Genomic DNA, 115,343 nt, shown 5'->3' on the forward strand with positions numbered 1-115,343 from the left:
CCGCTGTGGAAAACCGGCCCGCCTACGCCAGCTCTGGGGGGCGCTTCGGCGGGCCGGTTCCCCACAGCTCCTACACCACGTTCAGGGACGTGACCTGGGAAAGCGCACGATCTCGATTTCGGTCTCCCCGCGTTCCGCCGCCGTGCGCACGGCGCGGGTGAAGCGCTCCTTGGCGTCGGGGCGGATGTGCTGGTGCATGAAGGCGTCGTGGATCGCGGTCTGCTCCTCCTGCCTTTTCTTCTCAAGCTCTTGCGCCTCCTTCCGCCGCGCCATCTCCTGCGCTTCGGTGATCGCGTGGAGATCCTTGGGCGTGATGAGGGCGCCGCCAAGCGGGGAGGTCTGAGGGGTGGACGGATCGTCTGCGGGCATGTCGCATGTCTCCCGGTAAAGGCCGTCGGCCTTGTCGGTTCGGAGTGCGGTTCGTTCAGGGACGTCCCGGACGCCGCACCGCGGCCCGCAAGATCCCGGCGGGACGCGCGTCATGCAGGGTGGCACGCGGACCGGCGCCCCGTCCATCACCGGCACACCCACCACCCGCGCACGGCAAAGCCGCCGCCGGGCTCGGCGGCGGCTGAAGCGCCTGGGAATGATGAAACGGAGTCTTGGTGCAGGAGCCGGGCGGCGGACTGCCGTTATCCGAAAATCGCCAGCCCGATCACCGTCGCGGCGAAGGCGCCCACGGCCGAAGCGAGGGCGGCGATGATGGTGGGGGCGTGCGACTTGGCCGACTTGACCTTCAGCGCGTCGTCGAAGCCGCGCAGCGTCGTGTCCATGCGGACGAGGAAGACCTCCAGCCCGGCCACCCGCTCCTGCAGGCTGTGCAGCGCGTCCGACAGGGCAGCCTGCTGCGCCGCGGTGGCTCCGGCTCCGGCCTGGCCGGCGGCGATGCGCTCCTGCGTCTCGCGCAGCAGCCGGGCGATGCCCTGCTGGCCGGCGGCGATCTGCTGGTGGTCGCGGCGGGCGGCGTCCAGCCCGGCGCCGATGCGCACCAGATGCGGGGCGAGCGTGCGCTCCAGCAGCTTTTCCTCGGCGCTCGGCTGGGCGAAGGTGGCGATCGTGCCGGTGCTGGGCGCAGCGGCCACGGCGACGACGCGCGTTGGGTCGAGCCCGGCCGGAATCTCAAGATCGGCTTCGAAGGCGTGATGCCCGTCGCCGAAGTTGCCGCCCACCAGATCCTCGCGCGGGCGGTCGGCCAGCGCGCGCCCCAGGACGATGCTGCGGCCGTCCGGCATCTCGGCGCGGAACTCCACCGTCAGGCGGTCGGCGGGGTAGGAGCGGTCCCAGGCCCAGCCGTAGATCCGTCCGGCCTGGACGGCGTCCACCCGGCCTTCGATGACGGACGCCGCAGGTTCCGCCGCGACGGGGGTGGAGGACAGGGTATCGGGCGTGGCGACGTCGGGCATGGCGGGCACTCGCGGAATGGTTGAATTCCCTCTCCCCTCTGGGGAGAGGGTTAGGGTGAGGGGGGTGCGCCTGTGCCGGACGTGCCGCCAAGCACAACCCCCTCACCGGCCCTCCGGGCCACCCTCTCCCCAGAGGGGAGAGGGTTATGAAAGTGCTTTTCTGGAAGAGCGGCAACCGCCGTCAGGCCGCCTTGCGCTGCGGGGTCTTGCGCGCGGTCGGGCTGGGCATGCGGTGCGGGATGTAGTTCTCGTCCAGGAACTCCCGCATGTCGCGGTAGCGCTGGTAGAAGGTGCGGTTGAACTTCTCGAACAGGCTCTGGTCCCAGTATTCCTCCAGGACGAAGGGCTTGTCGGAGTAGACGTCGTAGCAGGGAATCGCGAAGGTCTCGGCGAACTCCGCCGTGCGGCTGTCGTAGCTGAAGTAGACCGACGGCGTGCCGTTCGACAGCGCCATCAGGTTGCCGTGCAGGCGGTAGCCCAGCACGAGGTCCTTCGAGCGCACGATGCTCTCATAGTCGGCGACGACGTCCGAGTACCACAGGCGCGAGCGGTACAGCTCGTCCAGTTCCTCGTCGAAGTACCAGTTCTTCAGCCAGTTGTTGTTGTGCAGTTCGTCCCAGGCCTCGGCCTTCTGCTCGTCGGTGCCCCAGAGCAGCTTCTTCTCCTCGACCTCGCCCTGCATCATCAGGACGGTGTCGAAGCGGCGGCTCATGTCCTTGACGAAGTCGCGGTGGCGGGTGAGGTAGGTCTTCACGTCCGGCGAATAGTGGCTGGACACCTCGCGGCGCATCGTGATGCCGACGTTGCGCACGCTGTCCAGCGACGGCAGGTCGATGCGCAGCTCCGGATCGCGGTTGCGGAAGGCGGTCGGGCAGCCGACGATGCGCACGTTCTTGATGCCGAGGTCCCACAGCACTTCGGCGGTGTAGGTGCCGCGCACGCCCAGCGTCGTCGACTTGTCGGCGAACATCTGCCAGATGCGCTTGCTCTCGTCCGACAGCGTCAGCTTGCCGGTGGCCGGGGCCTGGGCGCCGACGCCGAAGGCGATGACCGGGATGCGCAGCTTGGACAGCACCTGTTCGGTGCCCTCCGGCCAGGTCATGTGGTCGTGGATGTAGTTCGACCCGCGCAGGAAGACGTAATCGTATTCGGCATTGGCCCGGTCCACCACCTCCTGCTTGAACTCGCGGATCTCCACGACGTCGAGACGGTCGAAGGTCAGCAGCTTCAGCGAGGAATCGTAGACGAAGGCGTCGCCGATGTTGTGGTAATGATTGATGCTACGCTGAATGTTCTGGTAGCTGTACCACCGCACGCAGTCATGGTCGTAGACTTCGCCGGAGGGAATCATGACTAGGATGTTAGCCAATTCAATTCTCCTGGGGTCGGGGTGGTGGAGGGTTGCGAGGTTCGGGCTTTGTCTTGATGAATTTTAGCCGCTTTGGGACGGCTCAACCCGGATCATTATTCGGACCAGATCGCGATCCCTGGTCGGCTTGCAGTTCTTCTGGGCAAGCCGGGTCAGGTAGAGCCAGGCGTTTCCATCCGTGTCCTCGAAATTCCGGCTTCTGGCGTCCGGATCGAGAATGGCCGGGTAGTAGAAGGTCTCGTCCACGGCACAATTCTTGTCGGTGAGCAGCGGTGCCGCCCAGGCGAGACGCGGGGCGGACCAGCCGATCAGGTCGGCGGAGGTCGACACCCACACGCCGGACACCGGCTCCGCCCCTTTGCGCTCCGCGCGCCGTCCCGCCATCACCGCGACGTAGAGGCCGCTCGGCGTGTGGCGGACGAGGCTGGTGACGGTGAAGGGCAGGCGGTCGGGCGGCAGCGGCGCGCAGACCGACGCCTCGGGGTCGGCCTCACCCTGGGTGTAGGGGTCGCGGAAGCGGACGGTGAAGTCCCGCCCGTCCCACGCCCGCCACGACGCCGGATCCGCGAGGTCGCGGGTGCGCATCAGGCAGACGCCGCGCTTCTGCGCGCCGATGCCCTCGGCAAAGGCCATGGCGTAGTACCAGCCGTCGCGCTCGACAATGTTGCTCGGCGCGAACAGCCCGGCGCGCTTCCCCAGATCGCCGCGGAAGCGGTAGGGCACCCCGGCGACGTAGCGCGCCGGTCCGAAGCTCTGCCCGCCGTCGTGCGAGACGGTGAGGGTCAGCGCGTTCCACCAGCAGGCCATGTAGTCGCCGGTCGGGCAGAGGTCGCGGCGCTTGTGGCCGTGATACTCGTTGTGGACCAGCCCGTAGACGGTCGTGCCGTCCAGCGTGTAGGGCGAGGTCAGCCAGCCCATGTCGTCGAACCGCGCCGGGTCGTCGCGCTTGGCCGACTGGAAGACGACGCGACAGCCGTGGTGCAACTCGTTCAGCGACGGGCCGCTGAGGATGCGGGCGCGGGTGTGCGCGGCGAGCAGCCGGAGGCTGCCGTCCGCCGTCTTCCAGGCGCGCGCCGGGGCGTCCGGCACGTCCCAGTCCTCGCAGGCCTGGGTGCGGTGGTCGTAGACGGTCTCAAGCGCGGCGTCCGTGGGGACACTGACGCGGAGGTCGGCGGCGGTGGCGGGGGTTGAGAGGAGGAGGGTGCAGGCGATCAGGGCCATGGTGCATTGCCCCCTCCCTAACCCTCCCCCGCCTTTGGCGGTGGAGGGAACTGCCGCCGCTCTGCTCCCGCCCCCTCTCCCGCGCAGCGGGGGAGGGTTGGGGAGGGGGCCACGGTTGTCCTGCACGAACATCCCCATCACGGCTTCTGCGCCACCGCCCGCTCGGGCATCGACACGGCACCGCCGCCCGCGTTCGCGATCAGCGCGTCGAACACGTCGGCGTGGCGGCGGGCGCTTTCCGCGCGGTCGATGGGGCGGCGGATGCGCATGCGCAGGCGGTCCCACAGCTCCGGCGTGGTCAGAGCCTCGGTCAGACGGTCCACCAGATCCTCGACGCTGGCGTTGCGGAAATGCAGGCCGTCCACGCCGTGGGTGACCTTCTCGCCCATGCCGCCGATGTTGCTGGAGATAATCGGGCGGCCGTGCAGGAAGGCTTCCTGGATCACCACCGGCGAGTTCTCCCACCAGATGGACGGCATCACCACCCAGTCCACGTCCTTCATCAGGCCGGGCAGTTCGGCGGAGCGGTAGCTGCCGTAGAAGCGCACGCGGTCGCCGGCGCGCTCCACCGCCTCGTTGAATTTCTTCTGGTAGGCCTCGGGCTGGCGCTCCAGGTTGCCGCCGAAGATCATCAGCGCGCCGTCCTCGCCCCAGGCCTTCTCGGAGACCCGGCCGATCGCCTCGACCAGCACATGGGCGCCCTTGAACTCGGTGAGCTGGCCGAAGAAGGCGAAGCGGTTGCGCTTGCCGCCGCGGGCCAGCGGGCGGGGCGGGGCGATGCCCTCGACGGTCAGGCCGTTCTCGATCATGCGGAACTTCTCGCGGGGCAGGCCCCAGTCGACGTAGCGGTCGATCAGGAAGTTCGACGGGCTGACGTAGAAGTCCGCCTGCTCCAGGAAGGTCTTCAGGAACAGCTCACGCTTGAAGAACTGCGCCTCGCCGATGTGCGGGAAGCAGCCGGCGCAGTCGGCCGGGCTGGCGCGGTAGCACAGCGTGTTGCGGCTGGTCTTCACCATCTGGCCGTGGTGGTGGCAGATGGACAGATACTCGTGGAAGGTCACCACGATCGGCACGCGGGGCAGGGCCTGCCGGATCGCCTGGATCGTCTCGATGCCCAGACCCAGGAAATGGTGGAAGTTCACCACGTCCGGCTGGAGGTCACGGACGTAGCGGACGAAGTCCTTCTCCAGCCCCGGCAGGTTGCGGTTCGACAGCCGGAAATGGTCGTAGTCGTTGGCGTAGTAGAGGACCTCCCGCTCCTTCTGGCGCAGCGCCATCAGGGCGGAGCTGCCGTGCGGCGTGACCGGCGGGGAGGTGCGGGCCAGGTAATGGCTCTCCCAGCCCGGCAGGTCGTGCAGCCCCTGGTGCAGGTTGTAGGAGGCGACCTCCGCGCCGCCCAGCGAGAAGGCGGGATGGCCGTGGCTGATGATCAGGACGCGCTTGTTGCTCATGGTCGGGCCGATCTCGAATAGGGCTGGGTTCAGGCGGCGGCGCGGGCGGACCAGATGTCCTCGAAGCTCCAGCGGTCCACCATGGCGCCGGCGCGGCGCCAGCGGTCGGCGTGCGCGTCGCGCGGCTGCTCGTCCAGCGCCACCAGGGTGACGCGGGGCAGCCAGACGCAGGCCCCGCCCAACGCGCGCAGGCGCAGGCAGAGGTCCAGCCCCTTGTGGTCGGCCCCCATGTAGGAGCCCATCGTCGCCAGCGCCCGGACCAGCGCGTCCTTGGGCAGCAGCGCGCATTCCGGGGCGGCGGCGTCCACCGCCGCGGCGTCCTGCTCCTTCAGCCAGTCGCGCGGGTAGCCGGCGAAGCGGCGCTCGAAGGTCTTGGCTCCGTCCGAATCCTCCACCGCCATGATGCCGGCGAAGCGGATCGAATGGTCCTCGTAGAGCAGCGTCGGGCTGACCATCACCGGCCCGCCGGACTTGCGCGATACCCGTTCCAGCGCCGACAGCCAGCCCTTCTCGGTCGGCAGCACGGAGGGGGAGAGCGTCAGCACCCGCTCGCCGCGGGCGTGGGGCAGGGCGGCGGCCATCGCCTCGAAGGCGTCGGTGGCGTCGGGCGCGGCGACGAAGGTGACGGCCATGCGGTAGAAGGCGGCGGCCTGACGGACCGCCCCGCCCAGCCGCTCGTGCGTGCCGGCGGCGGCGACCACCAGCAGTTCGGTCTCGGCGAAGTCCGGGTCGATGGCGAGACGGGCGATGTTGAGGTCCACGTCCTCGCGACCGTCGGTCACCGGCAGGATCACCGAGACGCGCGGCGCCTTCACCGGATGGCCCATCGGGTGAACGCCGGTCGACGGCAATGCACCGGAGCGGGCGCGGGCGGTGCGCAGCATCGGGCCGACATGGCGGGCGATCAGCGTGTCGATGGACGGGCTGTCCAGGTTGACCAGCGACAGCATGCGGCGCAGCGCCTCCGGGGCCGGCGGCAGGCAGCTCAGCGGCAGGAAGGCGAAGCGGTCGTCGGCCAGCTCCAGCTCCAGATGGAACTCGGCGCCCGGGGGCAGGCCCGACGGCTCGGCGGCGAAGGCGGTGAAGCCATGCTGGTCCTGGCCGGGGATCATGCGCCCGGCGAACAGACCGTCATGCTGGAAGGCTTCCGTCACGTCGCGGCGGGCCAGACGCGACCAGCCCTCGTCGAGCCGGACGGCGACGCCCGGCCCCTTCAGCGTGACGGCGCGGACCTGCCGCGTCGGGTCGAGCAGCCAGCCGGCGACGAACAGCCCGGCCCCCGGCACGCGCAGCGCCATGTCCAGCCCGGTCCGCACCGGGATGTCGAGGCGTGACACCGTTTCCGCACCGTCGTAGCGCGACGCGGCGATGCGCGTCATCCGCTGGCGCGTCTCGGCGTCCCGGATGTTGCCCAGCATGTCGCGCACATGGGCGGAGGCCACGCCATCGGGCAGGATGGTGCGGTGCTCGAAGATCTCCAGATGGCGCCAGCCCTCGGCGGCGCGGTAGTGGATGCGGCGGATGGCGGTGGGAAGCGGGGTCTGGTCGGTCAGCACCGCCATCACGCCCGACGCCTCCGGCGGCAGGTCGGGGCGGGCGAAGGCTCCGGCGGTGGCGCGGTAGGCGGCGGTCTCCTCCGCCTCGATCAGGATCTTCTGGGCGCCGTTGCGGAAGCTGCGCGCCCAGCCCTGGAGCATCAGGCTGCCGTCGCGGAAGCGACCGAACACCTCGGCGAAGCCGTCCGGCTGCGACACCTCCTGGGCGAGGCCCGAGAGCAGGCGGCCGATGCGGTCGGACTCGCCCTCCGACGAGGCGGCGAGCTGGATCGCGAAATCCAGCGCCACGGCCAGCGCGCCGGGCTGGAAGCCCTTCAGCGCCGAGACGAGGTGCGACGGGTTGGTGCGGACGTTGGACAGGCGCGGCAGGACGAGGCGTTCCCCCGTCTCGTCCGCCAACTCGACGCGCGACGGGCGCATCTGCGCCAACCCCGGCACGCGGATGCCGCCGAGGAACCAGCGCTCGCCCTCCGCATCGGCCCAGGAGCGTCCGGCGTAGCGGCCCTCCACCGACCCGTCGAGATGCACGGCGCCCTGCGCGGGCAGCGCCCGGTCGATGGCGCCGAACAGGACGAGCGTGTCGTCGTCAAGAAGAATGGCCGCCGTGATGTCGGCCTTGGTGATCGGTTCCTTCATCCCGCGATGCTCCCCGCAATCGAGCCCTGCCCATGTGTTTGCCCATGCGATCCCCCCGGACCATTCATTATGTCGTCATAGAGAATGACGTGTTTTTCGGCGGACTCTTCGGTCGTCGGGACCGCCGGCATGTTGGAGACGAGCCGGTCCCAAAGCCCCGGCTCGGTCATCGCGCGCGTCATCACGCGCGCCAGATCCGCGGCGTCCCCCGCCCGGAAATGCAGCCCGTCCACCCCATCGGTCACCGATTCCGCCATGCCGCCGATGCCGCTGCAGATGACCGGACGGCGGTGCTGGAAGGCTTCGCGGATGACCAGCGGGGCGTTCTCCCACCAGATCGACGGCATCACCACCCAATCGGCGGCGGCCATCAGCTCGGGCATCTCCTCGCGCCGGTAGGGACCGTGGCGGACGGCGGTGCCGCGGGCGCCCTTGAAGCCCTGCTCGACCTTGTCCTTGAAGGCATCGGTCTGGAAGGGCGCGCCGCCATGGACGGCCAGCGTCAGGTCCTGCCCCTGCTTCTCCAGCCGGGCGGCGGCGTCCAGCGCGACGGTGATCCCCTTGAAGGGATTCAGGTTGCCGAAATAGGCGAAGGCGTTGCGCGGCGCGCCCGCGGGCAGCGGCCGGTGCGGCGCCGGACGGACCGCCGGGCGCCCGTTCTCCATGACGGAAATGCTGTCCGGGTCGATGCCCCAGGCGATGTAGCGGTCGCGCAGGAAGGCGCTGGGTGCCAGGAAATGATCGACCAGCCCGAACATCGCCTTGATGTGCTTGTCGCGCAGCACGAACTGGTCGGCCGGCCGGTCGGGGAAGCAGCGGTGGCAGGCGTCGGGCGAGGCCATGCGGCAAAGGGCATGGCCGTTCGTCGTCACCATCTGCCCGTCGTTGGCGCAGATCGGGTAGTAGTCGTGCAGCGTGTAGACGATGCGCGCCCGCGGGCAGACGCGGCGGATCAGGAACAGCATCTCCACACCCAGCAGCAAGGTGTGGTGGATGTGCACGATGTCCGGCTGGAAGGCGCGCAGCAGGTTCGACAGGTCGGGCACGATGCCGTGCAGGTCGATCTGGCTCTGGAAGAAGTGATCGAAATGCCCGGCCCACAGCACCACCTCGTCGGCGCTGCGACCCAGCGTCTGGAGGTTGGTTCCGGGCTTGCGGTCGCGGTGGACGCCGTTGGTGCAGGCGAGGAACAGGGCCTCCGCCCCCTTGGCCTTCAGGCTGCCGAACAGCTCGTGCGCGAAGATCTCCGTGCCGCCGGGGTGCAGGCTGGGGTGGTTGTGGGCGACGACGAGGACGCGGGGCAGGCTCATCGCGCGCCCTCCTTTTCCAGAACCAGGAGATCCTGGAAGTTCTCGGCGTTGCGCTGCCCGCTCCAATGGCCGCGCAGAACCGGGCGCGCCGGGCGCAGCCCCTGTTCCGCGAAGGTGCCGAGCAGGAAGGATTCGCCGTAGGCGACGGCGGCGTTCGGGTTGGCCTCGTCGGCGATGAACTCCGGCCCGGCCGCCTCGAGGAAGGCCGGGCGGGCGGTCTTCTTCGCGATGCCGTCCCGCGCGCGGGCGTCCACCAGGAACAGGCTGAGGAAGCAGCGCCCGCCCGGCTTCAGCACGCGGGCGATCTCCGCCGCGTAGCGCACCGTCTCCGCCGTCCGCAGATGGGTGATGACCGAGGTCAGGATCACGAAGTCGTGGCCGCCGTCGGGGAAGGGGAGGCGGGTCTGCGCCGCGTCCTCCGCCCCGCCGGGGTTGTACAGCGCGTTCGCCACGTCGAGCGTCCGGAAGCGGAACTCCGGATAGGCCGGGGTGATCGTCTCCGCGCACCAGCGGATGCCGTCCTCGACGATGTCCACGCCGTCGTAGCTGGAGTCGAGATACTGGGTCAGCGGCACGGCCATGCGCCCGATGCCGCAGCCGATCTCCAGCACGCGGTGCTTCGGCTTCAGCCCGCCGACGCGCACGAAGTGGCGCAGGAACTCCGCCCCGATGGCCCGGAAATCGCCGTCGCCGATGAACACGCGGTCCGGCGGCGGCACGGGCAGGAAGCGGTTGCGGGCGATCTGCGCGCACAGCCACTCCAGCCGCGGGTCGGTGTTGCGGCGCAGGACGGCGAGGCGGCGCCCGGTGAGGATCTCGTTCATCAGGTCAGCTCCGGTTCCGGTTGGCGCGCCCGAACAGGCGGGATTTGCCCGGAACGGCAACGGGAAGGGCGGTGTCCGTTGGGACGCCCGCCGACAGGGGGCGCATCAGGCTGTCCTCCAGCGCGGGCGGCGGCGCGTTCCAGTCGCGGGCGGCCAGCTCCTCCATCATCGCGGCCCAGCGGCGGGCGTGGAGCCAGCCGTTGTATTCGGAGGCGACGCCGCGGGTGTAGCCCTGGTGCCGGCTGATCGAGCGGCGCTCCAGATGGTACAGCTCGACCGAGGGGACGTAGCGGATGTCCAGCCCGGCCTTGCGGATGCGCAGACAGAGGTCGGAGTCCTCGTAGTCGCCGATGACGTAGTCCTCGCAGAAGCCGCCCACCGCGTCGAAGGTCTCGCGGGTCATCATCAGGCAGGCGCCGGTCACGCCGGGCACGCTGCGCTCCCGCCGGGCGGGCAGGAAGTCGCGCGGCAGCCCCTTGAAAAAGTGATGGTTGTACCAGCGCCCACGGACGTCGCGGTCGAAGTACAGCCCGGCGTGCTGCAGGCTGTCGTCGTCGAACAGCAGTTTCGGCCCGACCGCCCCGGTGCCCGGCGTGCGCTCCAGCGCGCCGAGCAGGACGGGCAGCCAGCCGGGCTGGTCAGGGATCACGTCGGAATTCAGGAACAGCAGCGTCCGCCCGCTGGAGGCCGCGACACCCGTGTTGTTGGCCGCCGAGTAGCCGTGGTTGGCCGGCTGCACCAGCACCCGCATCGGCAGGCCGTAGAGCGCGTGGAAGCCGTGCAGCATGTGCACCAGCTCGTCGCGCTGCTCCGGGCTGTCGAGCACGAAAATCAGCTCCGCCCCGGCCATGCCGGGATCGGTGGCGAAGCTGGAGAGCTGGAAGCGCAGGAACTCCAGCGCCTTGTAGAGCGGGATGATGACCGAGACGGCGGGCGTTTCCGGGCCACGCCCGAAGCTGACGATCTCCGGCTCCCCGCGGCTCGCCATATGGGCGGCGTGGAGCGGCGCGACGGCCGGGGCGATCACAGTTTCCAGAACCAGCGGCGTCGCGTGCTGCGGCGGCAGGCTGCCCAGAACCGCGGCGCGGGCGTCGGCGGGCGACAGCGGGCGCAGCGGCGGCACCAGCCGAATCGACCCGCCGGAGCCGAGGCGAAGCTCCGCATGGACCTGAAGCGCCGCGGCGGGCTCGGGCGCGCCGGGCAGGTAGGCGACGAAGCCGCTGCGGTCGGTGGACGGCGCGGTGCCGAACAGCTTCGCCACATCCTCGCGCGGGAAACGGTGCTCCAGAACCTCCAGCCGGCGCTCGCCGCCGAAGGGCGTGTGCACGGTGAGGCCGCCCGACAGGCCGTGCGGGTCGTGCACCCAGCCGGCCAGGAACAACCCGCCGTCACCGGTCGGCACGGCGAGGTCGAGGGCGGCGCCGATGGAGCGCTTGGCATCGGCGACCTGCCGCTTGGGCATCGGGGCGAGCACCTGAAGCTCGCGCACCGCCGCCGCCGCCGTGGCGTCCGACCGCCCGCGTTGGGCGAGCGCGTTCAGGATGTACTGGCGCAGTTCCAGCGGCGTGTCGCGGCGCGTGGACAGCCGCTCGGTCAGGCTCGGCAAGTTGGGCGCCACGGCCGAGAAGGCGCGGCAGGCCAGCCCGTTGCGGCCCAGCACCACCAGCAGGTTGCCCGGCGCGCACAGCGCCTTGTCGACCAGCAGCGACATGGCCGCGCGACCCCGCCGATCCAGGGCGGAGCCGACGCAGACGTCGAAGGGGGAGGGGCCGACGGCGCCCGCCGTGATGATGACCGCCCCCGTCACCTCGCCGAAGCCCGACGACAGCGAGCCGCCGCAGAGCAGAAGCTCGTCGGTCGCCAGGGCGCGGGCGACCAGGGGGGAGGGGGTGGGCGACAGCTCCAGCACCATGCGGCGGCAGACCGCGGCGAAGCCGGCGTCGCTGCGCAGCGCCGGGGTGGAGCGCGCGAAATCAAAAAGAAAGCGGACCACGCGCAGCCGCGACGGCGCGTCGAGGCTGCCGAGCAGGAAGGCGGGGTCGGGGTCGGGAACCTGCGGTTCGGCCAGGACCTCCGCGACGACGCGGCTCTGGGCCACGAAACGGACGGGCGCACCGGAGGTCCGGGGCGCCCGCAGGATCGACAGCACCCGCTGCCCACCCCAGCTCGTCCGCACGGACAAGGTGGTGTAGGGCGGCCGGACCTCCTCGCCGTCGAGGGTGGGAACGACGCGGCCGGAAGGCTCCGGTCCGTCGCTCTCCCACGAGGCGAGCACGAAGTCGTCGCCGAGCGCATGGAGCTGGGCGGACGCGATGGAGGCGGAGGCCGGCAGGACGGCGAGCACGGTCATGCGTTCCTTAGCCGGACCCATCGGCGGCGTGAATGCAGCACGCCGCCGGTCCGGTTCCTGGGTGGATTACGTCTTTAGTGAATGACGAAGAAGTCGTTCGGGTTGTTGTGAACTTCGTCGGCCGAAACGCCCTTCAGCATGATGCTGTCGCCGTTGCCGAGATCGATGACGGCGTTGCCGCCCATGTCGGTGACGCGGGCCGCCAGATCGGAGGCGTCGTTGATCTCCAGGCCGTTGATGTTGCGCTCGATCTGGAGGATGTCCTCGCCGGCGCGGAAGTCGAGAACGACGTCCTGGCCGCCGCCGCCCGAGAAGACGAAGATGTCGTTCCCGGCGCCGCCGACGAGGATGTCGTTGCCCGCACCGCCTTCCAGGATGTCGTTGCCCGCACCGCCATCCAGGTAGTCGTCGCCCTCGCCACCCTTGAGGATGTCGTCGCCGGTGCCGCCCATCAGGATGTCGTTGCCCGCACCGCCATCCAGGTAGTCGTTGTGGCCGCCGCCCATCAGGACGTCGTCGCCGTTGCCGCCGCGCAGAATGTCGGCGCCGTCGCCGCCGCTCAGGACATCGTCGCCGTTGCCGCCGTCGAGGATGTCGTTGCCGCGGCCGCCGATCAGCACGTCGTCGCCGTTGCCGCCGGACAGGTAATCGTCGCCGTCCCCGCCATCCAGCGTGTCGTTGCCGTTGCCGCCGTCCAGGACGTCGGCCCCGCTGCCGCCGCTCAGCAGATCGTCGCCGTTGCCGCCGAACAGGGCGTCGCGGCCGTCGCCGCCCAGGATGGTGTCGTGGCCGTTGCCACCCATCAGGATGTCATCGCCCTTACCGCCGTCGATGAAGTCGTTGCCGTTGGTGCCGGTGATGACGTCGTCATAGTTGCCGCCAGGAAGGGTGGCCATGAATCATACTCCTTAACGATGGGATTCGGTGGGGTGGGGGATTTCCTACCCCGAAATGGCGAGGTACCACTAAGCCTTTACCCAAATACCGTTCGGCATGGCTGTGACAAACATAAGGTCAAACCCAGGCAAATCTTGAGTTCATAGAGTCAAAACACAATAATCATCAACGTTCATTACGTCATTGCTGTCACCTTGGCTTCAAAGCCCTTCGAAAATCTAAACATCTAATTTTGGACGTGGCGCTTGATGAGGGTTTTTAGGACCCCAATTCAAGGCGACGACTCATGGTTAATGGAAGATTTTGAATTGTTCGTCCATAATACTTTCAAAGTTGCCGGGAAGAGGTTTTGTCGAATTTCGACGAAATGCCGTGAAATGACCCGCAAGTCCTATGCGTTTGGCTTAGGATTATGCCGTTGATCATTGCCCAATGGTGGCGCTGCCCGATGCTGCGGCGCATTCAAAACCACGACCTTTTTAAAAATTCGCGGGCGAAGGGGGAGGATTTTAAAAGCCGGAATTTGAAAGCGGCGGCTGCGCCGCGTGGCCCGGTTGCGGCGACGGGCGTCCGGAAAACACGCCTGGGGCCCGCCCGGCCGGGCGCTCCGACGGGTCCGGAGCGCTCCGGCGGTCCGCCGCGGTCGGGCCGAAGGCTGCCGGATGGCCGTCACCGATGCCCTTGGGAGGGGCCAAAATTTTTGTCTTGCGTTGCTGTCCGGCGTCCGGGCCGGTTCAGACTTTGCCTGTTTCCGCGGCGTCCAGGGCGACCCGCGCCAACTGCATCAGCTTGTCGTCGACCGCCGCCCGGTCATAGCCGGGGCTGTCGGCCAGCGAATCGCGCAGGCGCATGGCGATGAACTCGCCGGTGTGGTGCTTGTCGTAGAGATGGACGTCGCCGATGGCGTCGGCGACGCGCTTCAGGGTGTTCCGGTCCCACTGTGTGGTCATGCTCGCACGGTCCTTTCTTTGCCTGCTGGCCTTTTCTTGCCTGCTGGGCAACGGAGGAGCGTGCGAAATGATCCGGTGCGGGGCCGCCGCGGTCAGTTCTCGCGGAAGGCGCGGTTCATGCCGTCGGTCAGCGGCGTCAGGAAATACTCGATGGCCTTCCGGGTGTGCCCGTGGATCATCACCTCGGTCGGCATGCCGGGATGCAAATCCACGTTCGGCAGGGCCTTCAGCGCCGCGGCGTCGAGGCTGATCCGGGCGAGGAAATAGGCCTGCCCGGTGCGCTCGTCCTCGAGCTGGTCGGCGGAGAGGGTCAGCACCTTCCCCTGGACCGGCGGCACCAGCCGCTGGCGGTAGCCGACCAGCCGCACCATCGAACTGCCGCCCACGTCGATGTTCTGCACGTCGGCGGGGGAGACGCGGGCCTCGACGATCAGCCCGTCGTCCTGCGGGACGATGTCGAGGATGCCCTGGCCCGCCGGGATGACGCCGCCCGGCGTGTAGAAGCGCAGGTTGGTGACCCGGCCCGCCTGGGGGGAGACGAGTTCCTGGCGCTTCAGCACGTCGCCGGCGCTGCGCAGCCGCTCCGACAGGTCGGAGACGGTGGCCTGGATGGTCTGAAGCTCGTTCCCGACCTCCGACCGGCGGGTGTTGCCGAGGTTGATGATCTCCAGCTCCGCGGCGGCGATGCCCTGCTCGGCCTTCGACTTGTCGGCCTGGATCTCGCCCAGCCGGCCCTTGGTGTCGGCGACGTTGCGCTGAAGCTCCAGCATGCGCGGCTTGCGCTCGTAGCCCTTGGCGAGCAGCGTCTCGACGATCCGCAGCTCGTCCTGGGTGTAGCGCAGCCGGTCGTTGGCGGCGACGCGCTGCGAATCGAGCGCCACCAGCTCGTCGCGGAGCTGGCCGATGCGCTTGCGCTGGATGGAGATCTGCCCCTCATAGGCGTCGCGCCGCGATTCGAACAGGCGCTGTTCGGCGGCCAACGCCTCGGCGGCGACCGAGCTGGTCTTGGCGGCGGCCACCAGTTCGTCGGCGTAGACCGGGGCCTTGGCGTCGGTCTGCTCGGCCCGCAGCCGGGCGAGGCGGGCCAGCGAGGTCCAGTATTGCCCGTGAAGCTGGGCGACCACCGCGCCGCTCTGCGTGGTGTCGAGCCGCAGCAGGACCTGCCCGGCCGTCACCATGTCGCCGTCCTTGACCAGCAGTTCGCTGAGGATGCCGCCCTCCAGGTGGGAGAGGGTCTTGCGGTGGCTTTCCACCATGATGGTGCCGGGCGCGATGGCCGCGCTGTCCAGGCTGGCGGTGAAGGCCCAGCCGAAGAAGCCGCCGAAGCCGATGGCGACGGCCAGAGCCCCGGCCAGCGCGGTGCCGCGCAGCGTCGGTTCGTGCGGCGTCACGTCGATGACCGGTGACCAGGCGGCGGTGAGAGAGGATGGTGCGTTCGCGGGCTGGGAAAGCGTCGTGTCGGTCATGCGGATTCTCCCGTCCGGACCAGCCGGGCCACCTTCACGGCGCCGCCGGGCTGGACCATCTTCAGCACGTCGGTGCGTTCGCCGAAATGCTCGACCATGCCGTCCTTGAGGACGAGCAGCTTGTCGGCGACCGACACGATGGAGGGGCGATGCGCGACCATCACGATGGTGGCGCCGTCGCGCCGCGCGTGGTTGATCGCGGTCAGCAGCGCCTGCTCGCCCTCATGGTCGAGGTTGGAGTTCGGCTCGTCCAGCACGATCAGGCGGGGCTTGCCGAACAGTGCGCGGGCCAGCGCGATGCGCTGCCGCTGGCCGCCGGACAGGGCGAAGGCGTTCTCGCCGACCGGCGTGTCGTAGCCGAAGGGCAGGCGCCCGATCATGTCGTGGACGCCGGCCAGCCGGGCGGCGCGCACGATCTCGGCCGGGTCGGCCTGGGCCATGCGGGCGATGTTCTCGCCGATGGTGCCGTCGAGCAGGGCGACCGACTGCGGCACATAGCCGACATACTGGCCGAAGCTCTCGCGCTCCCAGAGGAAGGTGCTGGTGCCGTCCAGGTAGATGCCGCCGGCGGTGGGCTCCCAGATGCCGACGAGCAGGCGGGCGAGGGTCGATTTGCCGGCGCCCGACGGGCCGATGATGCCCAGCACTTCCCCCGGCTCCAGCGCGAAGGAGACGCCGCGCAGAACCGGGCGCTGCAGGCCCTTCGGCACGTGGCTGACGCGGTCGACGGCCAGCCGCCCGTCGGGGCGGGGCAGCGGCATGGTGCTGCGCCGCGCGCCCTCGCCGTTCAGAAGCTCGCGGATTCGCTTGTGGGCGGTCTGGGCGACGACCCACTGCCGCCAGTTCTCCACCAGATGCTCGAAGGGCTGGAGCAGGCGGGCCATGATGATGCCGGTGGCAATCATGCTGCCCGGCGACGCCTCGTTCCGGATGACCAGGGCGGCGCCCGCGGAGATGGTGGCGATCTGCAGGATCAGGCGCAGCGAGCGGGAGGCCGAGGCCATGCCGCGCGACAGCACCACGCCGCGGTCGATCAGCGAGGCGGAGCCGATCTGCGCCATCTGCCAGCGCCGGGCCAGCGGCGGCAGCATGCCCATGGCCTCGATGGCCTCGGCGTGGCGGACGGTGCTGGCGACGTCGGCGAAAACCTTGGCCGAGGCCTCGTTCGCCTCGGCGATGGGGCGGCGGGTCAGCGCGTCGGTCAGCGCGTTCATGGTCAGCAGCAGCAGCGCCGACCCCACCGCGATCCAGCCGTAGATCGGGTGCAGGATGAACAGGATGACCAGGAAGATCGGCGTCCACAGCAGGTCCAGCGGCACCACCACGGCGTTGCTGGTCATGAAATTGCGCAGGTCGTTCAGGTCGCGCATCGTCTGGCCGGCGTTGCGCGTCCCGCCGCCCAGCGCGTCCACGATGGCCGCCTGCAGCGCCGGCACGTTGAAGCGGTGCGCGATGACCGCCCCGCAGACCAGGAAGGCGCGCGCTCGGATGAAGTCCAGCACGCCGTACAGCACCAGCCCGCCCACGGAGATCACCGCGAGCATCGTCAGCGTCTCCAGGCTGCGGCTGCTCATCACGCGGTCGTAGACCTGCATCGTGTAGAGCGGCACCACCAGCATCAGGATGTTGACGAAGAAGGTGAGCGCGCCGGCCAGCAGCAGGCCGCGCCCAATCTTCCGGTAGGCTTGGGTCAGCAGGGTCCGATCCATACCGCTCATGCCAGTTCCTTTTCTTGCGTCCCGCGTTCCGGCCGCGTTCCGGAGTCCCGCGTTCTCAGGTTTTGGGACGGGCCATGAAGCCGGTCATGCAAAGGGCTTCATGGTTAATGAAGTGTTGAAGCGCGGCCATGCCGCATGAACTCCTTTTGAGACGAAGTCCGGACAAAGGCCGCCCATTGCGGGGAGTCTGCCGCGCGCCATTTCCGCTTACGTCCGGCGCTGCGCTGCGGCGTGTGACAAGTTTGAGCCCTTACCCCGTCCGGCGCCGATCGAAAGGGGTATTTGCAGCGCTGTAAAATGTTGTTCCAAAACATTTTTCTGATGAGGCTCTGCGCCTTCCCCGGTGCTCGTGTCTCTTTTTCGTCAACTGGCCTTCCGCCTGAATTGACGGCATGGTGCATCGCGGAACTCTTGCACTTGCCACCGGGGGATGTACGATCCTTTGATGCCGGCGGGTGCCTGGACTGACGAATATTTCTCAAATCCAAGGAATATTTACGATGAACACGCCCCAGACCGTACTCGTGACCGGCGGTGCCGGCTATGTCGGCAGTCACTGCGTGGCCGAACTGCTCGACCGCGGCTTCCGGGTCGTCGTGCTCGACAACCTGCGCCAGGGCCACCGCGCCGCCGTGCCGTCCGACGCCGCCTTCGTGGAGGCCGACCTCGCCGACACCGACGCGCTGACCCGCGTCTTCGCCGAATGGCGCTTCGACGCGGTGTTCCATTTCGCCGCTCTGTCGCTGGTCGGTGAATCGATGCGCGACCCGCACCTCTATCTGCACGGCAACACCGTCAACTCGCTGAACCTGATCCGCGCGGCGACCACGGCCGGCGTGCGCAAGATGGTCTTCTCCTCGACCGCCAACCTGTTCGGCACGCCGGAGCGCCTGCCGATCGACGAGGACACCACCATCGACCCCGGCAGCCCCTACGGCGAATCCAAGTTCTTCATCGAGCGCGCGCTGCACTGGGCGGACCGCTGCCATGGCCTGCGCTCCGCCTGCCTGCGCTACTTCAACGCCGCCGGCGCACACCCGAACGGCACGCTGGGCGAGGATCATGCCCCGGAAACCCATCTGATCCCGCTGGTGCTGGACGCGGCCAGCGGCCGGCGTTCGCACATCGAGATCTTCGGCGACGACTACCCGACGCCGGACGGCACCTGCGTGCGCGACTACATCCATGTCTGCGATCTCGCCGACGCGCATCTGCGGGTGCTGCCGGCGCTGGAGACGCGCAGCGTCCGCTTCAACCTGGGCAACGGCACGGGCTACAGCGTCCGCGAGGTGATCCAGGCGACGGAGCGCGTCACCGGCCTGACGGTCCCGGTCAAGGTCGGGCCGCGCCGCGCCGGCGATCCGGCGGTGCTGATCGCCTCGTCGGAGCGCATCCGGGGCGAGCTGGGCTGGTCCCCGCGCTTCCCCGATCTGGACAGCATCATCGGCAGCGCGTGGGAATGGCGCCGCCGCCATCCGGGCGGCTACCGCGGCCCGGCCGTGGCGCAGGCCGCCGAGTGACGGAGAGACGAGGAATGAGCACGCAGCGCCGGGCGGGCGCCGACGCCAAGCCGGCCGAAGCCAGGTCGGACGCCGTCGATGCGGCGGAACTGGCCGAGTATCACGGGCTCGCCCGGTTGATCGAACGGATGCACCGCCGGTTCCTCGACGTCGTGCGGGCCGGTCTGCTCCGGCAGGGGATCGACGACATCGGGCCGGTCCAGGCGCTGATGGTCATGCTGATCGGCGACGACGAGCCGTCGGTCCGCGACCTGATGGAGCGTGGCTATTACCTGGGGTCCAACGCCTCCTACAGCCTGAAGATCCTGGTTGAGGCCGGCTACATCGACCGCGGCGCCAGTCAGCGCGATCGCCGCACGGCCCGGCTGCGCCTGACCGACAAGGGCCGGACGCTGCGCGACGATCTGTTCAAGCTGGAGCAGGTGCAGGCCACGGCGCTGGTCCGCAACGAGGCGGAGGCGGCCGACCTGAAGGCCGCCTACCGCACGCTTCGCCGGCTCGACCGCATCTGGGGCGACATGGTCCGCTACGCCGGCCAGGGACTCGATTGAGTGGCTCGATTGATCCGCCTTATGCTTCTCCCACCCGCAGGCATCCGCACATGAGCGATTCATCCCTGTCCATCCGCGACGTCGAGCGCCTGCTCGACTCCTCGTCGGCGGAGGCCCGCATCGACACGATGCAGAAGCTGGCCGGCGATCTGGAGAAAGGCGGCTTGACCGACGCCGAACGGTCGCTGGCCCTGGAGGTCATGCACTGTTTCGCCGCCGACGCCCAGGTCGCGGTGCGCGAGGCGGTGGCCTGGCAGATCCGCAACAACGCCATGCTGACCTCGGAGTTGGCCGAGCGGTTGGTGAGGGACGTGGCCCGCGTGGCCTTCCCGATCCTGCGCGACGCCGGAAGCCTCAGCGACGAGCTGCTGCTCGACGTGCTGGCCGACCCCGACGCCGGCAAGCACATGGCCGTCGCCAACCGCCACACCGTGTCGGCGCGGGTGGCCGGAGCCGTCGTCGAGACCGGCAACGTCGCGGTGGTGACCGCCCTGCTGCGCAACCCCGGCGCGGAACTGGCCGAGCCGGCGCTGCACCGGGCCTTGGACCGCTTCGGCCGGGTGCGCATGGTCAGCGAGGCCGCGGCGACCCGCCCCGGCCTGCCGCTGGCCGTGGTGGAGCGGCTGATCGCCTTCGTGTCCGACGCGATGCGCGCCACGCTGGCCCACAGCCATGGCCTGTCCAAGGATCTGGTGGACCGGCTGGCCAACCGCGGGCGCGAGTCGGCGACGCTGCGGCTGCTGCGCCCGGCGCTGCGCGGCGACGAGGATGTGGAGGCGGTGGCCCGCTGGCTGCACGCCAACGGGCGCTTCACCGCGGCGCTGCTGTTCCGCGTGCTGTGCGCGGGCGATGTGGCGCTGTTCGCGGCGGGGCTCGGGGCGAAGGCGGGCATCCCGGCGGAGAACGCCCGCAGGCTGGCCTGGGACGACGGGGCGCTGGGGTTGCGGGCGGTGCTGAAGAAGGCGTCGGTCGCGCCGGTGCTGGTGCCGCCCTTCCAGGTGGCGATCGCCACCGCCAAGCGCATGGGCTACGAGGGCAGCGACAACCGCCGCGACGATTTCCAGGCGGAGGTCATGGCCGACCTGTTCGCCGCCCTGACCCCGACGAACGAGTGGGTGGTGGACGAGCTGCTGGTGCAGTTGTTCGACGGCGCGTCGGACGAGGTGATCGACCGCGCGCTGGATCAGGCGGGCTTGCCCTTCGCGCCGGTGCGCGGGACGGGGACGTAACTTGCGGGTGGGGCGACGCTTGCCCCCTCCCTAACCCTCCCCCGCTTCGCAGGGGAGGGGATTGGTCTCCCTCTCCTGCGAAGCGGGGGAGGGAAGGGGCCCGCGGCGAAGCCGTGGGAAGGGTGGGGGCAACGCGCCTACACTCCCTCCGGCACCAGCACCTTCCCGCAAATGTCCCGCGCCTTCTCGAACCGGTCCGGCGCGGCGGAGCGGGCCAGCAGCCCCTCCCCGAAAATGAACGAGTAGAACAGATAGGCCCGCGCGAAGGCGTCGTCGGAGTCCAGCCCCAGGCCGGCGAACAGGTCCGACACGCAGCGCAGGCGTTCGCGGTCGACCTCGGCCACGATCTCGGACGCGCGGGGATCGCGGCGCGCCCAGTCGCGCATCGCCAGTTCGATGGCGATGCCGCGCGGGTTGCTGCTGCCGCCGTAGAGCGACAGCACGTAGCGCAACCCCTCGGCGGGCGTGCGGCCGTCTAGACGGGTCTGCGCCTTGATCGCCTCGATGCGGCCGGTCTTCCAGCCCTCCAGCATCGCCTCCACCAACTCCATCCGGTCGCGGAAATGCCAGTAGAAGCTGCCCTTGGTCACCTTCAGCCGCTTGGCCAGAAGCTCGACCCGCACCTGCTCGACGCCGCCCTCCGCCAGGGCGGAGAAGGCGGCGGACAGCCAGGATTCGCGGTTCAGCGTCTTCGCTTCCATCGGCAACACTCCGGAGACCATACGGCAGCGTATCGATTCGCCGATGGCCTGTCCACAACCCGCCGGGCGGAACGAGCGCCGAACCTTATACGGATTTGACCGGAGAGGAAAAGCCGGGCGCGCCTCAGCGCGCCTTTGCCGCGGTGAACAGGTCCTTGTGGGCGTCGCGCAGCAGGTTCTTCTGCACCTTGCCCATGGCGTTGCGCGGCAGCTCGTCCATGAAGAAGACGCGCTTGGGCACCTTGAAGTTGGCGAGCTGCTCCTTGCAGACGGCGATCACCGCCGCCTCGTCCGGTGCGGCGCCGCCGGGCTTGCGCAGGACGACGGCGGTCACCGCCTCGCCGAAGTCGGGGTGCGGCACGCCGACCACCGCCGATTCGACGACGCCATCGATGCCGTCGATCACCGTCTCGACCTCCTTCGGGTAGACGTTGAAGCCGCCGGAGATGATGAGGTCCTTGGCACGCCCGACGATGTGGACGTAGCCGCGCCCGTCCACCTTGCCAACGTCGCCGGTGATGAAGAAGCCGTCCGGCTTGATTTCCTGCTTCGTCTTCTCGGGCATCCGCCAATAGCCGGAAAAGACGTTCGGCCCGGCCACCTCGATGATGCCGATCTCGTCGGTGCCGAGGCTGGCGCCGGTCTCCGGGTCGACCACGCGCACGGAGACCTCCGGCAGCGGGAAGCCGACCGTGCCGGGGATGCGGTCGCCGTCCAGCGGGTTGGAGGTCAGCATGCCGGTTTCCGTCATGCCGTAGCGCTCCAGGATGGCGTGGCCGGTGCGGGTGGAGAACTCCTTGTGCGTGTCGGCGAGCAGCGGCGCCGAGCCGGAGACGAACAGCCGCATGTGCGCCGTCGCCTCGCGCGTCAGGCCGGGATGGGCGAGCAGGCGGGTGTAGAAGGTCGGCACACCCATCATCATCGTGGCGCGCGGCAGCAGCCCCATCACCTGCTCGGCGTCGAACTTCGGCAGGAACAGCATGGAGGAGCCGTTCAGCAGCACGCAGTTGGTCGCCACGAATAGGCCGTGCGTGTGGAAGATCGGCAGGGCGTGCAGCAGCACGTCGTCCGGCTGAAAGCCCCAGTATGTGTGCAGTGTCAGCGCGTTGGAGCCGAGGTTGCGGTGGCTCATCATCGCGCCCTTCGACCGCCCGGTGGTGCCGGAGGTGTAGAGGATCGCGGCGAGGTCGTCGGGCTCGGCCGGGACGGTCGCGAAGTCCGTACCCTTGCCGGCGGCCTGCTCCGGCAGCGTGCCCTCGCCATGGGTGCCGAGCGTCAGCAGATGGGCGACCTTGGCCTTGTCGGCGACATCGCGCAGCGCGTCGGCGGATTCGGGGCGGGCGACGAAGACGTGCGGCTCGGCATCGGTCAGGAAATACTCGACCTCCGCCTTCGTGTAGGCCGGGTTCAGCGGCAGGAAGACGCCGCCCGCCCGCACGGTGGCGAGGTAGAGGATGATGTTCTCGACCGACTTCTCCACCTGCACGGCGACCCGGTCGCCCTTCTTCAGGCCGAGGTCGGCGAGCAGGTTGGCGTAGCGGCCGGTCAGCGCTTCAAGGTCGCCATAGGTGACGGTGCGCGCCTTGTCGGTGCCGGGCTCGGTCTCGGCGAAGGGGCGGCTGCGGTCCGCCGGAAAGCGGGAACGGAACAGCTCGAACAGGTTGCCACCCACGTCGGACATTGTGATTCCCTCCATGCACCCGGTGATCCGGTGCCCAGGATTTAGCACAGGCACCTGCTGTCGGCCACATCTTTGTATACGGAAGACCGGGTTATTGTATTTCGTTTCCGCCCATGATGGACACGAACTCGGTGAAGATGTCGATCTGGATGGTCACATGCCGCCGCATGGCGGCGTAGGCGGCCTCCGGCTCGCCGGCCAGGATCGCCTCCACCACGTCGTCATGCTCCGTGAAGCTGTCCTTGACGCGGTTGGGATGGTTGAGCTGGTAGCGGCGGTAGGGGGCCAGCCGGGCGAACAGGCCGCGCGCGATTTCCTGCAGCGGCTCGTTGTGGCTGCCGGCCTGGACCGCCTCGTGGAAGGAGCGGTTGACCGCGTAGTAGGCGTCCAGCTCCCGCGCCTCCATATGCGCCTTCGATGTGTCGTGCAGGCGCTTCAGGGCCTGCTTCTCCTCCTCCGACATGCGGCGGGCGGCGAAGCGGGCGCACAGCCCCTCGATTTCCGACATCACTTCGAACATCTGCACCATGCGGTGCAGCTTCAGCGGCGCCACCACCGCCCCCTGTCGCGGCTGCTTCTCCACCAGCCCGGCATGGACGAGCTGCAGGATCGCCTCGCGGATCGGGGTGCGGGAGATGTTGAAGCGCTGGGCAAGACTTTCCTCGTCCAGCCGCGTTCCGGGGCGCAGCCGGCCCAGGAAGATGTCCTCCTCGATGGCGAGCCGCACCTCGTCGGCGCGGGTGGCACCCTTGTCTGCGGCCTTATTGGCGGCAATCCGGTCGCTCATCCCGAGCGTGTCCCCTTCCTCGTCCGCGGCCTTCCGCCGCTCCTGTCTCTGTATACAAGAGATGGACAGCGCGTATCCAGCATGATAGTCCTTCCATCCAACAATGAGAACCGGAGATCCGCCTTGGACTCCGGGCCACTGCGGTTCTGGGGAGGATGCGCATGGATTTTGCGCTTTCGGAGGAGCAGCAGGCGTTCCGCGACACGGCGCGCGACTTCGCGCAGCAGGAAATGGCGCCGAACGCCGCGCACTGGGATGAGAACAGCGTCTTTCCCGTCGACACCCTGAGGCAGGCCGCCGCCCTCGGCTTCGCCGGCATCTATGTGGGGGAGGAGTTCGGCGGCTCCGGACTCGGGCGGCTGGACGCGGCGCTGATCTTCGAGGAGTTGTCGGCGGCCTGCCCGTCCACAGCGGCCTACATCTCCATCCACAACATGGCCTCCTGGATGATCGACCGCTTCGGCAATCCGGGGCAGCGCGAGCGCTTCCTGCCCAAGCTGACGAGCATGGAGCATTTCGCCAGCTATTGCCTGACCGAGCCGGGGGCAGGGTCCGACGCCGCCTCCCTGCGCACGCGGGCGGAGCGGGACGGCGACCATTACGTGCTGAACGGATCGAAGGCCTTCATCTCCGGCGGCGGCACGTCGGACGTCTATGTCTGCATGGTCCGCACCGGCGAGCCCGGCCCCAAGGGCATCTCCTGCATCGTCGTGGAGAAGGGCACGTCCGGCCTGTCCTTCGGCAAGCAGGAGCACAAGCTCGGCTGGAAAAGCCAGCCGACGTCGGCGGTCATCTTCGAGAACTGCCGCGTCCCCGTCGCCAACCGCATCGGCGAAGAGGGGGAGGGCTTCCGCATCGCCATGAAGGGGCTGGACGGCGGCCGCCTGAACATCGCCGCCTGCTCTGTCGGCGGGGCGCGCTTCTGCCTGGAACAGGCCATTGCCTACACCACGGAGCGCAAGCAGTTCGGCAAGCCGCTAAACGCCTTCCAGGCCTTGCAGTTCAAGCTGGCCGACATGGCGACGGAGTTGGACGCCGCCCGGCTGATGCTGCACCGCGCCGCCGCCAGCCTCGACGCTGGATCGCCGGAGGCGACGGCCCATTGCGCCATGGCCAAGCGCTTCGCCACCGACGCGGGGTTCCAGGTGGTGAACGAGGCGCTGCAGCTTCACGGTGGGTATGGCTACATCAAGGAGTACCCGATCGAGCGGATTTTCCGCGACCTGCGGGTTCACCAGATTCTCGAAGGCACCAACGAAATCATGCGCGTCATCATCGCCCGCCATCTGACCGGCGGCTGACGGCGGCACAACAAACAACGTCACAGTAAGACGAGGGGAAACGCTATGGCGACGATCGCCTTTATCGGGCTGGGCAACATGGGTGCGCCGATGATGCGCAACCTGCTGAAGGCCGGCCACACCGTCCTGGCCTTCGACCTGTCGGAAGCCGCCTGCACCGCCGCGCGCGACGCCGGCGCCACCATCGCCACCGGCCCCGGCGCGGCGGCGGGGGAGGCCGAGGTGGTCGTGACCATGCTGCCCGCCGGCAAGCATGTGCGTGAGGTCTACACGGCGCCGGACGGCATCATCGCCAAGGCCAAGCCGGGCAGCCTGTTCATCGACAGCTCCACGGTCGATGTTGAGAGCGCCCGCGCCGTCGCCGCGGCGGCGGAAGCGGCGGGCCACGCCATGGTCGACGCGCCGGTGTCCGGCGGCGTCGGCGGGGCCGAGGCGGCGACGCTGACCTTCATGGTCGGCGGCAGCGACACCGCCTTCCGCCGCGCCGAGCCGATCCTGTCGGCCATGGGCAAGGCCATCGTGCACACCGGCGGGCCGGGCAACGGCCAAGCCGCGAAGATCTGCAACAACATGATCCTCGGCATCTCGATGCTCGGCGTGTCGGAAGCCTTCGCGCTCGCCGAGAAGCTGGGGCTGGAGTCGCAGAAGCTGTTCGACGTGGCGTCCAAGTCGTCAGGCCAGTGCTGGTCGCTGACCAGCTACTGCCCGGTGCCGGGTCCGGTCCCGACCTCGCCGGCCAACCGCGACTACCAGCCGGGCTTCGCCGCGGCGCTGATGCTGAAGGACCTGAAGCTGGCGGTCGAGGCCGGGCAGAGCACCGGCAGCCCGCTGCCGCTCGGCGGCGAGGCCGCGCAGATGTACGCGCTGTTCTGCAACGCCGGTTTCGGAGGCCAGGACTTCTCGGGCATCGTCAATCTGCTGCGCGGGAAGCCGTAAGGGCGGTCACGGTGCCCCCTCCCTAACCCTCCCCCGCCATTGGCGAGGGAGGGAATTTTCTCCCTCTTCCGCGAAAGCGGGGGAGGGCCGGGGAGGGGGCAAGCGCCTCCCCCTCAATCCGCCTGCTGCATGACGATGGCGTCCGACGCCCGGCCGCGGAAATGGATGTTGCCGTCGCCGTCCAGGAACGCCCAGTCGCCGGTCAGGTAGTAGCGGCGACCATGGCGGAAGCGGGCGGCGGTGCGTCCCGGATCGTTGGCGTAGGCGTCGAACCAGAAGAGCGGCGAGGACTCCACGTCGATGGCGATCTCGCCCGCGCCGCCGACCGGCGCTTCGCGGCCCTGCGGGTCGAGGATGACCACGCGGAAGCCCGGCAGGGGCCGCCCCAGCGAGGAATCGGCGGTGCGGTCGGCGTGGCCGGGGTCGTAGCGGTTCATCATGAAGATGCCGGTCTCGCGCTGCCCGTACTGGTCGAGCAGGGGGACGCTGACCACCCGGTTGGCCCAGCCGATCAGTTCCGGCGGCAGCGGTTCGCCGACCACCGACAGGATGCGCAGCGCCAGCTTGTGCGGGCCGCCCTCCGGGTCGGCGCTGTGCCAGGCGCGGATCTGCGAGGGCGCACAGGTCAGGTTGGTGACGCCGAACTTCGTCAGCATGCGGTAGCCCTGCCGCACGTCGTACGGGCCGTCGCAGAAGATCGTCGTGCGCCCGAGCAGCAGCGGCCCGACCAGCCCGTAATAGGCGCCGTAGGCCCAGCCGGGATCGGCCATGTTCCAATAGATGTCGTCGTCGCGCAGGTCGAGGCCGATTCGCATGTACTGCTCGATCCCGGCCAGCGCCATCACGGGCAGCGAGACGCCGAGCGGCTTCGGCTCCGCCTCGGAGGTGTAGATCAGCGCGAAGGCGTCGCGGTCGGCGTAGCGGGCGATGTCGGGCAAGGGGACCGATTCATGAAGGGCCGACCAGAAGGGCACCGCGTCGGCGCCGGGGCCGAAGGCCTCGTCGCCCTCCACCATCACCACGGGGCGGCTGTTGTCGCGCGGGATCTTGCGGCGCAGGAAACCGGTGGTGACGATCGCCCGCGCCTCGCTGTCGGCCAGCCGGTAGGCGACCGCGGCGGCGGAATAGGTGGTGAAAAGCGGCATGTAGACGCCGCCCAACCGCCAGATCGCCAGCGCGGCAATCAGCAGCTCCGCGCCCTTGGGAAGCAGCACCGCCACGCGGTCGCCGCGCCCAACGCCGAGGCCGCGCAGCACCGCGGCGAAGCGCGCCGAATCGCGGGCCAGCCGGGCGAAGCTCAGTTCCGTCGTCTGGCCGGCCACGCTCTCGTGCAGCAGGGCGGCGCGGGCGCCGTCGGCGCGGGCGTGGCGGTCGCACAGCAGATCGGCGAGCGGAATCGCGTCACCTTGATAGTCCGGCCGCAGGAAGGCGGTCGGCTGAACAGTGGCCGGACCGGGCGCTGCCGCTTCGCCTCCAGGGCGGTGGCGGGCGGCGGCGATGCGACCCAGCGAATCCAGCTCCGGCCCCAGATGATAGCGGCGGCTGCGCGGGTCCTGGTCGATGAAACGCTCCCGCGCCAGCGCGGTCAGCAGCCGGTGCGCGGTCGCCTTGGACAGGGCGGTGTCGCCCATCAGGTCGGCCAGACGCGCGCCCTCCGCCCCGTGCGAGGCGACGGCGCGCAGCAGGGCCAGCGCGCGCTCCAGGCTTTGCGTGCCGCCGGACGCACCAGCGGGGGCGGCTTCGGTGTCGGAATCAGGCCGGGTCATGATGGGGTCCATATTATGGACCTTCGGGCCCGATGTCGCTGCAAAAAACATGCATACACGGAATGTCCGTGTTGAAAACGGTGCGCATCACAGGCTATAGTTCAGACGTTGCACAAAGGACGGTCCACAATATGGACCAGTTCGCTAGGCCAACGATCCAGCGAACGATAAAAAAGGCAGTTCCACAGCAACGGAGGAGGAAATGTCAGGCGCGCCCGTCGCATCGCCACGCGGTTACGCCCATCCGGCCGACGCCACCCGCGCGGCCTCCCCATCGGACACCATCTTCGAAGCCCGGGGCGTGTCCTTGCGCTTTGGCGGCGTGCAGGCGCTGACCGACGTCGGTTTCAGCATCCGCAAGGGGGAGCTGTTCTCCATCATCGGCCCGAACGGTGCGGGCAAGACCTCCATGGTCAACTGCATCTCCGGCCGCTACCGGCCCACCGACGGAAAGGTCTATTTCAAGGGCCAGGACATCACGGGCATGACGCCCAACCACCGCGCCTCGCTCGGCATCGGGCGCACCTTCCAGAATCTGGCGCTGTTCGGCCACATGACGGTGCTCGACAACATCATGGTCGGGCGCCATCACCTGCTGAAGAACAACTTCTTCACCGGCTCGCTCTACTGGCTGACCGGCGCCCGCAAGGAGGAACTGGCCCACCGCCGCGAGGTCGAGGAGATCATCGACTTCCTGGAAATCCAGCATGTGCGCAAGGCCACCGCCGGCACGCTGTCCTACGGCCTGCGCAAGCGGGTGGAGCTGGCCCGCGCCATCGCGCTGAAGCCCGACCTGATCCTCCTGGACGAGCCCATGGCGGGCATGAACCTGGAGGAGAAGGAGGACATGGCCCGCTACATCGTCGACCTGAACGAGGAGTTCGGCATGACGGTGGTGATGATCGAGCACGACATGGGCGTCGTGATGGACATCTCCCACCGCGTGATCGTCCTGGAGTTCGGCAAGAAGATCGCCGAGGGCACGCCGGAGGAGGTCCTGGCCGACCCGCGCGTCAAGCGCGCCTATCTCGGCGAGGACGACGAGGAGGACGAGGCCGTGGCCCCACCGCCCAAGCAGGAGGTCGCGTGATGTCCCTTCCTGATATCAAGACCCACGACACGCTGCCGAAGCTGCTGACCCTGCACGCCCGCGAGCATGGCGGCGACGTCGCCATGCGCGAGAAGGATTTCGGCATCTGGCGCGAGTTCACCTGGGCGGACATGCACGCCCGCGTGCGCGCCTTCACGCTCGGCCTCATCAAGTTGGGCGTGGAGCGCGGCCATGTGGTGGCCCTGCTCGGCGACAACCGGCCCGACTGGGTGATGGGCGAGATCGCCGCCCACGCCATGGGCGCCATGAGCCTGGGCATCTACCGCGACGCCATGGATGAGGAGGTCGCCTACCTCATCACCTACGCCGACGTCCACGTCATCTTCGCGGAGGACGAGGAGCAGGTCGACAAGCTGCTGAATCTCGGCGAGCGCCTGCCGACGCTGAAGCACATCATCTATTCCGACCCCCGCGGCATGCGCAAATACAGCGACCCGCGCCTGATGGAGGCGGCGGAGCTGGTGAAGCTGGGCAACGCGCTGCACGCCGAGAAGCCGAACCTCTACGAGGAGCTGGTCGGCGCGACGCGCGGCGACGATGTGGCGGTGCTCTGCACCACCTCGGGCACCACCTCGAACCCGAAGCTGGCGATGCTGCCGGCCGGGCGGCTGATCCGCCACGTCGCCAGCTACCTGTCGGTGGACCCCAAGGGGCCGACCGACGAGTATGTGTCGGTGCTGCCGCTGTCCTGGATCATGGAGCAGATCTACGCCGTCGGCATGGGCATGGTGTCGCGGATGCGCGTGAACTTCGTCGAGGAAGCCGAGACGATGATGAACGACTTCCGCGAGATCGGGCCGAGCTTCGTGCTGTTCGCCCCCCGCCTGTGGGAGCAGATCGCCGCTGACGTGCGCGCCCGCATGATGGACGCCTCCCCCTTCAAGCAGAAGATGTACGATTACGGCATGAAGCTGGGGCTGGAGGCGCTTGCCAACGGCACGCGCTCCGCCGTCGCCGACCGCATTCTCTTCGCAGCGCTGCGAGACCGCCTGGGCTTCACCAACCTGAAGTCGGCGGCGACCGGCGGTGCCGCGCTCGGCCCCGACACCTTCAAGTTCTTCCAGGCGCTGGGCGTGCCGCTGCGCCAGATCTACGGCCAGACGGAGACGATGGGCGCCTACACGGTGCACCGCTCGGACGACGTGGACTTCGACACGGTGGGCGTGCCCTTCGACGACGGCGTCAAGGTCAAGGTGATCGAGCCCGACCAGAACGGCATCGGCGAGATCGTGGTCAGCCATCCCAACATGTTCGCCGGCTACTACCGCAACGAGGCCTCGACCACGGCGGACCTGCGCGACGGCTGGATGCACACGGGTGACGCCGGCTTCTTCGACAAGAAGGGCCATCTGGTCATCATCGACCGCATCAAGGACATCGCCACCACCAGCAACAACGACCGCTTCAGCCCGCAGTACATCGAGAACAAGCTGAAGTTCAGCCCCTACGTGGCCGAGGCGGTGATCCTGGGCAACAAGCGGCCCTACCTGTCGGCGATCATCTGCATCCGCTTCCCCATCGTGTCGAAGTGGGCGGAGAAGAACCGCATCGCCTTCACAACTTATTCCGATCTGGCGTCCAAGCCGGAGGTCTACGAGCTGCTGCGCCAGGAGGTGGAGCGGGTGAACGCGACGCTGCCGGAGTTCCAGCGCATCACCAAGTTCCTGCTGCTCTACAAGGAACTGGACGCCGACGACGGCGAGCTGACCCGCACCCGCAAGGTGCGGCGCGGCGTGATCGCCGAAAAATACGGCGAGATCATCGACTCCATCTACGCGGGCCAGCCGGCCATCGACGTGGACACCACCATCACCTTCCAGGACGGCACCAAGCAGCGCATCCGCACCGTGCTGAAGGTGATCGACCTGCTGCCCACGCCGGCCAAGAAGCCGGCGCAGGCCGCGGCGTGAGGGGGCGGTGATGCGCCACGCCAGAAAATCCCTCTCCCGTCCCGGGAGAGGGAAGGGGCCCGCGCACAGCGCGGGAAGGGTGAGGGTGTCGGCAATGGGCCGGCGCTCGATCCTCGAATGCACCCTCACCCGGCCCTGCGGGCCACCCTCTCCCGGGACGGGAGAGGGGATTGAGAACGAGGCCACGCCATGACCTTGCTCTTCCAGCTTCTCGTCAACGGACTGATCGTCGGCGCGCTGTACGGCGTCGTGGCGATGTCCTTCGTGCTGATCTACAAGGCCAGCCGCATCGTGAACTTCGCCCAGGGCGAGTTCCTGCTGATCGGCGCCTGGACCTGCTGGTGGCTGCTGACCTCCTGGCAGCTGCCCTTCTGGATCGGCTTCCCGATCACGCTGGCCTTCATGCTGGTCTTCGGCATCGTGCTTCAGGTCGTCGTGCTGCGGCCGATGATCGGGGAGCCGATCATCTCCGTCATCATGGTCACCATCGGCCTGTCGATCTTCTTCCAGGCGCTGATGAAGTGGATGTTCGGCGTCTTCGCCAAGCCGTTCCCGACCATCTTCGCCAGCCCGACCGTGAACATCCTCGGGCTCGACGTGCAGACCGTCTATGTGATGAGCCTGGTCATCTCGCTGCTGATCATGGCGGGCTTCGGCTGGTTCTTCAAATACTCGCGCATGGGGCTGGCGATGCGGGCGACCGCCTTCGACCAGCAGGTGGCGCAGTCGCTGGGCATCTCCGTCCGCCACATGTTCGCGATGAGCTGGGCGATCTCCGCCATGGTGTCGGCGGTGGCCGGCGTCACGGTCGGCGTCGTCAACGGCGTGTCCTCCGCGCTCTCCTTCTTCGGCATCAAGGTCTTCCCGGCGGTCATCCTCGGCGGGCTGGACAGCGTGGCCGGGGCGGTGCTGGGCGGCCTGATCGTCGGCGTGCTGGAGAATCTCGCGCACTACCTGGACAGCCAGTGGCTGAACTGGGGCAACATGTACGAGATCGCCCCCTTCTACGTCCTGATCGTCATCCTGATGATCAAGCCCTACGGCCTCTTCGGCACCAAGGACATCGAGCGCGTGTAAGGAGCGGCCGCAACCATGGCGAACATCAGTCTCATCCCCTGCGGCGACTTCAAGACCCGGTACGCCGCCGACACGACCATCTTCCCGACCAAGACCAGCCGCAACTTCGCGATCCTGGGCGTGGCGCTGCTTCTGCTCTGCCCGGCCTTCATGGACCGCTACTGGCTGAACCTGTGCATCCAGATCGGCTATCTCGGCATCGCGGCGCTGGGGCTGAACATCCTGGTCGGCTTCACTGGCCAGATCTCCATCGGGCACGCCGCCTTCTTCGGCTTCGGCGCCTTCTCGTCGGCGTGGCTGTCGAACAGCTTCGGCATCCCGGTGGCGCTCGCCATCCCGCTGGCCGGCGTGATGACCACCGGCGTCGGCATGCTGTTCGGCATCCCGGCGGCGCGGCTGAAGGGCCTGTACCTCGCCATCGCCACTCTGGCGGCGCAGTACATCCTTCAGGACTTCTTCTCGCGGGCGGACTGGTTCACGGGGGGAACCGCCGGCACCATCGCGGAGCCGTTCACCCTGTTCGGCTACGCCTTCGACACCGACGAGAGCTTCTTCTACGTCGTGCTGGTCTATGTGGTCGTCATGTACATCCTGGCGACCAACCTGATGCGGTCGCGCGACGGGCGGGCGCTGGTGGCGGTGCGTGACCATTATCTCTCCGCCGAGATCATGGGCATCAACCTGACCAAGTACCGCACGATGTCCTTCGGCATCTCGTCCTTCTACGCCGGCATCGGCGGCGCGCTCTACGCCCACTACCTTCAGTTCGTGTCGGTGGAAGGCTTCACGATCCTCTTCTCGATCCAGTTCCTCGGCATGATCATCATCGGGGGTCTGGGTTCGATCATGGGGTCGCTGATGGGCACCGCCTTCATGGTGCTGCTGCCGGAGGTGATGCAGGCCATCACCACGGCGCTGTCCGGCACCGCCATCGACGCCGCGCTGAACCTGAGGGAGGCCATCGCCTTCCTGCGCGAAATGGCCATCGGCCTGGTCATCATCCTGTTCCTGGTCTTCGAGCCGGACGGGCTGGCCCACCGCTGGAAGCAGATCAAGGCCTACTGGAAGCTCTACCCGTTCTCGCACTAAGGCCCTTTTCGCACATCGGCTTCTGAAAAACATAACGACTGGGAGAAAACGCACCATGACCATGAAGACCGTCCTGCTGGCGTCCGCCGCCGTCGTCCTGCTCGGCACCGGGGCCGCCAACGCCCAGAAGATCCCGGTCGGCCATCTCGCCGACCAGTCCGGCGCCACGTCGGACGTGGGCGTGCCCTTCGGCCAGGGCGTCGCCGACGCGCTCGCCTACATCAACAAGAACGGCGGCGTCGGCGGCACGACGATGGACGTCGAGACGGTGGACTACGGCTATCAGGCGCCGCGCGCCATCAGCCAGTACAAGAAGTGGTCGTCGGGCAGCGGCAAGGTCGCGGCGATCCAGGGCTGGGGCACCGCCGACACCGAGGCGTTGACCGGCTTCGTCGGCAAGGACGAAATCCCCTATTATTCCGGCTCCTACTCGGGCCACCTGACCGACCCGACCGGCAACGGCCCGCACGGCTCCAAGCCGGCCCCCTACAACTTCTTCTACGGCCCGTCCTACTCCGACGGCCTGCGCGCCATGCTGATGTGGGCGGCCGAGGACTGGAAGACGAAGGGCGGTTCGGGCAAGCCGAAGTACGTCCACATGGGCGCCAACCACCCCTACCCGAACGCCCCGAAGGAGGCCGGTGAGCAACTCGCCAAGGAGCTGGGCTTCGACGTCCTGCCGGCGGTGCAGTTCGCCCTGACGCCGGGCGACTACACCGCCCAGTGCCTGACGCTGAAGCAGGCCGGCGCCAACTATGCCTATCTCGGCAACACGGCGGGCTCGAACATCTCCGTGCTGAAGGCCTGCCAGACGGTCGGCGCCCAGGTGCAGTTCATGGGCAACGTCTGGGGCATGGACGAGAACGCCGCCAAGGCCGCCGGCTCCGCCGCCAACGGCGTGATCTTCCCGGTGCGCACCGCGGCGATCTGGGGCGGCGACGCGCCGGGCATGAAGATCGTCAAGGAAATCTCCAAAGTCTCCGATGCCGCCGGCACCGCTTACCGTCCGGTGCACTACGTGTCGGGCATTTGCTCCGCCTTCTACATGAAGGAAGCCATGGACTGGGCGAAGCAGAACGGCGGCGTGACCGGCCCGAACATCCGCAAGGGCATGTACCAGAAGAAGGATTGGGTGCCGGCGGGGCTGGAGGGCGTCTGCGTGCCGTCCACCTGGACCGAGACCGATCACCGCGGCATGGACAAGGTCAACCTGTACCGCGCCAACGTGTCCGGCGACACCGGCGGTTCGGTGGACGAGCTGGTGAAGGCCGGCACGATCAAGCTGGAGAAGATCGCCACCGTCGACGTCCCGCGCAAGCCGGAGTGGCTGGGCTGGTAAGCCGGACCGCCCCCGCCGCCGCCGTGAAAGGCCGGCGGCGGGGGCACCCGTCCCGTCTCACTGCATCAGGTGCCGCATCATGAACGCCGCCACCGCGACCGCCGCGGTCACTCCCGCCAGCGCTCCGGCGCCGGTTCCCGGCACGGCCAAGGCGCCGCTGCTGTCCGTCAACAACATCGAGGTCGTCTACAACGACGTCATCCTGGTGCTCCGCGGCCTCAGCCTGGAAGTGCCGGAAGGGGAGATCGTCGCCCTGCTGGGCGCCAACGGCGCCGGCAAATCGACGACGCTCAAGGCCATCTCCGGGCTGCTGAAGACCGAGGACGGCGAGGTCACGCGCGGCGACATCTCCTTTGGTGGCGAGCGCATCAACGGCATCGACCCCGACAAGATCGTCCGGCGCGGCATCTTCCAGGTGATGGAGGGCCGCCGCATCATCGGCGACATGACCTGCCAGGAGAATTTGCGCCTCGGCGCCTTCACCCGCCGCGACGGCGGCGTGAAGGACGACATCGAGATGGTTTATCACTATTTCCCCCGCCTGAAGGAACGCACCGGCCTCGCCGGCTACCTGTCCGGCGGCGAGCAGCAAATGCTGGCCATCGGGCGCGCGATGATGGCGCGGCCGAAGCTGATCCTGATGGATGAGCCGTCGATGGGCCTGTCGCCGCTGATGGTGAAGGAGGTCTTCAGCATCATCCGGCAGATCAACAAGGACCTGGGCGTCACCATCCTGCTGGTCGAGCAGAACGCCCGCATGGCGCTCCAGGCCGCGACGCGCGGCTACATCATGGAGAACGGCAAGGTCGTTCTCGACGGCACCGCCGAAGAGCTGCGCAACAACGAGGACGTGAAGGAATTCTACCTCGGCGGCGGCAACGAAGAACGCAAGAGCTTCAAGAACCTCAAGAGCTTCAAGCGCCGGAAGCGCTGGATTTGAACGTTTCCCTCTCCCCTCCGGGGAGAGGGTGGCCCGAAGGGTCGGGTGAGGGGGTTGCGCTTTTGCCGGACGTGCCACCAAGCGCAACCCCCTCACCCTGACCCTCTCCCCAGAGGGGAGAGGGGACAAGAAAAACAGCCGGGAGGCATCGGTGTCCGACACTTACGATCAACTCGAAACCCGCTCCCCCGACCGGCGCGAGGCGGAGCTGTTCGCGGCGCTGCCGGCGCAGATCGCCCACGCCAAGGCGAACGCGCCCTATTTCACCCGCCTGCTCGCCGATGTGGACCCCGCCGCCATTCGTGACCGCGCGGCGCTCGCCGCGCTGCCGGTGACGCGCAAGTCGGACCTGATCGCGCTGCAGAAGGAGGCGCCGCCCTTCGGCGGGATGACCACCGTCGCCATCGGGCGGCTGGCCCGCGTCTTCGCCTCGCCCGGCCCGATCCACGATCCGGAGGCGCACGGCACGGACCCCTGGCGCACCGCGCGGGCGCTCTACGCCTCGGGCATCCGCGGCGGCGACCTCGTGCAGAACTGCTTCGCCTACCACCTGACCCCCGCCGGCTCGATGTTCGAGACCGGCGCGCACGCGCTGGGCTGCGCCGTCATCCCCGCCGGTGTCGGCAACACGGAGATGCAGGCCCAAGTGGCCGCCCATCTGAAGCCGCGGGCCTACATCGGCACGCCCGACTTCCTGAAGATTATCCTGGAGAAGGGCGACGAGCTGGGTCTGGACCTGTCGTCCATCGCGATCGGCCATCTGACCGGCGGTCCCTTCCTGCCGGACGCCCGCGCCTATTACGAGGGGCGCGGCATCGCCGCCTACCAGAGCTACGGCACCGCCGACCTCGGCCTCGTCGCCTACGAGACGACGGCCCGCGCCGGGCTGGTGGTGGAAGAGGGGGTGATCGTCGAAATCGTCCGCCCCGGCACCGGCGACCCCGTTCCGGAGGGCGAGGTGGGGGAGGTCGTCGTCACCACCTTCAACCAGGCCTACCCGCTGCTCCGCTTCGCCACCGGCGACCTGTCGGCCGTGCTGCCGGGCGAAAGCCCCTGCGGGCGCACCAACATGCGGCTGAAGGGCTGGATGGGCCGCGCCGACCAGACCACCAAGGTCAAGGGCATGTTCGTCCACCCGCAGCAGATCGCCGAAGTGCTGCGCCGCCACCCGCAGATCGGCAAGGCCCGCCTCGTCGTCGGGCGGGAGGACGCCAACGACACCATGACCCTGCGCTGCGAGTCGCCCGAGTCCGGCGAGGCTTTGGCGGCGTCGGTGCGTGAAACTCTGGCCGCCGTCACCAAATTGAAGGGTGTCGTGGAGTTCGCGGCCCCCGGCAGCCTGCCCAACGACGGCAAGGTCATCGAAGACGCCCGCGCCTGAGAACTGCTGCCAACCGAAAACAACGATAACCGACCCGATACACACGAGGACCTTTTCGCCATGAGCGTCAGCACCGACCTCCAGCTCGACCCCTTCGCGCTCGCCAGGGAGCTGTCGGGCAAGCATTTCTTCGGCGGCGAGTTCCGCCCGGCCTCCTCCGGCAAGGGCTTCCCCGTCGTGAACCCGGCGACCGGCGAGACCGTGGCCGAGGCCGCCTTCGGCGAGGCGGCGGACGTGGACGCCGCGGTGGCCGCCGCGGTGGCCGCGCAGAAGGAATGGGCCAAGCGCCCGGTGCGCGAGCGCGGCAAGCTGGTCGCCGAATGCGGGCGCGTGCTCGACGCCCACAAGGAGGAAATCGCCAAGCTGATCGCGCTGGAGACCGGCAAGGCCCTGCGCACCGAATCGCGCGTCGAGGCCGGCGTCCTGTCCGACGCCTTCGTCTTCTTCGGCGGCCTGGCGCCGGAGCTGAAGGGCGAAACCATCCCCTTCAACCCGTCCATGCTGACCATGACGGTGCGTGAGCCGGTGGGCGTGGTCGGGGCGATCATCCCGTGGAACGTGCCGCTGCTGCTGATGGCGCTGAAGATCGCCCCGGCGATGGTCGCGGGCAACGCCGTGGTGGTGAAGTCGGCGGAGGAGGCGCCGCTTGCCGTCCTGCGCGTCGTGCAGCTGATCAACACGGTGATTCCGGCGGGGGTGGTGAACATCCTGTCGGGCTACGGCCCGGAATGCGGCGCCCCGCTGGTGGCGCACAAGGATGTGAAGAAGGTGACCTTCACCGGCTCCGTCGAGACCGGCAAGATCGTCTACAAGACCGCCGCCGAGAAGCTGATCCCGGTGACGCTGGAACTGGGCGGCAAGAGCCCGATGATCGTCTGCGGCGACGCCGACCTCGACCAGGCCATCGCGGGCGCCATCGCCGGCATGCGCTTCACCCGCCAGGGCCAGAGCTGCACCGCCTCCTCGCGCATCTTCGTCCATGACAGCATCCACGACGCCTTCGTGGAAAAGCTGAAGGAGAAGGTGAACGCCATGAAGATGGGCGACCCGCTGGACGAGTCGACCGACATCGGCACCATCGTCTCGCCGCAGCAGCTCGACCGGGTGCAGAGCTACATCGCCATCGGCAAGGAAGGCGGGGCGACTCCGCATGTCTGCTCGGCCATGCCGTCCGACCCGAAACTGACCAAGGGCCTGTACGTGCAGCCGCACATCTTCACCGGTGTGAAGAACAGCGACCGCATCGCGCAGGAGGAGATTTTCGGCCCGGTCTGCTGCGTCATCCGCTGGACCGACTACGAGGAGGTCATCGCCCAGGCCAACGACACCGAATACGGCCTCGCCGCGACCATCTGGACGCGCGACCTCAAGGTGGCGATGGACGCGGTGCACCGGCTGGAGGCCGGATTCGTGCAGGTGAACCAGAATCTGGTCGTGCAGCCGAACCTGTCCTACGGCGGCGTGAAGTCCTCCGGCCTCGGCAAGGAAGCCTCGCTGGAAGCGATGCTGGAGCACTTCACCCACAAGAAGACGATCATCATCAACATGAAGTGATCGGAGCCTCTTGGCCTTCCTCCGGAAGGGGGTGGGCCAAGAGGCCTTGCCACGCCCATTTCCATACGCTACCGTACGGCTCCATACGTCGCCGTATGGCGGGAACGAAGAACAGACCTCCGGGGGGAGCGCCAACACCATGCTGTCGAACCAGTATCCGACCCTGAACTTCGACCTCGGCGAATCCGCGGACATGCTGCGCGACACGGTGCGCAGCTTCGCCGCCGACGAGATCGCGCCCCGCGCCGCCGAGATCGACCGCACCAACGAGTTCCCGAACGAGCTGTGGCGCAAGTTCGGCGACCTCGGCGTGCTCGGCATCACGGCGGAGGAGGAATACGGCGGCGCCGGCATGGGCTACCTGGAGCATGTCGTGGCGATGGAGGAAATCTCCCGCGCCTCGGCCTCGGTCGGCCTCAGCTACGGCGCGCACTCCAACCTCTGCGTCAACCAGATCCGCAAGAACGGCACGGCGGAGCAGAAGAGCCGCTACCTCCCGAAGCTGATCTCCGGCGAGCACATCGGCGCCCTCGCCATGTCGGAGCCGAACGCCGGGTCCGACGTGGTGTCGATGAAGCTGCGCGCCGAGAAGAAGGGCGACCGCTACGTGCTGAACGGCACGAAGATGTGGATCACCAACGGGCCCGACGCCGACACGCTGGTGGTCTACGCCAAGACCGACGTTAACGCCGGCCCGCGCGGGATCACCGCCTTCCTGATCGAGAAGTCCTTCAAGGGCTTCTCCGTCGCGCAGAAGCTCGACAAGCTGGGCATGCGCGGCTCCAACACCGGCGAGCTGGTGTTCGAGAACTGCGAGGTGCCGGAGGAGAACATCCTGGGCGGCGTCGGGCGTGGCGTGAACGTGCTGATGTCCGGCCTCGACTATGAGCGCGCGGTGCTGGCCGGCGGGCCGCTCGGCATCATGCAGGCCTGCATGGACGTGGTGGTTCCCTACCTGCACGACCGCAAGCAGTTCGGCCAGCCGATCGGCGAGTTCCAGCTCATGCAGGGCAAGCTGGCCGACATGTACACGATCATGAACGCCGCCAAGGCCTATGTGTACGCCGTCGCCAAGGCCTGCGACCGCGGTGAGACGGCCCGCAAGGACGCCGCCGGGGCGATTCTCTTTGCCGCCGAAAAGGCGACCTGGATGGCGCTGGAGGCCATTCAGACTCTGGGCGGCAATGGCTACATCAACGAGTACCCGACGGGCCGCCTGCTGCGCGACGCCAAGCTCTACGAGATCGGCGCCGGCACCAGCGAGATCCGCCGCATGCTGATCGGGCGCGAGCTGTTCAAGGAAACGGCCTAAGGAAAACGGCGCAAGGCCGGAGGGAAGGGAAAGAGCATGACCGATACCGTTGTGATCGCGGGCGCCGCCCGCACCCCGATGGGCGGCTTCCAGGGCGACTTGCAGGGGCTGACCGCACCGCAGCTCGGCTCCGCCGCCATCAAGGCCGCGCTGGAGCGTGCCGGGGTCAAGCCGGACGCCGTGGACGAGGTGTTCATGGGCAACGTCCTGCCCGCCGGCCTTGGGCAGGCGCCGGCCCGTCAGGCGTCGCTCGGCGCCGGAATTCCGGAGGCTGCCGGTTGCACGACCATCTCCAAGGTCTGCGGGTCGGGCATGAAGGCGGTGATGCTCGCCACCGACCTCATCAAGGCCGGTTCGGCGGAGATCATGGTGGCCGGCGGCATGGAGAGCATGTCCAACGCCCCCTATCTGCTGGACCGCGCGCGCGGCGGCTACCGCATGGGCCATGGCCGCGTGCTCGACCACATGTTCCTCGACGGGCTGGAGGACGCCTATGACCGCGGGCGCCTGATGGGCACCTTCGCCGAGGAATGCGCCACCCACTACCAGTTCACGCGCGAGGCGCAGGACAACTACGCCATCGAGAGCCTGAACCGCGCCCGCCGCGCCACCGAGGACGGCAGCTTCGTCAAGGAGATCACCGCGGTCACGGTGAAGGGCCGCAAGGGCGACACGGTGGTGGAGAAGGACGAGCAGCCGCTGAAGGCCGACCCGGCCAAGATCCCGACGCTGAAGCCCGCCTTCGCCAAGGACGGCACGGTGACGGCGGCCAACGCCTCCTCCATTTCGGATGGCGCGGCGGCGCTGGTGCTGACCACCCGCTCCAACGCCGAGAAACTCGGCCTGCCGATCCTGGCGGAGATCAAGGCCCACGCCAACCACGCCCAGGCCCCGGCCTGGTTCACCACGGCCCCCGTGGGCGCGATCAACAAGGTGCTGGAGCGCGCCGGCTGGTCGGCCAAGGACGTGGACCTCTACGAGCTGAACGAGGCCTTCGCCGTGGTCGCCATGGCGGCGATGCGCGAACTCGACATCCCGCACGACAAGATCAACGTGCATGGCGGTGCCTGCGCGCTCGGCCATCCCATCGGCGCGTCGGGCGCGCGCATCCTCGTCACGCTGCTGGCGGCGCTGGAGAAGAACGGGCTGAAGCGCGGCGTCGCCTCGCTGTGCATCGGCGGCGGCGAGGCCACGGCTGTGGCGGTGGAGTTGGTGTAAGGCAACTGTGCCCCCTCCCTAGCCCTCCCCCGCTGCGCGGGAGAGGGGACTAAGCTCCCTCCACCGCGCAGCGGGGGAGGGTCGGGGAGGGGGCAGAAAGCGTGCGGGAGGGAAAGCAATGCGGCTGACGGAAGAGCAGCGGATGGTGCGCGACATGGCGCGGGACTTCGCGGCGGAACGGCTGGCGCCCACCGCCGCCGAGCGCGACCGCACCGGCGCCTTCCCCAAGGAGGAGCTGGCCGAGATGGGCCGGCTCGGCCTGATGGGCATGCTGGTGCCGGAGGAATTCGACGGCGCCGGCACCGACCACATCGCCTACGCGCTCGCCATCGAGGAGATCGCGGCGGGCGACGGCGCCATTTCCACCATCATGAGCGTGCACAACTCCGTCGGCTGCATGCCGATCCTGAAGTTCGGCAGCGCCGAGCAGAAGGAGCGCTTCCTGAAGCCGATGGCCCGCGGCGAGCAGCTCGGCTGCTTCTGCCTGACCGAGCCGCAGGCGGGGTCCGACGCCGCCGCCATCAAGACCCGCGCGCGCCGCGACGGCAACCACTGGGTCCTCAACGGCACGAAGCAGTTCATCACGTCGGGCAAGAACGCCGACGTCGCCATCGTCTTCGCGGTCAGCGACCCCGACGCCGGCAAGAAGGGCATCACCGCCTTCATCGTGCCGACCGACACCCCCGGCTTCCAGGTCGCGCGGGTCGAGGAGAAGCTTGGGCAGAGCTGTTCCGACACCTGCCAGATCGTGCTGGAGGACTGCCGCATCCCCGCCGACCTGATGCTGGGCGCGGAGGGCGGCGGCTACCGGGTGGCGCTTGCCAACCTGGAGGGCGGGCGCATCGGCATCGCCTCGCAGTCGGTGGGCATGGCCCGTTCCGCGCTCGACCACGCCACCCGCTACGCCCAGGAGCGGCAGAGCATGGGCGTGCCGATCATCCAGCATCAGGCGGTGGCCTTCCGGCTGGCCGACATGGCGACGAAGGTGGAGGCCGCGCGCCAGCTCGTCCTGCACGCCGCGAGCCTGCGCGACGCCGGCGAGCCCTGCCTGAAGGAGGCGGCGATGGCGAAGCTGTTCGCCTCGGAGATCGCCGAGCGCGTCTGCTCCGACGCCATCCAGATCCATGGCGGCTACGGCTACCTGAACGATTTCCCGGTGGAGCGCATTTATAGAGACGTGCGCGTCTGCCAGATTTACGAGGGCACGAGCGACATCCAGCGGCTGGTCATCAGCCGCGCCCTGATGCAGTAGAACAAGAAGAGACGGGAGGACGACGGCCATGACCGTCCTGAAGAGCGCCCTGAACCCGCGCTCCGCCGAGTTCCAGACGAACGCCGACGCCATGTCCGCCCTGGTCGCCGACCTGCGTGAGAAGGTGGGCGCGATCAAGCAGGGCGGCGGCGCGAAGGCCCGCGACAAGCACCTGTCCCGCGGCAAGCTGCTGCCGCGCGAGCGCATCCGCCAGCTCCTCGACGTGGGATCGCCCTTCCTGGAGCTGTCGCAGATGGCCGCCCACAAGGTCTATGACGACGACATCCCGGCGGCGGGCATCATCACCGGCATCGGCAGCGTGGCCGGGCAGGAATGCATGGTGGTCGTCAACGACGCCACGGTGAAGGGCGGCACCTACTTCCCCCTGACCGTCAAGAAGCACCTGCGCGCCCAGGAAGTGGCGCAGCAGAACAACCTTCCCTGCATCTATCTCGTCGATTCGGGCGGCGCCAACCTGCCGAACCAGGACGAGGTGTTCCCCGACCGCGACCATTTCGGCCGCATCTTCTTCAACCAGGCCAACATGTCGGCCCAGGGCATCCCGCAGATCGCGGTGGTGATGGGAAGCTGCACGGCGGGCGGCGCCTATGTGCCCGCCATGTCGGACGAGGCGATCATCGTGCGCAACCAGGGCACCATCTTCCTCGGCGGCCCGCCGCTGGTGAAGGCGGCGACCGGCGAGGTGGTGTCGGCGGAGGACCTCGGCGGGGCCGACGTGCACTCCCGCACCTCCGGCGTGACCGACCATTACGCGATGAACGACGCCCACGCGCTCGCCATAGCGCGCAAGGTCGTGTCGAACCTGAACCGCAGCAAGCGCATCGACATGGATCTGCGCGAGCCGCAGGAGCCGGCCTACGACCCGCGCGAGCTCTACGGCGTCATCCCCAGCGACCCGCGCAAGCCGTTCGACGTGCGAGAGGTCATCGCCCGCGTGGTCGACGGCTCGGTGCTGGACGAGTTCAAGCCGCTCTACGGGACGACGCTGGTCTGCGGCTTCGCCCACATCTTCGGCTACCCGGTCGGCATCATCGCCAACAACGGCATCCTGTTCAGCGAATCCGCCCTGAAGGGCGCGCATTTCGTCGAGCTGTGCTGCCAGCGCGGCATTCCGCTGGTCTTCCTGCAGAACATCACCGGCTTCATGGTCGGGCGGAAGTACGAGGCGGGCGGCATCGCCAAGGACGGCGCGAAGCTGGTCACCGCCGTCGCCTGCGCCAAGGTGCCGAAATTCACCGTCATCATCGGCGGCAGCTATGGCGCCGGCAACTACGGCATGTGCGGGCGCGCCTACAGCCCGCGCTTCCTGTGGATGTGGCCGAACTCGCGCATCTCGGTGATGGGCGGGGAACAGGCGGCAGGCGTGCTCGCCCAGGTCCGGCGCGATGCCATGGAATCCCAGGGCAGGAGCTGGGCACCGGAGGAGGAGGAGGCCTTCAAGGCCCCGATCCGCCAGCAGTATGAAGACCAGGGCCATCCCTACTACGCCTCCGCCCGGCTGTGGGACGACGGCATCATCGACCCGGCGGACACGCGCATGGTGCTCGGCCTCGGCCTGTCTGCGTCGCTGAACGCCCCGGTTGAGAAGACCACCTTCGGCGTGTTCCGGATGTGAGCGGGGAGATGACGAGCATGAGCGACATTTTGATCGACATCGCCGCCAGCGGCGTCGCCGCCGTCACGATGAACCGGGCGGAGGTGCACAACGCCTTCAACGAGCGGGTCATCGCCGATCTGACCGACGCCTTCCTCAGCCTGGGGTCGAACCCGGACGTCCGCGCCATCCTGCTGCGTGGCGCGGGGAAGAGCTTCTCCGCCGGGGCCGACCTTGGCTGGATGAAGAAGATGGCGGGCTACAGCCACGGCGAGAACGTCGAGGACGCCATGGGCCTCGCCACCATGCTGCGCACGCTGGACGAATGCCCGAAGCCGACCATCGCCGTGGTGCAGGGGCCGGCCTTCGGCGGCGGGGTGGGGCTGGTCGCCGCCTGCGACATCGCCATATCCGCCGAGACTGCCAGCTTCGCCCTGACCGAGGTGCGGCTGGGCCTGATCCCCGCGGTCGTCAGCCCCTATGTGGTGGCCGCGATGGGCGAGCGCGCCTGCCGCCGCTACTTCCTGACGGCGGAGCGCTTCTCCGCCGCCGAGGCGATGCGGCTCGGCCTGCTGCACCAGACCGTTCCGGCGGCGGAGCTGGACGCCGCGGTCGAGGCGATGGTCCGCAACCTGCTGCAATGCGGCCCGGCCTCCCAGACCGCGGCGAAGGAGCTGATCCGCGCGGTGGCGCGCCGCCCGCTGGACGACGCGCTGGTCCGCGGCACGGCGGAGCGCATCGCCCGCCAGCGCGCGAGCGACGAGGGGAGGGAGGGCGTCGGCGCCTTCCTGGAGAAACGCGAACCGGCGTGGCGGAGCTGACGGACCATGTTCGACAAGATTCTGATCGCAAACCGCGGCGAGATCGCCTGCCGCGTCATCCGCACCGCCCGCCGCATGGGCATCCGCACCGTCGCCGTCTACTCGGAGGCCGACGCCCGCGCCATGCATGTGGAGATGGCCGACGAGGCCGTCTGCATCGGCCCGGCGCCGGTCGGCGAGAGCTACCTGCGTGGCGACGCGATCCTTGAGGTCGCGAAGCGCACCGGCGCCCAGGCCATCCACCCCGGCTACGGCTTCCTGTCGGAGAACGCCGGCTTCGCGGCGGCCTGCGCCGAGGCTGGCGTGGTCTTCATCGGCCCGCCGATCGAGGCCATCCGCGTCATGGGCTCCAAGGCGGAATCCAAGCGCGTGATGTCCCAGGCCGACGTGCCGCTGGTCCCCGGCTTCCACGGCGAGGCCCAGGACCTGGAAACACTGAGCGCGGAGGCCGAGCGCATCGGTTATCCCGTGCTGGTCAAGGCCTCGGCGGGCGGCGGCGGCAAGGGCATGCGCGTGGTCCGCGCCGCCGGCGAGTTCGCCGACGCGGTGGCCGGCGCCAAGCGCGAGGCCAAGGCCGCCTTCGGCGACGACAGCGTGCTTCTGGAGAAGTATCTGGGCCGCCCACGCCATGTCGAGATCCAGGTCTTCTGTGACGCCCACGGCAACGGCGTCTATCTGTTCGAGCGCGACTGCTCGATCCAGCGCCGCCACCAGAAGGTGATCGAGGAGGCCCCGGCCCCGGCGCTGCCCGACGACCTGCGCCGCCGCATGGGCGAGGCCGCGGTGGCCGCCGCCAAGGCGGTGAACTACGTCGGCGCCGGCACCGTGGAATTCCTCTACGAGGACGGCGGCTTCTACTTCATCGAGATGAACACCCGCCTCCAGGTGGAGCATCCGGTGACCGAGAAGATCACCGGTCAGGACCTCGTCGAGTGGCAGCTGCGCGTCGCCGCCGGCGGCACTCTGCCGCTGATGCAGGACCAGCTCACCCGCCGCGGCCACGCCTTCGAGGCGCGTCTCTACGCGGAGGACCCGCAGCGGGAGTTCCTGCCGGCCATCGGCAAGCTGGTCCGCCTGCGCCCGCCCGCCGAGAACGAGCATGTCCGGGTGGACACCGGCGTCCGCGAGGGCGACGAGGTCACCATGTTCTACGACCCGATGATCGCCAAGCTGATCGTCTGGGACGAGGACCGTGACGCCGCACTCCGCCGCCTGCGCGTGGCGCTCGCCGCCTACGAGGTGGTCGGGGTGACCACCAACGTGGCCTTCCTCGGCGCCATCGCCGGGCATCCGGCCTTCCGCGCGGTGGAGATCGACACCGGCTTCATCGAGCGGCATCGCGCCGACCTGCTGCCCCCGCCGGCCCCGGTGCCGGACCGCGGGCTGGCCATCGCGGCGCTCAGCGTGCTTCTGCGCCGCAACGCGGACACGCGCAAGGCCCGCCGCGCCGCGTCGGACCCCTGGTCGCCCTGGCTGTCGGCCAGCGGCTGGCGCCTCAACGACGACAACCATCACGACCTACGCCTGCTCGACGGCGACACGCCGCGCGCCCTGACCCTGCATTTCCGCCCCGACGGCTACGAGATCGAGGTGGAGGGCCGCCCGGCCATCAAGGCGGAGCGGGTGACGCTCGACGGCGAGACGCTGACCGCCACCATCGACGCGGTGCGCACCCGCGCCACGGTGGTCTGCCAGGGTCTGGACCTGACCATCCTGTCGGACGGATCGGTGTGGCGCCTGCATCTGGACGACCCGACCGCCCGCGCCGCGGAGCAGGAGGGCGGGTCCGGCCGCCTCACCGCGCCGATGCCGGGTACCGTCGTCCGTGTGCTGGTCGAGCCCGGCCAGACGGTGGAGGCGGGCGCGCCGCTGATGCTGCTGGAGGCGATGAAGATGGAGCACACCATCAAGGCCCCCGCCGCCGGCACGGTCAGCGCCGTCAACTTCGCGGCGGGCGATCAGGTGTCCGAAGGCGTGGACCTGCTGGTCCTCGACGTGGCGGAGGGATGAGCATGCGCTTGCCCAAGAGCGTCCGCATGGTGGAGGTCGGCCCGCGCGACGGCCTCCAGAACGAGAAGCAGATCGTCCCGACCGCGGTGAAGATCGGTCTGGTCGACCGGCTGACCGACGCCGGGCTGACCGCCATCGAGGCGGGCAGCTTCGTGTCGCCCAAATGGGTGCCGCAGATGGCCGACACGACGGACGTCTTCGCCGGCATCCGGCGCAAGGAGGGGGTGCGCTACGTCGCCCTCACCCCGAACGCCAAGGGGCTGGAGGGCGCGCTCGCCGCCCGCGCCGACGAGGTGGCGGTCTTCGCCGCCGCGTCGGAGAGCTTCAGCCAAAAGAACATCAACTGCTCCATCGCCGAAAGCCTGGATCGCTTCGTCCCGGTGCTGGAGCAGGCGAAAGCGCAGGGGGTGCCCGTGCGCGGCTACGTCTCCTGCGTGCTCGGCTGTCCCTACGAGGGGGAGATCGCGCCTGCGGCGGTGGCCGAGGTGGCGGGGCGGCTGCTCGACATGGGCTGCTACGAGGTCTCGCTTGGCGACACCATCGGCACCGGCACGCCGGCCAAGGCCCAGGCGATGATCGCGGCGGTGGCGGAGCGCGTGCCGATGGAGCGCTTGGCGGTGCATTTCCACGACACCTATGGCCAGGCGCTCGCCAACATCCTGGCGACGCTGGAAATGGGCGTGGCGGTGGTGGACAGCTCGGTCGCCGGGCTGGGCGGCTGCCCCTACGCCAAGGGGGCGTCGGGCAACGTGGCGAGCGAGGACGTGCTCTACATGCTGAACGGGCTGGGCGTCGAAACGGGGGTGGATCTGGACCGGCTCGTGGCGGCTGGCGCTTATATCAGCGATGCCATCGGCCGCCCGACCGCCTCGAAGGTCGCCCGCGCGCGGGGATGTGCGTAAAACACGGGGAAGAGGGAAGGGAAGGGCGCCATGAGCTTCACGAACCTGCTGGTGCATGTGGACGACAGCGACCGCTGCGGGGAGCGGCTGAGCGTCGCCCTGACCCTGGCGCAGACACATGGCGCCGCGCTGACCGGCCTGTTCGCGCAAAGCGACAGCTCCGGCGCCGGCATCGTCACGCGCAAGGCCGGCCCGGCGCTGACCCAGGCGGCGCAGCGGGCGCGGGAGCTGTTCGAGGAGAAGGCCCGCGAGGCCGGGGTGACGACGCGCTGGTGGCAGCTCAGCCACGGCGAGTACGGCCATGTGATCGCCGAGACGGTGATCTGCTCGCGCTACGTCGACCTCGCCGTCTTCGGCCAGCACGATCCGGAGGACAGCCGCGTCCCGGCGGACCTGCTCGAAGAGGTGGTGCTGAACGCCGGGCGCCCGATCCTGGTCGTGCCGCACAGCGGCAGCTACCCGCAACTCGCCGACCGCCCGGTGATCGCCTGGAACGGCAGCCGCGAGGCCGCCCGCGCCGTCAACGACGCGCTGCCGCTGCTGAAGCAGGCCAGTTCCGTGCTCCTGCTCGCCTTCCACACCCAGCCGCGGGCGGAGGGGGGCGGCAACGTCCCGCAGGTCGATATCCTTGAGCATCTGGCGAGCCATGGCGTGACGGCCACGCAGGAGCGCATGACCATCGCCAGCATGACCCCCATGGACGCCGTGCTGTCGCGCGCCTCGGACCATGGCGCCGATCTTCTGGTGATGGGTGGTTTCGGCGGCTATGGCGGCTCGCTGTTCCCGCTGTTCGGGCGGGGCAGCAACACCCGCCAGATCCTGCGCCAGATGACCCTTCCCGTTCTGTTGTCGCACTGACCGACGTTGTTCGCACGAAACAAGGAAAGAAGAAGAAATGGCTGACGAGATGGCTCGCGACCCGCGCGAGGTGATGGAGTACGACGTCCTTGTCGTCGGAGCCGGCCCGTCGGGCCTGAGCGCGGCCATCCGCCTGAAACAGCTCGCCAACGAGGCGGGGCAGGAGCTGTCGGTCTGCGTCGTCGAGAAGGGCTCGGAGGTCGGCGCCCACCTGCTCTCCGGCGCGGTGTTCGAGCCGCACGCGCTCGACGAGCTGATCCCCGACTGGAAGGACAAGGGCGCGCCCCTGACCACCCCGGCGCGCGAGGACCGCTTCCTCTTCCTCACCGAGACCAAGGCGCTGAAGTCGCCCTTCGCCCCGCCGCAGATGCACAATCACGGCAACTACATCATCTCCCTCGGCAACCTCGCCCGCTGGATGGCCGGGCAGGCCGAGGAGCTGGGTGTCGAGATCTACCCCGGCTTCGCCGCGGCGGAGGTGCTCTACGACGACAGCGGCGCGGTCAAGGGTGTGGCCACCGGCGACATGGGCATCGGCAAGGACGGCGAGAAGACCGCCAATTACACGCCGGGCATGGAGCTGCACGCCCGGCAGACCATCTTCGCCGAGGGCTGCCGCGGCTCGCTGACCAAGACGCTGTTCGAGCGCTTCGACCTGCGCCGCGACGCCGACCCGCAGACCTACGGCATCGGCATCAAGGAGCTGTGGGAGGTCGAACCCGCCAAGTCGCAGCCCGGCCTGATCGTCCACACCATCGGCTGGCCGATGGACCCCAAGACCTACGGCGGCTCCTGGCTCTACCACATGGAGGGCAACCTGGTGTCGGTCGGCTTCGTGGTCGGGCTCGACTACGAGAACCCGCACCTGTCGCCCTTCGAGGAGTTCCAGCGCTACAAGACCCACCCGGCGATCCGCCCGACCTTCGAGGGTGGGCGGCGCATCGCCTATGGCGCGCGGGCGCTCAGCGAGGGCGGCTTCCAGTCGATCCCCAAGCTGACCTTTCCCGGCGGTCTGATCGTCGGCGACGCGGCGGGCTTCCTCAACGTGCCCAAGATCAAGGGCAACCACACCGCGATGAAGTCGGGCATGCTGGCGGCTGAGGCGGTGCACGAGCTTCTGTCGGCCCAGACCAATAGCGAGGCGCCGGCGCGCGAGGCGGTGGCCTATCCGGAGAAGCTGAAGGCGTCCTGGGTGTGGTCGGAGCTTCACGCGGTGCGCAACATCCGTCCGGGCTTCCAGAAGGGGCTGTGGGCGGGTCTGGCCAACGCGGCCTACGAGACGGCGACCAAGGGCAAGTCGCCGTGGACGCTGCACCACCGGCACGGCGATCACGAGACGCTGAAGAAGGCGTCGGAGATGCCGAAGATCGCCTATCCCAAGCCGGACGGGGTGGTGTCGTTCGACCGGCTGTCCTCGGTGTATCTGTCGAACACCAACCACGAGGAGGACCAGCCGGCGCACCTGACGCTGAAGGACGCGTCGGTGCCGATCGCGGTCAATCTGGCGCTCTACGACGCTCCGGAGACGCGCTACTGCCCGGCGGGGGTGTACGAGATCGTGCGGGCGGAGGACGGCCGCGATCCGCGGCTGCAGATCAACGCGCAGAACTGCGTGCACTGCAAGACCTGCGACATCAAGGACCCCACCCAGAACATCAACTGGGTCGTCCCGGAGGGCGGTGGGGGACCGAACTATCCGGGCGGGATGTGACGCTTCAACCCTCTCCCCTCCGGGGAGAGGGGACTTCGATAACGACAGCAGGGGGGAAACACGATGCAGATCAACGGTCAGGCCGCCATCGTCACCGGTGGCGCCTCCGGCATGGGGGCGGAAACCGCGCGCCATCTGGCGAAGCTGGGTGCAAAGGTCACTGTCCTCGACATGAACGAGGCGGCGGTCAAGCAGGTCGCCGAGGAGATCGGCGGCCTGGGCCTGCTCTGCGACGTGTCGAGCGCGGAGTCGGCGGAGAAGGCCGTGGCCGAGGCCTGGGCTGCCCATGGCCCGGCCCGCATCGCGGTCAACTGCGCGGGCGTCGCCCCGGCCAAGCGCATCGTCGGGCGCGACGGCCCGATGGCGCTGGACGATTTCCGCAAGGTGATCGAGGTCAACCTGATCGGCACCTTCAACATGTTGCGCCTCGCCGCCGCGGACATGGGCACGCTCGACCCGCTGGAATCGGGGGAGCGCGGGGTGATCGTCAACACCGCCTCCGTCGCCGCCTATGAGGGCCAGATCGGGCAGGCCGCCTACGCCTCGTCGAAGGGCGGCATCGTCGCCCTGACCATCTGCGCCGCCCGCGATCTGGCGCGCAGCGGCGTGCGTGTCATGACCATCGCGCCGGGTCTGATCGGCACGCCGATGCTGCTGAACATGCCGCAGGAGGTGCAGGACAGCCTCGCCGCCACGGTGCCCTTCCCGAAGCGCTTCGGCCAGCCGTCCGAATACGCCCGCCTCGTGCAGCACATTCTGGAGAACGAGATGTTGAACGGCGAGGTGATCCGGCTGGACGGCGCCATCCGCATGGCGCCGCAGTAACGGGATTCGGCGGATCGGTGTCATGGTTCTTCTCCGCGCTGCGAAACAGCGCGGAGAAGGGGAGGGCGTCGAACGACGATCGTCCTCCGCCTCAATCGTCCCAGATCGGCAGGCTGCCGAGTTGCGCGTTGGTCAGTGCGGTCGTCAGGGCCCGCCCGTCGTCGCGCAACTGGTCCAGCCCGACAATCACCTCCTTGTCGCCGATCCCCACGCCGTGCTCCACGTCCACCACCACGGCGACCGGCTGACCGGAGGCGTCCATCAGCACCTCCTCCACCTCGCCGATCTTCGTGCCGTCCGGCCCCATGACGTCCATGTCGTCCAATTGCCCGACTGTCCGCTTGAGCGACGGCACCATGACGTTGTCGTCCTTGACCTCCCGATAGGCGTTGGCCGGGTTGGTGATGGCGGCGCTCTGCTGGGCGAGCGAAGGACCGGCGACCATCATGACAAGGGTGACCGCCGTTGCGGAAAGGAGCTTTCTCATCGCATTGCTCTCCTGCTGCTGACCGTGCAACAACATGGAGCCGCCGGCACGGTTCCATCCGATGCGCCGGTGCGCACCGTCCGATTGTGCGGGAACCGCTCATGCTCCGATTTGCCACGACCGTGCTGCTGGCGACCTTGTCCGGCTTCGGCATTCAGACCGCGCAGGCGGAATCCGTGACAGCCGAGGCCATGAAGGAAGCCCGCAGGATGGAACAGTTCGATGTGCGCGCCGACCGGACGGGACTGGATTACCGGATCTTTCTCGTCCGCCCCGCGCAACCGCCGCCACCCGGCGGATATCCGGTCATCTACCTGCTGGACGGCAACGCGACCGTGCCGATGATGGAGACGGTCATCGGTCCGAGCCCGCCGGATCCCTACAGTTCCGCGGTGATCGTTGGAATCGGCTATCCGACCGATGGGCCGTTTGACATCCTGCGCCGCTACCGCGATCTGACCCCGCCAACCCCGCCGGAGTTCATTCCTCCGTCGCGGGATGGCGCCTCCGTCATCGAAACCGGCGGGCGCGACGATTTTCTTGCCTTCATCGAGACGCAGGTGATCCCGGCCGTTGAGGCACGCCTGCCCGCCGACCGGCAGCGCCGGACCTTGTTCGGCCACTCGCTGGGCGGGCTGTTCTCCCTCTACGTCTTCTACACCAGAGGAGATCTGTTCCAGACCTACATCGCCGCCGATCCGGCGGTCTGGTGGAGCGGGCAAGCCATCCTGGGCGAGCAGGCGGCGTTTCTGGAGCGTTCGAAGACGACGGGCGTGCCGCCCGGCACGGCTCTTCTGATCGAAACGTCCGGCAAGCTGGTGGAGCGCCCCTTGCCCCAGGCGGACGCCGAGCGGTTGAAGCGATTGCGCTCCGGACAGACGGGGAGGGAGGTCGTCGCCACCCTGGCGACGGTTCCGGGTTTGCGCCTCGCCTTCCATGATTTCGTCGAGGAAAGCCACGGTTCCATGCTGCCGCTCGCCGTGGCCGATGCCCTGCGCTTCTCCTTCGGTCGAAACCCGGATTGATTCAGGCATCAACGCGGGCTCGCGGACAGCGGGGGACCTTTCGGATCGCCCGGCGCTCCCCACATGTGAAGCGACGTCCGCACAAGGCGGACGGCCAGATGAGGGAGCGGATTCCTTGACCGTGCAGTCGATCTTCATGCCCGAGGCCATTTATCGGTACATGCTCGACGCTTCCCTGCGCGAAACGCCCATCCAGGCGTCGCTGCGCGCCGAGACGGCCACAATGACCGAGGCCCATTACCAGATCGCGCCCGAGGAAGGCCAACTCCTGGCTTTCCTGGTCGAGATGATCGGCGCGCGCCGCACCCTGGACATCGGAACCTTCACCGGCTACAGCGCGCTGACGGTGGCGCTGACGCTGCCGGAGGATGGCCGGGTGGTCAGCCTCGACATCAACGAGCAATGGACCGCCCAGGCTCGCGCGGCTTGGAGCAGGGCCGAGGTCGCGGGCAAGATCGACCTGCGCATCGGGCCGGCGCTCGACAGCCTCGACAATCTCGTCGCTGACGGTGCCGGCGATTCGTTCGATTTCGCCTTCATCGACGCCGACAAGGAGAATTACGACGCCTACTACGAACGGTGCCTGCGTCTGGTGAGGCGCGGTGGCCTGATCGTGGTGGACAACACCCTGTGGCGAGGACGAGTCGCCGATCCCAGTGACCGCAAGCACAAGACCGAAGCCATCCGCGCCTTCAATACGGCCCGTCTGGAGGACGAGAGGGTGGCCCTGTGCATGTTGCCCGTGGGCGATGGCGTGACCCTGCTGCGGCGGCGCTGACCGTCGAGACCGCCCCCCGGACTGCAAAGCAGGCGCACGAATCCATCCGCTGGCCTGTTCCGCTGCGGCTTGGTGCCACTTGCAGTCAAAAGTCCCATAAGGAGCATTATGGAAAATAGACTGAGGAAATCCGTGACAACGTACCTTTGACGACGATCCTTATGGAGACGTGATAAATTTTGCTCTATCTCATTAGAGGTATCGCCCACACCTGATCTCACCGCGGCGATGTTGATGGTCGATCGCACATGATGTCAGGTTCGGGCCTTTCCACCCTTCACATTTTCGCCTCCGCAACGAAGCGGCGGCGACAGCCCCTCGGGTTTCTCTCCGCAGCCCTGCTGGCGGCGATCGCCCACGTCCCGTTGACTGGCCCGGTCCACGCCGCGGACCAGCCGCACCTTGCCACCGTCACCACACTGCGCAAGGATGCGGACAGCCAGCCGGCCAAGATGCTCCAGTTCGGCGTCTACCGGACGGAAGCTGACGCCTGGGTCGCCTGGAAGGCCGTCGTCCGGCGCCAGCCCGACATGGTCGCCGACCTGGTCCCCCGAGTCGCCCCGCAACGGCCCGGTGTTCCCGACTCCGGCTTCGTTCTGCGGGCCGCCCCCCTGCCCGACCTCGACCCCAACTTCGTCTGCCGCCGGATCGTCGGCGGCGGCGGCAGTTGCCTCGTGGTCGACGCCGCCGAGCGGCCGGCCGCAGCCCCAACCGCCGCACCGGAGGACAACGACCACAACGGCGTCGTCACCTACAGCCCGGACCAGAGCCGGGAAATGCAGGAGATCGAGCGGCAGGCGTCGCGCCTGTCGCGGATCGCCGCCATCGTGCCCGGCAACGAGGCACGGGTTGACATCGGGGCGTTGAAGGCCAGTCGCTGGAACCTCTGCTCCCTGACCTTCGACGACGGGCCACATCCGTCGGTGACTCCGCGGATCCTCGACATCCTGCGCAGCGAGGGCGTGCGGGCGACCTTCTTCCCGATCGGCAACGTCGCGGTCCGCCACCCGCGGATCATCCAACGCATCGTTCAGGAGGGGCATGAGGTCGGCAACCACAGCCTGACCCACCCCAACATGCGCACCCTGAACACCGAGGCGCAACGCGCGCAGATCGCGGAAACGAATCGCATCCTGTCCCAGTCCGGCGCCGACCCGGTGCTGTTCCGCCCGCCCGCCGGACGCTGGAACAACGACACGCTGAACGCCGTCGAACAGGAAAAGATGAGCCCGGCGCTGTGGAACGTCGACACGCGCGACTGGTTCACCCGCGATGCCGGCAAGATCATGGCTCAACTCGAAGCGACCGGCACCATCGGCAGCGTTGTCCTGATGCACACCACCTACAACGCGACGGCGGAAGCCCTTCCCCGGGCCATCGGCCTGCTGCGCACGCGCGGTTGCCGCTTCGTCACCCTGTCGGAATGGATCACCAGCCTGAACAGCCTCGCCACGCCGCGCATCGCGCAGCGCTGAGGAGGGAAAGCAGAATCGGTGCCGGACGGCCCCGCCGCCTCTTTCCCGGCTGTCGGGAAAGAGGCGGTTCGGAACGGACGCGTGGTCAGGCGACGTTCTTGGCGCGGCCGCGGCGGGCCGGCTTCGCCGGAGCGGCGGCCTTCTTGCCGAGACCGATCGACTTGGCGAAGGCGGACCGCTGCTCCGCATAGTTCGGGGCGGTCATCGGATAGTCCGCGGGCAGGCCCCATTTGCGGCGGTATTCGTCCGGAGTCATTCCATAAGCCGTGCGCAGATAGCGCTTCAGCATCTTCAGCTTCTTACCGTCCTCAAGGCAGACGATGTAGTCCGGCATCACCGACTTCTTCACCGGCACGGCAGGGCGCAGTTCCACCGCCTCCGGCTCCACCGGACGACCCGTGCCCGACAGACTTTGGTGGACGATCCGGATGAGGTTCGGAAGATCATTCACCGCGATCTGGTTCGAGCGGACATAAGACGCAACGATCTTACCCGTCATGGCGACCAGATCGCTGGCCGAATTCTCAGAACCGTCGGTGTCGCTGCTTTGCATGTCAGTTTCCTTCGAGAACGAATGATCCAGAACGGAGGATGGGCAAAGTGATGCGCAAAGCGCAAGCCTGTGCATCAGGTTTAACATGCAAATGTGTAATGTGTTTCACGCAGGACACGCGGCCGGACGGTCCAGTCGAACGGAAATAGTAGGCTCCGGCGGCGAAATCCCTGCCCGTTCAGGCGGCGGAATGCGCGCTCCTAATCAGGTCGGCGTACCAGCGGGCCGAGGCTTTCGGCGTGCGTTTCTGCGATTCGAAGTCGACGTGGACGATGCCGAAACGGTTGCCGTACCCGCTTCCCCACTCGAAATTATCCAGAAGCGACCAGACGAAGTAACCGCGCACATCCGCTCCGCCGCGAATCGCCTCGTGCATTGAGGCGTTATAGAGTCGCAGGTAGTTGATTCGGTGCTGGTCGTCGATGACACCCGATTCGTCCGGCGAATCGCTGCCGCCGCAACCGTTTTCCGTAATGACGATGGGCATGCGGTAACGGCGGGTGATGTCCAGCAGCTCGTCGCGGAAGGCGTCGGGGAAAACCGCCCATCCGACACCATAGGTCGGCGAATCGGGGGGCGCGTCGCCCCAGCCGTAACCCCAGGTGGTGCCGGGGGTCGCGCGGGCGAAGATCGGGCCGTAGTGGTTCAGGCCGAACCAGTCCATGGGCCGGCAGATTCGCGCCATGTCGCCCGCCTTCACGTAAGGCTCGATGGCGCGGGCGACGCGCGGCGGGTAGTGGCCGAGGAGCTGCGGATCGCAGAAGGTCAGGTTCCAGTGCTCGTCCAGCAGGGCGGCGGCCTCCGCGTTCTCGGGCCGGCCGCCTTCCGGCAGCACGCGTTGGCGGTTGTGCACCGCCCCGATGGACGCGCCGGGGACCAAGTCACGGATCACGTCCACCCCGGCCCCATGGGCAAGGTTGACATGGTGGATGGCCCGCAGATGCTGGTCGCGGTCGGTGATGCCGGGGGCCGCCCAGGGAATGGCGTAGCCGAACAGGGTGAAGACGGAGAACTCGTTGAAGGTGATCCAACGCTTCACCCGGTCGCCGTAGCGCCGCGCCAACAGCGCCGTGTAATCGGCGTACCAGCCGGCGCTGTCCCGGCTCGCCCAGCCGCCGCGGTCCTGCAGGGCCTGCGGCAGGTCCCAGTGATAGACGCACAGCCAGGGCTCGATCCCCACCCCCAGCACCGCGTCGATCAGGCGGTCGTAGAAGTCCAGACCCGGTTGGTTGACCGCCCCCCGCCCGCGCGGCAGCACCCTGGGCCACGCCACGGAGAATCGGTAGGCATCCACCCCCAGCCCGCTCATCAGCGCGACGTCCTCGGCGTAGCGGTGATAATGGTCGCAGGCGACGTCGCCGGTGTCGCCGTTCACCACACCGCCCGCCGTGCGGCAGCGCGTGTCCCAGATGCTCGGACCGCGCCCGTCCGCCGCCGCGGCACCCTCGATCTGATAGGCGGAGGTGGAGACCCCCCAGACAAAATCCTTCGGCAGCTCCGCCATCGCCGTCTCCGTCCACAACCAGGGTCCATACCCATACTACCTTTGGCGGAATGGTCAAGAAACAGGCATAATGACGGGCGAATGGTTCGACGGAGCGATCTCCCTTGGAACATAAGGCTGTGGAACGGCGAGCGATGCCCCTCTTCCCCTCCCGTTTTCCCGATGGCTTCCTGTGGGGGACCTCCACATCGGCGTTCCAGGTCGAGGGGGCGGCGGCCGAGGATGGACGGGCGCCCAGCATCTGGGACCACTTTTGCCGCCTGAAAGGCCGGGTGGACAACGGCGACACCGGCGACGTCGCCTGCGACCACTACCACCGCTACGCCGAGGACGTCGCGCTGATGCGGGACATCGGGGTCGGCGCCTACCGATTCTCGATCTCCTGGCCGCGCGTGCTGCCGCGCGGGCGCGAGGCGGTGAACGAGGCCGGGCTGGACTTCTACGACCGCCTGATCGACCGCTTGCTGGAGGCTGGCATCGAGCCCTGGGCCTGCCTCTACCATTGGGACCTGCCACAGGCCCTGCAGGAGCGCGGCGGCTGGGCGAACCGGGACAGCGCCGGCTGGTACGCGGACTACGCCGTCCTCTGCGCCCGCCGCTTCGGCGACCGGGTGACGCGCTGGGCGACCTTCAACGAGTTCTCGGTCTTCACCCTGTTCGGCTACGCGCTCGGCTGGGGCGCGCCCAGCGTGTCCGACCGCGGTGAGCATCTGAAGGTCATCCACCACACCAACCTCGCCCACGGGGCCGGGGTGGACGTGCTGCGCGCCCTGGTCCCCGGCGCGTCCATAGGGGCGGTGCACAGTTTCCAGCCCTGCCGCCCCGCCGACCCGGCGCCCGAACACGTCGAGGCGGCGGCCCTGTTCGACGAGCTGTGGAACCTGTGCTTCCCCGACGCGCAGATTCTGGGGCGCTACCCGCCGCGCATCGCCCGCGCCATCGAGCCCTACGTCCGGGCCGGCGACATGGCGCGGATCTGCCGGCCGGTGGATTGGTTCGGCATGAACCATTACGCCCCCCTCTTCGCCCAGGCTGAACCCGGCGCCGTGTGGGGCTGCGGCTTCGGCGCCCCGCCGGAGGGCATGCCGCGCACCGACATCGGCTGGCCGCTCCAGCCCGGCGCCTTTCACGAAGCGTTGCTGCAGGCCACCGCCCGCTACCGCCTGCCGGTCTATGTGACGGAGAACGGCTACGGCACCAAGGCGCCGGAGGCCCCGGACGCGCAGGGGATCGTGATGGACCGGGAGCGGCTGGACTATCTGCAGGCCTGCATCGGCGAGATGGCCCGGGCGCTGAAGGACGGGGCCGACGTGCGCGGCTACTTCGTGTGGTCGCTGCTCGACAACTTCGAATGGGGCGGCGGCTACGGCACGCGGTTCGGCATCGTCCATGTGGACTTCGCGACGCAGAAACGCACGTTGAAGGAGTCCGGCAAGTGGTATTCGGCGCTGATCGGTGGCGCGTTGGTCGGTCAAACCGCCGCCACGCCGGAGACGGGCAGGTTCGCCGGCCGCTCCTGAATCTCCTCGCCCGTATAGACCGGACAATTCCGGCACACGCCGGGCAAAGCCGCCTCGTCGCCGGCCATCATGGCAAGCCTCACCGCCCGGTAGCGCTCACCGTTCCAGATGTCCGCCAGGGAGCCCTGCCTCAGGTTGCCCATGACCTCGATGCCGGAGATGTCGTAACAGCAGAGCGTCACATCGCCGTTGGGACGGATCACCGATTCCGTGAAAGGCGCACCGCAGAATCCGCGGCGCCGTCCCGGATTGACGTCGACCGTCAGCGCCTCTTCCTCTCCCGTCTGTGTCCAGCCCGGCCATTTGTAGGCGTAGTTCGTGGCGATCGGCAGGCCGGGAAAATCCTTGATCAGAAAGGCCGGAGTCGCAGCGGTCGGCGGGTCCCCCGGGCGGCGCAGAATGTTGTTGGAGATGATCAACTGCACGCCGGCGGGTTCCAGGTAACGGCGCATCAGGGTCAGGTTCCGGCGCACCGTCGGATAGTGGGAGCCCCGGCGGATGGCGTCATTCTCCTCCGGCGAGCGACCGTCAATCGACACATAGATCTTTTCCACCCCGCAATCCGCCAGGGCGCGGCATCGCTCTTCGGTCGCCAGCATGGCGTTGGTGACGAAATGGATCTGATTGATCGACGTCTCGTCCCTCAGGCGCCGGATCATCGCTTCCAGGTGGGGATTCATCAGCGGCTCCCCTCCCAGATACATGACGCAACTGACCAGCGCCTCTGTTCCCTTGAGATCCCGCAGTATGTGCTCGAACAGGTCCGCCTTCAGCAAACGGCGTTCGGTGCTGTGGTAGGCCACGCCGGTGGTGCAGTGACGGCAACGCAGGTTGCATGCGCTGGAGGACTCAATGCGGACCCTCATCGGCAGCATGGCCGTTCCGGCGCTTCCCTGCCCGCTCCAGCCATTGAGGGCGACGGCGGCGGCTCGCCGGTAGTCATCGACATCGATGCAGCGGAGCACCAGCCGGTGCAGAGCCATTTTGGCTCCCAGCCTCACGGTCGCGTCCGCGGAGTTGACCAGGGTGTGCAGGAGGGTGGTGGCCTCCTCGATGCGGCCGAGCTCGGACAAGGCGAGGCCATGTTCGTAGACGAGGGACTCCTGGCGGGGGTCCAGCCGGAGGGCGCGGCCATGGGTCCGTTCGGCAGCGACGGTGTCCCCCTGCCCCGCCTCGGCACGGCCGAGCGCCGTCAGCATGGCAGGGCGGTGGGGTTCGAGAGCGACCGCGGCCCGCGCCTGGAGCGCGGCCCCCGAGGCATCTCCGATGCGGTTGAGCACCCCCGCCAGATTGAGACGGCTGTTTGCCCCAAGCGGCTGCTGAACGACCGCCATCCGATAGGCCACCGCGGCCTCCAGCGACCGCTCCGCCTGGACCAGGGCGTTGCCGTGGTTGAAGTGGCACTCGGGAAAGACCGGCCGCAGCACCGTCGCGCGGCGATAGGAGTCGAGCGCCTTCTCAAGATCGCCCGCTTGCCGCAACGCACCGCCGAGAACGTGCAGCGCCTCCGCCGAGCCGGGATTGGCTGCGACCGCGCAACACAGGCGCGCGCAAGCCGCCTTGGCGGCCCCCGACTGCAAAGCGACCAGCCCCCACAGCCGCAGCGTGTCCGCATGGTCCGGCACCGCGTGCAGCACGGCGCGGTAAGCCGTATCCGCTTCCGGCAGGCGTCCCTGCTGATGCAGCGCCACCGCCTGCCGGAAACTCACGGAAAAATCCTGCATGACTCCAGCCCCTTGCACCTGCGCCCCGTCGAGTCGTCGCGGCTCAAGGAAGCACCCCCATGACGAGAAATGCAATCCTATGGATCACGCTTTGGGTAGATGGTTGAGGACGATGGATTCCCTGGGATAGAAACATCCACCACCCCGACGAACCAGGGACGTTCTCCATGAGTGCGCCAGTTCCTTCCGAAACGCTCCTGGCGAACGCGATGGCTCTGCACCGGACCGGCAACCTTGCCGGCGCCGAACCGCTGTACCGCACCCTCCTGGAACGGCAGCCCGACCATCCCGACGCGCTGCATCTCCTCGGGGTGCTGCGGAGCCAGGCCGGCGATCCGGCGGAGGGAGCTTCCCTGATCGCCGAGGCCATCGCCCGTCGCGGCACTGTCGCCGCCTACCACGCCAACCTCGCGCTTGCATTGAAGGCGCTCGGGTGCTTCGACAAGGCGGAGGCGGCGCTGCGGAGCGCCATCGCCCTAGCCCCGGGAGTGGGCCCGCTCGTCGCGCTGGGGGGCGTGCGGCGGGCCGGCGGCCGCTATGCCGAAGCACTGGCCGTCTACCGCGCCGCCCAGACCATCGATCCGGGTGACGGTGCCGCGCAGGAGGGAATCGCCCATGCCGTCTCTGAACTCGCCAGGATGGATTCCGGCAAGCCGGCCTCGGCCCTGACGGCCTACCGCCGGGCCTTCCGGCTCCGCCCCGCCGCGCCCTATGCGGCTTACAATTTCGCCCTGACGCTTCAGAAGGCCGGGGAAACCGGGGCCGCCATTCCAATTTTCCAGGCGGCGGCGGCCCTCGACCCGGCCGAACCGGCGGTGCTCTCCGGACTCGGGCTGGCCCTGCTCCCGGTGGCGCACGGCGACCGGGCCGCCGCGATGCGCGCGCAGGCAATCCTCGCGCGGGTGGCCCGGCTGCGCCCGCGCGACGCGCAAGACCGCTTCCATCTGGCCGAGGCCGCCCAGGCGGCGGGGGATGCCGACAGCGCCGCAACGGCCTACAAGGACACGGCGGCCCTGCGCCCCACGGACTACACGGCGTGGGAGAACGCCGCCCTCCTCGACGCGCGTGGCGACCGTCTTGCCGCCCTCGCCGTCCATGCCGGCGGGCTGATGGCTGCGGCGCGGGCGAAGCATCTGTTCTGGAAGGCGCCCGTCTACATCGCCATGCATGTGGCGAACGACCGGATCGCGGCGGGACGACCGGACGCCGCGAAGCTGGCGCTCGACCATTTCCGTCAGGCCGCGGCGGACGAGAACCGGGACCTGCTGCCCTGGATCGATTTCCTGCGCGGCTCGCTGCTCCTGCGCATGCCGGGGGACGAGGCGGCAGGGAACAAGGCGGCAGGCCGGGCCGTGCTGAAGACGCTGGTCCCCGCCCTGCCCTTTCTGCGCCACGTCACGTTCGGCGACGATTTCGACGCCCTCTGCCGGTCGGTTTCGCCAAAGGAACGCGCGGACCACCGGGCGGGCTTCCAGTCGGAACCAGCCGCCGCAGGTGCGGGACCGTTGCTGTTCGCAGCCTGTGACGACCGCTACCTGCGGCTGTTCGCAGCCTCTCTTCTGCTGACGGTGGACGCCTTCTGCGGCGAGGGGCAGCGGGTCCACCTCCACATCGCCGACCCCGGCCCGGACATCGCGGAGGTCGTCTCCAGCCTGCGGGCGCCGCTGCGGCGCTGCCGCCTCACCATCAGCACCGAGCGGACGCCGCCGGATCTCGATCCGGCAAGCCGGTGCACCCTCTACACCTGCCTGCGCCTGATGAGGGCGCCGGACGTGCTGGACCTCCACGGGCATCCGCCGCTGGTCATGATCGACATCGACGCTCTGCTGCCGATCGACCCGCGACGCCTCGTCGACGCCATGGCGCCGGAAGAAGAGGCGATGCTCATCCATCGCCCGGACAGCCTGGACTATCTCTACAACACCATCAGCAACGGCCTGATCGTGCTGCGCCCGAGCGATGCCATGCTGGAGGTTCTGGAGCGCACGGCCACCGTCCTCCTGCATTGGCAGCGGCAGCGCAGCATGGCCTATTTCCTCGACCAGATGGCGCTGATCCAGGGGTTCGCGGATGTGGAGCGCCGGCGCGGCGCGGTCGGCATCCTGCCGATCGAGGAACTGGGCCGCCGCCTTGGCGTGTCCAACGTCTTCCTGCCGTTTTTCGACGAGAAGCACCGCGCCGGCTTCACCGACCGGATGTCCGCGCTGACGGACCGCATCCATGAGGAAACGCGGACCGAGGGCCGCTCCGAGGAGGAACGTCGCGCCGCCTTGACCGACTTGGTGCGCCGGCTTCAGGCCGCGACGCACACGCCGCGGTAGAAGGCTCGCTACTCCGCGACCGCTGCGATCCTCCGATCCCCACAAGGCACCTCGCGCACCCGAACGGTGTCGTCCGTCCGGTCGAGCAGCAGCTTGCGGCGGTGGTGCGCCTCCAGTCCGGGGTGGCTGCCGATGGTGATCAGGGTGGCGTCGGGGAACTCGGCGTCGATCAGGCGCAGCATCGCCTCCTCGGTCCGCGGGTCCAGGCTGTCGGTGGAGTCCTCCAGGAAGATCCAGTCGGGACGGTGGACCAGAAGACGGGCGAAGCCCAGCAACTGCTGCTCCGGCACCGCCAGGACCTCGTCCCAGCTGTCGAGCTCGTCCAGCCGCGGCCGCAGATGGCCGAGCCCGACCCGCTCCAGCGCCGCCGTCGCCGCGGCATCGCCCACCGTCTCCACACCCAGGGGATAGCTGAGGGCGGCGCGCAGCGTGTCGTGCGGCAGATAGGGGCGCTCGGCCATGAAGAACACGCGGGAGAGGGCGGGCAGCACGACGCTTCCCCCGCCCCAGGGCCAGACCCGCGCCACCGCCCGGAACAGCCGCACCGCCGCCGCCGGATCGCCGACGATCAGCACACGCTCGCCGGGGCGGATCTCCAGGTCGAAGGGCTCCACCACCCGGCGCCCGTCCGGCTCGGCGATGGACAGGCCGCGGAAGCTCAGGCTGTGCCCGCCCTCGCTGCGCTCCACGGTGATGCGCTCCGTCCCCTCCCCGCCGATCTCGCGGTCCAGGCGCTGGAGCGCCTCGTGCAGGCCCAGCACGCGCTCCACCGAGGCCTTCCATTCCGCGGCGCGGGCGAGGTTGTCGATCGGCCAGGACAGCGCGCCGACCGTCTGCTGGAAGGCCTGCGCCGTCTGCATCAGCACGCCGAGCGAGATGGCTCCGGCGATGTAGCTGGGCGACGCGACGAGGATCGGGAAGACGGCCGACAGCACCGAATAGGCGGCGCTGAAGACCATCATGTTGGACAGGGCGTGGGTCTGGCCGTTCCAGCCCCGCTGCACCCCGCCGAACAGCAGACGCAGCCGGTCGCGCTCCCCCGACTCGCCGTGCAGGAGCGCCACGTCCTGCGCGTTCTCCCGCACGCGGGCGAGGCCGAAGCGGAAGGACGCCTCGTGCCCCTGCCGCCGGTTCACCGCCTTGACCAGCGGCTTTCCCATCAGCAGGGCGATGCTCGTTCCGACCGCCGCGTAGACCAGGGCGATGTAGAGAAGATAGCCCGGCACGTGGAACGTGCTCCCGGCCAGCGTCACCTCCGGCGCCCCGGACAGCCGCCACAGGATGTTGGTGAAGCTGATCAGCAGCAGCGCGCAATAGGACAGCGACAGGACGAGGTCGATGGCCGCCTCGGTCGCGATGCGGATGTCCTCGGCGATGCGCCCGTCCGGGTTGTCGTGGTCGCCGGGCAGATAGGTCACCTGATGCTGCCGGCCGCGCGTCAGCCAGTCGCCCAGAAGCTTGTGGGTCAGCCAGGTGCGCCAGCCCAGTTGCAGGCGGCGCTTCACCCGCAGATGCAGGATGGTGTTGGCGATGTTGAACAGGATGATCCCGCCCGCCGCGGCGATCATCAGCAGGAAGCGGTCCATCGAGCGCTGCTCCAGCGCGTCGAACAGGTGTTGGCTCCACAGGTTCAGCAGGATGGGAACGACCACCTGCCCGACCGTCAGCAGCCCCAGCGCACCGGCGAGAAGCCACACGGTCCAGTTCCGGCCGTCCGACTGAGGGCCGTCCGACTGAGGGCCGTTCGACTGGGAACCTCCGGACCAGAAGCCGCCGGCAAGATGGAGGAAACGGCGGGTGAAACCGGATCGGTCCGGCGTCCTGGACGCGATCGACATGGCCCTTCACCCCCTGGGCTTGAAGCAAGACCTCCTTTACCCTAACGAACAGTTTATTACCAACAGCTTGCCCCGCACCGCACCAAAGCTCTGGCGCACCGCCACAAAGTCATAGTTGGTCACGGCGTGGCGGCGACCCCGTCCGCCGCCGCCGGCAGGAGGGGCGGGATGGTCCAGGCGGTGCGGGAATCGATCTCCAGCTCGAAATCGGAAAAGAGGGTGCGCCCGTACAGGCCATGGCCACCGTCCGGGATGTCGGTGAAAAGATGAAGCGCCATCGGCCCCGACCAGGGCGCCGCCAGAACCGCTGCGAGGTCGAGCGGTCGGCGCGGCGCCTCCAGCACCATCCAGCCGCTGGAAGCGAGGATGCCCTCCTCCCGCTCCGCCTCGTCCACTGTCAGCGACGGCGGCGCCACCACCAGCTTGCAGGCGATGGGAGTGCGGCAGCGCGGATCGTCGACCACCGCACGCGCCCGAACCGCCACGGCGCCCGGCACCTCGTCCAGCGGAATGTGGGCCGCGGTGACGACGCCGTGCAGCGGGTGGAGCAGGATGCGCCCGCCACGCAGCAGGCCGAACCAGGGAAAGGTCGCCTCGAACTCGCGCCCCTTACGCACCTGCGCCAAAACCGGCTGGGTCAGCGGCCAGACCAGATGGTCCGGCGCGGAATGCGGCGCCAGATGCGCCGCAGCACCGTACTCCAACCCCGGCAGCCCGCCCCACAGCCGCAGCGCCAGCATGGCCGGCTGCCCGACGGCGCGGGCCGGCGGCGCGACGGCGTATTCGTCCAGCAGACCGGCCTGGGCCAGCGACAGGCGCGGCGCCTCCGTCACCACCCCGATGGCGCCGATCCGCAGGTCGAGAAGACGATCCATCCGGGTGCAGGCGGCGGGCAGGCGCAACGGCAGCCACCCGGACCGCAGATCGCCGAAGGACAGCACCCATTCCGCGATGGTCTCGCCGGTCTCAACGCCGGTCAGGGCGACGGCGAGCACCCCGCTTCCCTTCGGCGCCTGATCGATGTGCAGGTCGAGTCCCGCCAGCCCCCGCGCCCCCGCCGGCAGGCGCTGCACGATCTCGGCCGCGCCCGCGGGATTCCGGCCATGGCGCAGCGGCACCGGCAGCGCTCCGACCGGGCGCGGCGTGGCGAAGACCAGCCGCGGCGGGCTGAGGCGCAGGGCGTCGAGAAGTTCCACCGCCTCGGGCGGCAGGCGTACGGAGCGGCCCCATTCCTCGCGCAGGGTGGACAGGGTGCGCTGAAGCCCGGCGTTGCGGCGGTGCAGCCCGTCGATCTCCCCGAAGGCCTGGGCCAACAGACGGTGCAGCAGCGTGGACGCGTCGCCCGTCACCAGCGGCGGCGCGCTGTCCGGCCCGCCGGCCTCCTCCCACCAGCCGAGCAGCCGCTCGGCGTCCCGCCGCGCCGCCTCGTCGCCGCACCACACCGCCCGGACGGCGGACGGCGGGATGGCCAGCGTGCGCAACGCCGCGCCCTCTTCCACCCCGGCGTCCCCGGACAGCAGCAGATGGCCGCCGTCGTGACGGACCAGCCGCAGCACACGAAGAGGAATGCCATCAAGCTCCATCCCACAGCCGACGGCGATGAGCGCCGGCGTGCCGTCGTAGAGGGGGGCGAACTGGGCCGCGGGGGTGGAGAGCTTCATGATGACACCCTTTTCAGGCGGCCGCGGTTGGTTCGGGAAGGCAGGAGGACAGGGGCGCGCAGGCGGCCCATTCGGGATCGGCATCCGGCTCCGCCGCATCCTCCCAGCGCCGCAGCTTGTCGGGTGGGAAACCTAAAGCCTGGCACAGGCGGAAGGTCCGGGCATCGAGGGTCACAATGGTCTGGTAGGCATGCTCGAACGCGGCGCAGCCGTTGACCGCGTCGGCCAGGGACGGCGCGTCCGGGACGGCGGACGCTCCCAGCAGCGCCCAGCCCGTGACGCCGAGCGCGCGCAGACGACCCATCAGCGGGTGCGCCGCGCCATGCCGTACGGTCACCACCAGATCAAAGACCGCCAGCGTGCCGACCGCCCTGTCCTCCTCCACCGCGTCCAAGGGGCGCAGCGGGGTGCCCAGATAAGCGTCGCGGTGGGTCAGCGGGCGTTCGGGCATTACCAGGGGCAGCGGGTGGGGGATCACCGACGCGAAGGCCGCCGCCGCGGTCAGGGACAGGGTCCCGCCGCCCAGCGCCACCAGATGCGCGTCATAGCCCCTCCCGACCAGCCAGCGGGCCAGGCGCGCGGCGGTCTCCAGCGCCCCTGCGTCGGCGGGATCGGCCACCAGCGCGGCCAAACGCCGGTTCCCCGCGGGGGGAAGCAGCGGCAGCACCGAGGGCAGCCGATGCACGGTCTCGTAGACATCCTCCGGCGTGGCGACTCCGGCGCGGTAGCGGTCGATCGGCGCCGCCGCCCAGCCGCCGTTGGCCGGCCGCGACCACGCCGCGGCCATCGCCTCGCGCAGTGCGGACAGGGCGGAGTCCGCGCCGGGCGGTGGCTGCACCGCGCCGGGCAGCGCCAGGGTGAGGCTCAGCCGGGCCTCGGCGCAGGGCTTCCGGGGGTCTCGCTCCAGCAGGGGAACGCCCACCGGCTGGCGCCGCACGAGGTCGAGCAGGGCCGCGGTCGGCAGCATCGCCATCGCCGCCCCGCCATCCGGCAAGGGGAACGGCGTGTCCGCCTGCAGCCCCACCGGGGTGCCGGACCAGGACAGCACGCCACCGCTTTCCACCGCCCGTGCCGTCACCGCGGCACGCACCAGGGTCGCCTGGGCCGCCGCGCGCTCCAGCAGCCACAGCGTGCCGCGCAGCAGCCGGTGGCGCTTCAGCAGGTCGTAAAGGCTGGAATCCATCACCGCCAGCAGGCCGGGGCACTCCCCATAGCCGGGCCGTTCCGGCGCGCGCAGGGCACGGCGCACAAAGTCGGCAAGCGGCAGGTCTTCCTCCCCCGCCTCAGGGTCGGTGACGCAGCGGACGATGGCGCGGTCGGGCAGATGAACGGCGTAGCGCCGGCCGACCGCCGCCTCCGCCCGCAGCACGGCCCGGACCGCGAACAGCGCGGGGTGGCGCTTCTGGATGTGGGTCAGGATGGGGCGGTAGTCGCGCTCCGATTCGGTCAGCATGCTCTCGCCGCGGCGGCGGTAGCCGAAACCGGTGCCCGGCACATGGACCCCGTGGAAGCCGCGCTCCAGCCCTTGCAGCCAGAACTCCCAATCCTCGCTGCCCTGGCGCATCGCCTCGTCGAAGCGGGCGCCGCTGTCGAGCAGGCGGCGCGATGCCATGCTGCCCGCCTCGCTGACATTGCGGAACAGATGCTCCAGCGGCGAATAGGCGCCGGACATGTCGCAGAACTCGAAGAAGCCGAACTTGTCGACGTCCGGATAGGCCCAGCCGACCTCCGGTCCGGCCACCCGCAACGCGTCCAGCATCCGTTGCAGCAGATGGGGCCGGATGCGATTGTCGGAGTCGAGGAAGTAGACGGCCTCCAGCGCCGGAAAGGCGTCCAGGGCGAAGGCGATCCCGCTGTTGCGCGCCGCGCTCAGCCCGGCGTTGCGCTTGCGCAGATGGAAGAGTCGCCCCGGATGCGCCGCGGCGAACTCCCGGCACACCCGTTCCGTTTCCGGAAAGGGGCAGCCGTCGTTGACCACCACCACGGCGTAAGCGAAGTCCGTGTCCTGGGCGAGCGCGGTGGACAGCGTCTCGACCAGCAGGCCCGAATGCTTGTGGGTCGGCACGACGATGGCCGCGCGGACGTTTTCGGCGTCACAGGACCCTGAGGCGGTGTGAGTTCCAACGGAATGCATGGGCGAACGCAGTGGTGACACGACACCGTCGATAGCACCGCTTCCGCTTGAGTCCGATGTGACAATTCGGGGACAGGAATGTTTTGGTCCACACACATCCTATGCTTGAACTCGGATGATATGAAAAAGCCAACGCTGAGTACATCCCAGGCTACTTGTTCACGTTCCCCAAAGTCATCTGGGACATCCCTTCCTCGGACAGATACTTTTGCGCAAAATCCTTGGATTAGCTCGAAAGCACCTTGTCAAAAGTCGCGGAGTTGAATCCCAGATCCTTTAATTTCTGCCCAGCCGCCTGCTCTTTCGACGTTGCGAAGAAACGCTCATCGCCCCCTTTGAGGGTGTAGGCTTTCATGGGCATGCCGATACCAGCCAGTTGATCCCACGAATTCTGCATGTCCTTCAGGTCTTCGCTCAACTTGCTCAGCGCGGCCAAGCGGTCTTGAGGACTCACCCCTGGTGCATGCATGGCGGCGCGCCGGCTCTCCAACTCCGATTCCATACGATCCGAGATGGCCTTCATGCTTTTCTGCCGCGCCTCGCCTTCAGGGGTGCGCCCAGCCTCGGCGTCCTCCCTGGCGGACTGCCAGAACGCCTTCTTGCGCTCCGACTTCAGGGCGGACGACAGCGCGTCGTTGAGTTCGTCCGCCGACAGCGCCTCGCTGGAAACGAGCTTGCCCAGGGAGGTCCGATCCTCCGCAGAGAGATTCGTGAACAGGTCGAGCGCGTCGCCCTTGAGCGCCGACGCCAGATCGCTCAGATCGACCTTGTCGGTCTTGGAGGCGGCCGGTCCGCTCCCGTCCGTGGCGCCGGCCTTCGCAGCGGCGGGTTTCGCCTGCACGGAGGCCGCGGCGGTGGCCTGGAACAAGGATGCCGAAACGTCGGAAATTCCCATGGCTTCCTCCGGTGATCCTGAACGCAAGGCGTGCGATACCGGATCATCTGCAGCCAACATTGTGAAGAATAAATTAATATGGAATTCTTAATTTTCTAATGATTAGCTCTCGAGCCATCAATGATCCGAAATCTCCACTCTCCGAAAGAAGAACAGGCCGACGGAGCATCGCTCCGCACAGCCTGCTTTCCTATTCTTCACGCGAATTCAAGCCGCCCGCTCTTTGCCACCTCGCTCAGGAAATGGTAACTGTCCTTGGGCGTGCGGACCAGCGTGTCATAGTCGACGCGGACGATGCCGAACCGCTTCGACAGGCCGAAGGCCCATTCGAAATTGTCCAGCAGGCTCCAGCACAGATAGCCCTTCACGTTGCAGCCATCAGCCAGGGCGCGGCCGACCGACGCCACATGGTCGCGCAGGAAGGCCACACGCTCCGCGTCATGCACCCGCCCGTCCGGCGTCACCACGTCGTCATAGGCCGCACCATTCTCCGCGACGAAGACGGCGGGGTTGCCGTAGTCGCGCTTGAATTCCATCAGCAGGTCGTAGAGGCCGTCGGGCTGGACCGGCCAAGCCATGGCGGTCCAACGGTCGCAATGGGCGTCGCCCCACCACACATCGAACGGATGCCCCGTCTCGTGCTTCATGGTCATGCGCGAGTAGTAGTTGATGCCCAGCAGGTCGATGGGAAAGCGGATCGCCTCCTCGTCGCCCGGCAGAACGAAGTCCTTCATCCGCTCGGCCATCAGTTCCGGGATCTTGCCACGCATCACGCCGTCCAGGGCCACGCGGTTCCACACCGCGTCCCAGCGGGCCGCCGCCGCGACGTCCTCTGGCCGGTCGCTCTCGGCCCGGCAGGGCTGGAGGTTGATGACGGTGCCCAGCGTCAGGCCCGCATGCTCGGCAGCGATGGCGCGGAGCGCCGCGCCCTGCGCCAGACTCTGGTGATGCAGGGCGCGCAGGATGCCGGCCTCGCCCAGCTTGTGGCCGGGCGCGTGCTCCCCGGTGCCGTAGCCGTGGGTGGCGACCACGTTCGGCTCGTTCAGCATCATCCAGTCCTTCACCCGGTCGGCCAGCCGGGCGGCGACGATGCGGGCGTAGTCGGCGAAGGGGCCGACGATCTCCCGGCCCTGCCAGCCTCCGTGGTCTTCCAGAGGTTGCGGCAGGTCCCAATGGTACAGGCAGGCCATCGGCCGGATGCCGGCGGCCAGCAGCCCGTCCACCAGCCGGTCGTAGAAGTCGAGTCCCGCCGCGTTCACCGCCCCCGTCCCGCTCGGCAGGATGCGCGGCCAGGCGACGGAGAAGCGGTAGGCGTTGAACCCCGCGTCCTTCATCAGCGCGATGTCTTCCGCCCAACGATGGTAGTGGTCGCAGGCGATGGCGGCGCTGCTGCCGTCCTGGATGCGCCCGGCGTCGGTGAAGCTGTCCCACACGCAGGGACCGCGCCCGTCCTCGTGAATCGCCCCCTCGATCTGATAGGCCGCGGTTGACGCCCCCCACAGGAAGTCCTTGGGAAAGGTGAAGAGTGCCATGACGGGGACTCCCTTGAAGTGATTATGCTGCTGGCGCACTGTCGCGAGCGCGAAAATCATGTTGCACAAGCGAAGAGATCACCACACTTATTCTGACCATCCGGTATAGTCTCTCTGTCTTAACAAGTGTATGCTTCACCAAAGGCGGCTGCCCTGACAAATCAGCACAGCAGCATTCCCGCCGGCGGGAGGCATCCCATGGCCGTTACCACTCGCAAAACCACCAAGATCGTCTTCCTGGGCGCCGGCAGCGCGGCCTTCGGGCTCAGCATGTACCGCGACCTCTTCACCACGACGGAGCTTGCGGGCAGCACCCTGACTCTGGTGGACACGAATCCGGCGGCGCTCGACCGCATGACGGCGCTCGCCCGGTTGCTGAACGCCAAGGGCGCCGCCGGCCTCATCATCGAACAGACCACCGACCGCCGCGCCGCTCTGGACGGTGCCGAGTTCGTCGTCAACTCCGTCGCCATCGACCGCAACCGCCTGTGGAAGCTCGATTTCGAGGTGCCGAAGAAGCACGGCATCCGCCACACGCTGGGCGAGAACGGCGGCCCCGGCGGCCTGTTCTTCACGCTGCGCACCCTGCCCCTGATCTTCGACTTCGCCCGCGACATCGAGGAGCTGTGCCCGGACGCCCAGTTCATCAACCTGTCGAATCCGGAAAGCCGTGTCGTCCTCGGCCTCGGCAAGTACACGAAGGTCAAGACGCTGGGGCTGTGCCACGGCATCTTCCTGGCGCGCTGGTTCATCTGCCAGATCCTCGGCATGGCCGAGAAGGAGGTGGAGGTCTGGGGGGCCGGGCTGAACCACTTCCAATGGCTGATGCACATCCGCGACAGGGCGAGCGGACGCGACCTCTACCCGCTGCTGCGCGAGCGGGAGAAGACCCACGACCCGTCCTTCACACCGCTGACCCGTCGCCTGTTCACCAGCTTCGGCCTGTGGCCGACCTGCAGCGACGATCATATGGGCGAATACCTCCCCTACGGCTGGGAAGGCGGGGAGCATGGATTTGACTTCGCGGAGGACGAGCGCGGGCGCGGCATCCTCAATGCGCTGATGGACGGGACGATCGCCGGGACGACGCCGGTGCCCGATGACTGGACGCAGCCATCCTGGGGCGAGCGGGCGGTGCAGGTCATCGCCGGGGTGCTGCACAACCAAAAACGCTTCATTGAATCGGGGATCGTCTACAACCAGGGTGCCATCCCCAACCTGCCGCCCGATCTGGCGGTGGAGGTGCCGCTGCTGGCCGACGCGGCAGGCGTCCACCCGGTCTCGCTCGGCCCCCTGCCCGACCCGATCGCCAAATTGCTGCACGTCCAGGCGAGCGTGCAGCAACTGTCCGTCGAGGCGGCGGTCCACGCCTCGAAAGACTTGGCGCTCCAGGCTCTGCTGATCGACCCGGTGGTGAATTCCACCGACGCCGCCGTGAAGATCCTGGATGAACTGTGGGAGGCGAACCGGCCCTACATCCGCGCCTGTGTGTAGGAACGCGCAGGGCCGGTGCGGGTCAATGGGCCGGTTCGGTGTCCGACGCGGCCGGCTTGCGGCGACCGCGCGGGGCGACCGGCTTCACCGTTTCCGCCTTCACGGGTTCCGCCTTCACGGCCTTGGCACGGGGCGCCTTCGCCGCCTTCGGGGCCTCCGGAACCGGCACCGCGACCGGGGTTTCGGCGGAGGATTCGTTTGCCGCGACCGGTTCGGCCTTGGCCTTGCGGGCGCGCGGCGTCTTCGGCGCGACGGCCTCCTCGACGACATCGACCACGGCATTCAAGCCGACGCCCAGCAGTTCGGTCGCCGCCGTCTTGGTCCGGCGGACCGCCTTCTTCACGGCGCCCTTGGCGGCGTCCTTGACGGCCGCGACCATGGCGACCGGCTCCGCCGTGGTCACCGTGCGATCCTCGGCTTCGATCTCGGCGCAGGCTTGCGCCCAATGCTGTTCCCCCCGTCCCTCCGGTCGCCCGTCGCGCTCCCAGATTTCATAGGCGCGGTGGCGGATGCGGTCCTCACGATCGCCTTGCATTCTTCCGTCTCCAAATGGGCTTGGTCCAAGTGGGCATGGCCGCAGAAACATCGACGCTCAAGGAAAACGGCGTCCTGCGCCCGTGGGTTCCCGTTTTAGTGCCCGGTTTATGTGACGATAAACGTACACAAAGAAAGCGTGCCTTAGTTCATAGGAAATTCATAGGCCCATTGCTTGTCCCGCCTCGACAGACAGCGGACGGTGATAGACCATGCGTCGGTGGCGCGCACCCGCACCGGCGCTGGGTTGGCTTGCGGTCCGCATAGAACCCTTCGCCGGGTTGTAGCGGAGCGGCCGGCCCCAGTAACTTCGGGTGAAACGTCTTGGCAGGGGGCCGTTTGCGGCCCAGAGCCGTCACGGAAGGCAAAGAGTTCAGCGCATGTCCCTTGATCCCTTGCTTCAAGCCAACCGTATCCTGACCGAAGCCATCAGCAATTACCTCCAATCCTCCAACGAGCTTGCCGCGGCGGCGGAGCGGGCAACGGCGGCCAGCGCCGGGCGCGACGCGACCACCCGGCGGCTGGCCTTCCAGGAGTTGTCGGAGCGCGGAAACCAGGCGCGCTTCGCCAAGAAGCACCTGACCGACACGGTGCGCCGCCTGCGGGCCACCCTGCCGCCGGCCCAGATCGAGGCGGTGGCGGCGAAGCTGGACGGGCGCGAGAGCGCGGAGAGCGCGCTGACGCTGGTGCGCACGATCCTCACCGAGAGGGCCTGGTCAGCGGCCTGACCGCTCCTCCGTTCTCCCGGAGACGGTCCGCCTTGAGCGATCCCGCGTTGCGACCGGTTGAGCGGCGCTCCCGCTGGCGGAGCGCCGCTCAACCGGTGTTTGCCGTTGGCCGCTATGCCCGCGTAATCCGGACGACTCATTTGACATCGTTGGATGCAGGCCCCAGTGTCTGACTGCTAAAGATTATCACAAGCGTGGGGCCGGCGCCGCCGTCCCGCAGAATGGATCGCAAGGGTGCAGGACGTCTCCAAGGCGATGATCGCCCGCTTGGTCGGTTTCGACACGGTTTCGCGCCGCTCCAACATGGCGCTGATCGACTGGGTTCGGGATTATCTCGCCGGGCATGGCGTGGAGAGCCGGCTCGTGCCCAGCCCGGACGGCGCCAAGGCGAACCTGTTCGCCACCATCGGCCCGATGACCGAGGGCGGCGTGGTGCTGTCGGCCCACACCGACGTCGTCCCGGTGGACGGGCAGCCCTGGGACACCGATCCCTTCACCCTGGTCGAGCGCGACGGCCGCCTCTACGGGCGCGGCACCGCCGACATGAAGAGTTTCCCCGCCGTGGCGCTCGCCCTGCTGCCGGAGTTCCTGGCGGCCGGGCTGAAGCGGCCGCTGCATCTGGCGCTGTCCTACGACGAGGAGGTCGGCTGCATCGGCGCGCCGGCCATGATCGCCCGCATCGCCGATGAGTTGCCGCGCCCCAGCGCCGTCATCGTCGGCGAACCGACCTCGATGGGGGTCGTGCTGGCCCACAAGGGCTGCTACGTGCTGCGCACCACGGTCACCGGGCACGAGGTCCATTCGTCCCAGATCGACCGCGGGGTCAGCGCCGTGATGACCGCGGCGCGGCTCGTCAATCTCGTGGGTGACATGGCGGCGGAGAACGCCGCCGCCGCGGACCGCGCCTGCGGCTTCGACCCGCCCTTCACCACGTTGCAGGTCGGCACCATCGAGGGCGGCACGGCGGCCAACATCACCGCACGCCACTGCTCCTTCGTCTGGGACATCCGTCCGCTGCCCGGCGACGACTGGACGCGCTACCGCGACCGCTTCGAAGCGGAATGCGAGCGGCTGCGCGCCGCCATGCGGCGGATCAGCCCGGATTGCGACATCCGCACCGAGCAGCTCGCCGGGGTCCCCGGGCTGGCGCCGGAGCCGGACGGGCCGGCCGCCCAACTCTGTCACGCCCTGACCGGGCGCAACGACACCGGCATGGTCTCCTTCGCGGCGGAGGCCGGGCAGTTCCAGGAGGCCGGCCTGTCCACCGTGCTCTGCGGACCGGGCTCCATCGATCAGGCGCATCAGCCCAACGAATACATCGACACCGCCCAGGTGACGGCCTGCGAAGGCTTCCTCCGGGATCTCGTCCGCCGGCTGGCCGCCTGACCCGCAACGGGGTGCGGCGGAGCGTCACGCCGGATCACAATACAGACGGCCTTTTTATTCAGACCGCGATCAATGGAAGGAACCAATTGTTGGATCGACGGCGCCTTGTTGCTGAATCGCCTAGAGCACTCCCAATTTGGCCTATGCCGTCGACGGGGGAGACTTTGACGGCGTTCCTGTCGCACTGTGCCCGGGGGCGCCGGTGCCGCGGCGCGTCCATGGAAACGGGAGCGCCGGTGCATGGTTGATCTGAGCGACCTTGAGCGCGACGCGCTGACCGAGCTGGTGAACATGGGCGTCGGCCGTGCCGCGACCAACCTCAGCCGCATGGTCGCCGATCAGGTCCTGCTGTCCGTTCCCTCCATCGAGATCGTCAGCCGCAACGACGCCGCCGGCCTTCTGGCCGCGCGCGAGAAGATGAGCCTCGTCGCGGTCGAGCAGCGTTTCGACGGGTCCTTTTCCGGCCGCGCCCTGTTGATCTTCCCCGAGACCAACAGCCTGGAGCTGGCCCGCGCCGTCCTCGGCAGCGAGCTGAGCCTGGAGGAGATCGTCGATCTCGAGCAGGACGCGCTGGCGGAGATCGGCAACATCATCCTCAACGGCTGCCTGGTCGTGATGGCCAACACGTTGAAGGACAATCTGGACATCTCGCTGCCCAGCGTGTTGCGCGGTGACAGCGACCGCATCTTCCAAAGCAACGGGCCGAACCCCGACGAGCTGGTGATGTTCCTCTACATCGACTTCCTGATCCGCAGCCGGAGCATCCGCGGCTACATCGCGTTGCTCATGGGCCTGTCGTCTCTGGAGTCGCTGAAGGGACTGATCCATGGATTCATCGACCGCATCGCCTCCGGAACGCCCGATGGAACCGACCGAGTTTAAGCGCATGCCCTGGCTGGATGGCCTTCTCGACGCGATGGACGCCGGCATCGTGGTGCTGGATCGCCATGGCCGCGTCCAGTACTGGAACCGCTGGATGGAAAGGGCGTCCGGCACCGCCGAGCCCGACATCCACGGGCGGGAGCTGGTGGAGGCCCTGCCGTCGCTGCGCGACACCCGGCTGCACAACGCGGTGCGCGACGTGCTGGAAACCGGAGCGCCCAGCGTCCTGTCCCACACACTGAATCCGGTGCTGTTCCCGCTGCGCTGTCCCGACGGGCGGCGGATGGTCCACAACGTGCTGATCCGCCCCTTCACCGTCGCCAACGCCTCCTACTGCCTGATCCAGGTGACCGACGTCACGGCGGTGGTCAACCGCGAGCGGGTCCTGCGCGAGCAGCGCGACGCGCGCTACCGCGCCATCGTGGACACCGCCCCCGACGCTATCGTCACCACCGACACGCGCGGCGTCGTACAATGGGCCAACGGGGCCGCCGCCCGACAATTCGGTTTCCAGCCCAACGAGCTGATCGGCCAGCATGTCAGCCTCTTCCTCGCCGAAGGTTCCCCCGACTGGTCCGGCCTGCTGGAGCGCGATCCGACCGGACGCCCGGCCCCGGTGGAGCTGATCGGGCGCAAGCGCGACGGCACCCGCATCGACCTGGAGGTCTCGCTGGCCCGCTGGGAGTCGGAGGGGCGGAGCTTCATCACCGGCGTGCTGCGCGACATCACCGAACGCCGCCGCACCCGTGAGGAGCTGAAGGCCAACGCGCTCGCCATGCGCCAGCTTGCCGAGCAGACCAAGGCCACGCTCGACGCGCTGCCGGCGCACATCGCCGTCCTCGACCACGGCGGGCACATCATCTCGGTCAACAAGGCCTGGGCGGAAAGCGGACCGCAGGCCGGCTTCCTCGGCGACGGATCGGCCATCGGAGACGACTATCTGGAGGCCTGCGCCGCCATTCGCAGCGGGGCGGAGCACGCCGACGCACTGATCGAGGGGCTGCGCGGCCTGCTGCGCGGCGGGGCGCCGGTGTCCATCGAATATCCGGGCCTGTCCGACGCCGGGCCGCGCTGGTACCGCTGCCTGGCCGCGCCGATGGCCGCCGGGCCCTTCGGCGGCGCCGTGCTGATGCACATCGACGTCACCGAGATCAAGTCCATGGAGGCGGCGCTGCGCAAGCTGGTGGGCCAGAAGTCCACGCTGCTGCGCGAAGTGAACCACCGGGTGAAGAACAGCCTGCAGCTCGTCTCCAGCCTGCTGACGCTGCAGACCATGAGTTTGCCGGGCGCCGCCGAGCGGGTTCATTTCCAGGACGCCCGCAGCCGCATCGACGCCATCGCGCGGGTGCACAGCCGGCTCTACCAGACCGAGCAGTTCCAGACCATCGAGTTCGGCAGCTACTTGAACGAGCTGTGCGCCGACCTGTCCCGCGCGTCGGGCGGCGACACGCTGGGCTCCATCGAGGTGCGGGCCGAGCGCGTCGACCTGCCCATCGATCAGGCGGCACCGCTGGGGCTGATCGCCAACGAACTGATCACCAACGCCATCAAGCATCGCGGGTCCTCGCCCGCCAACGTGCTGGTGTCGCTCGACCGAACCGATGACTTGCTGGCGCTGACCGTGACCGACCAGGGTCCCGGCCTGCCCGCCGGCTTCGACATGCGGCGGTCGCGGAGCCTCGGCATGCGGCTGGTCACCAGCCTGACCGGTCAGGTCGGGGCGACGGTCACGCTGATGCCGGTGGAACGGGGCGCCTCCTTCCGCATCGCGCTGACCATGCCGGAAACGCGCGGCCCCATCCTGGAAGACAGCGCTGCGGAGTGGAACGGATGAAGATCCTTCTCGTCGAGGACGAGGTCCTCATCGCCATGGAGCAGAGCTTCTATCTGGAATCCGCCGGGCACGAGGTGCACGGGCCGGCCTCCACCAGCGAAAAGGCGCTGGTCCTGGCGCAGGAGGTCAAGCCGGACTTGGCCTTGGTGGACATCCATCTCGCCCAGGGCTCCAGCGGAATCGACGCGGCCCGCCGGATGACCGCGCTGGGCATCCCCTGCCTGTTCGTCACCTCCTACCGCGAGGAGGTGGAGCCGACGCGCGAATACGGGGTGGGCTGCCTGCCCAAGCCCTTTTCGCAAACCTCGCTGGTCTCGGCGGTCGAGGTGGTCAGCGCCATCCTGGCCGGGCGGACGCCCACCAAGGTTCCCGACACGATGGAGCTGTTCTCCTAAAGCGAACTTCCGTTCGCTTTAGACTCAGATCGCCTCATTCGCCGGCGGGCTCCGGTCGCATGTGCGACCGGGACCGCCGCCGCGGTCCAAAGCGGATTGCAATCCGCTTTAAGCGCCGTCCGCCACCGGCGCGGGAGGCGAAAGCGGTTCACGCGCTACCGCTTGCCCAGCACCGGCATCACCCAGCCCTTCAGGAAGGCGTCCTCCGGCGGCACCGCGACCGGCTTCCCGTCCGCCAGCAGCACCTGCAGCAAGGCGGTGTGCAGAGCGGTGCAGCCGCCGAGGTCCAGCCGGGGGGCCTCCACGGCACACAGCCATTCGGCCAGCGGGATCGCCTCCTCCACCGTGCAGGCGCCTTCGAAACGGGCGGTACGGTCCTCGAAACGGATGGGCATCACAGCAGCTCCCGCAGGTTGAGGGCGAGCAGAAGCCGCCCGTCGCCGAGCACCGCCGTGCCGGCGTAGCCGCGCAGCCGGGCGAGCAACCCGGTCATCGGCTTCAGAACCACCTCGGCGCGTTCGCGGAAGGCGTCCACGACCAGCGCCACCGGCTGCCCGCCGAGGTCCACCAGAAGCACCGCCTCACCGCGGCGCTCCCGCTCGTCCTCCGGCAGGTTGAGCAGGCGGCGCAGCCGCAGCAACGGAACCACCGCGTCCTGCACGACGACGCTCTCCGCGTGCTTCATCCGGCGGATCGCGCCGTGGGGAACGCGCTGCATGCCGGTGACCAGCGTGACCGGAAAGCCGTAGAGCGCGCCAGCCGTCTCCACCGTCACCAGCCGGGTGACCATCATCGTCAGCGGCAGGACGAGGCGGAAACGCGTCCCGACGCCGGGGGTCGAGGCGACCTCCACCCGTCCGCCCGCCTGCTCCACCGCGCCGCGCACGGCGTCCATCCCCACCCCGCGGCCCGACAGGTCCGACACCGTGGCCGAGGTGCTGAGCCCCGGCAGGAAGATCAGGCGCAAAGCCTCGGATTCGGTCAGGGCCGCCGCCTGCTCCGCCGTCAGGGCGCCCGCCGCCACCGCCTTGCGGCGCACCGCCTCCGCGTCGATGCCCGCCCCATCGTCGGAGACCTCCACCACCACACCGCCGCTGTCCTGGAAGGCCTGGACGCGAATCGCCGCCACCTCCGGCTTGCCGGCGGCGCGGCGGCGCTCCGGCGGTTCGACGCCATGGTCCAGGGCGTTGCGGACGAGGTGCAGCAGCGGTTCGCCCAGGATGTCGAGGATGTCCTTGTCCGCCTCCGTCTCGCCGCCGGAAAGATGCAGCTCGACCGGCTTGCCGAGCCGCCGCGCGGTGTCGCGGACCAGCCGGGGCAGCGGATCGAAGACGCGCGACAGCGGCAGCAGGCGCAAGCGCAGCACCGCGTCCTGCAGGTCGCCGACGATGGAGTCGATGCGGCCGTGAGCCTCCTTGATGCCCTGGGCCAGCGCGTCGGCGCTGCGTCCCTCCTGCGCCTCGCGGGCGAGATAGGGCAGGCTTCCCTTGGCGACGACCAGTTCGGCGACCAGCGCCATCAGCCGGTCCATGCGCTCCGCGTCCACCCGCAACCCCCGCCGCGCCGGGCCTGCCGGAATCGCGGGCGTCGCCGCCGCCGGGCCATCCGCCAGGGATTCAAGGCAGCGGATGAGCGCGGGCGTCGGGCCTTCTGCAGCGCGGTCCAGCGCCGCTCCCTCGGTGTTCCGCCCCTCGGCGGCCAGGATGTTGCGCGCCGCCCGCAGCACCGCCGCCCGGCGGGACGCGGTCTCCTCGTCGCTGCCGGGCAGGCCGAGGATGCGCGCCTGTTCCCGCAGCAGGGCCGTCGCGAGGCTGGCTGGCGCGAGGCTGGCTGGCGCGGCGGGGGGCGCGGTCTCGGCAGTCGGGGAAGGAATGGCGACGGTGGCGAGCGCCACCTGATCGGGAACGCCACGGAACAGACGCGTCAGCTCGTCCTTCGGCGCGCCGCTGAGCGCGCGGAAACGCAGGGCGCAGCGGTAGGGATCGAGGTCGGTCAGCGGCGGCCAAGCCCCGGCGGACTCAATGCGCAGCAGCAGCAGATCGGGGATGCGGCGGCACAGGTCGAGCGGATCGTCCCCGGCGAAGAAGCAGTCCTCCGCCGGGTCGTAGGCGATGGCGGTGACGGTGCGCCCGGCGGCCTTGGCCCGGTCGGCCTCCGGCAGCTCGTCCACCCAGGCGAAGCCGGCGGGCGTGCCGCCGTCCGCGGCCTCCGCCGGCCCGCCGAGGGCGGCGCGCAGCCCAACCTCCTGCGCCCGCGCGCGCGCGTCGGCATCGTCGGGAAGCGATTGGCTGAGTTCCAGGCCGTCGACCCACGCGGCGCTGGTGTCGAGCAACTCAAGAAGCCGGTCGGCCAGATCGCCGGTCATGGCGGCGCGCCCGTCGCGCACGGCCATCAGCGCGTCCTCGCCGGCATGGACCATGCGGGTGAAGGGCGCCATGTCGAACAGGCCGGTCGCGCCCTTCAGCGTGTGCAGCGCGCGGAACAGGTCGTTGACCGCGGCCTTGTCGGCCGGGTCGCGCTCCAGCCGCAGCAGCGCGGCGCCCGCCGCCTCCAGCAACTCGCGCGATTCGAGGACGAACTGCTCGAACAGCGCGCTCATGACCGTGCCTCCCGGCCGGTCAGCAGGCGGGCGGCGGCGGTGAGGTCGGCGGGGCGCACCGGCTTCACAAAGTACCAGTTGGCCCCGGCGAGCAGCGCCTTCTCGCGGTCGCTGTCCTTGGATTCGGTGCTGATCATGATCGCCGGCACGTCGCGCAGGGTGTGCTCCTGCCGCAGGCGGCGCAGCATGGTGTAGCCGTCCATCTTCTGCATGTTGATGTCCACGATCAGTAGGTCCGGCGTGGAGGACAGCGCGTGCTCCAGCCCGTCGATCCCGTTCACCGCCTCGTCGACCCGAAAGCCGTCAGACTCCAGAACCTGCCGGGTGTAGGCCCGCACGGTCACGGCGTCGTCGACCACGAGGACGCGGGGTTGTGGGGCGCGGGGCTGGGGATTGGGTCGGTCGGTCACCGCACGGCCTCCTTAACTCTGGGGCTTCTGATAGAGGATGGCGTCGGGGAACCGGCGCGGCACGAACAGGGAGGACATCCGGCTCATGCTTTCCGAATGGCCGAGGCAGATGAACCCGTTGGGCGACAGCGCGTCGTAGAACATCGACGCCGCCTCGCGCCGCCCCAGATCGTCGAAATAGATCAGCAGATTGCGGCAGAAGATGACGTCCATGCCACGGAAATCCGCCATTTGCCGCGGATCGGCGATGTTCACCAGCGAGAAGTCGATGGAGTCCCGCAACTCCTCCATGATCTGCCAGCTCTGGTCGTCGAGACGGGTGAAGTATTTGGCGACGAGGTCGCGCGGCAACGCCTGGAGCGACCGCTCCTCGTAGATTCCCTCCTGCGCGCGGGCCAGCACCTGGCTGTCGATGTCGGAGGCGTAAAGCTCGATCTCGAAATCGTCCACCCGGCTCCACCGCTCCAGCAGTGTGATGGCGATGGAATAAGGCTCCTCGCCGGTGGCGCAGCCGGCCGACCAGATGCGCACCCGGCTGCCCAGCGGGCGCCCGCGCACAACCTCGTCCAGCGCGGCGTTCACCAGGCAATCGAGCTGGTACAGTTCGCGAAAGAAATAGGTCTCGTTCACCGTCATCCGGTTGACGAGAAGCTGCAGTTCCTCGCCCGACGCCTGGAAGCGCAGCAGGTTCAGATACTGGCGGAAATGCTCGGCGCCGACCGCCGCCATCCGCTCCGACACGCGGCGGTCGACGAAGTAGCGCTTGGCCTCGGTGAAGGACAGGCCGGTGCGTTCCCGCAAGAACCGGCAGAAGACGTCGTAATCCGCAGCGCTCAAGCCGGCGGTGTCCCCCTTGTCCGAAGGCCCCTTGTTCGAAGGCCCTTTGTCCGAAGGCAGGCTCATTCAGGCTCCGGAAAACAGGCGGCGGGCCGCGTCGACGGAAAAGGCGACGAAGGGATCGTCCGGAAAGCGCCCGGACAACCGCTCGACGACCGGCAGGGCCGCGGGATCGCCGCTCTCCATCAACGCCTCCACCGCGGACAGGCAGACATTCACATGCGGATCACGGTCGATCACCCCGGCCAGCCGGTCCAGCCGGTCCGGATGGGGCAGCTTGCCCACGAGCTGGGCCGCGAAGATGCGCAGGTCCGAATCCGCGGCGGTCAGCAGCGGGGCGACCTCCGGCATCACCACGGCGGCGGGCATCTGCTGGAGGCTCTCGATCACGCCGTTGCGCAGCCCGACGTCCTCGCTCGCCAGATGGGGAACCAGCGCCGCCGCGGCCGCCGCGGAGCCAATGCGGACCAGCGCGGTGAGGAGGGTTTCACGGACGCTCGCATCGGCCTCGCGCGCCAGCCGCGCGGACAGGGCGGGCACGGCGTCGGGACGCTCGCCGAGGACGTGGGCGGCCTGACGCCGCCGGGCCGGATCGGCATCCTCCAGCCACGCCAGCGGATCGCCACCTTCGGTGGCGCCCGCCGGCTTCGCTCCGTCGAACTTCCGGGCCTTCACCAGAGCCATGCCACCGCCTCCACACCTGTCGCGTTCATCCCATCACCCGCCAGCCATCACCCGCCAGCCATCACCCGCCAGCCATCACCCAGCGCGTCACCTGCTGGGCCACCCGGTCGGACGGCAGCACCATGTCGGCGCCGCCGCGGCGGATCAGCTCCTGCGGCATCCCGAACACGACGGCGCTGGCTTCCGCCTCCGCGATGGTCCGGCCGCCCTGGCGGCGCAGCTCCGCCATCGAAACCGCGCCATCGGACCCCATGCCCGTCAGGAGAACACCGATCAGCCGCGACGGTGCCACGGCGCGCAGGGCGCTTTCGACCATACGATCGACGTTGGGATGCCAGCTCCGCCGCTCGTCCATCGGAACGGGTTGGGCGCAGAGCCGTCCGCCGCGCCGGACGATCTGGAGGTCGGCACCGCCGCGCGCGATGCAGGCCATCCCCGGCTGGAGCGGCGTGGTCGTCGCCGCCTCCACCACCGTCACCGCGGAAATGGTGTCGAGACGACGGGCCAGCGGTCCGGTGAAGCTGGCGGGCATGTGCTGGACCACCACCACCGGCCAGGGGAAATCCGCCGGCAGAAGCGGCAGGATGTCCTCCAGCGTGCGCGGCCCGCCGGTGGACACGCCGACCAGCACCAACCCCTCGCCCGGCTTTTCGTCGCCGCCGTCGCTGTCCTCGTCGCCGTCGGCCGCGGTCCGCGGCTTGGACAGGGGAGCGTCGGCCAGGAAATCCTCGCCGACGATGCGCTCGCGCGCCCGGCGCAGCCGTTCCCGCAGCCCCAGCACCCGACGCGGGCGCGACCCGGCGGCGGCGCGCACGGTGGCGACCAGCTCCTCGGCGATGCCGGCGATGGCCCCGACTCCCGTCGGCTTGCGCACCGCCTCGACCGCCCCCAGGCGCAGCGCCTCCAGGGTCACCTCCGCCCCATCCGCGGTCAGCGCCGACACCATCACCACCGGCTTGGGATGCTCGATCATGATGCGCTTCAGGCAAGCAAGGCCGTCCATGCCGGGCATCGTGACGTCCAGGGTCACCACATCCGGATCGAAGGCGGGCAGCCGTTCCAGCGCCTCCGCCCCGTCGGCGGCGGTCTCCACCGCGAAGCCGGCGGACGAGAGGATGTCGCCGATGCGCCGCCGCATCAGCGCCGAATCATCGACGACCAGGACCTTCACCATGACAGAACCACCTTCCGATCAGACGGTGGCCAGGAGGTCGGCGAGCTGGTCCATGTCCAGCAATTCCGCCGGGTCCATCAGCAGGATCATCCGCCGTTCCCCGGCGCTCTCCAGCGCGCCGATGCGGCGGATCAGCCGGTGCTGCGCCTGCGACACGACCGGGGCCGGACCGATGGCGCTGTCCGGAAGCCGGACGATCCCGGCCATGCCGTCCACGAGCAGTCCGGCGCGGGCCGTCCCGGCGGCGATCACGACCACGCGGCCCCGCTGCTCAGCGCTCCCATGCCCGTCGGGCAGGCGCAACAGGCGGCGCAGCGCGACCAGCGGCAGAACGGCGCCGCGCAGGGTCGTCACGCCGCTGACGAAGTCCGGCGCGTTGGGCAGTGGGGTCACCGCGTCGGGCTGGCGCAGCACCTCCTGCACCGCCGCGACCGGAAGGCCGTAGTCCGCCCCGGCCAGCCGGAACACCACGAAGGCCTCCGCCCGCTCCGCCTCCGCGTCCATCGCCACAGCCACCTCCCCTTCGCGCCGCTGGGCAAGACCGCCCAAGCCGGCGCCATCGCCCGCTCCATGGCGGAACAGCCGTTCCGCCGACAGGACCGGGACCAGCCGCGCGCCGCCGTCCAGCCGCGCGATGCCATCCATGTCCTCGAACTCCGCCTCCCGCGCCATCAGCGGCGGCACCGCATCGATGCGTCCGCGGGGAACCCGCAGGATCTCCCGCACATCCTCCACCGCCACGCCGACCAGCCCTTCCGCCGTGCGCAGAACGGCCACCTTGCCGCGGCCCGCCCCCTTCTGGGCGTCGAGCCCGAACAGCTCCCGCAGCCCGACCAGGGGAAGCAGCGCGTCGCGCAGTGTCATCATGCCCAGAAGATGGGGACGGGCACGGGGGATGCGGGTCACCGTCTCCGGAACCGGAACGACCTCCCGCACCGCCGCCACCGGCAGCGCGAACTCCTGCTCCGCAACGGTGAGGACGACGAGTTGTTCCTCGTCCTGGCGCACCGTCCCGGCGCTCTTCGGCTGGGGCGCCGCGCTGAAATCGGCGATTCCCGCCGGCCCCCGGCCGAGGTCGGCGAACTGGCGCTCGATCAGCGGGCCGGGGTCGAGGATCAGCGCGCCGCTCCCCGCGGCCCCGTTTCCGGCCCGGATCGCGCCGGCCAGAAGATCGGCGTCGATGGAGGGATCGGGTGCCGCCCCGGAATCGGCGATGCGGTCCTCGTCCACGGCGGACAGGCCCGACACGCGGTCCACCAGCAGGCCGACCGGCTGGCCGTTGTGACGGACGATCAGCAGCCGCGCCGCCTTCGTCTGCCCATCATCGGTTCCACCCTCCCCGGCCCCGGTTTGGCCCAGGACACGGCGCAGCCCGATGACCGGCAGGACGGCGCCGCGCCGTCGGGCGAGCCCCTCCAGGGCGGGTGGGCCCAGGGGAATCGACACCAGCGCCGGCGGGCGCAGGATCTCCAGCACGCCGTCGAGCGGCAGGGCCATCTCCACGCCGCCGACCGTGAAAAGCACGAAGGAACGCACGCCGTCGCGGCGGATGATCGCGGCCATCGGTCGTCTCCCCGCCGGCCGGTCAGCCGGCCCCTTGCAGTTCTTCGGCCATGGCGGCGATCTCCTCGATGGCGGCGGCCAGTTCCTCGGCACCCTTGGCCTGCTCGCGCGCGGCCTTGGCCGCCTCGTTGGCCGAGCGGTTGGCCTGGTTGGCCGCCGTGGCGACCTGCTCGACGCCCTTCTGCGCCTCCGCCACGGCGCGCTGGACCTCGCCGGCGTTCTCGACGATCTCGCGGCTGCCGGATGTCACGGTGCGCAGGTCGGCGATGGCGGCGGCGAGGCTGCCGGCGAACTCCTGGTGACGCAGGGACTGGCGCGCCGTTTCGCTCCCGATGTCCTCGATGTCGCGGCGGACGCGCCCGATCTGGTCCTGGATGGCGTGGACGATGTCTTTCACCCGCTCGACATTCTCCGAGCTGTCGCGGGCGAGGTTGCGGATGTCGTTGCTGACGACGGTGAAGCCGCGCCCGAACTCCCCGGCCCGCGCCGCCTCGATCGAGCCGCTGACCGCCAGCATGCCGGTCTGGATGGCGATGATGGAGATGGCGTCGACCACCTTGTCGATGCGCCGCCCGATCTGTTCCATGGAGCCGATCCGCTCCACCGTGCGCAGGCTGGCGGCCACCGCCTCGCCCACCCCGGCGGTCAGCGCGCCCACCATGTCCTGCGTCTCGGACAGCAGCGCCTCCAGGCCGACGCAGCGCTGAAGAGCCTCCTCGGCGCGGCTGTGGCCGAGCCGGGCGCTGGCCTCGATCTCGGCGATGGCGCTGCTCGACTGGTGGGTCGCCGCCCCCTGGGCCTGGGCGCCGCGCGAAATCTGGGTGATCGCCGCCATGATCTGGGCGGCGGCGCGGTTGATCTCCTCGATGGCGGCGGAGAGCTGCTCGGCGGCCGACGCGAGGTCGCCGGCGGCGCGGTGGACGTCGGTGTTGCCGGTCAGCTCGTCGGCCAGATCGGACAGCTGGCCGGCGGCCTGCTCGCTCTGGGCCAGGGCCTTGGCCTGCTCGCCGACCGTCTTCAGCGCCTCCTCGCTGGCCGCAGCCTGCTCCTCCGCGGCGGAGGCGACGCTCTCGGCGCCCCGCTGCGCCTCCCGCCCGGCGGAATCGGCCTCCAGCGCGGCCTTGATGGTCTCCTGGGCGCCGCGGGCAATGTCGCCCATGCCGTCGCGCACCCGGTCGAGCTGGCCGGCGATCCGGCGCCCCCGGTCCACCTCGGCCTTGGACGCGTCGGCGCCGGCGACGATGCTCTCGGCGATGGCGCCGACCGCCTTCTGGATCTCCTCGACCATGCGGTTGATCTCGTTGGCGGACCGTTCGGAGCGCTCGGCCAGGGCCTGCACCTCGTCGGCCACCACGGCGAAGCCGCGCCCGGCGTCACCCGCGCGGGCGGCCTCGATGGCAGCGTTCAGGGCCAGGAGGTTGGTCTGGTCGGCCATGACCGCCACCCCCTCGACGATGGTGCCGATCTCCGCCGCCTGCCGCTCCAGATCGCGGACCAGGGCGACGGCGGCCTCCTGGCGCGCGGCGGCGCGGACCAGCCCATCGACGGAGGTCAGGATCTGGCCGCTGACGTCCTTCATCAGCGCCTGCAGCGCCTCGATGCGCGACAGCGACGATTCGGCATTGCCGCGCGCCCGTCCGATCAGGCTGGCGCTGCGGTCGATCATCCGCTGCGACTGCTGGGTGGCGCTGGCCGCCTCCTCCGCACCGGCGGCGACCTGTTCCATCGCCTTGCGCAGCTCCTCGGCGGCGGCGGCGGCCTGGGTCACGCCGCTGGCCAGCTCATTCGCGGCGGCGGCAATGCCCTCCGCCGCCTTGCGCCGCCGGTTGCCGGCGCGGGCGCGCCGCCGCACCTCCGCCGCGCGGCGGGTCGACAGGGCGTTGTCGGGCTGGTTGGGCAGAGCGGCGTCGTTGGGAAGCACCGTCGCGTCCTCGCCGCCATCCGCGTTGCGGGAGGCGCTCGCCGTGTCGATCCGCTTCTTCTTGACCAAGGCCATGATCCAAACCCCTTGCCCCGTGAGCCCGTGTTTCTCTGTCGGGGTCTCTTGTTGATTGGCGTGTGTCGATTGCCGCCGGGTGACGGCCCTCAGGCCAGCACCCGGCCGATGTAGCGCCCGATCGCCGCCTTCAGCTCCACCGCCGATCCGGCGTCAAGCGCCAGGACGACCGTCCCCTCGACATCGTGGGGCGGCGTGCGGAAGGTGACGTGGAACAGGATGGCCTGCGCCTCCGCCGTCAGGGCGACGCCGCAGCGCTCCAGGAGGCCGTCCCCCACCCCGCGCAGAACCTGAGGCAGGGTGGTGCCGACCGCGACGCCCAGCAGATTGCCCATGGAGGACAGGCAGCTGTTCAGAACGATGTTGCCGACCTCGGCGAGCGCCTCCTCCACCAGCTCCGCCGCGTCCTCCTTGGGGACGCCGGGCGGCAGGGCGGCGGCGGCGAGCGGCAGGCCGCTGCGCTCGGGCATCAGCAGGATCGCCGAGCCGAGGAAAGTCCCGGACAGACACTCCGTCACCGCGATCAGCGCCCCCGGCAGCGCCGACCGAAGCAGGCCGGCGACCCGGTCGCCGGGAACGAGGCTGACCATCGGCACGGAGAGCTCCACCGGCCCACCGATCATCCGGCTGAGCGCCGTGGATGCCCGGCCGACGCCGATGTTTCCCAGCTCCGTCAGCGCGTCGCGTTCCAGATCGTCCAGCTCAAGCACCATGGGGATCGGGTCCATCGGCGCGCGCCGGCCGGACCGTGCCGGTCAACCGGCGCCCCCGCCGGACCCATCGTTGGAGGACGGGCGGCGCGGCAGGCTGGCGGCGGTCAGGAAGCGGGCCATCTGCTCCTCCTCCAGCGGCTTGGGCATGAAGGCGGCGCCCAGCGCGCGGATGCCGGACACCACCGAATCCTGGGCGTTGGCCGTGATGATGGCGACGCGGATGTCCGGCTTCGCCTGCAGCAGGCGGGCGGCGGCCTCCAGGCCGTTGTCGCCCGGCATGTTGAAGTCGATTATGGCGATATGGATATCACCTTCGTCCAGTTTTCCATAAAGCTCAGCGCTGTTCGCCGCTTCGATGACCGTCCAATCCGGCTTGTTCCGAAGTATTATGCCGCGGACATGCATGCGGGACAGCTTGCTGTCGTCCACGACGATTACGGTCTTGCTCAACGCCTGTGCTCCGGGAGGAGAGAAAATTTGAATTGTGAAGCGATTATAACCACGGCCACGCCATGCGCCAGCATGGATTGCGGTCCGCAATCAGCGTTTTTCGACGAGCCTCCCCTTGGCCCGCTGCGGTGGCTTTGCTAACAGAGGATTGGCCGACAAGGCGATGCGCACAGGGCCATGCACTCCGGGGGGCCGTCCGTGGACGATTTCATCAGCGCGCTCGTGGTGTTTCTCGTCGTGGTCGATCCGATCGGGCTGGTTCCGATCTATCTCGGCCTCACCCGCGGCTTCGACAGCCGGCGCAAGCGCACCATCGCGCTGCGCGGGCCGCTGATCAGCTTCGCCATCATCGTCTTCTTCGCCTATCTGGGCGAACTGGTGCTGAGCGCCCTGTCCATCGGCATGCCGGCCTTCCGCATCGCCGGCGGCGCGCTGCTGTTCTGGATCGCCTTCGAGATGCTGTTCCAGCGCCGGGCCGAGCGCAAGGAACGCACCGCCGACGACGCCCGGACGGAGGAGGAGGCCCACGACCTCGCCGTCTTCCCACTGGCGATCCCGTTGATCGCCGGGCCGGGCGCCATCACCTCGACCCTGCTGCTGATGGACCGCTACGGCGCGACGTTGGCCGGCCAGGGCATGGTGCTGGGCGCCGCCGCGGTCGCCGTTGGCAGCGTCATGGCGCTGCTGGTCGTCGCCGATCTGGTGAACAAACTGCTCGGCCGCACGGTGATCCACACGGTCAGCCGCGTGCTGGGCATCGTCCTGGCGGCGCTGGCCGCCCAGACGATCATCGAAGGCATCACCGCCGTCTATCCGCCGCACTGATATCCACAGAGGGACAACCGACCATGGACCGGCACACGCTCAGCAACGGGCGCCTCGGCGCCGCGATCAAGGCCGACGGGGCGGAACTGTGCTCGCTGTCCCTCGACGGGCGGGAACTGCTCTGGCAAGCCGGTCCGGAATGGCCGCGCCACGCCCCCGTGCTGTTCCCCATCGTCGGGCGGCTGAAGGACGACACGCTGCGCCACCAGGAGCAGACCTACCGCATGACGCAGCACGGCTTCGCCCGCGACCGCCGCTTCGCCTGGGAGGAGCACACCGCGACCCTCTGCCGCCTGTCGCTGTCCGACGACGCGCAGACCCGCGCGCTCTACCCCTTCGCCTTCCATTTGGAGCTGATGTTCGAGCTCGACGCGGACGGGCTGACCATCCGCCACCGCATCACCAATCCGGGCGATGAGGCGCTGCCCACCTCGCTCGGCGTGCATCCGGCCTTCCTCTGGCCGTTGCGGGACGGCGTGCCGAAGGAGGCGCACGATCTTCTGTTCGAAGCCGACGAGCCCGAACCGATCCGCCGCGTTGAGGGCGGCCTGCTGGCGCCGCGGCCCGAGCCGACGCCCGTCGAGGGCCGCCGCCTGCCGCTGACCGAGGCGTTGTTCACGCGCGACGCGGTGATCCTCGACCGGCCGGCCAGCCGCTCCGTCCGTTACGGCGCTCCCGGCACCCCGGCCATCACCGTCTCCTGGGACGGCTTCCGCGAGTTGGGCATCTGGTCGAAGCCGGCCGGCGCGCCCTTCCTGTGCATCGAGCCCTGGCACGGCCACGCCTCCCCGGCGGAGTTCGACGGGGAGTTCGTGGACAAGCCGGGGCTGCTGCACATCGCCCCCGGAGCGACGCGGGAGCTGAGCTACCGCATCGCCGTGGGGTAAAGGGCCGGCGTTCCGTCAGCCGCGCTTGTTCAGCGGAACGAAAGCGCGGCCCGGATTGCCGGTGTAGAGCTGGCGGGGGCGACCGATCTTCTGCTGCGGGTCCTCGATCATCTCCTGCCACTGGGAAATCCAGCCGACGGTGCGGGCCAGCGCGAACAGCACGGTGAACATGCTGGTCGGGAAGCCCATCGCCTTCAGGATGATGCCCGAGTAGAAATCGACGTTCGGATACAGCTTCTTCTCGACGAAGTAGGGGTCCTCCAGCGCGATCTTCTCCAGCTCCATGGCGATGGCGAGGTGCGGCTCGTCCTTGATGCCCAGCACGTCCAGAACCTCATAGCAGGTCTGGCGCATGATCTTGGCGCGCGGGTCGTAGTTCTTGTAGACCCGGTGGCCGAAGCCCATCAGTCGGAAGGGATCGTTCTTGTCTTTGGCCCGCTTGATGAATTCGGGGATGCGCTCGACCGAGCCGATCTCCTCCAGCATCAGCAGCACGGCCTCGTTGGCGCCGCCGTGGGCCGGACCCCACAGCGCCGCGATGCCCGAGGCGATGCAGGCGAAGGGGTTGGCGTGCGACGAGCCGGCCAGCCGCACCGTGGAGGTCGAGGCGTTCTGCTCGTGGTCGGCGTGCAGGATGAAGATCTTGTCCATGGCGCGGGCCAGGACCGGATCGACCTTCCAGGTCTCGCACGGCGTCCCGAAAGTCATGTAAAGGAAGTTTTCCGCGTAGCTGAGGTCGTTGCGCGGATACATGAAGGGCTGGCCGACCGAGTATTTGTAGGCCATGGCGGCCATGGTCGGCATCTTGGCGATCAGCCGGTGCGCGGCGATCATCCGCTGGCGCGGGTCGAGGATGTCCGTCGAGTCGTGGTAAAAGGCCGACAGCGCGCCGGTCACCCCGCACATCACCGCCATGGGGTGCGCGTCGCGGCGGAACCCGCTGTAGAAGCGGCTCAACTGCTCGTGCACCATGGTGTGGTAGGTGATGGTGCGCTCGAACTCCTCCTTCTGCTGCGGATCCGGCAGTTCGCCGCGAAGGAGCAGGTGGCAGACCTCCAGATAATCGCAGTTCTCGGCCAGATCCTGGATGGCGTAGCCGCGGTGCAGGAGGATGCCCTCGTCGCCGTCGATGTAGGTGATCGCCGACTCGCAGCTCGCCGTCGAGGTGAAGCCGGGATCGAAGGTGAAGTAGCCGGTTTCGGCGTAGAGCTTGCGCACGTCGATGGCGCGCGGGCCGGTTTCGCCTTCCAGCAGCGGCAGCCTGACGGTTTTCCCGGTCGTGTCGTCGGTGACCGTGATGGTCCCGACCTGCTTGACCTCGCCGCGCCAGACCGGCCGGCCCTTGCTGCTCTCCATCGGCCCCTCCTTATGCACGCGTCATCGGGCGTGACGCTGTTTCGTTGCACGTAGGAGACTGTATGAATGGGGGGTGTCGTCAATAGCACTCCCGATAGATGCCACCCCGCCGGGCATAGGCCATCAGAAGATTCCCGCCTCCAGCCCGGCGGCCATCAGCAGCCCAAGCTCCTCGCAGGAGGCGGCGAAATCGTCGCGGTAGGGGCCGCGGCAGACCAGCGGGTCCTGCACCGGACGCCAGCGCAGCCCCGTCGTGATGGAGGCGACGGCGCGGCAAGTCCCCGTCCCGTCATGGCCCGCCCGGACGAACAGCGCGTAGGGCATCCCCTGCGTGCGCTCCAGGCAGGGGTAATAGCTGCGGTCGAAGAAATCCTTGAGCGCCCCGCTCATGGTGCCCAGATTCTCGGTCGTCCCGAGGATCACGCCCTGCGACTCCAGCACGTCCTCCGGCCCGGCCTCCAGCGGCGGCTTCGCCACCACCTCAACCCCCTGCACCTCGGGCGACCGCGCCCCGCGCAGCACGGCGTCCAGCAGCGCCCGCGTGTTGGGCGACGGGCAATGGGCGACGACGAGGAGGCGTTTGGGCGGCATGATTCGTCCTTTCCACGGCGACTCTACCAACAACACAGGAGGACGTCCCATGAGCGAAGACGCGCGCCGCCTCGTCGTCGTCACGGGTGGCCCCGGCTCCGGGAAAAGCACGCTGATCGACGCGCTGGCCCGCGAAGGCTACGCCCACAGCGTGGAAGCGGGCCGCGCCATCATCCAGGACCAGACGGCCATCGGCGGTCCGGCGCTGCCTTGGATCGACCCGTCGGCCTTCGCGGAGCTGATGCTGTGCTGGGAACTGCGCTCCCTCCGCCTCGCGCGGGAGCAGGCGGGAACGGTCTTCTTCGACCGCGGCATCCCGGACGTCATCGGCTACCTGCGCCTGATGAAGCGTCCGGTTCCCGCGCATCTGGAAACGGCGGCCCGCCGCTTCCGCTATCACCGGACCGTCTTCGTGGCACCGCCTTGGCCGGAGATTTTCGGGACGGACACCGAGCGCCGGCAGACCCTCGCCGAAGCCGTGGCGACCCACGACGCCATGGTCGAGACTTACGGCGGGCTGGGTTACGAGCTGGTCACACTGCCCAAGGCGCCGGTGGCGGAGCGGCTGCGCTTCGTCCTGGAGCAGCTTGGCGGACCGGGGCCGATCACGCCCGCCCCGCTCACGCCATGAGCTGACCGCCGTTCACCTCGATCACCTGCCCGGTGATGTAGCCGCTGAGCGCCTCCGACGCCAGGAACAGATAGGCGCCGACGCAGTCCTCCGCCGTGCCCAGCCGGCCCAACGGGATGCGCGCCGCCGTCGCCGCCAGCTTCTCCGGCGAGGAGTAGCGCTGGTGGAAATCGGTGTCGATGGTGCCGGGCGAGACGGCGTTGACGCGGATGCGGTCCGGCGCCAGTTCCGCCGCCAGGGAGCGGGTGAAGGTCGAGACGAAGGCCTTCGACGCGCTGTAGATCGAGGAGCCGGGGCTGCCTCCCGTGCGGGCGGAGATGGAGACGGTGTTGACGATGGCCCCGCACCCCGCGGCGCGCAACGCCGGCAGGGCACGCCGGCAGGCCACGACGACGGAGCGCAGGTTGAGGTCGATCACCTCGTCCAGGAAATCGTCGCCGATCCGCTCCAGCGGCACCCGCCCGACCATGGTGCCGGCGTTGTTGACGAGGATGTCCAGCCCGCCCAGCGCCTGCACCGCCGCGTCCACCGCCGACTCCACGGCGCGCGGGTCGCGGAAGTCGCCGCTGACGGCGTAGACCTCCGTCCCGCCCGCAGTGAGGGCGAGCGCCAGCCGGGCCGCGGCGTCGTTGCCACCGGAGCCGTGGAGCGCCACCCGCGCGCCCAGGCTGGCGAAGGCGGTGCCCACCGCCGCCCCGATGCCCCGGCTGCTGCCGGTCACCAGCACGCGCTTGCCGCGCAGATCCTCGCCCAACAAAGTCATGGCTCCGGCCCCTCAGCGTTCGCGGCGCACGCGGCGCACCGCGTCCAGCCAGCCGTCGTACAGGCGGGCGCGCTTGGCCGCGTCCATCCGCGGCTCGAACCGGCGGTCGCAACGCCAGGCGCCGGCCAGCGCCGCCTGATCGCGGTAGACTCCGGCCTTCAACCCGGCCAGCCCGGCGGCGCCCAGCGCGGTCGTCTCGATCACCGCCGGGCGTTCCACCGGCAGGTCCAGCACGTCGGCCAGGAACTGGCACAGCCAGTCGTTCGCCGCCATGCCGCCGTCCACCCGCAGCGCGTCGGAGGTCGCCGTGTGCGCGGCCGACCAATCGGAAACCATGGCGTCCCGTAGATCGCGGGTCTGGAAGGCCACCGCCTCCAATGCGGCGCGGGCGATGTGGGCCGGGCCGGCGTCCAGCGTCAGGCCGAAGATGGCGGCGCGGGCCTCCGGGTCCCAATGGGGGGCGCCCAGGCCCACGAAGGCCGGCACCAGATAGACGCCGTGGCTGTCCGGAACGCGGGTCGCCATGTCGTCGGTCTGGGAGGCGTGGGTGATGATCCCCAGCCCGTCGCGCAGCCATTTGATGGCCGCCCCGGCGATGAAGATGGAGCCCTCCAGCGCGTAGGTCGTCCGCCCGTCGAGCCGGTAGGCCACCGTGGTCAGCATGTTGGCGCGCGATTCCACCGGCTCGTCGCCGGTGTTCAGCAGGGCGAAGCAGCCGGTGCCGTAGGTCGATTTCACCATGCCCGGCTGGAAGCAGGCCTGCCCGAAGGTGGCCGCCTGCTGGTCGCCGGCGATGCCGGTGATCGGGATGGCGCGGCCCAGCAGGTCCGGCTCCGTCGCGCCGAACTCGGCGCTGCTGTCCAGCACCTCCGGCATCATGGCGCGGGGGATGCGGAACAGGGCGAGCAGCTCGTCGTCCCAGTCCTGGCGGTGGATGTCGAAGACCATGCTGCGCGAGGCGTTGGTCGCGTCGGTGGCGTGCACCCGCCCGCCGGTCAGCCGGTGCAGCAGGAAGCTGTCGATGGTGCCGAAGCACAGCTCACCCCGCTCCGCCCGCTCCCGCGCGCCGGGGACATGGTCGAGAATCCAGGCGATCTTGGTGGCGGAGAAGTAGGAATCGATCAGCAGCCCGGTCTTGCGCCGCACCAGCGGCCCGCAGCCCTCCTCGACCAGCTTGCGGCAGAGGTCGGATGTGCGGCGGTCCTGCCAGACGATGGCGCGGTGCACCGGCTCGCCGGTACGGCGGTCCCAGACGACGGTGGTTTCGCGCTGGTTGGTGATGCCGATGGCGGCGATGTCCGCGGCGCTCAGCCCGGCCTCGTCCACGGCGCCCCGCATCACCGCCACGGTGTCGCGCCAGATGTCCTCCGGATCGTGCTCCACCCAGCCGTCGGCGGGATAATGCTGCGCGAACTCGCGCCGGGCGATCCCGGCGGGAACGCCCCGCCGGTCGAAGACGATGGCGCGGGTGGAGGTGGTCCCCTGGTCGATGGCGAGGACGTGGCCGGCTTCAGGCATGGTCTTTCCTATGGTCTTTCTTCTTTCCCCTCTCCCCTCTGGGGAGAGGGTTTAGGGTGAGGGGGTTGCGCTTGGCGGTGCGTCCGGCAAAAGCGCATCCCCCTCACCCTGCCCTCTCCCCAGAGGGGAGAGGATTATCTCAAGGTGTTTACGACATCACTGCGCCATGGCGGCCTTCTTCGGCGGCGAGGCCGGCCAGGACTTGATGAGCTGGTCGTAGTCCACCGTCTCGCCCTTGGGCTTCTCGTTGGACAGCTTGCGCTGCGGCGCGGTGGTGCCGTCCTTCTCGGCCTTGGCGAACCAGAACTCCGCCGACTCCTTCTTGTTCAGCTTCGGCCCGCATTCGCCCTGCACGCCCGACCGCTCCAGACGCTCCATTACCGAGTCCTGGGCCGCGGCCAGCGCGTCCATCGCCGCCTGCGGCGTCTTGGCGCCGGAAGAGGCGTCGCCGATGTTCTGCCACCAGAGCTGCGCCAGCTTCGGGTAATCCGGCACGTTCACGCCGGTCGGCGTCCACTGCACGCGCGCCGGGGAGCGGTAGAACTCGACCAGCCCGCCCAGCTTCGGCGCGCGTTCGGTGAAGCTCTTGTCCCAGATGTCGCTTTCCCGGATGAAGGTCAGGCCGACATGGCTCTTTTTCAGGCTGACCGACTTGGACATGGTGAACTGGGCGTAGAGCCACGCCGCCTTGCGGCGGTCCACCGGGGTGGATTTCAGCAGCGTCCAGGACCCGGCGTCCTGATAGCCCAGCTTCATGCCGTCCTTCCAGTAGGCGCCCTTTGGCGACGGGGCCATGCGCCATTTCGGCGTGCCGTCGGCGTTCACCACCGGCAAACCGTCCTTCACCATGTCGGCGGTGAAGGCGGTGTACCAGAACATCTGCTGCGCGACGTTGCCCTGGGCCGGCACCGGACCGGATTCGGAGAAGGTCATGCCGGCGGCCTGCGGCGGCGCGTATTTCTTCAGCCACTCCACGTATTTGGTGACGGAGTAGACCGCGGCGGGGCCGTTGGTGTCGCCGCCCCGCTCGACGGAGGAGCCGACCGGGCTGCAGCCCTCCATGCGGATGCCCCACTCGTCCACCGGCTTGCCGTTGGGCAGGCCCTTGTCGCCGTTGCCGGCCATCGACAGCCACGCGTCGGTGAAGCGCCAGCCCAGCGACGGGTCCTTCTTGCCGTAGTCCATGTGGCCGTAGACCTTGACGCCGTCGATCTCCTTCACGTCGTTGGTGAAGAACTCGGCGATGTCCTCATAGGCCGACCAGTTGACCGGGACGCCCAGCTCGTAGCCGTACTTGGCCTTGAACTTCTCCTTCAGGTCCGGGCGCTGGAACCAGTCGTAGCGGAACCAGTAGAGGTTGGCGAACTGCTGGTCGGGAAGCTGATAGAGCTTGCCGTCCGGACCGGTGCCGAAGGATTTGCCGATGAAGTCGTTCACGTCCAGCGTGGGGGACGTGACGTCCTTGCCCTCCCCCTCCATCCAGTCGCTGAGCGCCACGGCCTGCTTGTAGCGGAAATGGGTGCCGATCAGGTCGCTGTCGTTGATCCAGGCGTCGTAGATGTTCTTGCCGGACTGCATCTGAGTCTGGATCTTCTCGACCACGTCGCCTTCCTGGATCAGGTCGTGGCGCAGCTTGATGCCGGTGATCTCGCTGAAGGCCTTGGCGAGCGTCCGGGCTTCGTACTCATGGGTGGTGATGGTTTCGGAGACGACGTTGATCTCCATCCCGGCGAAGGGCTTGGCGGCGTCGATGAACCACTGCATTTCCTTCAGCTGATCCTCCTTCGACAGGGTCGAAGGCTGGAACTCGCTGTCGATCCAGCGCTTGGCCGCCTCGATGTCGGCGAAGGCCGGGGCTGATGACAGAAGAAGCGCCGCCGCGGATGCGGAGGCGAGATACAGGGTACGCATCGTTTATTCCTCCCGTTTCCATTGTTATAGGCCCGTTCCGGCCGACACAGGCCGGCCGTCACACCCAGCGGAAGACCGCCGCGGCGTAGAGAAGCGAAAGCGCGGTCGCGTAGTGCACCTCCCCGCCCACCAGCCCCAGCCAGGCGAGGTGGATGAAGGCGCTGCCGAGCAGCGTGATGAACAGCCGGTCGCCGCGCGTCGTGGTGATGCCCAGCACGCCGGGGCGCGCCACCTCCGGCCGGTTGAGCGCCAGGACGGTCAGCAGGGTCAGCAGCCCGGCGATGACGGCGAAGAAGGCGCCGGTCTGCCAAGTCCAGGCCATCCAGGCGAGATGTTCGGTGACGGTGTCCATGGCGGCGTCCTCCCTCCCGTCAGACGCGGCCCAGGGCGAAGCCCTTGGCGATGTAGTTGCGCACGAACCAGATCACCAGCGCGCCGGGCAGGATGGTCAGCACCCCCGCCGCCGCCAGCAGCCCCCAGTCCATACCGGAGGCCGAGACGGTGCGCGTCATCGTCGCCGCGATGGGCTTGGCGTCCACCGAGGTCAGGGTGCGCGCCAGCAGCAGCTCGACCCAGCTGAACATGAAGCAGAAGAAGGCGGTGACGCCGATCCCGCTGGCCACCAGCGGCATGAAGATCTTCACGAAGAAACGCGGAAAGCTGTAGCCGTCGAGATAGGCGGTCTCGTCGATCTCCCGCGGTACCCCGGACATGAAGCCCTCCAGAATCCACACCGCCAGCGGGACGTTGAACAGGCAGTGGGCCAGAGCCACGGCCAGCGGCGTGTCGAACAGCCCGATGGCGGAATAGAGGTTGAAGAAGGGCAGCGCGAAGACCGCCGCCGGGGCCATGCGGTTGGACAGCAGCCAGAAGAACAGATGCTTGTCGCCGACGAAGCGGTAGCGCGAGAAGGCGTAGGCCGCCGGCAAAGCCAGCGCGATCGACAGCACCGTGTTCAGCGCCACATATTGCAGCGAGTTCAGATAGCCCGAATACCAGGACGAATCGGTGAAGATCCGCCGGTAATTCTCGAAGGTCAGGGTGTGCGGCCACAGCGTCAGGCCGCTGACGATCTCGGTGTTCGTCTTCAGGCTCATGTTCACGAGCCAGTAGATCGGCAGCATCAGGAACAGGATGTAGAGCGTGAGGACGATCCGTGCGCGCAGCATGGCCCGTTTCCTTTGCTAGTTCCGTTGCGCGTCCATGCGGGTCATGACCGTGTAGAAGACCCAGCAGACCGCCAGGATGATCAGGTTGTAGACGATGGACAGCGCCGCCGCCTTGCCCAGGTCGAACTGCCCCAGCGCCAGCTTCACGAGGTCGATCGATACGAAGGTCGTCGAGTTGCCGGGACCGCCGCCGGTCACGACGAAGGGCTCGGTGTAGATCATGAAGCTGTCCATGAAGCGCAGCAGCACGGCGATCAGCAGCACCCGGTGCATCTTCGGCAATTGGATGTTGCGGAACACCGCCCAGCGCGACGCCCCGTCGATGCGGGCCGCCTGATAGAAGGCGTCGGGGATGGAGCGCAGGCCGGCGTAGCAGAGCAGCGCCACCAGCGAGGTCCAGTGCCAGACATCCATCGTCACGATGGTCACCCAGGCTGACAGCGGGTCCGCCGTGTAGTTGTAGGGAATGCCCAGCCGGTTCACCGCCCAGCCCAACAGGCCGATGTCCTCGCGGGCGAAGATCTGCCAGATGGTGCCGACGACGTTCCACGGGATCAACAGCGGCAGCGCCAGCACCACCAGGGTCGCCGCCACCCGCCAGCCGTGGCGCGGCATGCTCAGAGCCACGGCGATGCCCAGCGGCACCTCGATCAGCAGGATCAGCAGCGAGAACAGCAGGTTGCGCCACAGCGCGTCGAAGAAGCGCCCGCCGAGGTCGGTGGAGGGGTCGAGAAGCTCCTGGTACCAGCCGATGCCGTTCCAGAAGAACTGGTTGTTCCCGAAGGTGTCCTGCACCGAGTAGTTGACCACCGTCATCAGCGGCAGGATGGCCGAGAAGGCGACGATCAGCAGAACCGGCAGGACCAGCAGCCATGCCCCCTGGTTGACGGGTTTATCCATCACGCCGCCTCCCCTTCCACGAGCGTTCCGTCCGCGTAGACATGCACCATGGCGGGGTCGAGCAGCAGCGACGCCTCGTCCCCCGCCAGCGTCAGATCCTCCGGCACCGTCGCCGCCATCGGCAGGCCCGACAGCTCCACCCGCGCGATGCGCGTGCGCCCCAGATCGTCCAGCCGGCGCACCCGCACCGGCACGCCGCCGGCCCCGGCGGGCGCCAGCGTGGCGAATTCCGGCCGCACGCCGATCTCGATCTTTGCTCCGCCATTCAGGGCTGGAAAGCCGCGGCGCAGCGCGATGACGTGCCCGCCGACCCGCGCGGCGCGGCCCGACACCTCGGCCGGCAGGACGTTCATGCCCGGCGATCCGATGAAATGTCCGACGAAGACGTGGGCCGGGCGCTCGAACAGCTCCTGCGGGCGCCCCACCTGCACGACGCGCCCGTCATGCATCACCACCACCTTGTCGGCGAAGGTGAGCGCCTCCGTCTGGTCGTGGGTCACGTAGATCATCGTCAGGTCGAGCGCGCGGTGCAGCGCCTTCAGCTTCGACCGCAGCTCCCATTTCAGATGGGGGTCGATGACGGTCAGCGGCTCGTCGAAGAGGATGGCCGCCACGTCCGGGCGGACCAGCCCGCGCCCCAGCGAAATCTTCTGCTTGGCGTCGGCGGTCAGGTTCCGCCCACGCCGGTTCAGGTCCGCCGTCAGGTCGAGCAGCCCGGCGATCTCCCGCACCCGCGCGTCGAGCGGCGCCCCGCGCAGGCCGCGGTTGCGCAGCGGGAAGGCGAGGTTCTCGTAGACCGTCATGGTGTCGTAGACGACGGGGAACTGGAAGACCTGGGCGATGTTGCGCGCTTCGGTCGGCAGGGCCGTCACGTCCTTGCCGTCGAACAGCACCCGCCCCTCGCTGGGGGTCAGCAGGCCGGAAATGATGTTCAGCAGCGTGGTCTTGCCGCAGCCCGACGGCCCGAGCAGCGCGTAGGCGCCGCCTTGCTCCCACACATGGGTCATCGGCTTCAGCGCGTAGTCGTCGTCGCTCTTCGGGTTGGGGGTGTAGCTGTGGCCAAGGGATTGAAGGTCGATGCGCGCCATGCCGTCCGCCCTCCCGTCACGCCGCCATGACCAGCGGCGGCGCCGCGGCCAGCCGCCCGTCATGGCCGAACACGAACAGCCGCCGCGGGTCGATGAAGCACTCGATCCGCTCGCCCGGCTCGACCTCCAGCACGCCACGCGTGACGGCGACCCAGCGGTCGGTTCCGCCATCGGTGCGCGGCAGGTCGATGTGGACGAAGCTCTCGGAGCCGGTGATCTCGCTGACCGCCACCGCACCGCTCAAGCACAGCGCGTCGGCGTGGGGCCGCGTCAGGTGCAGGTGGTCGGCGCGGAAGCCGATGGTGTAGTCGTCGTCCGGCAGCTCCGCCAGCACGCCGCGCGCCGGCCCATGCTCGCCCGTCGCCAGAACGATCTGCAAGCCGCGCTTGTGCACCCGCATGGTGTTGAGCGGCGGGTCGGAGAAGACGCGCGCGCTGGTCAGGTTGGCCGGGCGGCGGTAGACGTCCGGCGTGCGCCCGAACTGCGCCAGCCGCCCTTCCCACAGCGTCGCCGTGTTGCCGCGGAGCAGCAGCGCCTCCGCCGGCTCCGTCGTCGCGTAGACGAAGACGGCGCCGGTCGCGGCGAAGATCTTCGGCAGCTCCTCCCGCAGCTCCTCGCGCAGCTTGTAATCCAAATTGGCCAGCGGCTCGTCGAGCAGGACGAGCTGCGCCTCTTTCACCAAGGCGCGGGCGATGGCGGTGCGCTGCTGCTGGCCGCCGGACAGCTGCTGCGGCGTGCGGTGCAGGTAGGGCTCCAGCTTCAGCAGGCGCGCGGCCTCCCGCACCTTGCGGTCGATCTCGTCCTTGGGCCGGCGGGCGACCCGCAGGGGCGAGGCGATGTTCTCGTAGACGGTCAGGGAGGGGTAGTTGATGAACTGCTGGTAGACCATGGCGACGGAACGTTCGCGGACGTGCCGCCCCGTCACGTCCACCCCGTCCACCAGCACACGCCCGGCGCTGGGCACGTCCAGCCCGGCCATCAGCCGCATCAGCGACGTCTTGCCCGACAGGGTCGGCCCCAGCAGAACGTTCAGCGACCCACGCTCCAGGCTCAGCGACACGTTCTCCAGGTGAACGTGGCCGCCGACATGCCTGCTGACCTTGTCCAGAACCAAGCCCACCGGCCTTCCTCCCCAATATTCATTTTTTCTTTATTGAGATGGTTCTTGTCGCTGTGTTTTCAGCCGCTGTTCCACGCCCCCTATTCGGCGGCGTCGGATGCCCTCTCCCTCCGGCTGCGCTCCTCGGTCATGAAGGCGTCGAGCGCCTGGGTCTGGGCGGCGTCCAGCCGCAGCCCCAGCTTGGTCCGGCGCCACAGCACGTCCTCGGCGGTCTCCGCCCATTCCTCCGTCATCAGATAGCGGACCTCGGCCTCGGTCAGGGTCCCGCCGAAGTCGCGGCCCAGATCCTCCGGCCGTGCGGCGCTGTCGAGAATCCGGCGGGCGCGGGTGCCGTAGGTGCGCACCAGCCGCTCCAGATGCGGCTGGGTCAGGAAGGGCGCCCGCCCGCGCAGCTCGGCGGCCAGCGCCGCCCCGCCGTCCACCGGGAAATCGCCGCCCGGCAGGGTGCCGGCGCTGCTCCAGTCCGAAGCTCCGGGTGCGAGCTTCGGCAGGAAGGGCGCCAGCTTGGCGATGGCCGCGTCGGCCAGACGGCGGTAGGTGGTGATCTTGCCGCCGAAGATGTTGAGCAGCGCCGCCTTGCCGTCACCCGGCGCGTCGAGCGCCAGCACATAGTCGCGGGTCGCCGCCTGCGCCGTCGAGGCGCCGTCGTCGTACAGCGGGCGGACGCCGGAATAGGTCCACACCACATCGGCGGGCGTCACCGGCTTGGCGAAATAATCGCCGGCGGCGGCGCAGAGATAGGCGATCTCCGCCTCCGACGCGCGGACGTCCGCCGGATCGCCCTGGTAGTCGTTGTCGGTGGTGCCGATCAGGGTGAAGTCGCGCTCGTAGGGGATGGCGAAGACGATGCGCTTGTCGGCGTTCTGGAAGATGTAGCAGCGGTCGTGGTCGAACAGCTTCGGCACCACGATGTGCGAGCCCTGGACCAGACGGATGCGCGCGTCCACCGTGGACCGCGCCCCCTGCCGCATCACCTCCGACACCCAGGGGCCGGCGGCGTTCACAAGGGCGCGGGCGCGGATGCTGCTGCGCTGGCCGCTGCGTGTGTCCTCCACCGTCACGGTCCAGAGGCCATCCTCGCGGACAGCGCCCAGGAAGCGGGTGCGGGTGCGGATCGTCGCGCCCATGCGGGCGGCGTCCTGCGCGTTCAGGACCACCAGACGCGCGTCGTCGACCCAGCAATCCGAATATTCGAAAGCGCGACCGAAACCGGGCTTCAGCGGCTTTCCCGCCGGATCGCCGCGCAGATCGAGCCCGCGCGTGCCCGGCAGCCTCTCCCGCCCGCCGAGATGGTCGTAGAGGAACAGGCCCAGCCGCAGGAACCAGGAGGGCCGCAGGCCGGGCAGATGGGGCAGAACGAAGCGCAGCGGCCAGATGATGTGCGGCGCCATGCGCCACAGCACCTCGCGCTCGCGCAGCGCCTCGCGGACCAGCCGGAACTCATAATATTCCAGGTAGCGCAGGCCGCCGTGGATCAGCTTGGTCGAGGCCGAGGACGTGCCCGACGCCAGATCCTTCTGTTCGCACAGATAGACGGAGCAGCCCCGCCCCGCGGCATCGCGCGCGATGCCACAGCCGTTGATGCCGCCGCCGACGATGGCAAGGTCGTAGACCCCGGCCATCCATCCCTCCTCTCCGCTGTGCGCCCGCCCCTTGCGGTCTGCGCCTTTGTTTTCGTTTCAAACGGTAGCCGAGGGTTCGACGGGCCGCAATACGAAAAAAGTGAAAGCGATACGAAAGGTCATGGCGCCATCCACCCTCCCTCGTTGGGAGAGCCGGTGAACTCCCACGGCGCCGGCGGGTTATCCAGGCAACCGGAAGCGGAGGATCGCGTGTTCGAGTGGATCGCAGACATGGTCGAAGGCGGCGGCTACGCCGGCATCGCGCTTCTGATGCTGCTGGAGAACGTCTTTCCGCCCATCCCATCGGAACTCATCATGCCCCTGGCCGGCTTCGTCGCCGCCCGCGGCGACCTCAGCCTGCCGCTGGTGGTGCTGGCGGGCACGGTGGGGTCGGTGGCCGGAGCGCTGTTCTGGTACTACGCCGGGCGGTGGCTGGGCAGCGAGCGGCTGAAGCGGCTGGCTGCCCGCCATGGCCGCTGGCTGACCGTGGCTCCCGCGCAGGTCGACGAGGCGACGGGCTGGTTCCGCCGCCACAGCGCGGCATCGGTGCTGATCGGGCGGCTGATCCCGGCGGTGCGCACGCTGATTTCCGTCCCCGCCGGGATCGCCGGGATGGGGCTGGTGCGCTTCCTGGTCTATTCGACCCTCGGAACGGCCCTGTGGTCGCTGGTCCTGGCCGGCGCCGGCTATCTGCTGGAGGGCCAATACGACAAGGTGTCGGGCTGGATGGACCCGGTGGCCAAGCTGGTCATCGCCGCCTTCGCCGGCTGGTACGCGTACCGCGTCGCCACCTTCCGTCCGCAGGAGCAGAACTGACGGGGAGTGCCCCCGTCAGTGTCCGCTGAGCCGGCCTCCCTCACTCCTTGGCATCGTCCTTCGAACCGCGGGTGGGCAGGTCCTTGCGTTTGGCGGACGCCATCTCCCGCAGTTCCTTTTCGCTCATCGATTTCGCCATGTCCTTCGACGCGCCGCGCAGACTGGACTCCGGCTGCTCGCCGCGCTTAGCCGCCAGCGCCGCGCCGGCGGCCATCTGCTGCTTCTTGGATTCCGCCTTGCTCATCCGATCCCTCCACCTGTGATGTGAAAGCGCTTTCCATCAACAGGATGGGGAGGGGTTTCGTCGTGCCAGCGAGCGCTGCAACCTTTGATGAGCCGCCGCGCTCCGTCTGCCCCGCCACGATCGGAGCAACCCTCGCCAAAGCAGGATAACCACACGTTGGTGTGTCGATAGCATTCCGCATTCGTAATGTGGCTTTCTCTTCTGTCAAAATTTCTTTGAGTTGCATCATGCGTTGACAATCCCCTTTTAGGACGTATTCTCGGCGACCTAATCCCTTTTTGGGACGCATATGACGTTTCTGTAAAAACTCGTCGCAAATTGTCCCGTCGGATCATTGCAACGCCGAAGGAATTGTGGGGACTTCGATGCCCGACACCACGCCGCACCTCCCCACCGAACACCTTCATCTGTCCAACAGCTTCGGGCCGGTCAGACTTTGGCCCGATCTTCGTCTGCATGAGGGATTCGAACGGCTTGCGGACCGGCATCCCACCGCCCCGGCGGTTGTGACGGAGAACGGAACCCTGGATTACGCCGGGTTGGACGCGGCGGCCAACGCGCTGGCCCACGCGCTGCTGGCCTTCGGGTTGCATCGGGAAGAGCCGGTCGGCGTGCTGACGGAGCGGTCGGGCGCGCTGCCGCAGGCGTTCCTCGGCATCCTCAAGGCGGACGGCGTCTATGTTCCGATGGTCGCCGACCTGCCGGCGGAGCGGCTGGCGAACATGGCGCGGCAAGCGGGGATGCGGCTGCTGATCGCGCTGGACGGGGTGGCCCCGCCGGACGCGCTGACCGATGCCCTGGCCGCCAACGGCCGGCCGGAGCGGCCGCAGGCCGTCCTGCGCCCCGAAGCCCTGGACGGCGACAGCCTCGCCAAGGCGACGGAACGCCCGGATCGGTCCGGCCCGGTGAACGGGCTGGCAAGCGGACTGGCGGTCATTCTCTTCACCTCCGGGTCCACCGGCCAGCCGAAGGGCGTGCTGATCCAGCACGACGCCTGCGTGAATCTGGCGCTCGGCCACACGGAGGCGCAGGGCGTCGGGCCGGGCGACCGGGTGCTGCTGTCCACCTCCCCCGGCTTCATCCTGGGATTCCGCGAGCTGTGCCTGCCGCTGCTCTCGGGGGCCGCCTACGTCCCGGCCTCACGCGCGCTGATCGACGATCCGGCCCGGCTGCTCGACCATATGGCCCGGTTGGGCGTGACCATCGCGCTGTTCACGCCGTCCTACCTGCGGCTGCTGCGTGGCGCCGTGCCGGCGGGGCTGCGCATGATCCTGACCGCCGGGGAACGGCCCAACCCCGACGACGCGCGGCATTACGCCCGCCATCTCGACTATTGGAACATGCACGGCGCCACCGAGGTCTGCGGCACCATCTGCATGCACAAGGTGAATCCGGACGGCGACGGCCCGCTGCCCAGCGGGCGGCCTTTCACCAACAACGCCGTCCATCTGCTCGACCGCCATGGCAATGAGGTGCCCGGCGGCGCGGTCGGTGAGATCCATGTCGTCGGACGGGGCGTCTCGCGCGGCTACCTGAACCAGCCCGAGCTGACGGCGGAGAATTTCGTCGAGACACGCTTCGGGCGCGCCTACCGCACGCATGACCTGGGACGCTGGAACCGAGACGGCGACCTGGAGACGCTGGGCCGCGCCGACGACATGGTGAAGGTGTCCGGGCAGTCGGTGTCGCTGGGCGAGATCGAGCGGACGCTGTTGCGCCACCCGCTGGTCAGCCGCGCCGCCGCCGTTCAGCACCAGGGCCGCCTGACCGCCATCGTTGAGAGCGCCGATCCGGAGGCGGCCCAGTCGGAAGACTGGCGCGCCTTCCTCGGCCGCAGCCTGCCCGCCTACATGGTGCCCGCTCGGGTGAAGGCCGTGGCCCGCATGCCGATCAGCTCCGCCGGCAAGACCGACCGCCGCGCCCTGCTGACGCTCGCCGAAGAGGCGTTGACCGCGGGGCGCGGCACGGGCGGAACACCGCCGCAAGGCGATCTGGAACGGGCCATTGCCACGGTGTGGGAGGAGGTGCTGGACACCCGCCCGGTGATGCGGGACGACCCGTTCTTCGCCATCGGCGGCACCAGCCTGCTCGCCATCGCGGTCGGGCAGCGCCTCCACGCGCTCGGCCATCCGGTGACGGTGCCGGTGATCCTGGCCTCCCGAACGGTGGAGACGCTGGCCCGCCGCATCGCGGAACAGAAGGGAGAGGACACCGAGCCGCCGGACCTGGGCGAAGGTCCCGCCACCGCCGGACAGGAGGATTTCTGGGTCGCCGCCAAGCTCGGCCTCGCCGCCGCCGGGTCGCACGTCGTGCGCGCCCTGTCGGTGCGCGGCCCCGTTCCGGAGGTGGAGCGCTGGCGCGCCGCCTGGGCCGCTCTGCTGGAGCGTCACCCGGCCCTGCGCACCGCCTTCCACGCCGACGCCGACGGACGGGTGCGCTGGCGCACGGTTCCCACCGCCGCCCTGCCGCCCGCAGCCGGCTTCTCCATCGACCGCTGTCACCTCCCGGAGGAGGCGCGGGAACTGATCGCCGGCTATGCCGAGACGCCCTTCGCCCTGAGCGAGGCACCGCTGGCCCGCGCCGGCCTGATGCTCATCGAGTCCGGCAACGAGACGCTGTTCTGGTTCGTGCTGCACCACGCCGTGGTGGACGGCCAGTCCGCCCGCACCGTGCAGGAGGACGTTCTGTCCCTGCTGCTGGGCCGCCCCCTGCCCCCGGCGGCGCACGGAATCGCGCTGGCGGCGCGGGACGAGGCGCGCCATCTCCGTTCCGACCGGGCGGCGCAGGACCGCGCCTTCTGGCAAGCCAAACTGGACGCCCTGCCGCCGGAGGCGTTCGAAGAGCTTCCGCTCGACCAGCCGCGCCCCACCACGCCCGGCGGTCGTTCCGCCCCGCCCCTGGCCGAGCGGCTGGACGCCGCGACCACCGCGGCCCTTGCAGCCATCGCGAAGGCGCAGGGCGTCGGCCTGCACGGCCTGCTGCTGGCGATCCTGGCGGCGGAGGCGCGGCGGCGCGGCGGGCGGTCCGACCTGATCCTGGGCACCGGCGTCTCCCTGCGCCCGGCGGGAGCGGAGGACACCGTCGGGCATTTCGTCAATCTGGTGCCGGTCCTTCTTCCGGGCACCACGGCGGCATTGGCCGCACAGGTCCGCACCGCCCAGGACGCGCTGACCGAGGCGGTCGGACACGCCGGCCTGCCCGCCAATCTGATCCAGCGTGAATTCCGCCAGCGCCACCCCGACGCTCTGCCGCCCGCCCGGCCCAACCTCTTCGCGGTGTCGCTGACCGCCAACCCGCCACGGACCAGCGCCGATCCGGTCAGCGGCCTGTCGCTGTCCCCACGACGCCTGCCCGGCGCGCTCGCCCACCCCGCCGCCGGCCTCGACCTCGCTTTCAGCCACGAGCCGGTAACGGCGGAGGGTGGCGACGGGCTGGAACTGGCGCTGCTGTGGAACCCGGACGTTTACACAGAGACCACCGCGCGCTCCTGGCTGGCCGCCTTCGCCGCCTGGGCGCGCTGGCTGGCCGCCGACCCGACGCGCCTGGACTCCCCGCTGCCCGCCCTGCTCCCGGAGGAGTCGGTCCTGCTCAAGCGTTGGGAGTTTGGCGAGGAGCGTCCCCGCCCGGCCCGCCGCGCCCATGAGCTGTTCGCTGAAATCGCCGCCCACCAGCCGGATCGCCCCGCCGTGGTCACCCGCAGCGGCGTGCGGACCTATGGCGACCTGAACCGGGACGCCGACCGCATCGCCGCCGCCCTGCTGGGCCGCGGCGTGGCGCGGCAGGACGCCGTGGCGGTGCTGACCGGCTGCGCGCCGGGCCTGCCCGCGGCGGTGCTCGGCGTCTGGAAGGCCGGGGCGGCCTATCTGCCGCTGGCCCACGACCTGCCGCCGGAGCGCATGGCCTACATGGTCCGCGACGCCGGCGTCCGGCTGCTGATCGCGCTGGACGGCCAGCCCGTCCCGCCCGCCCTGGCCGAGGCCGTGCCGACGCTGATCCGCCCCGAGATCCTCGAAGGGTCCGCCGCACCGACCGTCGTGGCCGGGGCGCCGGACGACCTTGCCTACATCATCTACACCTCCGGCACGACCGGGCATCCGAAGGGCGTGGCGGTCCGTCACGACGGTTTCGTCAACGCCGCGCTGGCGACCGGGGAGACGGTCAGCCTGCGGGCCGACGACCGCATGGCGCTGGCGGCAACGCCGGGATTCGACGCCTCGCTGTGGGAACTCGGGTTGGCGCTGCTGCACGGGATGGCGCTGGTGCCGGTGCCGCCGGAGTTGCGCGACGATCCCTGGGCGCTGAAGGATGCTTATGCGGCGTTGGGCGTGACCGTGGCCTTCCACGCCCCGTCCTACCTGCGGGTCAGCCAGGAGAAGCCGTTCCGCGGCCTGCGAGTCCTGCTGACCGGCGGTGAGGCGCCGAACGCCGACGACGCCCGCCACCACGCCGCCGATCTGGCCTTCTGGAACGCCTACGGCCCCACCGAGGCGAGCATCCTCGTGTCGATGGGCCCCATCTTGCCGGACAGCGGACGCGGCGGGCCGGTGCCCGCCGGGCGCCCGCTGCCCAACACCCGCGTCACGCTGCGCCGTCCGGATGGCACGCCGGTTCCCCCGGGCCTGCCGGGAGAACTGTGGCTGGGCGGGGTTGGACTGGCCCGCGGCTACCTCAACAACCCCGACCTGACCGCCCGCGCCTTCGTCGAGACGGCGGAGGGCCGCTTCTACCGCACCGGCGATCTCGGGCGCTGGACGGCGGACGGCCAACTGGTCCTGTGCGGACGCATCGACCATCAGGTGAAGCTGCACGGCCAGCGCGTCGAGCTTGCCGAGATCGAGCAGGACCTGCTGGCCCATCCCGCCGCCGCGCAGGCCGTCGTGCTGGTGGACGCCGCGGCGGAGGGCACCAAGGCGTTGCGCGCCTTCGTCCGCGCCAAGGACGGCGCTGCCCTGCCGGACGAGGAGGCGTGGCGCGCCTTCCTTGCCGACCGTCTGCCCGCCTTCATGGTGCCGGCCAGCGTGACGGCGGTGGACAGCATTCCCCTGACGCCCGCGGGCAAGATCGACCGAGACGCCCTGCTCCGCCTCGCATACGCCCATGGCGATGCCACCACGGCGAAGCGGCAGGCGCCGCGGGACGGGCTCGAACACAGCATTGCCGCCCTGTGGGGCGGCCTGTTGGGCGAGGAGGTCGCGCGCACCGACAATTTCTTCGCGCTCGGCGGCAACAGCCTGCTGGCGGTGACCATCGCGCACCGGCTGTCCCAGGAGCTGGGTGTGGCCGTCCCGGCGCGCGCCCTGTTCGCCGCCCCGACCCTGGCCGGCTTCGCCCGCAAAGTGGCGGAGCTGAGCGAGGCAGATGCGCCGCAGGCCGACGCGGACGAGTCCGACCTCGCCACCGAAGGGGAGCGCGAATTCTGGGTGGCCGAGGCGGCGGGGCTGGACACGCGGCCCTTCATCATCCCGGTGATCCGCGCCGTGGAGGGGGATATGCCGGACGCGGCCCGCTGGTCGAACGCCTGGACGGCGCTCGCCGAGCGGCACGAGGCGTTGCGCACGAGCTTCGCGGAGGACGCCGAAGGGCGGTTGCGCCGCCACATCACCCCCACCATCGACGTCACCCCGGAGCTGTCCAAGCAACCCGACCGCGCCGCGGCACTGGCCCACATTCGCGGCCGCCAGGGCCAGTCCTTCGTCATGGCGACCGCGCCGCTGTGGCGCGCCGGGCTGGTGACGCTGACGGACGGCGGCGCGGCGCTGTTCTGGATGGCGATCCATCATTCCATCGGCGACGGACGCTCGGTCGGCATCCTGCTGGAGGAACTGACCGCGTTGCTGGCGGGTGAGACCCTGCCTCTTCGGCCCACCCGCTACACCGCCATGGCCGCCCGCGAGCGGCGCTATCTGGACGGCCGGGACCGCGCGACGGACGAGGCCCATTGGCGGGACCTGCTGTCCGCTCTGCCCGCCGAGGCGTTCGACGACTGGCCGCTCGACACGCCACGCGCCGCCACGGCAGCACCGGGCAGCCATCGCTTCGAGTTGCGGTTGGACCCGGCCACCGCCTCGGGGCTGAAGACGGTCGCCCGCCGGCACGAGGCCAGCCTGCACGCCGTTCTGCTGACCCTGCTGGCGCGCGAGGTGCGGCGACGCACCGGGCGCGGCGCCGTCACCATCGGCACGACCGGCGACATCCGGGAAACCGCCGAGGACGCGCGGGTCGTCGGTTACGGCGTGAACATGCTGCCCTTGGCCTTGCATCCCGCTGCCGACACCCCATTCGGGGCGGAGCTGCGCGCCACCCAGGCGGCTCTGGCCAGGGCGCTGCAACACGCCCGCCTGCCCTTCGCGCGGATCTGCCACGGCTTCTGGACGGATCGCCCGCAGCAACGCGACCCGGCCCGCTACCCGCTGTTCGACATCGCGGTGACGGAGAATCCGCAGAGCGTGCCCGCCGCCGGCCCGCTGCGCCTCGTCCGCCCCGATGGCGACGGGCCGGCCTACGAGCGCACCGGCCATTCGCCCGGACAGGACATGGTGCTGATCCATGAAGGGCTGGCCGACGGCGGGCTGCTGCTGCAATGGCACGTCAATGCGGCACTCTACGCCAAGGACACGGCGGAGCGCTGGTTCGACGCGCTGGCCGGCTGGGCGCGCTGGCTGGGCGGCGACGCCGCCCGCGCCGACGTGTCGCCACCCGCCCTGCTGCCGGAGGAGGAGGCGACGCTCGCGGCGTGGGAACACGGCCCGGCGGTGGAGCGCCCGGCGCTGCCCTTCCACGCGCTGTTCGAGCGGCTGATCGACCGTCCCGGCACCGGCCAGGGCGGACGCCCGGCGGTCATCGCCCCCGACCGCGTCCTGACCTACCGCGCCGTCGAGGCGGAAGCCAACGCCATTGCCCACGCCCTGCGGGGACGCGGGGCGGAGCGCGGCAGCGTGGTCGGCGTGCTGACCGGCCGCTCGCCGAACCTTCCCGCTGCGCTTCTCGGCGTTTGGAAGGCGGGCGCGGTGTATCTGCCGCTCGCCGCCGATCTGCCGGCGGAACGGCTGGCCTTCATCGCCGGAGACGCCGGGGCGGCCCTGCTGCTGGCGCTGGACGGCGCTGCGGTGCCCGACGCGCTGTCCCCCCTGCCCCTTCTGCGTCCGGAGGACCTCTCCGCCGATTTCCGCACGGCGCAGGCCCACCGCCCGCAAGCCCCGCGTCCACAGGCTACGACCGGACCGGAGGACACCGCCTACATCCTCTACACCTCCGGCTCCACCGGCCGCCCCAAGGGCACGCCGGTCAGTCACGGCGCCTACGTAAACATGGTGCTGGGAGCCGTCGAAACCTTCGGCCTGACCGCCGAGGATCGGACGCTGATGTTCGCCTCGCCCTCCTTCGACGTGTCGCTGTCGGACATCGGCGTGCCACTGGCCGCCGGGGCGGCGCTCTGCGCCGTGCCCTACGAGGTGCTGAGCGCCCCGGCGCGCCTGATCGCCTTCCTGGCGGAGCAGCGGGTGACCGTTGCCGACCTCACCCCGACCTATCTGCGCCTGTTCGACGGGGCGAACCTGCCGTCGCTGCGCATCCTGGTGACCGGCGGCGAGGCGCCCCTTGCGGCCGACGTCCGGACCTACGCCGGGCGGCTGCGCTACTACAACGCCTACGGCCCGACCGAGAACACCATCACCAGCGCCATGGGGCTGTTGGGCACGGAGGACCGGGGCTTCCTGCCCGTTGGGCGCCCGCTTCCCAACACGTCGGTGCACATCCGCGACGCGGCGGGCCACCCGGTGCCTCCGGGCGCGGTGGGAGAGATCTGGCTGGGCGGCGCCAACCTCGCCCGCGGCTATCTGAACCGTCCTGAGCAGGAGGCGGCGGTCTTCGTCGGGACGGGACGCGGGCGGCACTATCGCTCCGGCGACCTCGGGCGCTGGCGGGCCGACGGCGAGTTGGAAGTGCTGGGCCGCATCGACGATCAGGTGAAGCTCAACGGCATCCGCATCGAACTCGGCGAGATCGAACAGGCGCTGGGCGCCCACCCCGACATCGCGCAGGCCGTGGCCCTCGTCCAGGGCAAGACCGGCGCCGCGCAGAGCCTGTGGGCCTTCGTCCGCCCCATCCCCGGCAAGCCGGTGCCAGCCGAGGACTCCTGGCGCGGCTGGCTGGCCGACCGGCTGCCCGCGGTGATGATCCCGGCCGGGGTGATCGCGGTGGAAACGGTGCCGGTGACGGCGTCGGGCAAGGTGGACCGCGCAGCGCTGCAAGGGCTGATCGCCGGCCACGCCCCGCAAGGAGCGCGGATGGCGCCGCAGGGCCGGCTTGAGGAGACCGTCGCCCGCATCTGGGCGGAGCGGTTGGGCCGCGGCCCGGTCTGGCGCGACGACAATTTCTTCGCGCTCGGCGGCCACAGCCTGCTCGCCATCGCCGTCGCCCACGCGCTGGAAGCGGAGCTGGGACACCCCGTCTCCGCCCGCGACCTGTTCACCGAGCCGACCCTGCGCGGTTTCGCCGCCCGCCTCGCCGCCACAGCTCCCGTGGATGCCCCAACCGACGCCGAATCCGACCGCGCGACCGAAGGCCAGCGGGAGTTCTGGGTGGCCGAGCAGGCCGGGCTGGACACCCGCGGCTTCACCATCCCCCTGACGCTGTCGGTGGAGGGCGACGTCCCGACCGACGAACGCTGGCAAGCCGCCTGGACCGCCCTGGCGGAGCGGCACGAGGCGTTGCGCACCGGTTTCCAAGAGGACGAAGGCGGCACGCTCCGCCGTGTCGTCCAAACCACGACCACCGACCTGGAAACTGTCACGGCCTCCGACCGCGCCGCCGCGCTCGACCTCATCCGGAAACGCCAGGCGGCGCCCTTCGCCATGGCCGCTCCGCCGCTGTGGCGGGCCGGGCTGGTGCGGGTGGCGGACGGCAGCGGCACCCTGTTCTGGCTGGCTCTGCACCATTCCATCGGCGACGGGATGTCGCTCGGCCTGCTGGCGGACGACCTCGCGGCGATTCTGCGCGGGGTGTCCCTGCCCGGCCGCGCCCCCGGCTTCGGCCGCTCCGCCGCGCGGGAGGAAGCCTATCTCGCCGGTGAGGCCGCCTGGGCGGACGCGGAGCGTTGGCAACGCCTGCTCGCTGGGATCGACCCCGCCGCCTTCGAGGAATGGCCGCTCGACAACACCCGTCCGCCGGTGCGCAGCACCGAAACGGCCAAGGGAAGCCATTGCCACCGCGTCCGCCTCACCCCGGACGTGGCGGAGGCGTTGCGCGCCCTCGCCCGGCGCAACGGCGCCAGCTTGCACGCCCTGATGATGACGCTGATGGCGCATGAGGTGCGGCGCCGCACCGGCCGGGCAGCGTTCCTGATGGGCACCGCCGCCTCCACCCGCGAAACGGCGGAGGAGGCGGGCGTCGTCGGCTACTATGTCAACATGCTGCCGGTGCCTTTCCGGGTGGACCGGAGCGAGCCGCTGGAATCGGCGGTCAAGGCCACGCAAGGCCGTCTGGCGGAAGCGTTGCGCCATGGCCGCCAGCCCTTCGCCCGCATCCACCCGGAGTTCCGCCGCAGCCAGCCGCAGGCGCATCATCCGGCCCGCTACCCGCTGTTCGATCTGGCGGTGACGGAAAATCCGGCGATGCCCGCCCCGCCCTGCGACGGGCTTCGCTTCGCGGCCATCGACACGTTTGACGGCCACGACATCCAATACGAGCTGCGCCACAGCGCCCCCGCCCAGGACCTCGTCCTGGTGCATGAGGGGCAGGCGGATGGCGGGCTGATCCTCCAGCTCTACGCCAACGCTGCCCTTTACGAACGGGAGACCGCGCAGGCCTGGACCGCGGGGCTGGCCGGCTGGGCGCGGCGGCTGGCCGATCCGCAGCAGACGCCGGGCGACCCGCTGCCCGCGCTGCTGCCGGACGAGGAAACGCTGCTCGCCGCGTGGGAGCGCGGCCCGGCGATGCCGCACCCGGTTCGCTGCTTCCACCACCAGTTCGCCGCGCTGGCGCGCTCGCAGCCGGACCGCCCAGCCCTCATCACCGACGACGGCGCGGTCAGCTACGCCGCGATGAACGCCCGTGCCAACGCGCTGGCCCACGCACTGCTGACGCAGGGCTTGCGGACCGGCGACGCGGTCGGCGTCCTGACGGAGCGCTCGCCCGCCCTGCCCGAGGCGGTGCTGGCGATCTGGAAGGCCGGGGCCGCCTATCTGCCGCTGACCCGCGACCTGCCGGAGGACCGGCTGGCCTTCATCGCCCGCGACGCCGCCATCCGCGTCGTCGTGGCGCTGGACGGCCATGCCCTGCCCGACGCGCTGGCGCAGGCCGGTTACGCCGTCCTTCGCCCGGAATCCCTGACCGAAGAATTCCGCGCCGCAAACGCTCAGGAGCCGGAGGCCGGCACGCGCAGCACGCCGGGCGATCCCGCCTACATCATCCACACCTCGGGATCGACCGGGGTGCCGAAGGGGGTCGTGCTGCATCACGGCGGGCTGCTGAACCTCGGCCTGTCGATGGCGCGGATGATGGGCGTCCAGCCGGACGAACGGACGCTCCTCAGTTCCTCCCCCTCCTTCGACGCCTGGATCTCCGATTCCGTGATGACCTGGGCGACCGGTGGCGCCCTGGTTCCCATCCGCCGTACCGAGATGGACGACACCGCCGGGCTGCGCGCCAAGATGGAACGGCTGGGCGTCACCTCCGCCACCCTGCCGCCCTCCTACCTGCGGCTGTTCGAGCAGGCGGACCTGCCGACCCTGCGCATCCTGATGACGGTGGGCGAGCCGCCCAACGCCGCCGACGCCCTGCACTACGCGGCCCGGCTGCGCTACATCAACGGCTACGGCCCGACCGAGAACACCGCCGCGGCCAGCATCGGCATCCTGTCCCCGTACTCGCCGTGGATGAGCGCCGGACGCCCGCTGCCCAACACCGCCATCCACATCTTGGACGAGGACGGCGAACCGGTTCCCCCCGGCGCCGTCGGCCATGTCTGGCTGAGCGGCCTGGGGCTGGCCATCGGCTACCTGAACCGGCCCGACCTGACCGCCGCCGCCTTCGTGGAGACGGCGAAGGGCCGCCGCTACCGCACCGGCGACCTCGGCCGCTGGCTGCCCAACGGGGAGCTGCTGGTCCTCGGCCGGTCGGACAGCCAAGTGAAGCTGCGCGGCCAGCGCGTCGAGCTGGGCGAGATCGAGCACCGTCTGGAAGCTCATCCCGGCGTGCAGCAGGCGGTGGCCTTGGTGGACACGCCGCCGGGCGGTGCCCAAACGCTGTGGGCCTTCGTCAGCCTCGCGCCCGACGCCGCGGAACCGACGCAGGCCGCCTGGGCCGCCCATGCGGCTGCGGCGCTGCCCGCCTACATGGTGCCGGCGGCGGTGATCCGGGTGCCCGCGATCCCGGTGACGGTGGCCGGCAAGGTCGACCGCAAGGCGCTGCTGCAGGCGCTGGCCAACCACGCGCCCTCCGACGGCACGGCCTCCGGCGCCTACACCCCGCCGCGCAACGCGGTGGAGCAGCGGGTGGCGGAGCTGTGGGCGGAGCAGCTTCAGCGGCCCGTTCCGGGGCGCGAGGCCGGCTTCTTCGAGCTGGGCGGCGACAGCCTGCGGGCGATCGCCGTGGTGAACCGCCTGCGTCGAGAATTCGCCTGCAAGATCAACGACCTCTACGAAGCCCCAGCGCTGGCGGAATTCGCGCTGCGCCTGCGGCCCCAGCCGGACCATCTGCACCGGGTGATCGCCGCCGTCCGATCCCACTGGCAGGACTATCAGGCGACCCTCCCCGCCTTCGACGCCGCCCGCGACCGCGCGCTGGCCGAGCAGCAGCAAGCCTATGAGGCACGGAACGCGGCCTACGACGCCTTCGACGGGACGGAGCGGCGCGACTACGGCGAGGTGCTGCTGACCGGCGCCACCGGCTATCTCGGCGCGTACCTGCTGCGGGAACTTCTGTCCGACCCGGCGCGGCGGGTTACTGCGTTGGTCCGCGGGGCCGATGACCGGACCGCCCACGCCCGGCTCGGCCGCGTGCTGGCCGGCTATTTCGGGGCGGCGGGCGGGGCCACGCTGATCGGCGATCCGCGCCTGACCGTGCGGGCCGGTGACCTGCGCCGCGACGGGCTGGGCCTCACACCCACGGTGCACGGCGCGCTGGCGGAGGGGGTGCGGGCGGTCTTCCACTGCGCGGCCAACGTCAATCATTTCGGCCATTACGCGGAGTTCCATGCCGACAATGTGGAGGCGACGCGCCGGCTCCTCG

Annotated in this window: 87 protein-coding genes and 1 pseudogene (1 of these 88 running past the window's edge); 39 read left to right on the forward strand and 49 right to left on the reverse strand. The window is 69.3% G+C overall.

Annotated features, from left to right (window positions below):
* Nucleotides 1-81: 81 nt before the first annotated feature.
* From FBZ83_RS20370 to FBZ83_RS20430, 13 genes are all read right to left on the reverse strand, one after another.
* Nucleotides 82-369 carry a hypothetical protein gene (locus FBZ83_RS20370; protein ID WP_186466145.1) on the reverse strand — a complete coding sequence of 96 codons (288 nt, stop codon included), beginning with the start codon at nucleotides 367-369 and terminating at the stop codon, nucleotides 82-84.
* Between the two features lie 263 nt (nucleotides 370-632).
* Nucleotides 633-1,403 carry a hypothetical protein gene (locus tag FBZ83_RS20375; protein ID WP_145687526.1) on the reverse strand — a complete coding sequence of 257 codons (771 nt, stop codon included), beginning with the start codon at nucleotides 1,401-1,403 and terminating at the stop codon, nucleotides 633-635.
* Nucleotides 1,404-1,584: 181 nt separating this feature from the next.
* Complete coding sequence (locus FBZ83_RS20380; protein WP_114860886.1) at nucleotides 1,585-2,772, reverse strand: polysaccharide pyruvyl transferase family protein; 1,188 nt, start codon at nucleotides 2,770-2,772, stop codon at nucleotides 1,585-1,587.
* A 63-nt stretch (nucleotides 2,773-2,835) separates the two neighbouring features.
* Complete coding sequence (locus FBZ83_RS20385; protein WP_186466146.1) at nucleotides 2,836-3,993, reverse strand: hypothetical protein; 1,158 nt, start codon at nucleotides 3,991-3,993, stop codon at nucleotides 2,836-2,838.
* A gap of 137 nt (nucleotides 3,994-4,130) precedes the next feature.
* Nucleotides 4,131-5,444, reverse strand: coding sequence for a glycosyltransferase family 4 protein (locus tag FBZ83_RS20390; protein WP_145687528.1), 1,314 nt, complete (start codon nucleotides 5,442-5,444; stop codon nucleotides 4,131-4,133).
* Nucleotides 5,445-5,473: 29 nt separating this feature from the next.
* Nucleotides 5,474-7,636 (reverse strand): hypothetical protein, encoded by a 2,163-nt coding sequence (locus tag FBZ83_RS20395; RefSeq protein WP_145687530.1) that lies wholly within the window; start codon nucleotides 7,634-7,636, stop codon nucleotides 5,474-5,476.
* Nucleotides 7,633-8,946, reverse strand: coding sequence for a glycosyltransferase family 4 protein (locus tag FBZ83_RS20400; protein ID WP_145687531.1), 1,314 nt, complete (start codon nucleotides 8,944-8,946; stop codon nucleotides 7,633-7,635). Before FBZ83_RS20400 ends, FBZ83_RS20395 begins: the two co-directional genes overlap by 4 nt.
* Nucleotides 8,943-9,770: a class I SAM-dependent methyltransferase gene (locus tag FBZ83_RS20405; protein WP_145687534.1), complete on the reverse strand. Its 828-nt coding sequence runs from the start codon at nucleotides 9,768-9,770 to the stop codon at nucleotides 8,943-8,945. The genes FBZ83_RS20400 and FBZ83_RS20405 overlap by 4 nt, the downstream gene beginning before the upstream one ends.
* Nucleotides 9,771-9,774: 4 nt before the next feature.
* Nucleotides 9,775-12,120, reverse strand: a complete 2,346-nt coding sequence (locus FBZ83_RS20410) for a glycosyltransferase family 2 protein (RefSeq protein ID WP_145687536.1) — start codon at nucleotides 12,118-12,120, stop codon at nucleotides 9,775-9,777.
* Between the two features lie 74 nt (nucleotides 12,121-12,194).
* Nucleotides 12,195-13,016 carry a calcium-binding protein gene (locus FBZ83_RS20415; protein ID WP_145687538.1) on the reverse strand — a complete coding sequence of 274 codons (822 nt, stop codon included), beginning with the start codon at nucleotides 13,014-13,016 and terminating at the stop codon, nucleotides 12,195-12,197.
* Nucleotides 13,017-13,751: 735 nt separating this feature from the next.
* On the reverse strand, nucleotides 13,752-13,967 hold the full coding sequence (locus tag FBZ83_RS20420) for a hypothetical protein (protein ID WP_145687546.1): 216 nt from the start codon (nucleotides 13,965-13,967) through the stop codon (nucleotides 13,752-13,754).
* Nucleotides 13,968-14,059: 92 nt separating this feature from the next.
* On the reverse strand, nucleotides 14,060-15,433 hold the full coding sequence (locus FBZ83_RS20425; RefSeq protein WP_145687554.1) for an HlyD family type I secretion periplasmic adaptor subunit: 1,374 nt from the start codon (nucleotides 15,431-15,433) through the stop codon (nucleotides 14,060-14,062).
* Entirely contained in the window at nucleotides 15,430-17,151 is a 1,722-nt protein-coding gene (locus FBZ83_RS20430; RefSeq protein ID WP_145687562.1) for a type I secretion system permease/ATPase, read from the reverse strand. The genes FBZ83_RS20425 and FBZ83_RS20430 overlap by 4 nt, the downstream gene beginning before the upstream one ends.
* 500 nt (nucleotides 17,152-17,651) lie before the next feature.
* Here FBZ83_RS20430 and galE point away from each other — a divergent pair, with 500 nt between their 5' ends.
* Genes galE through FBZ83_RS20450 form a run of 3 tightly spaced genes read left to right on the forward strand, consistent with a single transcriptional unit; the run spans nucleotide 17,652 to nucleotide 20,451 of the window.
* Nucleotides 17,652-18,671 (forward strand): UDP-glucose 4-epimerase GalE, encoded by a 1,020-nt coding sequence (gene galE, locus FBZ83_RS20440; protein WP_145687579.1) that lies wholly within the window; start codon nucleotides 17,652-17,654, stop codon nucleotides 18,669-18,671.
* A 14-nt stretch (nucleotides 18,672-18,685) separates the two neighbouring features.
* The gene (locus FBZ83_RS20445; RefSeq protein ID WP_145687586.1) at nucleotides 18,686-19,222 is read left to right on the forward strand and encodes a MarR family winged helix-turn-helix transcriptional regulator; all 537 of its coding nucleotides are present in this window, start codon (nucleotides 18,686-18,688) and stop codon (nucleotides 19,220-19,222) included.
* Nucleotides 19,223-19,272: 50 nt separating this feature from the next.
* The gene (locus tag FBZ83_RS20450; protein WP_145687593.1) at nucleotides 19,273-20,451 is read left to right on the forward strand and encodes a DUF2336 domain-containing protein; all 1,179 of its coding nucleotides are present in this window, start codon (nucleotides 19,273-19,275) and stop codon (nucleotides 20,449-20,451) included.
* Between the two features lie 137 nt (nucleotides 20,452-20,588).
* On the opposite strand, the gene FBZ83_RS20455 is transcribed toward FBZ83_RS20450, so the two are convergent.
* The 3 genes from FBZ83_RS20455 to FBZ83_RS20465 form a co-directional block, all read right to left on the reverse strand.
* Entirely contained in the window at nucleotides 20,589-21,152 is a 564-nt protein-coding gene (locus FBZ83_RS20455) for a TetR/AcrR family transcriptional regulator (protein ID WP_145673395.1), read from the reverse strand.
* A 124-nt stretch (nucleotides 21,153-21,276) separates the two neighbouring features.
* The gene (locus FBZ83_RS20460; RefSeq protein WP_145687601.1) at nucleotides 21,277-22,833 is read right to left on the reverse strand and encodes a malonate--CoA ligase; all 1,557 of its coding nucleotides are present in this window, start codon (nucleotides 22,831-22,833) and stop codon (nucleotides 21,277-21,279) included.
* Nucleotides 22,834-22,924: 91 nt separating this feature from the next.
* Nucleotides 22,925-23,620 carry a GntR family transcriptional regulator gene (locus tag FBZ83_RS20465; RefSeq protein ID WP_145687609.1) on the reverse strand — a complete coding sequence of 232 codons (696 nt, stop codon included), beginning with the start codon at nucleotides 23,618-23,620 and terminating at the stop codon, nucleotides 22,925-22,927.
* A 161-nt stretch (nucleotides 23,621-23,781) separates the two neighbouring features.
* Here FBZ83_RS20465 and FBZ83_RS20470 point away from each other — a divergent pair, with 161 nt between their 5' ends.
* Together FBZ83_RS20470 and mmsB are read left to right on the forward strand one after the other, a co-directional pair.
* Complete coding sequence (locus FBZ83_RS20470) at nucleotides 23,782-24,921, forward strand: isobutyryl-CoA dehydrogenase (RefSeq protein ID WP_145687616.1); 1,140 nt, start codon at nucleotides 23,782-23,784, stop codon at nucleotides 24,919-24,921.
* A gap of 27 nt (nucleotides 24,922-24,948) precedes the next feature.
* Nucleotides 24,949-25,857: pseudogene (gene mmsB, locus FBZ83_RS20475) on the forward strand (3-hydroxyisobutyrate dehydrogenase); the annotation flags it as partial.
* Between the two features lie 113 nt (nucleotides 25,858-25,970).
* On the opposite strand, the gene FBZ83_RS20480 reads toward mmsB, so the two are convergent.
* A complete protein-coding gene (locus FBZ83_RS20480; protein WP_145687632.1) occupies nucleotides 25,971-27,623 on the reverse strand; it encodes an AMP-binding protein in 1,653 nt (550 codons plus the stop codon).
* Nucleotides 27,624-27,825: 202 nt separating this feature from the next.
* Here FBZ83_RS20480 and FBZ83_RS20485 point away from each other — a divergent pair, with 202 nt between their 5' ends.
* The 18 genes from FBZ83_RS20485 (at nucleotide 27,826) to FBZ83_RS20570 (ending at nucleotide 50,548) form a co-directional block, all read left to right on the forward strand.
* Nucleotides 27,826-28,713, forward strand: a complete 888-nt coding sequence (locus FBZ83_RS20485) for an ABC transporter ATP-binding protein (protein ID WP_014241713.1) — start codon at nucleotides 27,826-27,828, stop codon at nucleotides 28,711-28,713.
* Nucleotides 28,713-30,644 (forward strand): long-chain fatty acid--CoA ligase, encoded by a 1,932-nt coding sequence (locus tag FBZ83_RS20490; protein ID WP_145687638.1) that lies wholly within the window; start codon nucleotides 28,713-28,715, stop codon nucleotides 30,642-30,644. Before FBZ83_RS20485 ends, FBZ83_RS20490 begins: the two co-directional genes overlap by 1 nt.
* A 189-nt stretch (nucleotides 30,645-30,833) precedes the next feature.
* Nucleotides 30,834-31,721 (forward strand): branched-chain amino acid ABC transporter permease, encoded by an 888-nt coding sequence (locus FBZ83_RS20495; protein WP_040136435.1) that lies wholly within the window; start codon nucleotides 30,834-30,836, stop codon nucleotides 31,719-31,721.
* A gap of 15 nt (nucleotides 31,722-31,736) precedes the next feature.
* The gene (locus FBZ83_RS20500; protein ID WP_114861637.1) at nucleotides 31,737-32,810 is read left to right on the forward strand and encodes a branched-chain amino acid ABC transporter permease; all 1,074 of its coding nucleotides are present in this window, start codon (nucleotides 31,737-31,739) and stop codon (nucleotides 32,808-32,810) included.
* Nucleotides 32,811-32,865: 55 nt separating this feature from the next.
* The gene (locus FBZ83_RS20505) at nucleotides 32,866-34,149 is read left to right on the forward strand and encodes an ABC transporter substrate-binding protein (RefSeq protein ID WP_114861636.1); all 1,284 of its coding nucleotides are present in this window, start codon (nucleotides 32,866-32,868) and stop codon (nucleotides 34,147-34,149) included.
* A 79-nt stretch (nucleotides 34,150-34,228) separates the two neighbouring features.
* Entirely contained in the window at nucleotides 34,229-35,089 is an 861-nt protein-coding gene (locus FBZ83_RS20510) for an ABC transporter ATP-binding protein (protein ID WP_145673376.1), read from the forward strand.
* Between the two features lie 151 nt (nucleotides 35,090-35,240).
* Nucleotides 35,241-36,470 (forward strand): phenylacetate--CoA ligase family protein, encoded by a 1,230-nt coding sequence (locus FBZ83_RS20515; RefSeq protein WP_145687645.1) that lies wholly within the window; start codon nucleotides 35,241-35,243, stop codon nucleotides 36,468-36,470.
* 60 nt (nucleotides 36,471-36,530) lie between these two features.
* Nucleotides 36,531-38,024, forward strand: a complete 1,494-nt coding sequence (locus FBZ83_RS20520) for an aldehyde dehydrogenase family protein (RefSeq protein WP_145687651.1) — start codon at nucleotides 36,531-36,533, stop codon at nucleotides 38,022-38,024.
* A 139-nt stretch (nucleotides 38,025-38,163) separates the two neighbouring features.
* Nucleotides 38,164-39,336, forward strand: coding sequence for an isovaleryl-CoA dehydrogenase (locus tag FBZ83_RS20525; protein WP_145687659.1), 1,173 nt, complete (start codon nucleotides 38,164-38,166; stop codon nucleotides 39,334-39,336).
* A gap of 36 nt (nucleotides 39,337-39,372) precedes the next feature.
* Complete coding sequence (locus FBZ83_RS20530; RefSeq protein ID WP_035679327.1) at nucleotides 39,373-40,554, forward strand: acetyl-CoA C-acyltransferase; 1,182 nt, start codon at nucleotides 39,373-39,375, stop codon at nucleotides 40,552-40,554.
* A 118-nt stretch (nucleotides 40,555-40,672) separates the two neighbouring features.
* Nucleotides 40,673-41,806: an acyl-CoA dehydrogenase gene (locus FBZ83_RS20535; protein ID WP_145687668.1), complete on the forward strand. Its 1,134-nt coding sequence runs from the start codon at nucleotides 40,673-40,675 to the stop codon at nucleotides 41,804-41,806.
* A gap of 28 nt (nucleotides 41,807-41,834) precedes the next feature.
* Entirely contained in the window at nucleotides 41,835-43,442 is a 1,608-nt protein-coding gene (locus FBZ83_RS20540) for a carboxyl transferase domain-containing protein (protein ID WP_145687675.1), read from the forward strand.
* A 17-nt stretch (nucleotides 43,443-43,459) separates the two neighbouring features.
* On the forward strand, nucleotides 43,460-44,242 hold the full coding sequence (locus tag FBZ83_RS20545) for an enoyl-CoA hydratase/isomerase family protein (protein ID WP_145687677.1): 783 nt from the start codon (nucleotides 43,460-43,462) through the stop codon (nucleotides 44,240-44,242).
* 6 nt (nucleotides 44,243-44,248) lie between these two features.
* Nucleotides 44,249-46,252: an acetyl-CoA carboxylase biotin carboxylase subunit gene (locus FBZ83_RS20550; RefSeq protein WP_145687679.1), complete on the forward strand. Its 2,004-nt coding sequence runs from the start codon at nucleotides 44,249-44,251 to the stop codon at nucleotides 46,250-46,252.
* A 2-nt stretch (nucleotides 46,253-46,254) separates the two neighbouring features.
* Nucleotides 46,255-47,154 (forward strand): hydroxymethylglutaryl-CoA lyase, encoded by a 900-nt coding sequence (locus FBZ83_RS20555; RefSeq protein ID WP_145687681.1) that lies wholly within the window; start codon nucleotides 46,255-46,257, stop codon nucleotides 47,152-47,154.
* Between the two features lie 30 nt (nucleotides 47,155-47,184).
* Nucleotides 47,185-48,012 carry a universal stress protein gene (locus tag FBZ83_RS20560; protein ID WP_145687683.1) on the forward strand — a complete coding sequence of 276 codons (828 nt, stop codon included), beginning with the start codon at nucleotides 47,185-47,187 and terminating at the stop codon, nucleotides 48,010-48,012.
* 49 nt (nucleotides 48,013-48,061) lie between these two features.
* Nucleotides 48,062-49,723, forward strand: coding sequence for an electron transfer flavoprotein-ubiquinone oxidoreductase (locus FBZ83_RS20565; RefSeq protein ID WP_145688471.1), 1,662 nt, complete (start codon nucleotides 48,062-48,064; stop codon nucleotides 49,721-49,723).
* A gap of 63 nt (nucleotides 49,724-49,786) precedes the next feature.
* The gene (locus tag FBZ83_RS20570; RefSeq protein WP_145687686.1) at nucleotides 49,787-50,548 is read left to right on the forward strand and encodes an SDR family NAD(P)-dependent oxidoreductase; all 762 of its coding nucleotides are present in this window, start codon (nucleotides 49,787-49,789) and stop codon (nucleotides 50,546-50,548) included.
* Between the two features lie 91 nt (nucleotides 50,549-50,639).
* Here the strand turns inward: FBZ83_RS20570 and FBZ83_RS20575 are convergent, their stop codons facing one another.
* Nucleotides 50,640-51,035: a PRC-barrel domain-containing protein gene (locus FBZ83_RS20575; RefSeq protein ID WP_145687688.1), complete on the reverse strand. Its 396-nt coding sequence runs from the start codon at nucleotides 51,033-51,035 to the stop codon at nucleotides 50,640-50,642.
* Nucleotides 51,036-51,157: 122 nt separating this feature from the next.
* On the opposite strand from FBZ83_RS20575, the gene FBZ83_RS20580 reads away from it, so the two are divergent.
* From FBZ83_RS20580 to FBZ83_RS20590, 3 genes are all read left to right on the forward strand, one after another.
* Entirely contained in the window at nucleotides 51,158-52,060 is a 903-nt protein-coding gene (locus FBZ83_RS20580; RefSeq protein ID WP_247888394.1) for an alpha/beta hydrolase, read from the forward strand.
* Nucleotides 52,061-52,181: 121 nt separating this feature from the next.
* Nucleotides 52,182-52,838: a class I SAM-dependent methyltransferase gene (locus FBZ83_RS20585; RefSeq protein ID WP_247888418.1), complete on the forward strand. Its 657-nt coding sequence runs from the start codon at nucleotides 52,182-52,184 to the stop codon at nucleotides 52,836-52,838.
* A gap of 365 nt (nucleotides 52,839-53,203) precedes the next feature.
* Nucleotides 53,204-54,313 (forward strand): polysaccharide deacetylase family protein, encoded by a 1,110-nt coding sequence (locus tag FBZ83_RS20590; protein WP_247888395.1) that lies wholly within the window; start codon nucleotides 53,204-53,206, stop codon nucleotides 54,311-54,313.
* Between the two features lie 85 nt (nucleotides 54,314-54,398).
* Here FBZ83_RS20590 and FBZ83_RS20595 read toward each other — a convergent pair whose 3' ends face one another.
* Both FBZ83_RS20595 and FBZ83_RS20600 read right to left on the reverse strand, forming a co-directional pair.
* Nucleotides 54,399-54,866, reverse strand: coding sequence for a MucR family transcriptional regulator (locus FBZ83_RS20595; RefSeq protein WP_145673347.1), 468 nt, complete (start codon nucleotides 54,864-54,866; stop codon nucleotides 54,399-54,401).
* Between the two features lie 178 nt (nucleotides 54,867-55,044).
* Entirely contained in the window at nucleotides 55,045-56,370 is a 1,326-nt protein-coding gene (locus FBZ83_RS20600) for a GH1 family beta-glucosidase (RefSeq protein WP_145687693.1), read from the reverse strand.
* 134 nt (nucleotides 56,371-56,504) lie between these two features.
* Here FBZ83_RS20600 and FBZ83_RS20605 point away from each other — a divergent pair, with 134 nt between their 5' ends.
* Entirely contained in the window at nucleotides 56,505-57,890 is a 1,386-nt protein-coding gene (locus FBZ83_RS20605; protein ID WP_145687695.1) for a GH1 family beta-glucosidase, read from the forward strand.
* On the opposite strand, the gene FBZ83_RS20610 is transcribed toward FBZ83_RS20605, so the two are convergent.
* A complete protein-coding gene (locus FBZ83_RS20610) occupies nucleotides 57,842-59,614 on the reverse strand; it encodes a radical SAM protein (RefSeq protein WP_145687697.1) in 1,773 nt (590 codons plus the stop codon). The two genes, FBZ83_RS20605 and FBZ83_RS20610, sit on opposite strands and share 49 nt — an antisense overlap.
* A gap of 167 nt (nucleotides 59,615-59,781) precedes the next feature.
* On the opposite strand from FBZ83_RS20610, the gene FBZ83_RS20615 reads away from it, so the two are divergent.
* A complete protein-coding gene (locus FBZ83_RS20615; RefSeq protein WP_145687700.1) occupies nucleotides 59,782-61,935 on the forward strand; it encodes a tetratricopeptide repeat protein in 2,154 nt (717 codons plus the stop codon).
* A gap of 8 nt (nucleotides 61,936-61,943) precedes the next feature.
* Here the strand turns inward: FBZ83_RS20615 and FBZ83_RS20620 are convergent, their stop codons facing one another.
* From FBZ83_RS20620 to FBZ83_RS20645, 5 genes are all read right to left on the reverse strand, one after another.
* Nucleotides 61,944-63,632 (reverse strand): ABC transporter ATP-binding protein/permease, encoded by a 1,689-nt coding sequence (locus FBZ83_RS20620; protein ID WP_247888396.1) that lies wholly within the window; start codon nucleotides 63,630-63,632, stop codon nucleotides 61,944-61,946.
* A gap of 260 nt (nucleotides 63,633-63,892) precedes the next feature.
* Nucleotides 63,893-65,434 (reverse strand): DUF6212 domain-containing protein, encoded by a 1,542-nt coding sequence (locus FBZ83_RS20625; protein WP_145687706.1) that lies wholly within the window; start codon nucleotides 65,432-65,434, stop codon nucleotides 63,893-63,895.
* Between the two features lie 13 nt (nucleotides 65,435-65,447).
* Nucleotides 65,448-67,499 (reverse strand): glycosyltransferase family A protein, encoded by a 2,052-nt coding sequence (locus FBZ83_RS20630; RefSeq protein WP_186466147.1) that lies wholly within the window; start codon nucleotides 67,497-67,499, stop codon nucleotides 65,448-65,450.
* Nucleotides 67,500-67,794: 295 nt separating this feature from the next.
* A complete protein-coding gene (locus tag FBZ83_RS20640; protein WP_145687714.1) occupies nucleotides 67,795-68,463 on the reverse strand; it encodes a hypothetical protein in 669 nt (222 codons plus the stop codon).
* Nucleotides 68,464-68,660: 197 nt separating this feature from the next.
* Complete coding sequence (locus FBZ83_RS20645; protein WP_145687716.1) at nucleotides 68,661-69,995, reverse strand: GH1 family beta-glucosidase; 1,335 nt, start codon at nucleotides 69,993-69,995, stop codon at nucleotides 68,661-68,663.
* Between the two features lie 198 nt (nucleotides 69,996-70,193).
* Here FBZ83_RS20645 and FBZ83_RS20650 point away from each other — a divergent pair, with 198 nt between their 5' ends.
* Nucleotides 70,194-71,489, forward strand: coding sequence for an alpha-glucosidase/alpha-galactosidase (locus FBZ83_RS20650; RefSeq protein ID WP_145687718.1), 1,296 nt, complete (start codon nucleotides 70,194-70,196; stop codon nucleotides 71,487-71,489).
* A 22-nt stretch (nucleotides 71,490-71,511) separates the two neighbouring features.
* On the opposite strand, the gene FBZ83_RS20655 is transcribed toward FBZ83_RS20650, so the two are convergent.
* Nucleotides 71,512-72,024: a DUF2934 domain-containing protein gene (locus FBZ83_RS20655; RefSeq protein WP_145687720.1), complete on the reverse strand. Its 513-nt coding sequence runs from the start codon at nucleotides 72,022-72,024 to the stop codon at nucleotides 71,512-71,514.
* Between the two features lie 379 nt (nucleotides 72,025-72,403).
* Here FBZ83_RS20655 and FBZ83_RS20660 point away from each other — a divergent pair, with 379 nt between their 5' ends.
* From FBZ83_RS20660 to FBZ83_RS20685, 5 genes are all read left to right on the forward strand, one after another.
* Complete coding sequence (locus FBZ83_RS20660; protein ID WP_145673325.1) at nucleotides 72,404-72,751, forward strand: hypothetical protein; 348 nt, start codon at nucleotides 72,404-72,406, stop codon at nucleotides 72,749-72,751.
* 234 nt (nucleotides 72,752-72,985) lie between these two features.
* The gene (gene argE / locus FBZ83_RS20670; protein WP_200477897.1) at nucleotides 72,986-74,137 is read left to right on the forward strand and encodes an acetylornithine deacetylase; all 1,152 of its coding nucleotides are present in this window, start codon (nucleotides 72,986-72,988) and stop codon (nucleotides 74,135-74,137) included.
* Between the two features lie 240 nt (nucleotides 74,138-74,377).
* Nucleotides 74,378-75,019 carry a chemotaxis protein CheC gene (locus FBZ83_RS20675; protein ID WP_014242550.1) on the forward strand — a complete coding sequence of 214 codons (642 nt, stop codon included), beginning with the start codon at nucleotides 74,378-74,380 and terminating at the stop codon, nucleotides 75,017-75,019.
* Nucleotides 75,020-75,023: 4 nt separating this feature from the next.
* The gene (locus FBZ83_RS20680; protein WP_247888397.1) at nucleotides 75,024-76,853 is read left to right on the forward strand and encodes a sensor histidine kinase; all 1,830 of its coding nucleotides are present in this window, start codon (nucleotides 75,024-75,026) and stop codon (nucleotides 76,851-76,853) included.
* The gene (locus FBZ83_RS20685; protein WP_014242548.1) at nucleotides 76,850-77,248 is read left to right on the forward strand and encodes a response regulator; all 399 of its coding nucleotides are present in this window, start codon (nucleotides 76,850-76,852) and stop codon (nucleotides 77,246-77,248) included. Before FBZ83_RS20680 ends, FBZ83_RS20685 begins: the two co-directional genes overlap by 4 nt.
* Before the next feature lie 155 nt (nucleotides 77,249-77,403).
* On the opposite strand, the gene FBZ83_RS20690 is transcribed toward FBZ83_RS20685, so the two are convergent.
* The 10 genes from FBZ83_RS20690 to FBZ83_RS20735 all read right to left on the reverse strand — a co-directional run bounded on the left by FBZ83_RS20690 (nucleotide 77,404) and on the right by FBZ83_RS20735 (nucleotide 87,674).
* The gene (locus tag FBZ83_RS20690) at nucleotides 77,404-77,643 is read right to left on the reverse strand and encodes a hypothetical protein (RefSeq protein ID WP_145687724.1); all 240 of its coding nucleotides are present in this window, start codon (nucleotides 77,641-77,643) and stop codon (nucleotides 77,404-77,406) included.
* Nucleotides 77,643-79,847 (reverse strand): chemotaxis protein CheA, encoded by a 2,205-nt coding sequence (locus FBZ83_RS20695; RefSeq protein ID WP_145687727.1) that lies wholly within the window; start codon nucleotides 79,845-79,847, stop codon nucleotides 77,643-77,645. Before FBZ83_RS20695 ends, FBZ83_RS20690 begins: the two co-directional genes overlap by 1 nt.
* Nucleotides 79,844-80,257 carry a response regulator gene (locus FBZ83_RS20700; protein WP_145687729.1) on the reverse strand — a complete coding sequence of 138 codons (414 nt, stop codon included), beginning with the start codon at nucleotides 80,255-80,257 and terminating at the stop codon, nucleotides 79,844-79,846. The genes FBZ83_RS20695 and FBZ83_RS20700 overlap by 4 nt, the downstream gene beginning before the upstream one ends.
* A 12-nt stretch (nucleotides 80,258-80,269) precedes the next feature.
* A complete protein-coding gene (locus FBZ83_RS20705; RefSeq protein ID WP_348982514.1) occupies nucleotides 80,270-81,094 on the reverse strand; it encodes a CheR family methyltransferase in 825 nt (274 codons plus the stop codon).
* A gap of 66 nt (nucleotides 81,095-81,160) precedes the next feature.
* Entirely contained in the window at nucleotides 81,161-81,778 is a 618-nt protein-coding gene (locus tag FBZ83_RS20710; RefSeq protein WP_145687733.1) for a HEAT repeat domain-containing protein, read from the reverse strand.
* Nucleotides 81,779-81,839: 61 nt separating this feature from the next.
* A complete protein-coding gene (cheB, locus tag FBZ83_RS20715; protein ID WP_145687735.1) occupies nucleotides 81,840-82,952 on the reverse strand; it encodes a chemotaxis-specific protein-glutamate methyltransferase CheB in 1,113 nt (370 codons plus the stop codon).
* Between the two features lie 18 nt (nucleotides 82,953-82,970).
* Nucleotides 82,971-84,515 (reverse strand): chemotaxis protein CheW, encoded by a 1,545-nt coding sequence (locus FBZ83_RS20720; protein WP_145687738.1) that lies wholly within the window; start codon nucleotides 84,513-84,515, stop codon nucleotides 82,971-82,973.
* Nucleotides 84,516-84,537: 22 nt separating this feature from the next.
* On the reverse strand, nucleotides 84,538-86,511 hold the full coding sequence (locus tag FBZ83_RS20725; RefSeq protein ID WP_145687741.1) for a methyl-accepting chemotaxis protein: 1,974 nt from the start codon (nucleotides 86,509-86,511) through the stop codon (nucleotides 84,538-84,540).
* 89 nt (nucleotides 86,512-86,600) lie between these two features.
* Complete coding sequence (locus tag FBZ83_RS20730; protein ID WP_145687743.1) at nucleotides 86,601-87,239, reverse strand: chemotaxis protein CheC; 639 nt, start codon at nucleotides 87,237-87,239, stop codon at nucleotides 86,601-86,603.
* Nucleotides 87,240-87,266: 27 nt separating this feature from the next.
* The gene (locus tag FBZ83_RS20735; RefSeq protein WP_145687745.1) at nucleotides 87,267-87,674 is read right to left on the reverse strand and encodes a response regulator transcription factor; all 408 of its coding nucleotides are present in this window, start codon (nucleotides 87,672-87,674) and stop codon (nucleotides 87,267-87,269) included.
* 198 nt (nucleotides 87,675-87,872) lie between these two features.
* On the opposite strand from FBZ83_RS20735, the gene FBZ83_RS20740 reads away from it, so the two are divergent.
* Both FBZ83_RS20740 and FBZ83_RS20745 read left to right on the forward strand, forming a co-directional pair.
* Entirely contained in the window at nucleotides 87,873-88,499 is a 627-nt protein-coding gene (locus tag FBZ83_RS20740) for a MarC family protein (protein ID WP_247888398.1), read from the forward strand.
* Between the two features lie 23 nt (nucleotides 88,500-88,522).
* Entirely contained in the window at nucleotides 88,523-89,386 is an 864-nt protein-coding gene (locus FBZ83_RS20745; protein WP_145687749.1) for an aldose 1-epimerase family protein, read from the forward strand.
* Between the two features lie 15 nt (nucleotides 89,387-89,401).
* Here the strand turns inward: FBZ83_RS20745 and gltA are convergent, their stop codons facing one another.
* Together gltA and FBZ83_RS20755 are read right to left on the reverse strand one after the other, a co-directional pair.
* Entirely contained in the window at nucleotides 89,402-90,742 is a 1,341-nt protein-coding gene (gltA, locus tag FBZ83_RS20750; RefSeq protein WP_145687751.1) for a citrate synthase, read from the reverse strand.
* Nucleotides 90,743-90,865: 123 nt separating this feature from the next.
* Complete coding sequence (locus tag FBZ83_RS20755; RefSeq protein WP_145687753.1) at nucleotides 90,866-91,333, reverse strand: flavodoxin family protein; 468 nt, start codon at nucleotides 91,331-91,333, stop codon at nucleotides 90,866-90,868.
* A 49-nt stretch (nucleotides 91,334-91,382) separates the two neighbouring features.
* Between FBZ83_RS20755 and FBZ83_RS20760 the strand changes: the two genes are divergently transcribed.
* Nucleotides 91,383-91,964, forward strand: a complete 582-nt coding sequence (locus tag FBZ83_RS20760; protein WP_186466148.1) for an AAA family ATPase — start codon at nucleotides 91,383-91,385, stop codon at nucleotides 91,962-91,964.
* On the opposite strand, the gene FBZ83_RS20765 is transcribed toward FBZ83_RS20760, so the two are convergent.
* The 9 genes from FBZ83_RS20765 to glpD form a co-directional block, all read right to left on the reverse strand.
* The gene (locus FBZ83_RS20765; RefSeq protein ID WP_145687757.1) at nucleotides 91,954-92,727 is read right to left on the reverse strand and encodes an SDR family NAD(P)-dependent oxidoreductase; all 774 of its coding nucleotides are present in this window, start codon (nucleotides 92,725-92,727) and stop codon (nucleotides 91,954-91,956) included. The genes FBZ83_RS20760 and FBZ83_RS20765 overlap by 11 nt on opposite strands.
* 12 nt (nucleotides 92,728-92,739) lie before the next feature.
* Complete coding sequence (gene glpK / locus FBZ83_RS20770) at nucleotides 92,740-94,245, reverse strand: glycerol kinase GlpK (protein WP_145687765.1); 1,506 nt, start codon at nucleotides 94,243-94,245, stop codon at nucleotides 92,740-92,742.
* A gap of 156 nt (nucleotides 94,246-94,401) precedes the next feature.
* Nucleotides 94,402-96,156, reverse strand: coding sequence for an ABC transporter substrate-binding protein (locus tag FBZ83_RS20775; protein WP_145687774.1), 1,755 nt, complete (start codon nucleotides 96,154-96,156; stop codon nucleotides 94,402-94,404).
* Between the two features lie 58 nt (nucleotides 96,157-96,214).
* Nucleotides 96,215-96,508 carry a DUF2160 domain-containing protein gene (locus FBZ83_RS20780; RefSeq protein ID WP_014242528.1) on the reverse strand — a complete coding sequence of 98 codons (294 nt, stop codon included), beginning with the start codon at nucleotides 96,506-96,508 and terminating at the stop codon, nucleotides 96,215-96,217.
* A gap of 19 nt (nucleotides 96,509-96,527) precedes the next feature.
* Nucleotides 96,528-97,325 (reverse strand): carbohydrate ABC transporter permease, encoded by a 798-nt coding sequence (locus FBZ83_RS20785; protein WP_014242527.1) that lies wholly within the window; start codon nucleotides 97,323-97,325, stop codon nucleotides 96,528-96,530.
* Between the two features lie 15 nt (nucleotides 97,326-97,340).
* The gene (locus FBZ83_RS20790; protein ID WP_059399526.1) at nucleotides 97,341-98,225 is read right to left on the reverse strand and encodes a carbohydrate ABC transporter permease; all 885 of its coding nucleotides are present in this window, start codon (nucleotides 98,223-98,225) and stop codon (nucleotides 97,341-97,343) included.
* Nucleotides 98,225-99,313 (reverse strand): ABC transporter ATP-binding protein, encoded by a 1,089-nt coding sequence (locus tag FBZ83_RS20795; protein WP_145687781.1) that lies wholly within the window; start codon nucleotides 99,311-99,313, stop codon nucleotides 98,225-98,227. Before FBZ83_RS20795 ends, FBZ83_RS20790 begins: the two co-directional genes overlap by 1 nt.
* A 16-nt stretch (nucleotides 99,314-99,329) precedes the next feature.
* Nucleotides 99,330-100,433: an ABC transporter ATP-binding protein gene (locus tag FBZ83_RS20800; RefSeq protein ID WP_145687788.1), complete on the reverse strand. Its 1,104-nt coding sequence runs from the start codon at nucleotides 100,431-100,433 to the stop codon at nucleotides 99,330-99,332.
* An 80-nt stretch (nucleotides 100,434-100,513) separates the two neighbouring features.
* Complete coding sequence (gene glpD, locus FBZ83_RS20805; RefSeq protein WP_145687797.1) at nucleotides 100,514-102,055, reverse strand: glycerol-3-phosphate dehydrogenase; 1,542 nt, start codon at nucleotides 102,053-102,055, stop codon at nucleotides 100,514-100,516.
* Nucleotides 102,056-102,265: 210 nt separating this feature from the next.
* Here glpD and FBZ83_RS20810 point away from each other — a divergent pair, with 210 nt between their 5' ends.
* A complete protein-coding gene (locus FBZ83_RS20810; protein WP_145687810.1) occupies nucleotides 102,266-102,871 on the forward strand; it encodes a DedA family protein in 606 nt (201 codons plus the stop codon).
* Nucleotides 102,872-102,911: 40 nt separating this feature from the next.
* Here FBZ83_RS20810 and FBZ83_RS20815 read toward each other — a convergent pair whose 3' ends face one another.
* On the reverse strand, nucleotides 102,912-103,115 hold the full coding sequence (locus tag FBZ83_RS20815; protein ID WP_145687823.1) for a DUF3008 family protein: 204 nt from the start codon (nucleotides 103,113-103,115) through the stop codon (nucleotides 102,912-102,914).
* 365 nt (nucleotides 103,116-103,480) lie between these two features.
* Here FBZ83_RS20815 and FBZ83_RS20820 point away from each other — a divergent pair, with 365 nt between their 5' ends.
* Nucleotides 103,481-115,343: the 5' portion of a non-ribosomal peptide synthetase gene (locus tag FBZ83_RS20820; RefSeq protein ID WP_145687833.1), read on the forward strand. Its footprint extends 752 nt past the window's final position; 11,863 of the gene's 12,615 nt are visible here — the first part of the coding sequence; the start codon lies at nucleotides 103,481-103,483; its stop codon lies beyond the right edge, outside the window.

The sequence above is a fragment of the Azospirillum brasilense genome (assembly GCF_007827815.1).
Lineage (GTDB): Bacteria > Pseudomonadota > Alphaproteobacteria > Azospirillales > Azospirillaceae > Azospirillum > Azospirillum brasilense_C.

Coding starts and splice junctions, on each gene's coding strand:
- FBZ83_RS20370 (WP_186466145.1), bottom strand. CDS start 369: ATGCCCGCAGACGATCCGTCCACCCCTCAGACCTCCCCGCTTGGCGGC.
- FBZ83_RS20375 (WP_145687526.1), bottom strand. CDS start 1,403: ATGCCCGACGTCGCCACGCCCGATACCCTGTCCTCCACCCCCGTCGCG.
- FBZ83_RS20385 (WP_186466146.1), bottom strand. CDS start 3,993: ATGGCCCTGATCGCCTGCACCCTCCTCCTCTCAACCCCCGCCACCGCC.
- FBZ83_RS20390 (WP_145687528.1), bottom strand. CDS start 5,444: ATGAGCAACAAGCGCGTCCTGATCATCAGCCACGGCCATCCCGCCTTC.
- FBZ83_RS20395 (WP_145687530.1), bottom strand. CDS start 7,636: ATGAAGGAACCGATCACCAAGGCCGACATCACGGCGGCCATTCTTCTT.
- FBZ83_RS20400 (WP_145687531.1), bottom strand. CDS start 8,946: ATGAGCCTGCCCCGCGTCCTCGTCGTCGCCCACAACCACCCCAGCCTG.
- FBZ83_RS20405 (WP_145687534.1), bottom strand. CDS start 9,770: ATGAACGAGATCCTCACCGGGCGCCGCCTCGCCGTCCTGCGCCGCAAC.
- FBZ83_RS20410 (WP_145687536.1), bottom strand. CDS start 12,120: ATGACCGTGCTCGCCGTCCTGCCGGCCTCCGCCTCCATCGCGTCCGCC.
- FBZ83_RS20415 (WP_145687538.1), bottom strand. CDS start 13,016: ATGGCCACCCTTCCTGGCGGCAACTATGACGACGTCATCACCGGCACC.
- FBZ83_RS20420 (WP_145687546.1), bottom strand. CDS start 13,967: ATGACCACACAGTGGGACCGGAACACCCTGAAGCGCGTCGCCGACGCC.
- FBZ83_RS20425 (WP_145687554.1), bottom strand. CDS start 15,433: ATGACCGACACGACGCTTTCCCAGCCCGCGAACGCACCATCCTCTCTC.
- FBZ83_RS20430 (WP_145687562.1), bottom strand. CDS start 17,151: ATGAGCGGTATGGATCGGACCCTGCTGACCCAAGCCTACCGGAAGATT.
- galE (WP_145687579.1), top strand. CDS start 17,652: ATGAACACGCCCCAGACCGTACTCGTGACCGGCGGTGCCGGCTATGTC.
- FBZ83_RS20445 (WP_145687586.1), top strand. CDS start 18,686: ATGAGCACGCAGCGCCGGGCGGGCGCCGACGCCAAGCCGGCCGAAGCC.
- FBZ83_RS20450 (WP_145687593.1), top strand. CDS start 19,273: ATGAGCGATTCATCCCTGTCCATCCGCGACGTCGAGCGCCTGCTCGAC.
- FBZ83_RS20455 (WP_145673395.1), bottom strand. CDS start 21,152: ATGGAAGCGAAGACGCTGAACCGCGAATCCTGGCTGTCCGCCGCCTTC.
- FBZ83_RS20460 (WP_145687601.1), bottom strand. CDS start 22,833: ATGTCCGACGTGGGTGGCAACCTGTTCGAGCTGTTCCGTTCCCGCTTT.
- FBZ83_RS20465 (WP_145687609.1), bottom strand. CDS start 23,620: ATGAGCGACCGGATTGCCGCCAATAAGGCCGCAGACAAGGGTGCCACC.
- FBZ83_RS20470 (WP_145687616.1), top strand. CDS start 23,782: ATGGATTTTGCGCTTTCGGAGGAGCAGCAGGCGTTCCGCGACACGGCG.
- FBZ83_RS20480 (WP_145687632.1), bottom strand. CDS start 27,623: ATGACCCGGCCTGATTCCGACACCGAAGCCGCCCCCGCTGGTGCGTCC.
- FBZ83_RS20485 (WP_014241713.1), top strand. CDS start 27,826: ATGTCAGGCGCGCCCGTCGCATCGCCACGCGGTTACGCCCATCCGGCC.
- FBZ83_RS20490 (WP_145687638.1), top strand. CDS start 28,713: ATGTCCCTTCCTGATATCAAGACCCACGACACGCTGCCGAAGCTGCTG.
- FBZ83_RS20495 (WP_040136435.1), top strand. CDS start 30,834: ATGACCTTGCTCTTCCAGCTTCTCGTCAACGGACTGATCGTCGGCGCG.
- FBZ83_RS20500 (WP_114861637.1), top strand. CDS start 31,737: ATGGCGAACATCAGTCTCATCCCCTGCGGCGACTTCAAGACCCGGTAC.
- FBZ83_RS20505 (WP_114861636.1), top strand. CDS start 32,866: ATGACCATGAAGACCGTCCTGCTGGCGTCCGCCGCCGTCGTCCTGCTC.
- FBZ83_RS20510 (WP_145673376.1), top strand. CDS start 34,229: ATGAACGCCGCCACCGCGACCGCCGCGGTCACTCCCGCCAGCGCTCCG.
- FBZ83_RS20520 (WP_145687651.1), top strand. CDS start 36,531: ATGAGCGTCAGCACCGACCTCCAGCTCGACCCCTTCGCGCTCGCCAGG.
- FBZ83_RS20525 (WP_145687659.1), top strand. CDS start 38,164: ATGCTGTCGAACCAGTATCCGACCCTGAACTTCGACCTCGGCGAATCC.
- FBZ83_RS20530 (WP_035679327.1), top strand. CDS start 39,373: ATGACCGATACCGTTGTGATCGCGGGCGCCGCCCGCACCCCGATGGGC.
- FBZ83_RS20535 (WP_145687668.1), top strand. CDS start 40,673: ATGCGGCTGACGGAAGAGCAGCGGATGGTGCGCGACATGGCGCGGGAC.
- FBZ83_RS20540 (WP_145687675.1), top strand. CDS start 41,835: ATGACCGTCCTGAAGAGCGCCCTGAACCCGCGCTCCGCCGAGTTCCAG.
- FBZ83_RS20545 (WP_145687677.1), top strand. CDS start 43,460: ATGAGCGACATTTTGATCGACATCGCCGCCAGCGGCGTCGCCGCCGTC.
- FBZ83_RS20550 (WP_145687679.1), top strand. CDS start 44,249: ATGTTCGACAAGATTCTGATCGCAAACCGCGGCGAGATCGCCTGCCGC.
- FBZ83_RS20555 (WP_145687681.1), top strand. CDS start 46,255: ATGCGCTTGCCCAAGAGCGTCCGCATGGTGGAGGTCGGCCCGCGCGAC.
- FBZ83_RS20560 (WP_145687683.1), top strand. CDS start 47,185: ATGAGCTTCACGAACCTGCTGGTGCATGTGGACGACAGCGACCGCTGC.
- FBZ83_RS20565 (WP_145688471.1), top strand. CDS start 48,062: ATGGCTCGCGACCCGCGCGAGGTGATGGAGTACGACGTCCTTGTCGTC.
- FBZ83_RS20570 (WP_145687686.1), top strand. CDS start 49,787: ATGCAGATCAACGGTCAGGCCGCCATCGTCACCGGTGGCGCCTCCGGC.
- FBZ83_RS20575 (WP_145687688.1), bottom strand. CDS start 51,035: ATGAGAAAGCTCCTTTCCGCAACGGCGGTCACCCTTGTCATGATGGTC.
- FBZ83_RS20595 (WP_145673347.1), bottom strand. CDS start 54,866: ATGCAAAGCAGCGACACCGACGGTTCTGAGAATTCGGCCAGCGATCTG.
- FBZ83_RS20600 (WP_145687693.1), bottom strand. CDS start 56,370: ATGGCGGAGCTGCCGAAGGATTTTGTCTGGGGGGTCTCCACCTCCGCC.
- FBZ83_RS20605 (WP_145687695.1), top strand. CDS start 56,505: ATGCCCCTCTTCCCCTCCCGTTTTCCCGATGGCTTCCTGTGGGGGACC.
- FBZ83_RS20610 (WP_145687697.1), bottom strand. CDS start 59,614: ATGCAGGATTTTTCCGTGAGTTTCCGGCAGGCGGTGGCGCTGCATCAG.
- FBZ83_RS20615 (WP_145687700.1), top strand. CDS start 59,782: ATGAGTGCGCCAGTTCCTTCCGAAACGCTCCTGGCGAACGCGATGGCT.
- FBZ83_RS20625 (WP_145687706.1), bottom strand. CDS start 65,434: ATGAAGCTCTCCACCCCCGCGGCCCAGTTCGCCCCCCTCTACGACGGC.
- FBZ83_RS20640 (WP_145687714.1), bottom strand. CDS start 68,463: ATGGGAATTTCCGACGTTTCGGCATCCTTGTTCCAGGCCACCGCCGCG.
- FBZ83_RS20645 (WP_145687716.1), bottom strand. CDS start 69,995: ATGGCACTCTTCACCTTTCCCAAGGACTTCCTGTGGGGGGCGTCAACC.
- FBZ83_RS20650 (WP_145687718.1), top strand. CDS start 70,194: ATGGCCGTTACCACTCGCAAAACCACCAAGATCGTCTTCCTGGGCGCC.
- FBZ83_RS20655 (WP_145687720.1), bottom strand. CDS start 72,024: ATGCAAGGCGATCGTGAGGACCGCATCCGCCACCGCGCCTATGAAATC.
- FBZ83_RS20660 (WP_145673325.1), top strand. CDS start 72,404: ATGTCCCTTGATCCCTTGCTTCAAGCCAACCGTATCCTGACCGAAGCC.
- FBZ83_RS20675 (WP_014242550.1), top strand. CDS start 74,378: ATGGTTGATCTGAGCGACCTTGAGCGCGACGCGCTGACCGAGCTGGTG.
- FBZ83_RS20680 (WP_247888397.1), top strand. CDS start 75,024: ATGCCCTGGCTGGATGGCCTTCTCGACGCGATGGACGCCGGCATCGTG.
- FBZ83_RS20685 (WP_014242548.1), top strand. CDS start 76,850: ATGAAGATCCTTCTCGTCGAGGACGAGGTCCTCATCGCCATGGAGCAG.
- FBZ83_RS20690 (WP_145687724.1), bottom strand. CDS start 77,643: ATGCCCATCCGTTTCGAGGACCGTACCGCCCGTTTCGAAGGCGCCTGC.
- FBZ83_RS20695 (WP_145687727.1), bottom strand. CDS start 79,847: ATGAGCGCGCTGTTCGAGCAGTTCGTCCTCGAATCGCGCGAGTTGCTG.
- FBZ83_RS20710 (WP_145687733.1), bottom strand. CDS start 81,778: ATGGCTCTGGTGAAGGCCCGGAAGTTCGACGGAGCGAAGCCGGCGGGC.
- cheB (WP_145687735.1), bottom strand. CDS start 82,952: ATGGTGAAGGTCCTGGTCGTCGATGATTCGGCGCTGATGCGGCGGCGC.
- FBZ83_RS20720 (WP_145687738.1), bottom strand. CDS start 84,515: ATGGCCGCGATCATCCGCCGCGACGGCGTGCGTTCCTTCGTGCTTTTC.
- FBZ83_RS20725 (WP_145687741.1), bottom strand. CDS start 86,511: ATGGCCTTGGTCAAGAAGAAGCGGATCGACACGGCGAGCGCCTCCCGC.
- FBZ83_RS20730 (WP_145687743.1), bottom strand. CDS start 87,239: ATGGACCCGATCCCCATGGTGCTTGAGCTGGACGATCTGGAACGCGAC.
- FBZ83_RS20745 (WP_145687749.1), top strand. CDS start 88,523: ATGGACCGGCACACGCTCAGCAACGGGCGCCTCGGCGCCGCGATCAAG.
- gltA (WP_145687751.1), bottom strand. CDS start 90,742: ATGGAGAGCAGCAAGGGCCGGCCGGTCTGGCGCGGCGAGGTCAAGCAG.
- FBZ83_RS20755 (WP_145687753.1), bottom strand. CDS start 91,333: ATGCCGCCCAAACGCCTCCTCGTCGTCGCCCATTGCCCGTCGCCCAAC.
- FBZ83_RS20760 (WP_186466148.1), top strand. CDS start 91,383: ATGAGCGAAGACGCGCGCCGCCTCGTCGTCGTCACGGGTGGCCCCGGC.
- FBZ83_RS20765 (WP_145687757.1), bottom strand. CDS start 92,727: ATGACTTTGTTGGGCGAGGATCTGCGCGGCAAGCGCGTGCTGGTGACC.
- glpK (WP_145687765.1), bottom strand. CDS start 94,245: ATGCCTGAAGCCGGCCACGTCCTCGCCATCGACCAGGGGACCACCTCC.
- FBZ83_RS20775 (WP_145687774.1), bottom strand. CDS start 96,156: ATGCGTACCCTGTATCTCGCCTCCGCATCCGCGGCGGCGCTTCTTCTG.
- FBZ83_RS20780 (WP_014242528.1), bottom strand. CDS start 96,508: ATGGACACCGTCACCGAACATCTCGCCTGGATGGCCTGGACTTGGCAG.
- FBZ83_RS20785 (WP_014242527.1), bottom strand. CDS start 97,325: ATGCTGCGCGCACGGATCGTCCTCACGCTCTACATCCTGTTCCTGATG.
- FBZ83_RS20790 (WP_059399526.1), bottom strand. CDS start 98,225: ATGGATAAACCCGTCAACCAGGGGGCATGGCTGCTGGTCCTGCCGGTT.
- FBZ83_RS20795 (WP_145687781.1), bottom strand. CDS start 99,313: ATGGCGCGCATCGACCTTCAATCCCTTGGCCACAGCTACACCCCCAAC.
- glpD (WP_145687797.1), bottom strand. CDS start 102,055: ATGGCCGGGGTCTACGACCTTGCCATCGTCGGCGGCGGCATCAACGGC.
- FBZ83_RS20815 (WP_145687823.1), bottom strand. CDS start 103,115: ATGAGCAAGGCGGAATCCAAGAAGCAGCAGATGGCCGCCGGCGCGGCG.